General features: G+C 40.4%; 110 protein-coding genes, 1 tRNA gene, 1 other RNA gene, 1 riboswitch and 2 other annotated features (1 of these 115 running past the window's edge). Of the genes, 16 read left to right on the top strand and 96 right to left on the bottom strand.

Features of this window, described 5'->3' with window-relative positions:
• Positions 1-140 precede the first annotated feature (140 nt).
• The 7 genes from spoVID to hemA form a co-directional block, all read right to left on the bottom strand.
• Entirely contained in the window at positions 141-1,238 is a 1,098-nt protein-coding gene (gene spoVID / locus BABA_RS21265; protein WP_007087312.1) for a stage VI sporulation protein D, read from the bottom strand.
• 373 nt (positions 1,239-1,611) lie between these two features.
• Positions 1,612-2,898 (bottom strand): glutamate-1-semialdehyde 2,1-aminomutase, encoded by a 1,287-nt coding sequence (gene hemL, locus BABA_RS21275; RefSeq protein WP_007087314.1) that lies wholly within the window; start codon positions 2,896-2,898, stop codon positions 1,612-1,614.
• A gap of 25 nt (positions 2,899-2,923) precedes the next feature.
• Positions 2,924-3,904, bottom strand: a complete 981-nt coding sequence (gene hemB, locus BABA_RS21280) for a porphobilinogen synthase (protein WP_007087315.1) — start codon at positions 3,902-3,904, stop codon at positions 2,924-2,926.
• A gap of 139 nt (positions 3,905-4,043) precedes the next feature.
• Positions 4,044-4,829 carry a uroporphyrinogen-III synthase gene (locus BABA_RS21285; protein ID WP_007087316.1) on the bottom strand — a complete coding sequence of 262 codons (786 nt, stop codon included), beginning with the start codon at positions 4,827-4,829 and terminating at the stop codon, positions 4,044-4,046.
• Complete coding sequence (hemC, locus tag BABA_RS21290) at positions 4,826-5,764, bottom strand: hydroxymethylbilane synthase (protein ID WP_007087317.1); 939 nt, start codon at positions 5,762-5,764, stop codon at positions 4,826-4,828. Before hemC ends, BABA_RS21285 begins: the two co-directional genes overlap by 4 nt.
• A gap of 15 nt (positions 5,765-5,779) precedes the next feature.
• Positions 5,780-6,613, bottom strand: coding sequence for a cytochrome C assembly family protein (locus BABA_RS21295; protein WP_007087318.1), 834 nt, complete (start codon positions 6,611-6,613; stop codon positions 5,780-5,782).
• Positions 6,614-6,628: 15 nt separating this feature from the next.
• Complete coding sequence (gene hemA / locus BABA_RS21300; protein WP_007087319.1) at positions 6,629-7,972, bottom strand: glutamyl-tRNA reductase; 1,344 nt, start codon at positions 7,970-7,972, stop codon at positions 6,629-6,631.
• 254 nt (positions 7,973-8,226) lie between these two features.
• On the opposite strand from hemA, the gene BABA_RS21305 reads away from it, so the two are divergent.
• Positions 8,227-8,715 (top strand): LiaF transmembrane domain-containing protein, encoded by a 489-nt coding sequence (locus BABA_RS21305; protein WP_007087320.1) that lies wholly within the window; start codon positions 8,227-8,229, stop codon positions 8,713-8,715.
• A gap of 36 nt (positions 8,716-8,751) precedes the next feature.
• On the opposite strand, the gene yihA is transcribed toward BABA_RS21305, so the two are convergent.
• The 13 genes from yihA to BABA_RS21370 all read right to left on the bottom strand — a co-directional run bounded on the left by yihA (position 8,752) and on the right by BABA_RS21370 (position 22,794).
• Positions 8,752-9,333, bottom strand: a complete 582-nt coding sequence (gene yihA, locus BABA_RS21310) for a ribosome biogenesis GTP-binding protein YihA/YsxC (protein ID WP_007087321.1) — start codon at positions 9,331-9,333, stop codon at positions 8,752-8,754.
• On the bottom strand, positions 9,330-11,657 hold the full coding sequence (lon, locus tag BABA_RS21315) for an endopeptidase La (RefSeq protein ID WP_007087322.1): 2,328 nt from the start codon (positions 11,655-11,657) through the stop codon (positions 9,330-9,332). Before lon ends, yihA begins: the two co-directional genes overlap by 4 nt.
• A 199-nt stretch (positions 11,658-11,856) precedes the next feature.
• Positions 11,857-13,524 (bottom strand): ATP-dependent protease LonB, encoded by a 1,668-nt coding sequence (gene lonB / locus BABA_RS21320; RefSeq protein WP_007087323.1) that lies wholly within the window; start codon positions 13,522-13,524, stop codon positions 11,857-11,859.
• A gap of 225 nt (positions 13,525-13,749) precedes the next feature.
• Positions 13,750-15,009, bottom strand: a complete 1,260-nt coding sequence (gene clpX, locus BABA_RS21325) for an ATP-dependent protease ATP-binding subunit ClpX (protein WP_007087324.1) — start codon at positions 15,007-15,009, stop codon at positions 13,750-13,752.
• 388 nt (positions 15,010-15,397) lie between these two features.
• Positions 15,398-16,675: a trigger factor gene (tig, locus tag BABA_RS21330; RefSeq protein WP_007087325.1), complete on the bottom strand. Its 1,278-nt coding sequence runs from the start codon at positions 16,673-16,675 to the stop codon at positions 15,398-15,400.
• Positions 16,676-16,847: 172 nt separating this feature from the next.
• Positions 16,848-17,873 carry a tetratricopeptide repeat protein gene (locus BABA_RS21335; protein WP_007087326.1) on the bottom strand — a complete coding sequence of 342 codons (1,026 nt, stop codon included), beginning with the start codon at positions 17,871-17,873 and terminating at the stop codon, positions 16,848-16,850.
• A 103-nt stretch (positions 17,874-17,976) separates the two neighbouring features.
• Positions 17,977-18,053: transfer RNA gene (locus BABA_RS21340), tRNA-Arg, on the bottom strand.
• A gap of 111 nt (positions 18,054-18,164) precedes the next feature.
• Positions 18,165-18,677 (bottom strand): metallophosphoesterase family protein, encoded by a 513-nt coding sequence (locus BABA_RS21345; RefSeq protein ID WP_007087327.1) that lies wholly within the window; start codon positions 18,675-18,677, stop codon positions 18,165-18,167.
• Entirely contained in the window at positions 18,674-19,285 is a 612-nt protein-coding gene (locus tag BABA_RS21350) for an XTP/dITP diphosphatase (protein ID WP_007087328.1), read from the bottom strand. The genes BABA_RS21345 and BABA_RS21350 overlap by 4 nt, the downstream gene beginning before the upstream one ends.
• 206 nt (positions 19,286-19,491) lie before the next feature.
• Positions 19,492-20,247, bottom strand: a complete 756-nt coding sequence (rph, locus tag BABA_RS21355) for a ribonuclease PH (protein ID WP_007087329.1) — start codon at positions 20,245-20,247, stop codon at positions 19,492-19,494.
• 98 nt (positions 20,248-20,345) lie between these two features.
• Positions 20,346-21,401 carry a GerMN domain-containing protein gene (locus BABA_RS21360; protein WP_007087330.1) on the bottom strand — a complete coding sequence of 352 codons (1,056 nt, stop codon included), beginning with the start codon at positions 21,399-21,401 and terminating at the stop codon, positions 20,346-20,348.
• Between the two features lie 134 nt (positions 21,402-21,535).
• A complete protein-coding gene (racE, locus tag BABA_RS21365; RefSeq protein ID WP_007087331.1) occupies positions 21,536-22,330 on the bottom strand; it encodes a glutamate racemase in 795 nt (264 codons plus the stop codon).
• Between the two features lie 14 nt (positions 22,331-22,344).
• The gene (locus BABA_RS21370; protein WP_007087332.1) at positions 22,345-22,794 is read right to left on the bottom strand and encodes a MarR family winged helix-turn-helix transcriptional regulator; all 450 of its coding nucleotides are present in this window, start codon (positions 22,792-22,794) and stop codon (positions 22,345-22,347) included.
• 261 nt (positions 22,795-23,055) lie between these two features.
• On the opposite strand from BABA_RS21370, the gene BABA_RS21375 reads away from it, so the two are divergent.
• On the top strand, positions 23,056-23,355 hold the full coding sequence (locus tag BABA_RS21375) for a HesB/YadR/YfhF family protein (protein ID WP_007087333.1): 300 nt from the start codon (positions 23,056-23,058) through the stop codon (positions 23,353-23,355).
• Between the two features lie 68 nt (positions 23,356-23,423).
• Here the strand turns inward: BABA_RS21375 and BABA_RS21380 are convergent, their stop codons facing one another.
• From BABA_RS21380 to BABA_RS21405, 6 genes are all read right to left on the bottom strand, one after another.
• Complete coding sequence (locus tag BABA_RS21380) at positions 23,424-25,280, bottom strand: PAS domain-containing sensor histidine kinase (protein ID WP_007087334.1); 1,857 nt, start codon at positions 25,278-25,280, stop codon at positions 23,424-23,426.
• Between the two features lie 318 nt (positions 25,281-25,598).
• Positions 25,599-25,823, bottom strand: coding sequence for a spore germination transcription factor GerE (gene gerE, locus BABA_RS21385; RefSeq protein ID WP_007087335.1), 225 nt, complete (start codon positions 25,821-25,823; stop codon positions 25,599-25,601).
• A 174-nt stretch (positions 25,824-25,997) separates the two neighbouring features.
• On the bottom strand, positions 25,998-26,579 hold the full coding sequence (locus BABA_RS21390; RefSeq protein ID WP_007087336.1) for a class D sortase: 582 nt from the start codon (positions 26,577-26,579) through the stop codon (positions 25,998-26,000).
• Positions 26,580-26,759: 180 nt separating this feature from the next.
• Positions 26,760-27,521, bottom strand: coding sequence for a succinate dehydrogenase iron-sulfur subunit (gene sdhB / locus BABA_RS21395; RefSeq protein ID WP_007087337.1), 762 nt, complete (start codon positions 27,519-27,521; stop codon positions 26,760-26,762).
• Between the two features lie 21 nt (positions 27,522-27,542).
• Positions 27,543-29,294 (bottom strand): succinate dehydrogenase flavoprotein subunit, encoded by a 1,752-nt coding sequence (gene sdhA, locus BABA_RS21400; RefSeq protein WP_007087338.1) that lies wholly within the window; start codon positions 29,292-29,294, stop codon positions 27,543-27,545.
• 53 nt (positions 29,295-29,347) lie between these two features.
• Entirely contained in the window at positions 29,348-29,956 is a 609-nt protein-coding gene (locus BABA_RS21405; RefSeq protein WP_007087339.1) for a succinate dehydrogenase cytochrome b558 subunit, read from the bottom strand.
• A gap of 428 nt (positions 29,957-30,384) precedes the next feature.
• On the opposite strand from BABA_RS21405, the gene BABA_RS21410 reads away from it, so the two are divergent.
• Positions 30,385-30,840 (top strand): YslB family protein, encoded by a 456-nt coding sequence (locus tag BABA_RS21410; RefSeq protein WP_007087340.1) that lies wholly within the window; start codon positions 30,385-30,387, stop codon positions 30,838-30,840.
• A 203-nt stretch (positions 30,841-31,043) separates the two neighbouring features.
• On the opposite strand, the gene BABA_RS21415 is transcribed toward BABA_RS21410, so the two are convergent.
• The 13 genes from BABA_RS21415 to zapA all read right to left on the bottom strand — a co-directional run bounded on the left by BABA_RS21415 (position 31,044) and on the right by zapA (position 45,915).
• Positions 31,044-32,258 carry an aspartate kinase gene (locus BABA_RS21415; protein WP_007087341.1) on the bottom strand — a complete coding sequence of 405 codons (1,215 nt, stop codon included), beginning with the start codon at positions 32,256-32,258 and terminating at the stop codon, positions 31,044-31,046.
• A gap of 117 nt (positions 32,259-32,375) precedes the next feature.
• Positions 32,376-32,553, bottom strand: a riboswitch (Lysine riboswitch).
• A gap of 70 nt (positions 32,554-32,623) precedes the next feature.
• Entirely contained in the window at positions 32,624-34,399 is a 1,776-nt protein-coding gene (gene uvrC, locus BABA_RS21420) for an excinuclease ABC subunit UvrC (RefSeq protein WP_007087342.1), read from the bottom strand.
• Between the two features lie 150 nt (positions 34,400-34,549).
• On the bottom strand, positions 34,550-34,864 hold the full coding sequence (gene trxA / locus BABA_RS21425; protein ID WP_007087343.1) for a thioredoxin: 315 nt from the start codon (positions 34,862-34,864) through the stop codon (positions 34,550-34,552).
• Positions 34,865-35,026: 162 nt separating this feature from the next.
• The gene (locus tag BABA_RS21430) at positions 35,027-36,004 is read right to left on the bottom strand and encodes an electron transfer flavoprotein subunit alpha/FixB family protein (protein WP_007087344.1); all 978 of its coding nucleotides are present in this window, start codon (positions 36,002-36,004) and stop codon (positions 35,027-35,029) included.
• A 42-nt stretch (positions 36,005-36,046) separates the two neighbouring features.
• Positions 36,047-36,820, bottom strand: coding sequence for an electron transfer flavoprotein subunit beta/FixA family protein (locus BABA_RS21435; RefSeq protein WP_007087345.1), 774 nt, complete (start codon positions 36,818-36,820; stop codon positions 36,047-36,049).
• Between the two features lie 115 nt (positions 36,821-36,935).
• On the bottom strand, positions 36,936-37,709 hold the full coding sequence (locus BABA_RS21440) for an enoyl-CoA hydratase (protein WP_007087346.1): 774 nt from the start codon (positions 37,707-37,709) through the stop codon (positions 36,936-36,938).
• 11 nt (positions 37,710-37,720) lie between these two features.
• Positions 37,721-38,317 carry a TetR/AcrR family transcriptional regulator gene (locus BABA_RS21445; protein ID WP_007087347.1) on the bottom strand — a complete coding sequence of 199 codons (597 nt, stop codon included), beginning with the start codon at positions 38,315-38,317 and terminating at the stop codon, positions 37,721-37,723.
• A 219-nt stretch (positions 38,318-38,536) separates the two neighbouring features.
• On the bottom strand, positions 38,537-40,243 hold the full coding sequence (locus BABA_RS21450) for a long-chain-fatty-acid--CoA ligase (RefSeq protein ID WP_007087348.1): 1,707 nt from the start codon (positions 40,241-40,243) through the stop codon (positions 38,537-38,539).
• Between the two features lie 248 nt (positions 40,244-40,491).
• Entirely contained in the window at positions 40,492-40,899 is a 408-nt protein-coding gene (locus BABA_RS21455; RefSeq protein ID WP_007087349.1) for a DUF350 domain-containing protein, read from the bottom strand.
• A 19-nt stretch (positions 40,900-40,918) separates the two neighbouring features.
• Entirely contained in the window at positions 40,919-43,276 is a 2,358-nt protein-coding gene (locus tag BABA_RS21460; protein ID WP_007087350.1) for an endonuclease MutS2, read from the bottom strand.
• 15 nt (positions 43,277-43,291) lie between these two features.
• On the bottom strand, positions 43,292-45,007 hold the full coding sequence (gene polX / locus BABA_RS21465) for a DNA polymerase/3'-5' exonuclease PolX (RefSeq protein ID WP_007087351.1): 1,716 nt from the start codon (positions 45,005-45,007) through the stop codon (positions 43,292-43,294).
• Between the two features lie 72 nt (positions 45,008-45,079).
• Positions 45,080-45,634: a CvpA family protein gene (locus BABA_RS21470; protein WP_007087352.1), complete on the bottom strand. Its 555-nt coding sequence runs from the start codon at positions 45,632-45,634 to the stop codon at positions 45,080-45,082.
• 2 nt (positions 45,635-45,636) lie between these two features.
• Positions 45,637-45,915, bottom strand: a complete 279-nt coding sequence (gene zapA / locus BABA_RS21475; RefSeq protein WP_420806022.1) for a cell division protein ZapA — start codon at positions 45,913-45,915, stop codon at positions 45,637-45,639.
• An 80-nt stretch (positions 45,916-45,995) separates the two neighbouring features.
• On the opposite strand from zapA, the gene rnhC reads away from it, so the two are divergent.
• Both rnhC and BABA_RS21485 read left to right on the top strand, forming a co-directional pair.
• Positions 45,996-46,952, top strand: a complete 957-nt coding sequence (rnhC, locus tag BABA_RS21480) for a ribonuclease HIII (RefSeq protein ID WP_007087354.1) — start codon at positions 45,996-45,998, stop codon at positions 46,950-46,952.
• 41 nt (positions 46,953-46,993) lie between these two features.
• Complete coding sequence (locus tag BABA_RS21485) at positions 46,994-47,284, top strand: 4a-hydroxytetrahydrobiopterin dehydratase (protein ID WP_007087355.1); 291 nt, start codon at positions 46,994-46,996, stop codon at positions 47,282-47,284.
• Positions 47,285-47,489: 205 nt separating this feature from the next.
• On the opposite strand, the gene pheT is transcribed toward BABA_RS21485, so the two are convergent.
• From pheT to BABA_RS21500, 3 genes are all read right to left on the bottom strand, one after another.
• Positions 47,490-49,904 (bottom strand): phenylalanine--tRNA ligase subunit beta, encoded by a 2,415-nt coding sequence (pheT, locus tag BABA_RS21490; RefSeq protein ID WP_007087356.1) that lies wholly within the window; start codon positions 49,902-49,904, stop codon positions 47,490-47,492.
• Positions 49,905-49,918: 14 nt separating this feature from the next.
• On the bottom strand, positions 49,919-50,956 hold the full coding sequence (gene pheS, locus BABA_RS21495; protein WP_007087357.1) for a phenylalanine--tRNA ligase subunit alpha: 1,038 nt from the start codon (positions 50,954-50,956) through the stop codon (positions 49,919-49,921).
• A gap of 165 nt (positions 50,957-51,121) precedes the next feature.
• Positions 51,122-51,369, bottom strand: a binding site (T-box leader).
• A gap of 60 nt (positions 51,370-51,429) precedes the next feature.
• Positions 51,430-52,179, bottom strand: a complete 750-nt coding sequence (locus BABA_RS21500; RefSeq protein WP_007087358.1) for a TrmH family RNA methyltransferase — start codon at positions 52,177-52,179, stop codon at positions 51,430-51,432.
• Positions 52,180-52,288: 109 nt separating this feature from the next.
• Between BABA_RS21500 and sspI the strand changes: the two genes are divergently transcribed.
• Positions 52,289-52,495: a small acid-soluble spore protein SspI gene (gene sspI, locus BABA_RS21505; RefSeq protein ID WP_007087359.1), complete on the top strand. Its 207-nt coding sequence runs from the start codon at positions 52,289-52,291 to the stop codon at positions 52,493-52,495.
• 89 nt (positions 52,496-52,584) lie between these two features.
• Here sspI and BABA_RS21510 read toward each other — a convergent pair whose 3' ends face one another.
• Positions 52,585-53,670 (bottom strand): M42 family metallopeptidase, encoded by a 1,086-nt coding sequence (locus BABA_RS21510; RefSeq protein ID WP_007087360.1) that lies wholly within the window; start codon positions 53,668-53,670, stop codon positions 52,585-52,587.
• A 74-nt stretch (positions 53,671-53,744) separates the two neighbouring features.
• Positions 53,745-54,236: a dUTP diphosphatase gene (locus BABA_RS21515; RefSeq protein ID WP_007087361.1), complete on the bottom strand. Its 492-nt coding sequence runs from the start codon at positions 54,234-54,236 to the stop codon at positions 53,745-53,747.
• A gap of 107 nt (positions 54,237-54,343) precedes the next feature.
• Between BABA_RS21515 and BABA_RS21520 the strand changes: the two genes are divergently transcribed.
• Positions 54,344-54,718, top strand: a complete 375-nt coding sequence (locus BABA_RS21520; RefSeq protein WP_007087362.1) for a hypothetical protein — start codon at positions 54,344-54,346, stop codon at positions 54,716-54,718.
• A gap of 22 nt (positions 54,719-54,740) precedes the next feature.
• Here the strand turns inward: BABA_RS21520 and BABA_RS21525 are convergent, their stop codons facing one another.
• From BABA_RS21525 to BABA_RS21635, 23 genes are all read right to left on the bottom strand, one after another.
• On the bottom strand, positions 54,741-55,001 hold the full coding sequence (locus BABA_RS21525; protein WP_007087363.1) for a DUF1294 domain-containing protein: 261 nt from the start codon (positions 54,999-55,001) through the stop codon (positions 54,741-54,743).
• Between the two features lie 58 nt (positions 55,002-55,059).
• On the bottom strand, positions 55,060-55,419 hold the full coding sequence (rplT, locus tag BABA_RS21530; protein ID WP_007087364.1) for a 50S ribosomal protein L20: 360 nt from the start codon (positions 55,417-55,419) through the stop codon (positions 55,060-55,062).
• A gap of 30 nt (positions 55,420-55,449) precedes the next feature.
• Positions 55,450-55,650: a 50S ribosomal protein L35 gene (rpmI, locus tag BABA_RS21535; RefSeq protein ID WP_007087365.1), complete on the bottom strand. Its 201-nt coding sequence runs from the start codon at positions 55,648-55,650 to the stop codon at positions 55,450-55,452.
• A 17-nt stretch (positions 55,651-55,667) separates the two neighbouring features.
• Entirely contained in the window at positions 55,668-56,171 is a 504-nt protein-coding gene (infC, locus tag BABA_RS21540) for a translation initiation factor IF-3 (protein ID WP_007087366.1), read from the bottom strand.
• Between the two features lie 108 nt (positions 56,172-56,279).
• Positions 56,280-56,408: a sequence feature (ribosomal protein L20 leader region), on the bottom strand.
• 164 nt (positions 56,409-56,572) lie between these two features.
• Positions 56,573-58,507, bottom strand: a complete 1,935-nt coding sequence (gene thrS / locus BABA_RS21545; RefSeq protein ID WP_007087367.1) for a threonine--tRNA ligase — start codon at positions 58,505-58,507, stop codon at positions 56,573-56,575.
• Between the two features lie 512 nt (positions 58,508-59,019).
• Positions 59,020-59,901 carry a putative sporulation protein YtxC gene (gene ytxC, locus BABA_RS21550; RefSeq protein WP_007087368.1) on the bottom strand — a complete coding sequence of 294 codons (882 nt, stop codon included), beginning with the start codon at positions 59,899-59,901 and terminating at the stop codon, positions 59,020-59,022.
• 141 nt (positions 59,902-60,042) lie between these two features.
• Positions 60,043-60,969, bottom strand: coding sequence for a primosomal protein DnaI (gene dnaI, locus BABA_RS21555; RefSeq protein WP_007087369.1), 927 nt, complete (start codon positions 60,967-60,969; stop codon positions 60,043-60,045).
• A gap of 12 nt (positions 60,970-60,981) precedes the next feature.
• A complete protein-coding gene (locus tag BABA_RS21560) occupies positions 60,982-62,373 on the bottom strand; it encodes a replication initiation and membrane attachment family protein (protein WP_007087370.1) in 1,392 nt (463 codons plus the stop codon).
• Between the two features lie 59 nt (positions 62,374-62,432).
• A complete protein-coding gene (gene nrdR / locus BABA_RS21565) occupies positions 62,433-62,894 on the bottom strand; it encodes a transcriptional regulator NrdR (RefSeq protein ID WP_007087371.1) in 462 nt (153 codons plus the stop codon).
• A gap of 77 nt (positions 62,895-62,971) precedes the next feature.
• On the bottom strand, positions 62,972-63,358 hold the full coding sequence (locus BABA_RS21570; protein WP_007087372.1) for a hypothetical protein: 387 nt from the start codon (positions 63,356-63,358) through the stop codon (positions 62,972-62,974).
• Between the two features lie 102 nt (positions 63,359-63,460).
• Positions 63,461-63,835, bottom strand: coding sequence for an adenosylmethionine decarboxylase (speD, locus tag BABA_RS21575; protein WP_007087373.1), 375 nt, complete (start codon positions 63,833-63,835; stop codon positions 63,461-63,463).
• A 366-nt stretch (positions 63,836-64,201) separates the two neighbouring features.
• Positions 64,202-65,233 (bottom strand): glyceraldehyde-3-phosphate dehydrogenase, encoded by a 1,032-nt coding sequence (locus BABA_RS21580; protein ID WP_007087374.1) that lies wholly within the window; start codon positions 65,231-65,233, stop codon positions 64,202-64,204.
• Positions 65,234-65,408: 175 nt separating this feature from the next.
• Positions 65,409-66,014, bottom strand: a complete 606-nt coding sequence (gene coaE / locus BABA_RS21585) for a dephospho-CoA kinase (RefSeq protein ID WP_007087375.1) — start codon at positions 66,012-66,014, stop codon at positions 65,409-65,411.
• Positions 66,015-66,034: 20 nt separating this feature from the next.
• Entirely contained in the window at positions 66,035-66,670 is a 636-nt protein-coding gene (gene ytaF / locus BABA_RS21590) for a sporulation membrane protein YtaF (RefSeq protein ID WP_007087376.1), read from the bottom strand.
• Between the two features lie 87 nt (positions 66,671-66,757).
• The gene (gene mutM / locus BABA_RS21595) at positions 66,758-67,585 is read right to left on the bottom strand and encodes a DNA-formamidopyrimidine glycosylase (protein WP_007087377.1); all 828 of its coding nucleotides are present in this window, start codon (positions 67,583-67,585) and stop codon (positions 66,758-66,760) included.
• Positions 67,586-67,610: 25 nt separating this feature from the next.
• Positions 67,611-70,259 carry a DNA polymerase I gene (gene polA / locus BABA_RS21600; protein WP_040347238.1) on the bottom strand — a complete coding sequence of 883 codons (2,649 nt, stop codon included), beginning with the start codon at positions 70,257-70,259 and terminating at the stop codon, positions 67,611-67,613.
• A gap of 8 nt (positions 70,260-70,267) precedes the next feature.
• Complete coding sequence (gene pnpS / locus BABA_RS21605; protein ID WP_007087379.1) at positions 70,268-71,680, bottom strand: two-component system histidine kinase PnpS; 1,413 nt, start codon at positions 71,678-71,680, stop codon at positions 70,268-70,270.
• Positions 71,677-72,393, bottom strand: a complete 717-nt coding sequence (locus BABA_RS21610) for a response regulator transcription factor (RefSeq protein WP_007087380.1) — start codon at positions 72,391-72,393, stop codon at positions 71,677-71,679. Before BABA_RS21610 ends, pnpS begins: the two co-directional genes overlap by 4 nt.
• A gap of 249 nt (positions 72,394-72,642) precedes the next feature.
• Complete coding sequence (locus BABA_RS21615; protein ID WP_007087381.1) at positions 72,643-73,119, bottom strand: MaoC/PaaZ C-terminal domain-containing protein; 477 nt, start codon at positions 73,117-73,119, stop codon at positions 72,643-72,645.
• A 95-nt stretch (positions 73,120-73,214) separates the two neighbouring features.
• Positions 73,215-74,153, bottom strand: a complete 939-nt coding sequence (gene mdh, locus BABA_RS21620) for a malate dehydrogenase (protein WP_007087382.1) — start codon at positions 74,151-74,153, stop codon at positions 73,215-73,217.
• 98 nt (positions 74,154-74,251) lie between these two features.
• Entirely contained in the window at positions 74,252-75,520 is a 1,269-nt protein-coding gene (gene icd / locus BABA_RS21625) for an NADP-dependent isocitrate dehydrogenase (protein WP_007087383.1), read from the bottom strand.
• Positions 75,521-75,653: 133 nt separating this feature from the next.
• Positions 75,654-76,772 (bottom strand): citrate synthase, encoded by a 1,119-nt coding sequence (gene citZ / locus BABA_RS21630; protein ID WP_007087384.1) that lies wholly within the window; start codon positions 76,770-76,772, stop codon positions 75,654-75,656.
• Positions 76,773-77,061: 289 nt separating this feature from the next.
• On the bottom strand, positions 77,062-77,535 hold the full coding sequence (locus BABA_RS21635) for a DUF441 domain-containing protein (protein WP_211214211.1): 474 nt from the start codon (positions 77,533-77,535) through the stop codon (positions 77,062-77,064).
• A 189-nt stretch (positions 77,536-77,724) separates the two neighbouring features.
• Here BABA_RS21635 and ytvI point away from each other — a divergent pair, with 189 nt between their 5' ends.
• Positions 77,725-78,840 (top strand): sporulation integral membrane protein YtvI, encoded by a 1,116-nt coding sequence (gene ytvI / locus BABA_RS21640; protein WP_007087386.1) that lies wholly within the window; start codon positions 77,725-77,727, stop codon positions 78,838-78,840.
• A gap of 36 nt (positions 78,841-78,876) precedes the next feature.
• On the opposite strand, the gene pyk is transcribed toward ytvI, so the two are convergent.
• From pyk to dnaE, 7 genes are all read right to left on the bottom strand, one after another.
• Positions 78,877-80,640 carry a pyruvate kinase gene (gene pyk / locus BABA_RS21645; protein WP_007087387.1) on the bottom strand — a complete coding sequence of 588 codons (1,764 nt, stop codon included), beginning with the start codon at positions 80,638-80,640 and terminating at the stop codon, positions 78,877-78,879.
• A gap of 42 nt (positions 80,641-80,682) precedes the next feature.
• Entirely contained in the window at positions 80,683-81,642 is a 960-nt protein-coding gene (gene pfkA, locus BABA_RS21650) for a 6-phosphofructokinase (protein WP_007087388.1), read from the bottom strand.
• 285 nt (positions 81,643-81,927) lie between these two features.
• A complete protein-coding gene (accA, locus tag BABA_RS21655) occupies positions 81,928-82,905 on the bottom strand; it encodes an acetyl-CoA carboxylase carboxyl transferase subunit alpha (protein ID WP_007087389.1) in 978 nt (325 codons plus the stop codon).
• Positions 82,890-83,777, bottom strand: coding sequence for an acetyl-CoA carboxylase, carboxyltransferase subunit beta (gene accD, locus BABA_RS21660; RefSeq protein WP_007087390.1), 888 nt, complete (start codon positions 83,775-83,777; stop codon positions 82,890-82,892). Before accD ends, accA begins: the two co-directional genes overlap by 16 nt.
• Before the next feature lie 198 nt (positions 83,778-83,975).
• Positions 83,976-84,554 (bottom strand): FadR/GntR family transcriptional regulator, encoded by a 579-nt coding sequence (locus tag BABA_RS21665; RefSeq protein ID WP_040347251.1) that lies wholly within the window; start codon positions 84,552-84,554, stop codon positions 83,976-83,978.
• Positions 84,555-84,610: 56 nt separating this feature from the next.
• Complete coding sequence (gene ystJ, locus BABA_RS21670; protein WP_007087392.1) at positions 84,611-85,849, bottom strand: NADP-dependent malic enzyme; 1,239 nt, start codon at positions 85,847-85,849, stop codon at positions 84,611-84,613.
• A gap of 99 nt (positions 85,850-85,948) precedes the next feature.
• A complete protein-coding gene (gene dnaE, locus BABA_RS21675) occupies positions 85,949-89,314 on the bottom strand; it encodes a DNA polymerase III subunit alpha (protein ID WP_007087393.1) in 3,366 nt (1,121 codons plus the stop codon).
• A gap of 165 nt (positions 89,315-89,479) precedes the next feature.
• On the opposite strand from dnaE, the gene ytrH reads away from it, so the two are divergent.
• Positions 89,480-89,818, top strand: coding sequence for a sporulation membrane protein YtrH (gene ytrH / locus BABA_RS21680; protein WP_040347254.1), 339 nt, complete (start codon positions 89,480-89,482; stop codon positions 89,816-89,818).
• Complete coding sequence (ytrI, locus tag BABA_RS21685) at positions 89,815-90,315, top strand: sporulation membrane protein YtrI (protein ID WP_007087395.1); 501 nt, start codon at positions 89,815-89,817, stop codon at positions 90,313-90,315. The genes ytrH and ytrI overlap by 4 nt, the downstream gene beginning before the upstream one ends.
• A 38-nt stretch (positions 90,316-90,353) precedes the next feature.
• Here ytrI and BABA_RS21690 read toward each other — a convergent pair whose 3' ends face one another.
• Positions 90,354-91,298, bottom strand: a complete 945-nt coding sequence (locus BABA_RS21690; protein WP_007087396.1) for a DHH family phosphoesterase — start codon at positions 91,296-91,298, stop codon at positions 90,354-90,356.
• Between the two features lie 91 nt (positions 91,299-91,389).
• On the opposite strand from BABA_RS21690, the gene BABA_RS21695 reads away from it, so the two are divergent.
• Complete coding sequence (locus tag BABA_RS21695; protein WP_007087397.1) at positions 91,390-91,701, top strand: YtpI family protein; 312 nt, start codon at positions 91,390-91,392, stop codon at positions 91,699-91,701.
• Positions 91,702-91,749: 48 nt separating this feature from the next.
• Here the strand turns inward: BABA_RS21695 and BABA_RS21700 are convergent, their stop codons facing one another.
• The 3 genes from BABA_RS21700 to BABA_RS21710 all read right to left on the bottom strand — a co-directional run bounded on the left by BABA_RS21700 (position 91,750) and on the right by BABA_RS21710 (position 94,196).
• Positions 91,750-93,069: a CBS domain-containing protein gene (locus tag BABA_RS21700; RefSeq protein ID WP_007087398.1), complete on the bottom strand. Its 1,320-nt coding sequence runs from the start codon at positions 93,067-93,069 to the stop codon at positions 91,750-91,752.
• A 125-nt stretch (positions 93,070-93,194) separates the two neighbouring features.
• Complete coding sequence (locus tag BABA_RS21705) at positions 93,195-93,428, bottom strand: hypothetical protein (RefSeq protein WP_007087399.1); 234 nt, start codon at positions 93,426-93,428, stop codon at positions 93,195-93,197.
• A gap of 87 nt (positions 93,429-93,515) precedes the next feature.
• Positions 93,516-94,196, bottom strand: a complete 681-nt coding sequence (locus tag BABA_RS21710) for a metal-dependent hydrolase (protein WP_007087400.1) — start codon at positions 94,194-94,196, stop codon at positions 93,516-93,518.
• 181 nt (positions 94,197-94,377) lie between these two features.
• On the opposite strand from BABA_RS21710, the gene BABA_RS21715 reads away from it, so the two are divergent.
• Complete coding sequence (locus BABA_RS21715; RefSeq protein WP_007087401.1) at positions 94,378-95,475, top strand: M24 family metallopeptidase; 1,098 nt, start codon at positions 94,378-94,380, stop codon at positions 95,473-95,475.
• Positions 95,476-95,528: 53 nt separating this feature from the next.
• A non-coding RNA gene (gene ssrS, locus BABA_RS26760) (6S RNA) lies at positions 95,529-95,724 on the top strand.
• Positions 95,725-95,818: 94 nt separating this feature from the next.
• On the opposite strand, the gene ald is transcribed toward ssrS, so the two are convergent.
• The gene (gene ald, locus BABA_RS21725) at positions 95,819-96,937 is read right to left on the bottom strand and encodes an alanine dehydrogenase (RefSeq protein ID WP_007087402.1); all 1,119 of its coding nucleotides are present in this window, start codon (positions 96,935-96,937) and stop codon (positions 95,819-95,821) included.
• Positions 96,938-97,132: 195 nt separating this feature from the next.
• Positions 97,133-97,291, bottom strand: a complete 159-nt coding sequence (locus BABA_RS27750; protein WP_162829847.1) for a hypothetical protein — start codon at positions 97,289-97,291, stop codon at positions 97,133-97,135.
• 105 nt (positions 97,292-97,396) lie between these two features.
• On the opposite strand from BABA_RS27750, the gene BABA_RS21730 reads away from it, so the two are divergent.
• On the top strand, positions 97,397-97,855 hold the full coding sequence (locus tag BABA_RS21730) for a universal stress protein (protein WP_007087403.1): 459 nt from the start codon (positions 97,397-97,399) through the stop codon (positions 97,853-97,855).
• 124 nt (positions 97,856-97,979) lie between these two features.
• The gene (locus BABA_RS21735; protein WP_007087404.1) at positions 97,980-98,294 is read left to right on the top strand and encodes a hypothetical protein; all 315 of its coding nucleotides are present in this window, start codon (positions 97,980-97,982) and stop codon (positions 98,292-98,294) included.
• Positions 98,295-98,327: 33 nt separating this feature from the next.
• Here BABA_RS21735 and BABA_RS21740 read toward each other — a convergent pair whose 3' ends face one another.
• From BABA_RS21740 to sppA, 9 genes are all read right to left on the bottom strand, one after another.
• Positions 98,328-98,840 carry a MogA/MoaB family molybdenum cofactor biosynthesis protein gene (locus tag BABA_RS21740; protein ID WP_007087405.1) on the bottom strand — a complete coding sequence of 171 codons (513 nt, stop codon included), beginning with the start codon at positions 98,838-98,840 and terminating at the stop codon, positions 98,328-98,330.
• A 2-nt stretch (positions 98,841-98,842) separates the two neighbouring features.
• Complete coding sequence (locus tag BABA_RS21745; protein WP_007087406.1) at positions 98,843-99,679, bottom strand: EcsC family protein; 837 nt, start codon at positions 99,677-99,679, stop codon at positions 98,843-98,845.
• Between the two features lie 104 nt (positions 99,680-99,783).
• A complete protein-coding gene (locus BABA_RS21750) occupies positions 99,784-100,980 on the bottom strand; it encodes an acetate kinase (protein ID WP_007087407.1) in 1,197 nt (398 codons plus the stop codon).
• 240 nt (positions 100,981-101,220) lie between these two features.
• Entirely contained in the window at positions 101,221-102,204 is a 984-nt protein-coding gene (locus tag BABA_RS21755) for a class I SAM-dependent methyltransferase (RefSeq protein WP_007087408.1), read from the bottom strand.
• Positions 102,205-102,309: 105 nt separating this feature from the next.
• Positions 102,310-102,810, bottom strand: a complete 501-nt coding sequence (gene tpx, locus BABA_RS21760) for a thiol peroxidase (protein ID WP_007087409.1) — start codon at positions 102,808-102,810, stop codon at positions 102,310-102,312.
• 161 nt (positions 102,811-102,971) lie between these two features.
• Positions 102,972-103,451, bottom strand: coding sequence for a GerW family sporulation protein (gene ytfJ / locus BABA_RS21765; RefSeq protein ID WP_007087410.1), 480 nt, complete (start codon positions 103,449-103,451; stop codon positions 102,972-102,974).
• A gap of 17 nt (positions 103,452-103,468) precedes the next feature.
• Positions 103,469-104,158, bottom strand: coding sequence for a DUF2953 domain-containing protein (locus tag BABA_RS21770; RefSeq protein WP_235749778.1), 690 nt, complete (start codon positions 104,156-104,158; stop codon positions 103,469-103,471).
• 80 nt (positions 104,159-104,238) lie between these two features.
• Positions 104,239-104,688, bottom strand: a complete 450-nt coding sequence (locus tag BABA_RS21775; RefSeq protein WP_007087412.1) for an RDD family protein — start codon at positions 104,686-104,688, stop codon at positions 104,239-104,241.
• 13 nt (positions 104,689-104,701) lie between these two features.
• Entirely contained in the window at positions 104,702-105,712 is a 1,011-nt protein-coding gene (gene sppA, locus BABA_RS21780; protein WP_007087413.1) for a signal peptide peptidase SppA, read from the bottom strand.
• A 153-nt stretch (positions 105,713-105,865) separates the two neighbouring features.
• On the opposite strand from sppA, the gene BABA_RS21785 reads away from it, so the two are divergent.
• Complete coding sequence (locus BABA_RS21785) at positions 105,866-106,669, top strand: NAD kinase (protein WP_007087414.1); 804 nt, start codon at positions 105,866-105,868, stop codon at positions 106,667-106,669.
• A 40-nt stretch (positions 106,670-106,709) separates the two neighbouring features.
• Here the strand turns inward: BABA_RS21785 and rarD are convergent, their stop codons facing one another.
• The 7 genes from rarD to ezrA form a co-directional block, all read right to left on the bottom strand.
• Positions 106,710-107,636 carry an EamA family transporter RarD gene (gene rarD, locus BABA_RS21790; protein WP_007087415.1) on the bottom strand — a complete coding sequence of 309 codons (927 nt, stop codon included), beginning with the start codon at positions 107,634-107,636 and terminating at the stop codon, positions 106,710-106,712.
• Positions 107,637-107,726: 90 nt separating this feature from the next.
• On the bottom strand, positions 107,727-109,325 hold the full coding sequence (locus BABA_RS21795; RefSeq protein ID WP_007087416.1) for an amidohydrolase: 1,599 nt from the start codon (positions 109,323-109,325) through the stop codon (positions 107,727-107,729).
• Positions 109,326-109,398: 73 nt separating this feature from the next.
• Positions 109,399-110,985 carry an acyl-CoA synthetase MbcS gene (gene mbcS, locus BABA_RS21800; protein WP_007087417.1) on the bottom strand — a complete coding sequence of 529 codons (1,587 nt, stop codon included), beginning with the start codon at positions 110,983-110,985 and terminating at the stop codon, positions 109,399-109,401.
• 192 nt (positions 110,986-111,177) lie between these two features.
• A complete protein-coding gene (locus BABA_RS21805; protein WP_007087418.1) occupies positions 111,178-111,381 on the bottom strand; it encodes an alpha/beta-type small acid-soluble spore protein in 204 nt (67 codons plus the stop codon).
• 98 nt (positions 111,382-111,479) lie between these two features.
• The gene (thiI, locus tag BABA_RS21810; RefSeq protein ID WP_007087419.1) at positions 111,480-112,685 is read right to left on the bottom strand and encodes a tRNA uracil 4-sulfurtransferase ThiI; all 1,206 of its coding nucleotides are present in this window, start codon (positions 112,683-112,685) and stop codon (positions 111,480-111,482) included.
• On the bottom strand, positions 112,686-113,828 hold the full coding sequence (locus BABA_RS21815) for a cysteine desulfurase family protein (protein ID WP_007087420.1): 1,143 nt from the start codon (positions 113,826-113,828) through the stop codon (positions 112,686-112,688).
• 99 nt (positions 113,829-113,927) lie between these two features.
• Positions 113,928-115,343, bottom strand: the 3' portion of a protein-coding gene (gene ezrA, locus BABA_RS21820) for a septation ring formation regulator EzrA (protein ID WP_007087421.1). Its footprint extends 273 nt past the window's final position; only the last 1,416 of its 1,689 coding nucleotides appear in the window; its start codon lies off the right edge, out of view; it ends in the stop codon at positions 113,928-113,930.

Consider the following 115,343-nt stretch of genomic DNA (forward strand, 5'->3'; position numbering starts at 1 on the left):
ATGTTGACTTATCGTAGGGCGGAGAGCGAAGGACACTAGCCGCTAGGGTGCTGGAGCTAGACATTTCTCAAAGTAGAAATTGATACCTTCTTATAAGAAGCCGAGCAGGTCAATATAACCTGCTCACCTTATCGTCTAGATTACTTTTTCGCTAGGGCTCCGGGAATATATAATACTTGGCCTTCGTAAACATCTTGATTCAGTTCTAGATTGTTGATGCGAAGAAGGTTCTGAGCCGTAACATCATAGCGTTCAGCCAGGGTATCGACCGTATCTCCCTTTTGCACGATGCATACTTTTAATTTTGTTTGCCCTGTATTTTCATCCTTCCTGGCAAAAAATTCAGTTAGTGTCATCTTCTTCTTTTTACCAGAAAGCTTTTTCTTTACCTTTTTGAGCATATCATCCGAAGAGGAGGAAGAACTTTCTTCTTGGACCTTATGTTTTTTCCCATAATGATGATGTTCCTCTGGCTCCATTTCGACCACAATTTCCTCTTCTATTTCCACCTCAGTTAGTTTACCGCCTTCACTCCTTGCTTCTTGGAGGTTCCAGACAGGTTCATAATCTTCTTCTTCATCAAATTCTACCTGTGGCTGATAATTGAAGGTCGGAAATTTCGGCAACACTTCTACAGGTTCATCCTCTTGCTGCTTTCTTGCCTCAGCTTCGAACAAAAAGTTTTCTTGGAAGGTGCTTTGAACTGCCGGTTGCTCGACTTCTACTTCGTCCGCGTATTCTGTTTCAGAGCGGTGGAGCACTTCGTATTCCGGTTCTTCTTCCTGTTGCTGTTGCTGTGTCTGTTCGGCTCCGTAGAGACCACTGATGGTCAGCTCTGCTGACAGCTTCAAGCAACTTCTTTCAGGTAAGGAATAATCAAAGGATTCTACAAGGACGTCGATATCATAAATGCTTTGAATCCGATTATTCGGAATCGTGATATCGACAGGGAATCGATGTGAAAATTCGCAACTTCCCTCTTCCTCAAGCTCTGCCACCCTCTCGACAAATTTCTGAGAGGTAAAACCTTCATCTTCGCTTACATCGTTAGCTTCGTAACTTTTATATTCGCCGGTGAGTTCCAACGAACCACGTATGGTTACGTACTGATCATTTTCCTGGATGGTGATGTCTGGGTCTAGAGAAATCGAGATAAGCTCTTCGACTTCCTGTCCTTTTCTAAACCACAGCGACTCCTCCAAGGAAAATCGCAGGCACGATTGATTCTCTTGGGACAAAGCGACTCCTCCTTTCGTATCCTTTACGCAAAATCACTATGTCACTTACACTTTATGAGGAAGGGATTTTAATTATGATAAAAAACAAGTTGTTGGGGTGAAAAGAATTGTTTAAGGGGTAGTTGTTAGGAGCGATTCCGCGGATTTGGGTCGGAATTCCGCTAAGTTTCGGATTAATTCCGCCAACTCGAGGCATAATTCCGCCAAGTTTGATAGTCATTCCGCCAAACCTTAGTGGAAATCCGCCAAACTGTTTCAAACCCCCACCCTATCCTATATATAAATGCCAGTCCGTGGACTGGCTCAGGTAATTAAGCTGCAAACCAAAAAATAAAAAACACCCACAAAATAAAGTGGGTGCTAAAACGGTAAATTATTTAAGCTTCGAAAAAGCAATCTCTGCTGCTTTAATAGTCTTTTCAATATCATCATCAGAATGCTCCGTGGATAGGAACAGTCCTTCAAACTGTGAAGGTGGTAGGAATACCCCTTGGTTTGCCATTTCACGGTAATAGGCTGCAAAGAATTCTAAATTAGAGGTCTTTGCTTTTTCATAATTGATAACCGCTTCGTTTGTGAAGAAGAAACCAATCATTGAACCGGCGCGGTTAAAGGTAATTGGAATATCATATTTTTCAGCAGCCGCTTCAAATCCTTTTTGAAGCAAGTCACCTTTACGGATAAACTCCCTGTAGTGCTCTGGCGTTAACTGGCTTAACGTTTCCAGCCCTGCAGTCATCGCCAACGGGTTCCCTGAAAGGGTACCAGCTTGGTAAATCGGGCCGCTTGGCGCGATTTGCTGCATGATTTCTGCCTTACCACCGTATGCTCCAACAGGAAGACCACCACCGATTACTTTACCGAGACAGGTAATATCAGGTGTTATATTAAAATAACCTTGTGCACAGTTGTAGCCAACACGGAAACCGGTCATAACTTCATCAAAAATGAGCAATGAACCGTTTGCGGTTGTGATTTCGCGTAGACCTTCTAAGAAGCCTGGAAGCGGTGGGACTAGACCCATGTTACCAGCAACAGGTTCAACGATGATACATGCTATATCTTCACCAAATTGTTCAAAAGCAAATTTGACACTTTTAAGATCATTATATGGCACTGTGATTGTATTTTTGGCAATACCTTCAGGAACCCCAGGGCTGTCAGGCAAACCAAGTGTAGCAACACCAGAACCGGCTTTAATCAATAAGGAATCACCGTGACCATGGTAGCAGCCTTCAAATTTTAAAATCTTATTGCGTCCAGTGTAGCCGCGGGCTAAACGAAGAGCACTCATTGTTGCTTCTGTACCGGAGTTTACCATCCGCACCACTTCGATGGAAGGCACCCGTTCAATCACAAGCTGAGCCAATTTATTTTCTAATAATGTTGGGGCACCAAAGCTTGTACCATTTTCAGCTGTTTTTTTCAAAGCTTCGACAACACGGTCGTTGGAGTGTCCGAGAATGAGCGGCCCCCATGAAAGGACATAATCAATATATTCATTGCCATCAATATCGTAAACTTTTGACCCTTTTCCTCTTTCCATAAAAATCGGGCTCATACCAACGGATTTAAAGGCACGAACGGGGCTGTTCACACCGCCAGGCATCAGGTTTTGGGCTTCTTTAAATGCTTCAATCGATTTAGTAAACGAACGCATACCATTCCCTCATTTCAAAAAGTGATTATTGGTCTTCTTTTAACCAGCGGCAGGCATCTTTTGCATGATAGGTAATAATTAAATCTGCACCTGCACGCTTCATACCGATCAGCATTTCTAGCACGGTCTTTTTCTCATCAACCCAGCCGTTTTGTGCGGCAGCTTTGATCATGGCATATTCGCCGCTAACGTTATAAATAACGATAGGTAGATTAAAGGTATTTTTCATATCGCGCACGATGTCAAGGTATGGCATACCTGGTTTTACAATTAAAAAGTCGGCACCCTCTTGGACATCGGATTCTGCTTCTCTAAAAGCTTCCATCCGGTTAGCTGGATCCATTTGATAGGTTTTACGGTCGCCAAATTGCGGTGCACCCTCTGCAGCCTCACGGAATGGGCCGTAGAATGCTGATGCATATTTAACTGCATAGGACATAACTGGAATTTCTGTAAAACCAGCTTCATCCAAACCGGCACGAATGGCAGCAACAAAGCCATCCATCATATTAGATGGAGCAATAATGTCCGCGCCCGCTTTCGCTTGGGCAATAGCTGTTTTTACAAGCAATTCAAGCGATTCATCGTTAAGGACTTTTTCCCCTTCAACCACACCACAGTGGCCGTGATCGGTATATTCGCACAAACATGTATCGGCAACGACAATCATGTCTGGATAGTTTTCTTTAATATAGCGAGTTGCTACTTGAACGATCCCATGATCGTGGTATGCCTGCTCACCGCACGCATCTTTCGTCTTCGGGATACCAAATAATAAGACGGACTTAATCCCGTGAGCGACGATATCGTCCATTTCTGCTTTAAGGTTATCCATTGATACCTGGAATACACCAGGCATGGATGATACTTCATTACGAATATTTTCACCTTCATAAATAAACAGCGGATAAATGAAATCCTCCGCTTTTAAGTGATTTTCCCTCACAAGTGCACGCATATTGGCACTTGAACGTAAACGGCGATGACGTGAAAATTGTAATTCCATTATATATTTACCCCCTAAAATAAGTAACATTGCTTTTACTGGCGGATGGCGCTATTTTACTCGCGAATTATACTACTTTACTCGCGAAAATCGCCAATTTACTCGCGAATCTCACTACTTTACTCGCGAATCGCCTCTTTCAATCAGCGGATACACTCTCCAAATAAGCAATCATGCTCTTAATCATTTCTGCCACAGTATACTCCTCCGGTGAAGCATGTACCGTTAATCCGTATTCATGTAGCTTTTTCTCGGTTATCGGCCCGATACAGCCAATCAGACAGCTCCCCAGCTGCTCCTCCAAACCATGTTCCCGAACGACATCCATGAAATGGTCGACAGTCGAGGGACTTGTAAATGTAAGGATATCGAGCTTACGATCAGCTAACATCTGCGCAAGCTTCGCACGGCTTTCTTCCGGCATGTATGTTTCATAGATGACAACTTCATCAACTACGGCACCTGCCTCCGTTAAAGCGCTGGCGATATATTCCCGGGCAAGATTCCCCTTTGGAAGCAATACCCTTGCACCACTATTCACTAACGGTAAAAACTCCTCAACAAAAGATTCCGCCACATAGGCTGACGGAACGAACTCCGCCTCTAACCCCTTTGCATGTAAAACCTCGGCAGTCTTTTTACCAATCACAGCTATCCTCGGAAAAACAGACCCGTTCTCTCCTTCAAAAAAGGAAAAAAAGGTTTCGACCGTAACGTTACTCGTAAAAATAATCCAATCATATGTATCAAGGGCCTTCAAACAATCTTGAAGGCGCTGATTTTTTTCTATCGGCCGGAAGGCGATGAGAGGGATTTCTACAGGAGTCCCTCCGTACCTTTCAACCAGCTTAACGAAAGATTTCGCTTGATCTTTTCCTCTTGGAACAAGAACTTTTTTATCAAGCAATGGTAAAGATTTTATCATTGACCTTCGAGCTCCCGTTTGACCTTGTCAATCAGATCCTTGGCTCCCTTTTCAATTAATAAATCGGCAGCCTGGTTGCCAAGCTCTTCTGGATTTTTGCCGCGAAGTTCTTCCTTGAAGACATCATTTCCTTCAGGTGAAGCAACTAATACATTTAATACCACTTCATCGGTTGCATCATCAATGCGTGCGAAGCCGGCTATTGGAACCTGACAGCCGCCCTCCATTTTTTGTAGGAAGGCACGTTCAGCACGAACGGCTCTTTCTGTTTTCTTGCAGGTGAATTTTTCAAAAAGCTCTAGTAATTCTTTATCATCTTCACGGCATTCAATGGACAATGCCCCTTGGCCAACTGCTGGGATGCAAATATCGGCATCAAGGAACTCCGTAACCACATCAGTTGCCCAGCCAAGGCGGGAAAGCCCTGCCGCTGCTAAAATAATTGCATCGTATTCCTCTGTCTCTAATTTTGCTAATCTCGTATCAACGTTACCGCGAATCCATTTAATCTCTATATCCGGGCGCTGAACTAACAGCTGGGCACTGCGGCGCAGGCTGCTCGTACCGATAATCGCACCTGGCTTTAAATCTTTTAATTTCACATGGCCTTTTGAAATAAGGGCATCGCGGTGATCTTCACGGAATGGGATACAGCCTATCGTCAATCCTTCAGGCAGCACGGCAGGCATGTCTTTCATACTATGAACCGCCATATCAATCTCTTTATCAAGCATCGCCTGCTCGATTTCCTTTACAAATAAGCCTTTACCGCCAACCTTAGAAAGGGTAACGTCAAGGATTTTATCCCCTTTAGTTACAATTTCTTTGACTTCGAATTCGAAGGAAGGATCAATTTTCTTCAGCTGATCCATCACCCAATTTGTTTGTGTTAACGCTAATTTACTCCGTCTTGAACCAACAATAATTTTTCTCATGACTGCCTCCTAGGGTTATGCATACCATAAATGAAACGATGATAATTGACCAAATAAGAAAAAGTTTATTAAAACGATCAAAAATGATGCTGTATTCCAAATGGCTAATTTCTTGCCAGATAAATTTTTCGCAATTCGTAAATATAAATAGATGCTGTAGACCGAAAGTAACAAGAAAGACCCGATAATTTTCATATCATACCACGGCATTCCGGGAACCTTTAGAAACGCCCACTGCAGGCCCAAGATTAGGCTTAGAAGCAGCATCGGAACACCAATGACAGCCAATATGTAAGATGATTTCTCTAATTTTTCTAAATCCGCCAGCCGAAGAAGGCGCGTTCCCCATTTTTTTCGTTTCAATAGATCATATTGAAGCAAGTATAATGACGAAAAGACAAAGGATAATGAAAAGGCCCCGTAAGATAAAATCGCCATAGTAATATGGATTAACAACAATTCCGACACGAGCTGCTTGGCCATGATATGCGAATGGTATTGCATCGGGGCAAAGGTATGAATCGCCATCACGGTAAATCCAAGGATGTTTGTAAAAAAGACGATAAAATCAACCCGTAGTAAGTGGTTGATAACAATTGACAATGTTACTAATACCCATGCATAAAAATAGAGTCCCTCAAAGATGGTGAGTACAGGGAACCTGCCTGTTTTCATCATGTAAATCGTTAAGAAAACCGTTTGTAAAACCCATACAAATGCAAGTAACCAGAAGGCAATACGGTTTGCCTTCCGGTTATGGTGAATAAAGTCAAAAAAGTATAACAACACACTGAAGGCATATAGAACAACTGTTAGTTCATGCAGCCTTGTCATAAAAAGGTCAAGCATAGCCGTGTGGCCCCCCTATGACTGAAAAGAAGCCTGGACTTCTCCAACCTGCATTTTTTTCGTTTCGGCAGTTTTCGAATGCTGCTCTTGAACAAGCTCTTCAATATTAAATATCTTCATAAAGAAATCCATCGCCTGATCCGCATCCGGTCTTGCCGCCAATTCCTTCGCTTGTAAAATAGGATCTTTTAATAGCTGATTGATGATACTTTTTGTATGTTTATTTAATACTTTCATATCGCGATCAGATAAGTTTGGCAGCTTTCTTTCCAAACTCACCATCGTTTCAGCCTGAATCGCAAGGGCTTTTTCCCGTAAGGCTGAAATAACAGGAACCACACCGAGCATGCCAAGCCAATGATTGAAGTCGACAAGTTCCTTTTCGATCATGAGCCTGATTTTTGCTGCTGCTTTCTGACGCTCCTGAAGATTAGCCTCAACAATTCCCTCTAAGTCGTCAATATCATATAAAAAGACATTTTCGAGCTCAGCGATTCTTGGATCCAAGTCACGTGGTACAGCAATATCGACTATGAATAATGGTTTTCCCCTGCGTTTTTTCTCCACACGAGCCATCGTTTCTTTTGAAATAACAAAGTCTTTCGATCCCGTAGAGCTAATAAGGATATCTGCCTCTACGAGTGAACGTTCTAATTCTGCCAAGGATCTTGCTTCACCATTAAAACGGGTTGCAAGTACCATTGCTTTATCATACGTACGATTGATGACCGTTACCTTTTTCACACCATTGCCATGCAGGTTTTGGGCTGCTAATTCACCCATTTTTCCCGCTCCAAAAATTAATACATGTTTATTTGCAAGCGAACCAAAGATTTTCTTGGCCAATTCAACAGCTGCGTAGCTGACAGATACGGCATTGGCACCAATATCAGTTTCTGAATGCCCTCGTTTAGCTACGGTAATCGCTTGTTTAAATAAGTGATTAAATACTGATCCGGTCGTTTCTTCTTCCTGTGCCAACATGAAGCTTGTTCGCACCTGTCCAAGAATTTGCGTTTCCCCTAAAACCATAGAATTAAGTCCGCATGTTACATTAAATAAATGTTCAACCGCCCCGTCGTCTTCATAAACAAACAGAAACGGTGAAAATTCCGTTTGATCCATTCCGAACCATTCAGACAGAAATTCTTTAATATAATAGCGGCCGGTATGTAACTGATCGACAACCGCATAAATTTCTGTACGATTACATGTAGACAAGATGATATTTTCTAGGATACTTTTTTTAGCGTTTACCTTTTTTATCGCATCCACAAGATCGGTTTCATTGAATGTTAACCGCTCACGGATTTCTACTGGGGCAGTTTTATAGTTAAGACCGACTACGATTATATGCATTTTAGTTAAGTACACCCCCAATAAGTTTACAGTAGTAACTAGTAAGATTATATCACGAGCAATTTAGACTTTTACCCGAAAAATGTGAACAGAAAATGAAACTATATGATAAAATATAGTAAAACTTGCCTTTTTGATGGTCAAGTCGATCATTCTTATTGTAAAAAAATAAATACAGCAAAATTACTTCCCTATGTACAGTACCAAAAAAATGGTCTAGATTCAAGTGAACCTTATTGGAAGTGGTGTTTTCAATGAAAAATCAACGAATTTTCCCTGGGATTATTCTTATCGGATTTGGGGCTTACTTTTTATTACAGCAGACAGGCATATCTCTTTTTCAAGCATTTTTCACCTGGCCAACATTGCTCATCATTGTCGGAATCGCTTTTTTGGGTCAGGGCTATTCGGCAAGGGAATATGAAGCCATTCTTCCTGGAGTGATTATGAGTGGATTCGGACTTCACTTTCATCTATCAGGACATTTACCATTCTGGCCGACGAATACGATTGGCATGTTAATCCTCATCATTTCGATTGGCTTTTTCCTTCGCTTTCAAAAAACCAATAATGGTCTGTTTCAAGCATTCCTTTTTCTTATTTTAGCAGTACTGCTGCTATTTTATGATAGGATTGCCGGATATTTTGGTTTGCTGCAAAACGGAATGAATTTTATTTGGAAATTTTGGCCCGCACTGTTGATCGTAATTGGTATTTATTTTCTACTAAAAAAGAAAAAATAACCGCTGGCGCATATAATTGCGCTGACGGTTATTTTTTTACATAAAGCTTTGCAGAATCTTCCAGGCCTGATCTTTTCCTTCACCTGTTTCCGAAGAAAACATCACAAGATGGTCGTTTTTATCAAGATCTAATGTTTCACGCGTTACTTTTAAATGCTTTTGCCATTTTCCTTTAGGGATTTTATCCGCCTTTGTGGCGATAATGACGCACGGAATTTCGTAATGCTTTAAAAAGTCGTACATCATCACATCGTCTGTTGTTGGCGGGTGGCGAAGGTCAACGATCAAGACTGCCGCACGCAACTGTTCGCGACTCGTAAAATAGGTTTCAATCATCTTTCCCCATGCCGCGCGCTCTGTCTTTGATACTTTGGCATACCCGTAACCAGGGACATCGACAAAATGGAGAATTTCATTGATTAGGTAAAAGTTTAGGGTCTGCGTTTTACCTGGCTTTGATGAAATTCTGGCTAAGCCTTTCCGATTCAACATTTTATTAATAAAAGATGATTTACCTACATTTGAGCGGCCTGCAAGGGCAAATTCAGGCAACTCTGTTTCTGGATATTGATCCGGTTTCACGGCACTAATGACAATATCTGAACTTACTACTTTCATCGGGCATCACCTTCTAAAAGAGCGTGTTTCAGAACTTCGTCCACATGTGATACCGGTACGAACTCTAGGTCATTACGGATACTTTCCGGAATATCATCAATATCCTTAACATTATCCTTCGGAAGAATGATCTTCGTCAGGCCTGCTCGATGGGCGCTTAGTGTTTTTTCCTTCAAGCCGCCAATCGGCAATACTCTGCCCCGTAAAGTAATTTCACCTGTCATACCCACTTCCTTACGAATCGGTCTGCCAGTTAACGCCGATACAAGCGCCGTTGCCATTGTGATTCCTGCAGATGGACCATCTTTCGGAACGGCACCCTCGGGAACGTGAATATGAATATCATATTTTTCATGGAAATCCTCATCAATCCCAAGAACCCCCGCTTTTGACCGAATATAACTAAAAGCAGCTTGTGCTGATTCCTTCATTACATCACCAAGCTTACCAGTTAACACGAGCTTCCCTTTACCAGGTGAAAGTGAGACCTCAATTTGCAGGGTATCGCCGCCAACGGTTGTATAGGCTAAACCTGTAGCAACCCCGACTTGATCTTCGGCTTCTGCCATTCCATAGTGGAAACGAGTTTTTCCTAAGAATTCTTCTACATTCTTTTCGGTTATAATGACACGTTTTTTCTCACCGGAAACAATGATTTTCGCTGTCTTCCGGCAAATAGTCGCCATTTGCCGCTCGAGGCTTCGCACCCCGGCTTCACGCGTATAATAACGAACCACCTTGAGAATCGCATCATCACGTACTTGAAGAATCCCTTTTGTCAGACCATTTTCTTTAATTTGTTTTGGCAGCAAATGGTCTCTACAAATATGGACTTTTTCAAGCTCGGTATAGCCGGCAATCGTGATAATTTCCATTCTGTCTAACAGCGGCCCTGGAATCGTCGAAAGATTATTGGCTGTCGCTATGAACATAACCTTCGATAAATCGTACGTTTCTTCTATATAATGATCGCTAAAATTATGGTTTTGCTCCGGGTCTAAAACTTCAAGCATGGCGCTTGATGGATCGCCTCGGAAATCGCTCGACATTTTATCGATTTCATCGAGTAAAAATACCGGATTAATCGTGCCCGCCTTTTTCATCCCTTGGATGATTCGACCCGGCATTGCCCCGACATACGTTCTTCTGTGGCCGCGAATTTCGGATTCATCGCGGACGCCGCCAAGGGAAACGCGGACGAAATTACGATTAAGCGATGTGGCAACCGAACGAGCAAGACTTGTTTTACCAACACCCGGAGGGCCTGCAAGGCAAAGAATCGGCCCTTTTAAGGAATTTGTCAGCTTTTGTACCGCTAAATACTCTAGCACCCGTTCCTTTACTTTTTCAAGTCCGTAATGGTCTTGGTTTAAAATCTTTTCAGCCCTAAGAATATCGATATCATCCTCTGTCTTTTTCGACCATGGGATTGAAATCAGCCAGTCAATATAGTTGCGGATGACGGCACTTTCGGCTGAGCTTGTTGGTACCTTTTCATAACGGTCAAGCTCTTTCATGGCTGCCTTTAGCGCATGCTCCGGCATACCCGCCTGTTCAATTTTTTTCGTCAAATCCGCGATTTCACCTGTTTTACCTTCTTTATCGCCTAATTCCTTTTGAATGGCCTTCATTTGCTCACGAAGGTAATATTCCTTTTGCGTCCGTTCCATTGAACGTTTTACACGCTGGCCAATTTTCTTTTCCAGATTCAGGACTTCTTTTTCATTATGAATCGTATCAATGACACTGTTCACACGCTCTTTGATATCAATCATCTCAAGGATTTCCTGCTTTTCCTTCAGCTTGATTGGTAAATGCGAAGCGATAATATCCGCCATCCTGCCCGGTTCCTCAATATCAGCAACAGATGCATATGTTTCGGCGGAAATCTTTTTCGATAATTTTATGTATTGCTCGAAATAATCAAGCATCGTTCTCATCAAGGCTTGGTCTTCTACGTCTTTCGTATCCGGATCATCGTATGTAACAATACTAACGGAATAATAATCCTCGTCATCATATATCGCAACAATTTCCGCTCTATTTAAGCCTTCTACCAAAACACGAATCGTTCCGTTTGGCAGTTTTAGCATTTGCTTAACCTTTGTTAACGTTCCAGTTTTATATAAGTCCTCCTCAGTCGGCTCATCAATGGAAACATCCTTTTGAGTGGTTAAGAATATTAAGTGGTCATCTACCATTGCTTTTTCAAGTGCCTGCACAGATCTCTCACGGCCTACGTCTAAATGAAGAACCATTGTCGGATAGACGAGCAATCCTCGAAGCGGCAGGAGGGGGACGATCAGTTCGTTCTTTTTCGCCAAAATACTGCACCTCCACATGCAAAAATCCTTTTTTCTCTTCAAAACAGAAGAGTCTTTGTTGTACAATTCTATCTTATTTGTTTTTACGTGTCTATTTTTAGAGTGCGGGGACTAATCACTTTTTCAATAACATTATCTTCCCCATCTTTCTATCAAAAAAACTTCGGTATGATTTTTCAACCAAACCGAAGTTTTCTTTTTAAATTGACTCTTTTTTCGTTAACTCAATTGATGCCGGTATGGCTTCAACTTTAGGATAGGAATTGACTAAGGCAATTTCAAAGACCTCATGCAGATGGGTAACTGGGATAATAGTAATTCCATCAATTTCATTTAAGATAGTTTGCCTGTTTTCCTCTGGAATAATAACCGTTTTGGCTCCTGCCTTCCGTGCTGCTTTCACCTTTGGATAGACGCCGCCAATCGGTTTCACATTTCCATGGATACTGATTTCGCCGGTCATTGCCACGGTGTTATCAATAGGAATTTTATAAATAGCGGAATAAATTCCTGTTGCCATTGCAATACCCGCTGATGGACCATCGATTGGAACACCGCCGGGAAAATTCACATGGATATCATAGTCATTTGCTGGGACACCCATAGAACGTAAAACGGTAATAACATTTTCAATTGACCCGCGCGCCATACTTTTTCGGCGTATCGATTTACCCTGACCGCCAATGCTTTCTTCCTCGACGATTCCAGTAATGTTAATCGAGCCCTTATCCTTCGCCGGGATGACTGTTACTTCTATTTCAAGCAGCGCCCCGGAATTAGGCCCATAAACAGCCAGTCCATTCACAAGCCCTACATGGGAAATATCGTTAATCTTTCGTTCCATTCTTGGCGTCATCTGACTGGAATGGGCGACCCACTCGATATCTTCATCTTTGATAAAATCACGGTCTTCGGTAATTGCAAGTCCCGCTGCAATTTGGATCATATTAACCGTCTCACGGCCATTTCTTGCGTATGTAGATAAAGTGTCAACACCCGTTTCACTTATTTTTAGGTTTACTTTTTCAGCCGCTTTTCTTGCAACGACCACAATTTCTTCCTGATTTAGATCCCGGAAGAATACCTCCATACAGCGTGAACGAATCGCCGGAGGAATTTCACTTGGCGTTCTAGTTGTCGCTCCGATTAAACGAAAATCAGCAGGAAGTCCGTTTTTAAAAATATCATGGATATGTGTTGGGATCTGATTATTTTCTTCATGATAATAGGCGCTTTCAAGAAACACCTTCCGATCCTCCAACACTTTCAACAGTTTGTTCATTTGAATCGGATGCAGTTCACCAATCTCGTCGATAAAAAGAACCCCGCCATGTGCGTTGGTCACTGCCCCTTGTTTCGGCTGCGGAATTCCTGCCTGTCCCATTGCACCGGCGCCTTGATAAATTGGATCATGGACGGAGCCGATTAACGGGTCAGCAATCCCTCGTTCGTCAAACCGTGCAGTTGTAGCATCTAATTCAATAAATACAGATGCTTGTTTAAATGGCGATTTTGCATTCTTTTTTGCTTCCTCCAAAACAAGGCGGGCTGCTGCTGTTTTGCCGACTCCCGGTGGGCCATAAATGATCACATGCTGCGGATTTGGGCCGCATAATGCTGCTTTTAATGATTTTATCCCATCCTCCTGGCCAACAATGTCATTGAAGCTTGAAGGACGAACTTTTTCAGATAATGGTTCCGTTAATGAAATTGATCGCATTTTGCGAAGCTGCTCCATTTCTTTCCGGGATTCCCGATCAATGGACACTTTTTGCGTACGCTGGTTTCTAAGCAAATTCCAAAAATACAGCCCGATAATGATTCCGAAAAATAGCTGTATAAATAAGGCAATCCCCGTCCAACTCATATATTTCCCTCCTACAACTAAATACTCAATATATAGTAATAAGTATTTCCTGTAGAAACGAGGAATAAACTATAAATTTTTAAAACTGTCAGCTGATTAGATTCGCTCATAAGATTTGGGAATTCGCTCATTGGAACCTAAAATTCGCCCATTGAACACGGAAATTTACTCATTGACCCTTTACAAACGTGAAAAGACCCGGCCAGCAGCCGGGTCTTCCCTATTTTATGCAGATTTTTCTTCCGCCACAACGGTTCCGTCCTCTAAAACAAGCTTTGGAACGCTATTATCGATTACGGTATCTTTCGTGATGATACACTTCGTGATATCATCTCGAGATGGAAGGTCAAACATAACATCAAGCATGATTCCTTCAATAATCGAACGTAATCCACGGGCACCCGTTTTGCGCTCAATTGCTTTCTTAGCGATTTCAGTCAGTGCACCTTCTTCAAACTGCAGCTCAACTTCATCGATTTCAAGCATTTTTTGATATTGCTTAACAAGCGCATTTTTTGGCTTTGTTAAGATTTCAATTAATGCAGCCTCGTCTAGCTGCTCAAGGCTTGCAATAACCGGAAGACGACCGATAAATTCTGGAATTAAACCAAAACGAAGCAAGTCTTCAGGTAAAACCTTGGAAAGAAGCTCTTTTTGGCCAATATCCACTTGCTTGACATCAGAACCGAAACCAATAACCTTTTGGCCTAAGCGGCGCTTAATAATAGGTTCAATTCCGTCAAATGCTCCACCGCAAATGAATAAAATATTCGTTGTGTCAATTTGAATGAATTCTTGATGTGGGTGTTTTCTGCCACCTTGAGGCGGAACACTTGCCACTGTTCCTTCAAGAATTTTTAATAATGCCTGCTGAACGCCTTCACCGGAAACATCCCTTGTGATGGATGGATTCTCAGATTTACGGGCAATTTTATCAATTTCATCGATATAAATAATGCCTTTTTCAGCCTTTTCCACATCATAGTCAGCGGCTTGAATTAATTTTAATAAAATATTTTCAACGTCTTCCCCGACATATCCAGCCTCCGTTAAGGAAGTTGCATCGGCAATTGCAAACGGCACATTCAAAATACGCGCCAATGTTTGCGCCAATAATGTTTTACCACTACCAGTAGGCCCGATCATACAAATGTTACTTTTTGAAAGCTCAACGTCATCAATCTTGCTATTAGAATTGATGCGCTTATAATGGTTGTAAACCGCAACAGACAGCGATTTCTTCGCCTGGTCTTGACCGATAACGTATTCGTTAAGAATTTCACAGATTTCCTTCGGCTTGGGAACATCCTTAAATTCTACTTCCTCTTCCGTTCCAAGTTCTTCCTCCACAATTTCTGTGCAAAGCTCGATACATTCATCACATATATAAACTCCCGGCCCGGCCACTAGTTTACGAACTTGATCCTGTGTTTTGCCACAGAAGGAACATTTTAATTGTCCTTTTTCATCATTAAATTTAAACAATCCTTTCACCCCTTAAAACGTGTTTGTTGCTCACAAATAACACAAACAATGCCCGAGTTCTTTCTAATTCTTCATTTGGTATGTATTTTGCATTGTAACATATTTAGCTAATGGACTGGAAATAAAACGCTTTATGTTTTCTTTCTCGTCTTTTTGTTTGTGTCAATCAAGTGAAAAACATATGTACTCATTAATCTTAACCATTATTTTAAAAAATAAGACAAAAACCTTTATGGAAAATATTTATTCGCTATGTATGGCCATTTTTCCTGCTTTCTTATCCATTGGCTAGATAATAAAAAGGTTTCCCTGCCCTTATTATAATATGTAATTAAAAAAATGTATAAAACAAGGCACGATTTTTTTATCGTGCCTTGTTTTTTATTGATTACTTCTTGTTTTCAACAAGAAAGTTTACAGCTTTTTGAAGTTTAAGATCTGATTTGACACCTTCAACGCCACCAAGAGCTTGGATAATCGTGTCAACAGGCATGTTGTACGTACCAGCCATTTTCTCAAGTTCAGCATTTACATCGTCCTCAGAAACTTCTAAGTTTTCAGCGTTCGCAATTGCTTCTAAAGTTAAGTTAACTTTTACGCGGTTTTGTGCTTCTTCTTTCATTTGCTCGCGTAGTGCATTTTCATCTTGACCAGAGAATTGGAAGTAAAGCTCAAGGTTCATACCTTGCATTTGCAGGCGTTGTTCGAACTCTTGAAGCATGCGGTTAACTTCGTTTGTAACCATTACTTCTGGAACTTCAACTTCAGCATTTTCAGCTGCTTTTTCCACTACTGTATCACGTAGGTGGTGCTCTGCTTCATGCTTTTTGCTGTCTTCAAGGCGAGTTCTGATTTTCTCTTTTAATGCATCCAATGTTTCGACTTCTTCGTCAACATCTTTTGCAAACTCGTCATCCAATGCAGGAAGTTCTTTTCCTTTAATTTCATGTACAGTTACTTTAAATGTTGCTGGTTTACCAGCAAGCTCTGCAGCATGGTATTCTTCAGGGAATGTTACTTCTACATCTTTAGATTCGCCAGTTGCGATTCCAACTAGTTGCTCTTCAAATCCAGGAATAAAAGAATTTGAACCTAATTCAAGTGAATGATTTTCAGCTTTTCCGCCTTCGAATGCTTCGCCATCAACGAATCCTTCAAAGTCAAGAACAACTGTATCACCATTTTCTGCAGTGCCTTCTTCTTTAACAACAAGCTCTGCTTGGCGCTCTTGAAGTGTTTTTAATTCGTTTGCAACGTCTTCGTCAGTTACAGTTGCATCTAACGCTTCTACTTCTAAGCCTTTATATTCGCCTAATTTAACTTCAGGCTTCACTTGAACAGTTGCTTTAAAAATAAGGTCTTTGCCTTTTTCCATTTGCTCGATGTCGATATCAGGACGGTCGATTGGCTCGATTCCTGTTTCGTCAATTGCACTTCCGTATGCTTCTGGAAGAAGAATATCTAATGCATCTTGATAAAGTGATTCTACACCGAAACGCTTTTCGAACATTCCGCGTGGCATTTTTCCTTTACGGAAGCCTGGAACGTTTACTTGTTTAACAACCTTTTGGAATGCCGCGTCTAAGCCTTTGCTTACTTGATCAGCACTTACTTCAACAGTAAGGACACCACGGTTTCCTTCTAACTTTTCCCATTTTACTGTCATACCAATTTTCCCTCCAACAAATCTATTCTCATTTCATTCGATAACGAATTAAGAGTCGGAAAATGCCTTGTCCAACAAGCCATTTTTCCATTTTTTAAATGTAAAAGATAGTTTTTTACACAATGCAACCCCTACATTATATCATAGGTTTGCTTTCTTTCAACAGCGAGACCTAAATATAAGGGGTGGAAATTTTCTCAATTTCCTCGATTTGTGCCCGTGCCTGTTCTATTTCTTGTAAATCAGCATCATATTCAGATGCGATTTTGCTTATTTCCGCGCTGATTCCGAGGTATTCCTGGGCAAGCAGATGAAAGGCGGCAGCCCATGCCGCGGGACGTTCCGGCTCAAGTTCAAACGGATAACTAATAAAAAACGTCCGCTCTACCATTCCGACCGTATTTTCATAGAGACCTGGATTTTCACTTTCCAATCGATCCTCAAGGAATTCTTTTACCTCTAGCATTCGCGGCTGTAATCTCACCTCTGGCAGCTGCATTGGATTGATTGTTTTTTCTCGGAAAAATTTCTTTACTACCAGTTCCTTATTTATTTCTTGTTCTTTTAATAGAGTTACTAGCATGGTTTTTAAAAATGGATGACCTGCTTCGGCCATTAAATAGTCGGCAATTTCTTCAAGATAGGGGCGGATATTTTTCTCCGCCAAAACTGCAACCACCTGCATTTGCTCATTTAGGTTCTTTTTTGAAAGGAGATTCAGGTTTTGAACCTCAGGTGTGATTTCTTCTTCTTCAGCAGGCAGGGGTTGGCGATTCTCCGCCATCCTTCTGCTAAACTGCAGGATGGTTAAAAAATGATCATATTTCTCGGGCGGAATCTCTTTTTCCTCTAATAAGACCTCGATTGTCGAGACAATTTCCTGGTATTCGTGAAGTTGAATTAGCACGGTTAAATAAAGGTCGACCATTTGAAAATAGTCGCCGATTCCTTTTAAGAGCATTTCCCTGGCAAGTACCTTTGCTTTTTTAAAAGAACCCGCTTCAAAATAAGCGAGGACAAGCCCGATTAAGATATTTTCATTATTTGGGTCTAGTTCCAGTGCTTCTTCCAATAGGGGAATGGCTTCATTAAATTTCTTCTTTTCAAGGCTCTCCAAGCCTTTATCCGTTAGTCTTTTTTCAAGTCCGGGAAAATAGACCACATTGTCTTTTCGTTTCACTTGTTCGCGCTTTTTCATTTTTTCCGTCCTTCAGTTCGTCATTAGAAAATAGTGTAGCATAAATAGGGCACAAAAAAAACTCACCTGGACTGGTGAGTTGAATTTATGGTATGTAGTTTAATGGCGTCCCAGGAGAGATTCGAACTCCCGACCGTACGCTTAGAAGGCGTATGCTCTATCCGGCTGAGCTACTGGGACGTATTTGTGTATCAAAGACAAGATTTATTATATTATCCTAAAACAATAAAGTCAACAGGTTTTTTCTTCTTTTTTTAATAATGTATGGGGGAAGAAAATCCCCCAACATTTTTATAATGCAAATTCCCGTGCTAGGTCTGTTATTTCCCGCCCATTTATCTCAAACACTGACATCTTGATTTTATCTTCTAGTAAATCAAGTATGACATATGTTTTTTCTAAACGCTCACGAGGGAGGCGGATGCTGCCGGGGTTTAAAAATAAGATCCCATCAATCACTTCCGCTCCTAAAATGTGAGAGTGACCGAAGCAGACGATATCGGCATTTACTTCCTGTGCCTTGTATTTTAAATTCATTAAAGTAGATTTAACCGAGTAGCGATGACCATGGGTTATAAAGAATTTTTTCCCGGCAACTTCAGAAGTAGTTTCCATTGGATAACCACCGTTAAAATCGCAATTGCCCATGACGGTTAAGTAACCGGAGATGGCCTTTTCGTCCAGTATCAACTCTGAATCACCGCAATGAATCATTAAATCAACTTCTTTTAGATGTCTTTCTCTTATGACCTCAAGTTCTTTCGTTAATCCATGGCTATCACTGACAACTAACACCTTACTCATGACTGGGCTGCACTTTCTAGAATTTCATCAAGGATCACATCAAGCTGCTTTAAGGCATTAGCACGGTGACTGATGTTATTCTTTTCATCTGCGGATAGCTCGGCCATCGATTTTCCTTTCTCTGGTACATAAAAAATCGGATCATAACCAAAGCCATTTGAGCCGCGGCTTTCTTCTAAAATTTGACCTTCGCAGGTGCCAGAAACCGTTACTGTTTCTTGACCAGGTATGCTGACGGCTAATGCACAGTAAAATCTCGCAGATCTCTCGCTTTCTGGTACGCCTTGTAATTCTGATAACACCTTATCAGTATTGTTTTGATCATTTTTTGGCTCTCCGGCATAGCGCGCGGAATAGATTCCCGGCCTGCCATCAAGGGCGTCTACCATTAAGCCAGAATCATCGCCAATGACCATTTTATGGAGTTTCTTGGATACCGCTTCTGCTTTTAATATGGCATTTTCTTCAAAGGTTGTCCCAGTTTCTTCGACATCTGGAATTTCTGGGTAATCTAGCAGCGTCTGTACATGGATGCCTCTATTTGCAAAAATATGTTCAAATTCCCGAGCCTTCCCGGGGTTTTTGGTTGCAATAATGACTTCTTTCATTGTAATCGCCTCTTATTTTAGACTTCTTCTTTTCATTGGGCCTAACGACAGTAAACTCGATTTATGCGACAGTAACAAATACTCATCCGACAGTTAGCTGCGGTTATCCGACAGTTAGCTGCGGTTATCCGACAGTTAGCTGCGGTTATCCGACAGTAAAACCACTCTATCCGACAGTTAACCCAAATCCGACACCATTACCAGTCCTATTTCTTCCGTCTGCCCTCGATTTTTCGAGTAATGTCCTCACCCAATGCTGCTTTTTGCTGTTCAAAGAGCTCCATGAGCCCCTCCTGTGCTGCCTGCAGCAGGCCTTGCAGCTGATCGTAGGAAAATGTCGATTCCTCACCCGTCCCTTGTAGTTCAACAAATTCGCCGCTTCCGGTCATCACGATGTTCATATCGACGTGTGCCTTGGAGTCCTCCGCATAGTTTAAGTCGAGTACAACACCGCCATTTGCCAAGATTCCGACGCTTGTCGCCGCTAAATAATCGGTAATTGGAAACTTTGAAAATGACCTTTTTTCAGCTAAAGCATTCAAGGCAAGTGTCATGGCAACAAATGCACCAGTGATTGACGCCGTCCGTGTACCACCATCTGCCTGTATGACATCACAATCAATCCAAACGGTTCGCTCTCCAATCGCCCCAAGATCGACAATCGCGCGAAGGGCACGGCCAATTAACCGCTGAATCTCCATCGTGCGGCCGGACACCTTTCCCTTCGAGGATTCGCGTATGTTTCTTGATTCTGTTGCCCTTGGAAGCATCGAGTATTCGGCCGTGATCCAGCCTTTGCCTTCGCCTCTCATAAAGTGAGGAACGCGATCTTCAATGCTTGCGGTACAAATGACCTTTGTATTCCCTACAGATATTAGGACAGAGCCTTCTGGATGCATTAAATAATTGGTTTCAATATGTATCGGTCTTAGCTGTAATGGCTCTCTTCCATCAACGCGCATTCAACTTCCCCCTATAAAGATTTTCAAATAAAGAAGAGGCGGCACTAAAGGGCCAACCTCTTTCATTGTCATTATATAGTATAACAAAAAATCTTTTTTTAAAAACTACCTGTATTTACTTTTTCTGGGCGTGTGACCGGCTCAGATAGTTTTTTCCCTTTATCATTTTTAATTTCTGCTTTGCCGTCAACCTGTACAGCCACCTTTTCCACTCCCTGCTGTTCGGTTAAGGAAAGCACAATGGTATCTAGCAAGGATTGTGAAACTTCCTTTTTATCGAAACTGTCATAAATATTCTTATTGAAGTTCAAAGTAACGACTCCATCTTTATATTTTGGTGCCTCAAGCAGTTTTGCGTCATTGACAAACTCGGATACTAGCGTTGATTTTGCGCTAGGCCCTTTAATCAGTTCATTTACGACCGCAGCATATTGATCCTTCTCGGTATTGCTGATCCGGCGAGTGACCGGAACATAGTAGTATGAGTCCTCCTCACCGCCAATATAATAGACAGTGACCGGCTTCGTATTGGCAATATCGACGACATCATTTGTATCAATATTAATCCCTGTTGCTCTTGATAGATTTTGGCTAATCGGGGTGCCATTAACAGGCATTTCCGTCAGTTCATGGCCGTTCATTTGCAGCTTGACAGTTTTTACATTATCAAATTGCGTCAACGTCCAGGTGACCGATTGAAGAATTTTTGCCTCATCTTCCGGCTTGTAATCCTTAAATTCTTTTGAAAAATTAACCGTCGCAACGCCTGTTTCTTTTTTTATGTCAACAGAAAGGGTCGTATCCTCAGGAAGGACAGCTCTAAAGCCATTAGGAATCATGTCTGTCCCTTGACCATTGGCGACTAAATATTCAAGTGCTTGTTTGGCAACTGAAGTTGTTTTCGGCAGGTTTAATGTTTGCGGCACGACATAGCCATCTTTATCAATTAAGTAAAGTTCCGTCTTTATTACGTTTTCCACCTTGCTTTTTTCTTTTGCCGTCGTTTCTTTACTTACCGGTTTATTTGTAACAGTCACACTTTTTGGCGGATCAATTTTCTTTTGCGTTTCACCGCCAAACAATCCACATCCGGAAAGCAGCACGGCTGAACCAAGCATGGTTACACCCAGGATTTTTGCTTTATTTTTAGACACATTAATTCCCCCCTAAGACAGTTTGTACTATCATGTATACGAGCCTTTTCTAAAATTAGACCGCTTTGGAGAGAAAAAAGAACAAATTTTTAAGAGATAAAAAAAAGCCCTATCAAATCGATAGGAGCCTCACTTCATAGTTTTATTTTTTTAACATTGTCCACTGGGATGCCCAGCCACTGCGAGGCAATTTTTGAAAAGAGAGACTTTGAGCCTGTCGTGTAAAATTCATGCTCCGGCTCAACCTCTGATTCGTCTAGTTGCCCGCTGTATTGAAGAATCGCGCTAATTTCACGGGCTGTTTCATCACCTGAACTAATGACATGTACGTTTTCACCCATTACCTTTTTTACAAGCGGTTCAAGCAATGGGTAATGGGTGCAGCCCAAAATTAATGTATCTAAATTTTGATCCAATATTGGTGTCAATGCTTCGTCCACAATCCTCTCAGCAATCGGTCCATTATATTCACCGCTCTCCACTAGAGGGACAAACTTGGGACAAGCATGACTTGTGACAAAAAGCCGGCTGTTTAGCGATTTCAAGGCTTTTTCGTACGCACCACTTTTTACTGTACCTAAAGTGCCGATAATACCAACCCGATAATTCTTCGTCCGCTTGATGGCGGCACGTGCCCCTGGATTAATAACTCCTAGAACAGGGATGGACAATTCCTTACGAATTTCATCAAGGGCGGCCGCAGTTGCCGTATTACAGGCGATAACAAGCATTTTGATATTTTTTTTCAATAAAAAATCGGTCAATTCCCAAGTAAATTTCTTCACTTCATTTTTTGATCTTGGACCATATGGGCAGCGGGCCGTATCTCCCAAATAAATGATTCTTTCATTCGGAAGCTGCCTAATAATCTCTTTGGCTACGGTTAATCCACCGACACCAGAATCTATAACGCCTATTGGTTGTTTCAAACTACTCGCCTCTTTTAACGCATTTCCTGATGCAGTTTCATCAAGCTGGTTTGAAGAAGTTCAACTTCTCCCATAGAGAAATTTTTTAACACTTCCTCCAAGTATACCTGACGTTTTTTTATCACTTCATCTATGATTCTTTTACCTTCTTCGAGCAAATGAATTCGCACTACTCGACGATCACTCGAATCTTTCACCCGCTCAACAAGGAGATTTTTCTCCATCCGGTCGACAAGATCGGTGGTCGTGCTGCAGGCCAAATACATTTTATTCGAAAGCTCGCCGATTGTCATATCACCATCTTCGAACAGCCATTGCAAGGCCACGAATTGGGGAGGCGTAATCTTATAATTACTTAACAATTCTCTTCCTTTTTGCTTGATGATTCCGGAAATGTAGCGTAAATCCTTTTCAATATTGGCAAAAATATCCCCAGTAACTTTTTGCGGATTTTCGAGTTCCATTTATTTAACACTCCTAATTTTAGCTTCTCCTCAAGACCAACAATACTAAGTAAATGATAGTAAGCTTTTCCTTATTTTCACCTTTTTTCGCTAAAATTTCAAGCCGAAAAAAATCCCTGCTGGCCGGAGGAAGAAATTTCGCTTCCCAAAATTCAATCTTCGAAAGACAAGAATCAAATTAGTTTCGCATTCTTTGGAGATATTATAGAATGAATGAACAAACAAAAATCAGTGTTAATACACAACAAAGGTGAGAAAAACATGGTCATCAACATCAGCGATGCGGCATTAAAGTGGTTTCAGGAGGAAGTGGAGTTAACAAAAGGGGATAAAGTAAGATTCTATACGCAAATTTACGGCAGCAGCCCGATCCAAGAAAGTTTTGCCCTTGGGTTTACAGTCGATAACGAACCGATTGATATGTCAGTTAAAACCGAAGTAGAAGGAATTACCTTTTTTATAGAAGGCACAGATCTATGGTTCTTTAATGGACATGATTTGCATGTTGATTACAATCAACAAAAGGATGAAGTGGAGTATAGTTATACAAAATCAGAGTAAATGTTAAAAAGCATCGGTAGTGCACTGTAAACCGATGCTTTTTTAATAGCTACTAAAAAGTGAAACCACTATACCTCTACATACTGTGCAGTTGGCAAAATCACTTCAATCATCGTCCCCTTTTGATCACTCCAAAAATGGATGGTGCCATCATGGTTTTCGACGATTTGTTTAGAGATCATGATTCCGAGTCCAGTACCTTCCTCCTTGGTAGTGAAAAAAGGCTCCCCCAGTCGTCTTAGGATATGTACCGGCATACCGTTGCCAGTGTCTTTAATGAGGAGTTTCACCTTATTAAAACTGTGTTTTTTCAGCTCGATTGTGACGATGCCGCCTTTTGGCATTGCTTCAATGGCATTTTTTAAAATATTGATAAATACTTGTTTTAATTGATTTTTATCACATTTAATCGTGAAATTTTTAGCATTATAGAGCCTTTCAATATGAACCCCATTCATATTCGCCTGGGTATCAAGTAACGTTTTGACACTATCAATAAGCGAAACTAAATCAACTGTTTCAATCTTTAACTCCTGTGGTTTGGCAAGCACCAATAGCTCGCTTAAAATAAGTTCAATTCGATCCATCTCTGACTGGATTATCTCAAAGTACGGTTTATCACTTTCTGCCTGTGCCTCCATTAACTGAAGAAACCCTTTAATTGCCGTTAGGGGATTCCGAACCTCATGAGCAATCCCTGCTGCCAACTGGCCAGCCACACTTAATTTTTCTGAGTTTAGTAAAAGTTCTTGTGTCTTTTTCCGTTCTGTAATATCCCTAATAATAATATGCCTTGCTGGTTTGTTTTGAAAAATAGTAGGAATCCCTTTCACTTCAGCGAAAAAAGTTGTCCCATCCAAACGGATGAGTTTGTATTCATAAAATTCTGTTGCCTCACCATTCGTTACTAGCCTAATTCTTTTTTTGGCAATCTCGTGATAATCCAGATGGATAAGTTCTGAAAGTTCTTTAGTTAATAGATCCTGTTTCGTTGCTGCTCCAAATACTCTTGTACCTGTTTCATTAATAAAAAGAATCTCATTTTCTCTAGCGATTATGACAGCATCAGGGGAATACTCAACAATATCGCGATAGGTCTCTTCCCGTTTTTTCGCTTCTTCTTCTACTCTCGTTCGTTCTGAAATATCTCTAAACACACTGACCACTTCTAAAACATGAAGGGTATCGGAGGCAATAATTGGTTTACATAGAGACTCCATCCAAATAAAAGTCCCATTCTTTTTGCGAATACGGTAGCAGTCCCTTCTATCTTCATGATGACTGAGAGCCTCTTTTCGAATGATAAAAGTCCTTTCGGCATCATCGGGATGGACAAAGGATAGGAAATTTTGTTTGATGACTTCATCGGAAGAATAGCCAAGAATATATTCACAAGAGGGGGAGACATAGATAATTTCTCCCTGCAAATTCGTACTAATAATGAGATCCAATAGGTTGTCCGTTAATACACGCTGCATTTCTTCTATTTTTCTTACTTCTTCTTTCTTTCTTTTCAATTCGGTAATATCCCTTGCAACAGCACAAACCCCTACAATTTGGTCATTTACACAAATGGGGATATTCGTAATATTTAGGTCAACAAGCCCCCCAATTTTGTTTGCCATTTTACAATCAAAGTTTTGGAACTGGCCTAATACGGCTTGATGAAAATGATGGAATACCTTATTGACCTGATCAATCGGAAAAAGAAATTGAAGCTTTAATTGTGTTGCTTCCTCCTCAGCATATCCTGAAATTTTTTCGAATGCCGGATTCCCTTGTACAAGATGTCCTTCAATGTCCATTGTAAAGATGCCGTCTTGGTTAAACGTGAACAATGTTTCATACCTGCTCTTATTTTCATTTAAATAATTGATTAAAAGCATTCTCTTCTCACTTTTTATTGCTTCCACAGGACCGTTCATCTCTCTCTATCAGTTCCTTCCCCCAACGATATTAGTGAAAAAATAAAAAGCCAAGATGAGTAAGACTCCCATCTTGGCTTGTGTCTAGCTCACTACCGCATCAATGTGTTGTTTCCGCTAAAAAATAAGATTCTTTATCTTATAGTTTATTTTAAATATTACTTATAAAACTTTCAAGGGATTTCTACTATTTTCCATAAACTTAAGTAACTTATCGAATTTTGTTTTTAATATGGTTTGGATTTTATGGAAAATTTACTCCATTTACCTTTTACCAAAAAAGATGAACCGGCCTCCAAAAAAGGATGCCGGCCATCATTAAAGTTCTAGTTCTCCCATACGAAGGAGCTCTACAACTGCTTGTGAACGCCCCTTTACACCAAGCTTTTGCATAGCATTTGAAATGTGATTCCTAACTGTTTTTTCGCTTATAAATAATTCACCAGCGATTTCTTTCGTTGTTTTATCTTGTACTAGTAGCTCGAATACTTCTCTTTCCCGTTTGGTGAGTAGCGGCTTGTGATTATAATCATTCTCCTTCAAGTATTGTAACCCTCCTTGCCTTCGCCAGTAATGAATCGTGGGGTGGGTATATATTTAGTCACCATATCTTATGTGAACAATATAAATGAAGTGACTATATTTCCTTGAAGGAGAACGATTTTATAAAAAAAATGCAATTTTTTTCTGATCTTTTGGTAAAGCGAAGCAAAAATTTTATGAAGATTTAAGTTTTGCATAAATAATATACCGTTTTGGGGCATTTCCGACATAGCGGAACGGATAGCAAGTGGTGACAATTAATTCTTCTTGCTGATTTTGTAATGTTATGATGCTTGTATCATCAGACTTCACAATTTTTGTTTTCGTAATTTCGTAAGTGAAGTTCCCATACGGCATTTGCATTTTTAATGAATCACCGATATTTAGCTCACCTAATTTACGAAACACCGTGTCTCGATGACCCGATAAAACAATCTGTCCCTGATCGCCCGGAAAATAGGAGCCTTTGTAATGCCCAACACCCTTTTCAAGATCATCCGGATTGGTTCCTTCAACGATCGCCAGTTCAGACTTAATCTTCGGAATGGTTAGAAGGCCTACCGTGTCCCCCATACTTGGAGGCGGACTGTTTTCAGCTTTCTTTGTTGGCGGTTCTGCCTGCTGTTCGGCGATCATTTCCTTTGCTTGTTTAACAGATGCTTTTGTTTGAAATTTCATATCTGCAAATTGCCAGAGTCCTACACCTAATAAAATGAGCCCTACAAAAATAATCAATAGCGGAAGCTTCGATTTCACTTTTAAAAACCTAACCTTTCGGAAACGACATTATGTTTAAGTATACCAAAGGGATATTTATAGGACTATTGTAAATCATTATAAAAACAGAAAAAACCTTCTTTTCTTAGTAGAAAAGAAGGCTTTTAAGGTTCGCTTTTCCATGTCTAGCTGCAGCGACTAGGCGCTTCCGCTTTTCGATTAATCGCGGTCGCTTCCGAAGAAGTTTCTGAATGCCTGCATGGTAGCATCACGGTTAATGGCAGCGATGGATGTTGTAATTGGAATCCCTTTCGGACATGCTTGTACGCAGTTTTGCGAGTTACCACAGCCCTGCATGCCGCCATCGTCCATGAAAGCATTTAAACGCTCTGCTTTATTCATTGCACCTGTTGGGTGGGCATTAAATAAACGAACTTGGTTAAAGACAGCCGGTCCCATAAAGTTGGTTTTGCTGTTTACGTTTGGACATGCTTCTAGACAGACACCGCATGTCATACATTTAGAAAGCTCATATGCCCATTGACGTTTATTCTCAGGCATACGCGGCCCAGGCCCTAAATCATAGGTTCCATCAATTGGAATCCAAGCCTTAACCTTTTTCAAGGAATCAAACATTCTGCTGCGATCTACTTGAAGGTCACGAACAACCGGGAACGTACGCATTGGTTCTAAACGGATTGGCTGTTCTAATTGATCAACGAGTGCCGAACAGGCTTGACGCGGTTTGCCGTTAATCACCATTGAACATGCACCGCAAACCTCTTCAAGACAGTTCATATCCCAAGCAATTGGGGTAGTGGATTGCCCTTTTCCATTAACAGGATTTTTCCGAATTTCCATTAACGCCGAAATAACATTCATATTCGGACGATAATCAACTTCAAATTCCTCCTCAAAAGGGGCAGAATCTGTGTTATCTTGACGCATGATTTTAAATTTTACTGTTTTCTTTTCAGACATTCTTTCCTACTCCCCTCTCCATTAATGTTTTTTAGTATAATCGCGCTCACGCGGTTTTAGTAACGATGTATCGACATCCGCATAATGGAATTCAGGGGCAGTCTTCGCATCAACAAATTTAGCCATTGTTGTTTTTAAGAATTCCTCATCGTTCCGTTTAGGGAAATCAGGCTTATAATGGGCACCGCGGCTTTCATTCCTATTGTATGCACCAATAGTAATAACGCGGGCTAATTGCAGCATATTTTGTAATTGACGTGTGAATGCTGCCCCTTGGTTGCTCCATTTAGACGTATCATTAATGTTAATGTTTTGGTAACGTTCCAAAAGTTCCTGAATCTTTTCATCTGTTTTTAACAGCTGATCGTTGTAGCGGACAACCGTTACGTTATCTGTCATCCATTCCCCAAGCTCTTTGTGAAGAACATAAGCATTTTCTGTACCACTTAGAGACATAATTCCGTTCCATTTTTCTTCCTGTTCTTTCACATGACGGTCAAACACAGAAGATGATACTGCCTCAGAAGTCTTCTCAAGACCATCAACATAGTTAACTGCGTTTGGTCCTGCGACCATTCCGCCGTAAACAGCAGAAAGCAATGAGTTTGCCCCAAGTCGGTTTGCACCATGCTGGGAATAATCACACTCACCAGCGGCAAAGAGACCTGGAATAGTTGTCATTTGGTCATAATCAACCCATAGTCCGCCCATAGAATAGTGAACCGCTGGGAATATTTTCATCGGAACTTTACGTGGATTATCACCCATGAATTTTTCATAAATTTCGATAATACCACCAAGTTTTACATCCAATTCATGCGGATCCTTGTGTGATAAATCAAGGAATACCATGTTTTCTCCATTAATTCCAAGTTTTTGACGAACGCACACATCAAAAATCTCACGTGTCGCAATATCACGCGGTACAAGGTTTCCGTAAGCAGGATATTTTTCTTCTAAGAAGTACCATGGCTTTCCATCTTTATACGTCCAAATCCGGCCGCCTTCACCACGTGCTGATTCACTCATTAAGCGCAGCTTATCATCACCAGGGATAGCAGTAGGATGAATTTGGATCATCTCACCATTCGCGTAAGTAGCCCCTTGCTGATAAACGATTGATGCAGCAGAGCCTGTATTAATAACAGAGTTGGTTGACTTACCGAAAATAATCCCAGGACCGCCTGTTGCCATGATGACAGCATCAGCAGCGAACGACTTAATTTCCATCGTTTTAAGGTTTTGAACTACAACTCCGCGGCAAACGCCATCATCATCAACAACGGCACCAAGAAATTCCCAGCCCTCATACTTTGTAACCAAACCATCTACCTCAAATCGGCGTACCTGCTCGTCCAATGCATAAAGCAATTGCTGACCAGTTGTAGCACCAGCAAATGCTGTACGGTGATGCTGCGTTCCGCCAAAGCGACGGAAGTCTAGTAATCCTTCAGGAGTACGGTTAAACATAACTCCCATCCGGTCAAATAAATTGATAATAAATGGTGCAGCGTCGCACATCGCCTTAACTGGAGGCTGATTCGCTAAGAAGTCTCCACCATAAACGGTATCGTCAAAGTGAATCCACGGGGAATCCCCTTCACCTTTTGTATTTACAGCTCCATTAATACCGCCTTGGGCACAAACAGAGTGAGAACGTTTTACCGGAACAAGAGAAAATAGCTCTACCGGTGTTCCTGTTTCTGCAACTTTGATGGTAGCCATTAAGCCAGCTAAGCCGCCGCCGACTACGATCACTTTACCTTTACTCATTCGTGACTCACTCCTCAATCCAAAAATACATATTTTTCCGACCCTTAATTATACTAAACAAATGCAACTAGTGTTTGAACGGCAACAATTGCTAGAACCACAAAAACACCAATTGTCACGTATGTAGAAATGACTTGTGAACGAGGTGACACAGTGATCCCCCAGCTAACTAAGAATGACCATAAACCATTTGCAAAGTGGAAAATAGTTGATAGAACCCCCACTAAATAGAAAACGAACATAAATGGTGATGATAGAATATCATGCATCATATCATAGGAAACCTCGGCACCAAACGCTGCTGCTATACGTGTTTGCCATACGTGCCACGCGATAAAAATCAATGTAATAACACCTGATATACGCTGTAATATGTACATCCAGTTTCTGTATGTACCAAACCTGTTGACATTGCTATTAGCGGTAAAAGCAATATAAAGTCCATAGATTGCATGAAAAAGTATTGGTAAATAAATTACTACCGTTTCCAGAACAATCCGGAAAGGCAGATTTCCCATAAAACCTGCGGCCTTATTGAAAGACTCCGGCCCTCCTGTGACAAAATGGTTGACTACAAGGTGCTGCACCAGGAATAATCCGATTGGAATAACGCCTAGGAGCGAATGTAATCTGCGACTAACAAACTCTCGATTACCCGCCATTTTTTTACCCCCCTTTAATTTTTAAAAAATGATGTTAAGCTTCTTCCCTTTTTAAAACCCCTTAAAAGAATTCATAACCTAGCATCACTGTGACAATAATGTGACATGTCCATTTTACTCCCAACAACATAGAGCGTCAAGAAAACGGATACACAATCTTTACTAAAAGCGAAAATTTTTTAAATATATTGATATTATATTAAACTGAAATAATAGGCACTATTAAATTTATTTTTTTCAAACATTTACTTTAATTTCCAACATCTAACTGTGGATTTTTCCGTCCGAAAGGACATGATAATTATGATGATAAATATAGATTTGCTATATCAAAAAAATAATTCCCCTTCAGAATCTGTTTTCTAGAAATCAGTTCTAAAACTTAATCAAAATTGTATATAATAGAATGATAGAAAGAGGGGAAATATGTGAAAGATAGTACAGTCGTCGATGTAAATGTTAATGCACCTGAAGCGCGAACCATTTCAATATTCGGTTACGAGTTAATCAGAGAAATCCTTTTGCCTGAGATTTTAGGAAAAGATACCCCGGAAATCCTCTACTGGGCAGGTAAACGCTTGGCACGGAAATTTCCTTTAGATGATTTTGATCAAGTCATTGAGTTTTTCGCTAATGCCTCATGGGGTCAGCTTGATCTAACAAAAGAAACGAGAGATGAAATCGAAATTGAACTAACAAGTCCTCTCATTGTGTCACGAGTGAAATCAAAGGCAGAGTACTTTTTCCAGCTTGAAGCCGGCTTTCTTGCCCAGCAGATTGAGCTTCAAAAAGAAGCCATCGCCGAAGCCTTCGAGCACCCAGTCAAAAAAGCAAACAAAGTTCACTTCACCATCAAATGGGACACAAAAGACCCCATCAAATAAAGTTCGTATCATTCATTTCCACTATTTTTATCTTATGAAGGGTGTCAGGCACCGTAAGGGTGCCTGACACCCTTTTTACTGTCCAGCTGCAGCGCCTAGGGGCTCGGGGTCATAAGCCAATCAGTCAAGAAGGTAAAGTGCAACCTTCTCGCCTGCTCGTCTTATGCCTGTCGCCCCTGGGCAAGGCGCTTCCGCTTTTCTAACTATTCGCCTAGTTCAAATGCTGCGTGTAGTGCCTCTACTGCTCCAAGCATATGTTTTTCTTCGACGACGGCGGAAACTTTAATTTCAGAGGTGCTGACCATTTTAATTTGGATGTTGTTTGCGGCTAATATTTCAAACATTTTTGCTGCCACCCCTGGATTGGAGACCATGCCGGAACCAACAATTGATACCTTTGCTAATTTATTTTCCGCATCGAGCTGATCATAGCCCAGCACTTCTTTATTGTCTTCTAGTACCTTTAGTGTTTCTAACAAATCATTTGTATGTATCGAGAAAGACAGATTCGCCGTTCCACCCTCTGTTGTACTTTGAATGATAATATCAACATTGAGATGATTCTCCGCTAATGTTGTAAAAATCGTTGATAGGCTTGTTAGTGAATTAGTAAGACCTAAAACCGTGACCCTAGTGATCTCATCTTCAAAGGCAACTCCGCGCACTACTAAATTTTGTTCCATTGTTGCTTCCCCCTCAATGATTGTTCCTTCTGTTTTCTCCATACTTGAACGTACCTCAAGCCGAACTTGATAGTTCTTTGCAAACTCTACGGCTCTTGGATGCAAGACACCTGCACCTAAATTAGCGAGTTCCAGCATTTCATCATACGAAATAGATAATAATTTGCGTGCCGCTTTTACATACCTTGGATCCGTGGTGAACACCCCGGTTACATCGGTATAAATATCACACTTATCCGCTTTAAGCGCAGCTGCTAACGCTACTGCCGTCGTATCAGAACCGCCGCGGCCAAGCGTGGTAATTTCACCGTCCTCTGTGATTCCCTGGAACCCGGCAACAATAACCACCTTACCAGCTGCTATCTGCGTCTGGATTGCCTCCGTATTAATGTTCGAGATTCTGGCGTTTCCATGAACAGGTTCTGTAACGATTCCTGCCTGCCAGCCTGTGAAGGAAACAGCATTAAGTCCTTGTTGATTTAAGGCCATCGACAGTAAGGAAATAGTCACCTGTTCTCCCGTGGATAACAACATATCCATTTCCCGCTTATTAGGCTGCGCGGAAATTTCCTTTGCCAAACTAACAAGGTGATCTGTTGATTTCCCCATAGCCGAAACGACGACAACGACATTATTGCCTCGTTCCGTCTCCTCTTTCACACATGCTGCCACATTTAAAATTCTTTCCGGACTGCCAACGGAGGTTCCCCCGAATTTTTGTACAATAAGCCCCATGATTTTCTTCCCCTTCTTTTAAGTAATACTCTTAATTTTCCCCTTAAACGCAAAAAAGCAATGAGAAGGGCATCTCATTGCTTTAAGAACACGAAAATATAAATTTCCGTACACACAATGTAAGATAGCTCTCCAAGACTAAGGTCTTGACAATCCTGCATTTATTCAATACAGAACCAGCAAAGAAAGAAATGAGACTTCCTTCACTTCGGCGAGCATCCCCTTTCATGATTCTTCCTCGAAGCTCATCCTTCTCAGAACCATTACTATTGAAGCTCGCACCTCTACCTTCACTTTAATACGTAAAAGTGATAGTAAATTAAATTTTCACTCATTATAGCATGTTCTATTTTTTCTGACAATCCTTATGACCGAAGTTTATTAATTAATTCTTCTGCGACATTCACTGGAATTCCAAGGGCTCGAAACTCCTCTAACGTTGCTTCCTTCATTTTCTTAACAGAGCCGAATTCCTTTAACAATTGCTTTTTCCGCTTTTGACCAATTCCCGGAATATCGTCAAGTACCGATTGAAAGGCCGACTTCCCGCGGATTTGACGGTGAAAGGTAATCGCAAAGCGGTGAACCTCATCTTGAATCCTTTGCAATAAATAAAATTCTTGGCTGTTTCGTGGAAGGGGGACGATTTCCAATGGATTACCGTAAAGAAGCTGCGATGTTCGGTGTTTGTCATCCTTTACCAGCCCAGCAAGCGGGATATCCAGCCCTAATTCATTTTCAAGCACATCTCTTACTGTCTCCACATGCCCTTTTCCACCATCAATGATGATCAAATCTGGGAGCGGCAACTCATCCTTCAAGGCCCTGGTATATCTTCTTCTCGTGACTTCGCGCATTGATTCGTAATCATCGGGACCTTTAACAGATTTAATTTTATATTTACGGTATTCCCGTTTGGTTGCCTTACCATCAATAAAAACGACCATTGCCGATACGGGATCCGTCCCTTGGATGTTGGAGTTATCAAATGACTCAATCCGGTGCGGGGTGTAAATCCCTAGTAATTCTCCAAGGTTTTCTACTGCTTTTATGGTTCGTTCTTCATCTTTTTCAATCAGGGAGAATTTTTCATTTAGAGCAATTTTAGCATTTTTAATCGCCATTTTGACGAGATCCTTTTTTTGTCCGCGCTGCGGCTGCAGTACCTTCACATCTTCAAGCAGCTGCTCCGCCATTGTTAGATCCACTTCATCCTGAATCAAAATCTCCTTCGGCTTGAAGTGATTGGCTTTTGTGTAAAATTGCCCAAGGAACGTTAAGATTTCTTCCTCGGGTTCATTGTAGATTGGGAACATGGAAACATCCCGCTCAATGAGTTTTCCTTGGCGGACAAAGAAGACCTGAACACACATCCAGCCTTTGTCTACCGCATAGCCAAAGACATCACGGTCGGTAAAATCGGTCATCGTGATTTTTTGCTTTTCCATAATCGTTTCAATATGAACGATTTTATCACGGTATTCCTTTGCTCGTTCAAAATCTAACTCCTCGGCCGCTGCGGTCATTCTTTCCGTTAACTCTTTTTTTATTTCTTTATAGCCGCCGTTTAAAAAGCGCGCTATTTCATCGGTTATTTGTTTATATTGTTCCTCACTTACCTCATTAACGCATGGTGCCAGGCATTGCCCTAAATGGTAATATAGGCAGACTCGATCCGGAAGGGTAGAACATTTGCGTAACGGATAAATCCGATCAAGAAGCTTTTTGGTTTCGTTGGCAGCTGTTACATTTGGGTACGGCCCAAAGTATTTACCTTTATCTTTTTTTACTTTTCTTGTAATAATAAGCTTCGGATGTCTTTCAGCGGTCAATTTAATAAAAGGATAGCTTTTGTCATCCTTCAGCATGATATTGTATTTGGGATCGTATTTCTTGATAAGGTTTAATTCGAGTAAAAGTGCCTCTATATTTGAAGAAGTAACAATATATTCAAAGTCCTCTATTTCATTAACGAGCCTTAGGGTCTTCCCATCGTGTGACCCGGTGAAATACGAACGGACGCGATTCTTTAATACTTTTGCTTTCCCCACATAAATAATTGTTCCCTGACGGTCTTTCATTAAGTAGCAGCCAGGCTGATCAGGCAGCAGTGTCAGTTTTTGATTGATGATTTCATTCATTTCCGGCCACTCCCATCCGTCTCTTTTTTTCTATCTTATAAAATAGTAATGCAAATGGCTCATAAAGGGAAGTGGGATGTTTTTCTTAAAAAATAAAAAACCTTAACCGGTACAAGCCCAGCTAAGGTTAAATTTTGCATATTCGAAAACTTAAACGTGCTTTTCTAATACACTTGCTAATGCTTCTTTAGGTTGGAAGCCGACTACTTTGTCAACAACTTCTCCATTTTTCATGACCAACAATGTTGGAATGCTCATAACTCCGAAGTTAGCTGCTGTTTGTGGATTGTCATCCACATCAAGCTTTGTGATTTTTACTTTATCGCCCATGTCTGCGTCAAGTTCTTCAAGAACTGGAGCAATCATTTTACAAGGTCCGCACCACGGTGCCCAGAAATCTACAAGGACAAGCCCTGAACCTGTTTCAGCTGTAAAAGTTTGGTCTGTTACATGTGAAATAGCCATTTTTATTTACCCCCTAATAAATACTGAAATACTACCCAGAGTATAACATCGATTGGAATAACACGCTAATAAATTGCTCTACTTGTTATCTTCCCTTATTTTAGGCAAAGTATGCCTAAAAAATATAGAAGCGAGCAGAACTTCCTGCTCGCCCCACGTTTATTATGAATGAACCTTAAGCTTTTTAAACTCTTCTGTTAATAATGGCACCACTTCAAAAAGGTCGCCAACGATACCGTAATCTGCTACTTTAAAGATGTTTGCTTCAGGGTCTTTGTTGATCGCAACAATCACCTTAGAGTTGGACATACCGGCTAAATGCTGAATGGCACCGGAAATTCCACAGGCAATATAAAGATCTGGTGTGACCACTTTACCAGTTTGTCCAATTTGTAAAGAGTAATCACAATAGTCGGCATCACAAGCACCACGTGAAGCACCTACTGCACCGCCTAAAGTTTTAGCCAATTCCTTCAATGGTTCAAATCCATCAGCACTCTTTACGCCGCGGCCTCCAGAAATAACCACTTTTGCTTCACTTAAGTCAACACCTTCACTTGCTTTTCTTACCACTTCTTTAATGATCGCACGAAGGTCTTTGATGTCTACAGAAAGGGAGGAAACTTCGCCAGTTCTGCTTCCATCCTTTTCTAATGGGGCAATGTTATTTGGACGAACCGTTGCAAAAATTAATCCGCTGGTTACAATTTTCTTTTCAAATGCTTTACCTGAATAAATTGGTCTTGTAAAGACGATATTTCCGCCAGCTGCTTCAACAGCAGTTGCGTCGGAAATGAGACCTGATGATAGTTTCCCGGCAATTCTTGGTGCTAAGTCCTTACCAAGTGCTGTATGACCTAAAATAAGTCCTTCCGGTTTTTCTTGGTCAATGACAGCAAGTAATGCTTGGGCATATCCATCAGATGTATATTGTTTTAATTTCTCATCTTCAACAACGACAACGCGGTCTGCTCCGTTTTGGACTAGCTCAGCACCTAAAGCGCTTACAGTTTCGCCAACTAATACACCAACAACTTCTCCGCCCTCTGCAACTGTTTTTGCTGCAGCAATTGCTTCGAAAGAAACATTACGTAATGATCCGTCACGAACTTCTCCTAATACCAATACTTTTCTTGACATGTAAGTTTACCTCCTGAAAAAACAATTTTTATGTGAATTCGATTAAATTACTTTTGCTTCAGTATGAAGTAGGTGAACAAGTTCTTTAACCTGATCATTTAAATCGCCGGATAAAACTTTTCCTGCTTCTTTTTTAGCTGGCAGATAAATTTCAATGGTTTTTGTTTTTGCTTCCACATCATCTTCTTCAAGGTCAAGGTCATCTAATTCTAATTCTTCAAGCGGCTTCTTCTTCGCTTTCATAATTCCTGGTAATGAAGGGTAGCGCGGCTCATTAAGACCTTGTTGTGCTGTAACTAAAAGCGGCAGGCTTGTCCCGATGACTTCAGCATCACCTTCAACATCACGGGTAACGGTTACATTTGTTCCGTCAATTTCAAGCTTGGTAATTGTGGTTACGTAAGGAATGTTAAGCAGCTCGGCAACACGCGGGCCAACTTGTCCTGAACCACCATCGATTGCAACGTTTCCACCGATAATCAAATCTGCATCTTTATCTTTTAAGTATTCACCAAGGATTTTGGCGGTTGTAAATTGATCGCCATTCTCCACATCATCTTCAGTATTGATTAGAACTGCTTTATCTGCACCCATTGCTAGAGCGGTACGCAATTGCTTTTCTGTTTCTTCATTGCCAACAGAAATAACAGTTACTTCGCCGCCATTTGCATCGCGGACTTGAATGGCTTCTTCAATCGCATATTCATCATAAGGATTGATGATAAATTCGGCACCATCCTCATTGATTTTTCCTCCAGAAATTGAAATCTTTTCTTCCGTATCAAAGGTTCTTTTCATTAATACATAAATGTTCATGCTAAAGGTCCCCTCCTACTTAAATTTCGAGCATTCGCTCAGTTTGAAAGATTAAGAAAATTTTTTAGAAAAAATTTTATAAAAACTTCTTAAACAGGAGTCCTGTTTAAGGAAGTTACTCACCATTAAAGTTTGGTTCTCTTTTTTCAAGGAAGGCTTGAATTCCTTCTTTGGCATCGTTAGAAATAAATACTTTTCCAAACAATTCCGCCTCTTTTTTTGTCCCCTCGTAAAACTCTTCTGTTTTTGCATAGTTTAATAATTGAATAGCAGCGCCAATGGAGACAGGGCTTTTCTTCGCAATTTTTCCAGCTAACTTATAAGCCTGTTCTAATACCTCGGTTTCAGGAAAAGCACGATTAGCCAACCCGTATTCCACTGCCTCTAAACCTGTGATAGGCTCAGATGTGAACAGCATTTCTGCCGCACGGGCAACCCCAATATATTTTGGTAAGCGCTGTGTGCCGGCAAACCCAGGGATTAAACCAAGCTGCAGCTCCGGAAGGCCAAGTTTAGCAGTTTCGCTGACATAACGGATATGACAAGCCATGGCAAGTTCCAGTCCGCCGCCAAGGGCCGCGCCATGGATTGCGGCGATAATCGGTTTTGGAAACTTTTCCATGCGGTCAAATAAATCTTGACCAAATTTACCAAGGCTTTCAAACCCTTCTGAAGATGTAACCGTGGTAAATTCTTTAATATCCGCACCAGCAGAGAAAAAGCGTCCTTCACCATGGATGACAATGACACGAATCTCACGGTTTGGTTCAATTTCATCCAGTACCACCGACAATTCCCTTAAGAGTCCTGATGAAAGGGCATTTGCCGGAGGACGCTGAATGGTGATCGTGGCAATACTATCTTGATACGACCATTTTAAATATTCCAAGATTTCTCCCCCTATTCTACTACACCTCTGAATCCGCAGCCATTAATTAAAAGATGATGAACCGGTGAAGCCAATTTAAGCAAATTATACTTTTCCTCGTTCATCACCCATGAGGTAGCGGCTTCATCAATGGTCCCAAAAATCATTTGCCTTGCTAGTCGAACATCGAGATCAGGTGAAAACTCTCCCGTTTCTATGCCTTCTATTATAATTTTATCAATCACCTGCAAATACCCTTTTAAAACATTATTAATGCGGTGCCGCAAATCCTTGTTGGATTGGCGCAATTCCAGTTGGGTCACAATGGCAAGGTGATGATCCTCATAAAGCAAACTGAAATGGGCTTCAATCATCTTTAATAACTTCGACGCCGCCGTCCCTTTTCCTGCTATCATTTGATCTATTTTTTCAATGAAGTTTCCCATTTTTTCTTCAAAGAGTGAGATGAGGATGTCTTCTTTATTTTTAAAATAAAGATAAATCGTGCCATCTGCTACTCCTGCCTGCTTCGCAATTTTCGAAACTTGGGCTTGGTGGTAGCCATTTTCAGCGATGGCAATGACCGCAGCATCAATAATTTGCATGTATTTCGGCTTATTTTTTTTCACATCTATCCCCCCTTTGACAGAAAAGCGGAAGCGCCTTGGCGCTGTAGCTGGACAATTCCCAAAGTTCAATTATGTTAAAATGAAAAATATGAATGAATAATCATTCATATTTTTATAATAGAATTTATCTTCACTTCTGTCAAGAATTTATGCCAGAAACTTCAGCAACCTACTATACTATAGCAGACAAGCCTATATATTCAAAAAAAATTTCCTTAATTAGGCGTGTTTTTGATCTTCTTCCTCTATTTTTCGCTTTTCCTCTTCAACAAGCATTCTTCGTAAAATTTTTCCAACTGCAGTTTTCGGTAATTCATCTCTAAATTCATATAGTCGTGGCGCCTTATATGCAGCTAGATATTTCCTGGCATACTGGTTCATTTCATCTCCTGTGACTGTTGAACCTTCTTTTAAAACAATATACGCTTTGACGGTTTCGCCGCGATAAGGATCCGGAATACCTGCCGCAACTGCCTCGAGCACATCCGGATGTTCATATAAAACCTCTTCAATCTCACGAGGGTAAATATTGTAGCCCCCAGCAATGATCATATCTTTTTTACGGTCGACGACATAAAAATATCCTTGCTCATTCATATAGCCCAAGTCACCTGTATAAAGCCATCCATCATGCAGGACTTCCTTCGTTTCCTCAGGACGATTCCAATAGCCTTTCATAATTTGCGGGCCTTTTATGATAATTTCACCAATTTCTCCTACAGGCATTTCTTCACCTGTTTCAATGGACACAATTTTTACATCCGTATCAGGGTATGGAACACCGATACTTCCCTTTACACGTTCCACGTCCCATAAAAAATTGGAATGGGTGACGGGCGATGCTTCCGATAAACCGTAGCCTTCGACGAGTTTTCCTCCGGTCACTTCCTCAAATTTCTCCTGCACTTCAAGCGGTAGCGCTGCTGAGCCGCTGATGCATGCCTCAATCGAAGATAAATCATACTTTTTTAAATCAGGATGGTTTAATAAACCAATATAAATTGTGGGTGCACCAGGAAATAGGGTTGGACGCTGTTTATGAATCGTTTTTAATGTAGTTAGTGCATCAAATTTCGGTAGTAAAATCATTTTGCATGCCATTTTAATGGATAAGATCATGCAGACGGTCATCCCATAGACATGGAAAAAAGGGACGATTCCCAGCATCGATTCTTCCCCTGGCTTCGCTTTGTATAACCACGCCTCACTCATCAAAGTGTTTGAAAGTAAGTTTTTATGGGTTAACATAACACCTTTTGGCGAGCCTGTTGTACCGCCAGTATATTGCAATAGGGCAATATCTTCATCTGGATTGAATTTGTATTTAGTTAGCTTTTTTGGACTTTCCTTTAAAATTTCCGTCAGTAAATGGGACGATCCCTCGTGTTTTACATTAACGACAATTCCATATTGCTTTTTCTGGATGTAAGGATAGACGAGATTCTTTGGAAATGGCAAGTGGTCTTTGATAGCGGTTACAATAATATGTTGTAAATCCGTTTGCGGCATTACTTTTGAGACTCTTGGGTAGAGGATGTCTAGGGTGATAATGGCTTTGGCTCCGGAGTCCTTCATTTGATACTCAAGTTCACGTTCGGTATATAATGGGTTGGTTTGGACGACAATTCCGCCCGCCATTAAAATACCAAAATAGCTAATAACTGCTTGCGGTGTGTTGGGCAGCATAATCGCGATTCGATCGTCTTTTTTAATTCCCATATTACCCTGCAGGTAACTGGCAAAACGCAATACATCTTCATAAAGATGTTTGTAGGTCATATCTTTGCCCATAAAATGGATCGCAATTTTCTCAGGAAACTTTCTTGCTGCATCTGCTAAGTATTCTTGTACTGGTTCTGAGGAGTATTCAAGTGTGGCAGGAATTTCTTTCGGATAAAGCTCCAACCATGGTTTAGACTCCAACATACATAACCTCCATCTTTTTTGTCTATATAATTATAAAAATTCAAAACTCACTTTTATTATAGTACAGTATTTCACAATAGACAATGAAGAAAAGCGGTAGCAAATTAATGTAAAAAAATGCACCGCTGAATGCATTTCAGCGATGCTTTTTTAAAATTTAAAACACAAAATAGATAATACCAAGCAGCACAAATAAGCCGCATAATCCGATAAGTACCTTTGCTAAAGTTTCCACTTTCATTCTCCCCTTACGATATTCCAGCACCAATCACATATGACAATCCAACTGAGATAATCAGTGAAATCAACCCTACTGCACGGTTATCATTTTGAATTTCTTCATCAATCTTAAATTTTGGCGTTAAAAATTCAAAGATAAAATAGCCGGCAAGTAACAGCACAAAACCGTAAATCCCCCAACCAACCATTTCTAGTAAAGAATTGTGCTCTTCAACCGAAGCGCGGAAAATATTGGCCACACCAAATATTTTCCCCCCAGTTGCCATCGCCACTGCTAAATTTCCCTTTTTAATTTCTTCCCAATTTTTATATTTCGTTACCGCTTCAAATATTGCTAAAAAGACAACCATGCAAAGGATAACCACACTATAATAGGCGGCAATTTGAATATATTCGTTCTCCCAAAACTGATCCATTTTTCGCTTCTCCCCGACCTTATTTAAACTCTACGATGGTTACCCCTGAACCACCCTCCCCAGCTTCTCCAAAGCGAATTTTCTTGACGGAACGATGGTTTCGTAAATATTCCTGAACACCCTGCCTTAAGGCGCCAGTCCCTTTCCCGTGGATAATCGATACACGAGGATAACTGGATAGAAGGGCATCATCAATATATTTTTCCACTTTCAATAGGGCATTTTCATACCGTTCCCCGCGAAGATCTAATTCCAGTTTAACAACTGATTCCCGCCCTTGGACAATAGCCATTGGTCTTGTTTCCACCTGTTTGGGCGTACCCATATATTCCATGTCTTTCTCTTTTACCTTCATTTTCAAAATACCGATTTGAACCTGCCACTCATTCGCTGAAACTTTTTCAAGGAGCGTCCCTTTTTGGTCAAATGTTAAGACTTTTACTTCATCACCAGGCATGTAGGTGTGCATTTTATTTTTCTTATTAGCAAGATTGACGGATTTCTTAATTTCCGGTGCTGCGTCTTGGAGACGACGTTTGGCATCAATTAATTCATGTTCCTTAATTTCCGCATGTTTTTCGGTTCTCATTTTGCGAAGATCACGAATGACCTGCTCTGCTTCTTGTTTTGCCTCATCGACGATGTCTGCGGCTTTTTCTGCCGCTTTTTCTAGCATTGAATCTTTTTTCTCGTAAAATTCGATCATTTGTTTTTGCAAGTCCAGGTGAAGCTTTTCCGCCTGCTTCAAATAATCCCTTGCTTCCATCTGCTCCTCTTCAGCCTGCCGTTTACTGCTTTCTAAGGAAGCAATCATCTTATCGATTTGATTCGTATCTTCGCTAACATGCGAGCGGGCTGCTTGAATCACCCAGTCACTTAACCCAAGGCGTTTCGAGATTTCAAAGGCGTTACTCCGGCCCGGCACTCCGAGCAGTAATTTATAGGTCGGGCTTAAGGTTTCGACATCAAATTCAACACTGGCATTCAACACACCCTCACGATTATAGCCGTACGCCTTTAATTCCGGGTAATGGGTTGTAGCAATGACCCTTGCCCCTCGTTTGTGCACCTCGTCAAGGATCGAAATGGCCAAGGCGGCGCCTTCCTGGGGATCCGTTCCAGCTCCAAGCTCGTCAAATAACACCAGACTGTTAAAATCAACACTATTAAGGATGTCAACGATATTGACCATATGCGAGGAAAAGGTACTTAAGCTCTGTTCAATTGACTGTTCGTCTCCAATATCAGCGTATACCGCATCAAAGACGGCCAGCTCAGACCCGTCCAGTGCAGGTACCTGTAATCCTGCTTGCGCCATTAAGGAGCATAGGCCAAGGGTTTTTAACGTGACCGTTTTTCCCCCAGTGTTAGGCCCGGTAATAACAATAGTAGTAAATTCATTCCCTAGCATGATGTCGTTAGCCACCACTTCATCGATGGGAATTAACGGATGCCTTGCTTTATATAAGGAAATTCTTCCCTCATTATTCATCAGTGGCTTCGAAGCTTTTATTTTTTTTCCGAATCTAGCTTTTGCAAAAATAAAATCTAAATTAGCTAGGATTTCCACAATGACCTTGAGCTCGTTCTCATACTCAGCCACGTTTGCGGAAAGCTCCGTCAGGATCCGGTCAATTTCAAGCTGTTCCTTCACGCGAATATCCTGCAATTGATTATTTAGTTGAACGATGACCTGTGGCTCAATAAATAGCGTTTGGCCGGATGCGCTTTGGTCATGAATAATCCCGCCATAGTGGCCGCGGTATTCTTGTTTTACCGGAATAACAAAACGGTCATTACGAATCGTTACAATCGCATCAGACAGCATTTTTGAGGCATTTGATGAACGAATCATACTTTCTAGTTTTTCCCGAACGCGCGATTCATTTGACCTTAGTTGGTGTCTTAAGGTGCGCAGCAAGTCACTCGCGCTATCTAACACCTCGCCACTTTCGTCAATAGCGTGTTTAATTTCCTGCTCCAAGTCTGTAAGCGGAATAATTCGCTCTACTTGTTCCATTAAAATGGACAGTTCTGTTCTTTCCGCTGCAATGTCTTCAATGAACCTCTTCATCTGGCGGCTGGCATGAATCGTACTTGCGATTTGATTTAATTCATGCGGGCTGAGGACACCGCCGATCACCGAACGTTTTATATGGGCGCGAATATCATGAGTCCCTGATAACGGGACATTTCCTTTAATACGCAAAACCGTTGCTGCTTCATCTGTTTCTGTTTGAAGTCTAACTACTTCTTCAAAATCAGTCGATGGCATGAGGCTTTTTATTTTATCTCTACCAAGTGAAGAGGCCGCGTGTTCTAACAGGAGCTCTCTTACCTTAGTAAATTCTAATACCTTTAAGGCTCTTTCTTGCATGGAGTGTATCCTCCTTTATCTATTATGCAAAAATTCTAGTAAGTCATTTTTATCAAGTGCGTTGATCACGGTTGATTTTCGAATCCAGCCCTTTTTCGCTGCGGAAACACCGATTTTCATATGTTCTAATGTGTCCATTTTATGGGCATCCGTATTGATGAGAATCTTTACACCGGCATCCTGCGCTTTTCGTAAATATTCTGCCGCTAAGTCGAGCCGGTTTGGATTGGCATTTAATTCTAAGGCTGTATTGGTTTCCTTCGCCAGCTGGATTAATAGATCGATATCAACATCGTAGCCCGCGCGGCGGCCAATTTTTCTGCCGGTTGGATGGGCAATTAAATCGACATGAGCATTTTCAAGAGCGTTTTTGAGTCGCTCCATGATTTTTTCTCTTGGCTGCGAAAAAGCAGAATGAATCGATGCAATGACGAAATCCATTTCAGAGAGAAGTTCATCATCATAGTCCAACGTGCCATCTGGAAGGATATCCATTTCTACCCCGGAAAGGATGAGAAAATCCTCGTATTTTTCATTTAATTTCTTAATTTCCTCTTTTTGCTTTACTAACCGTTCGCGGGTGAGACCATTCGCTACTTTTAGATATTGTGAATGGTCGGTGATCGCCATGTATTGATAGCCTCTCTTGCGGCAGGCTTCTACCATTTCTTCTATCGAATGGGCGCCATCACTCCAGGTGGTGTGCATATGGAGATCACCTTTGATATCTTCGAGCTCGATTAACTCTTCATCGGCAGTGAAAGTTTCCACTTCCTTGCCGTCCTCTCTAATTTCCGGAGGGATGAACGGAAGATCAAAATGCTTGAAAAATTCTTCTTCAGAAGAGAAGGTGCGGATTTCTCCTGTTTCCACGTTTTCTACACCATATTCACTGATTTTCTCACCACGTTCTTTTGCCAGCTGGCGCATACGGACGTTATGATCCTTGGAACCAGTAAAATGATGTAAGGTCGTAATAAATTCCTTAGGTTTCACCAGGCGAAAATCGGCGGAAATATCATAATCTAACGCAAAAACGACTGAAACCTTTGTATCCCCTGCACCAATGACTTCTTTTATCTTCGGCAAGTTTAACAGATGCTCACGGACAATTTCCGGTTGGTTTGTGGCAATGATAAAATCAAGATCTTTTATTGTCTCTCTCATTCTTCTTAAACTTCCCGCTCTTGAAAAACGGTCAATCGCAGGCAGCTCCGCAAGTTTCGCCTCAATCTGCTCAGCAATTGGAAGCATGTAGGCAAGCGGTAGCCTCTCCGGTCTTGTCCCAACATTCGCGATGGCGCTTAAGATTTTTTCCTCTGTTTTTTTTCCAAAACCAGCAAGAGCTTGGACTTTCCCTGCTTCACAGGCTTCCTTTAAACTGGAAACATCTATTATGCCTAACTCTTTGTACAGCTTGGCTATTTTCTTTCCGCCAATGCCTGGGAGCTGCAATAAGGGGATTAGCCCTGAAGGCACTTCTTCTTTCAGTTCTTTTAATACAGAGGAAGAACCCTCTTTTATGTATTCATCAATTACGGCCGCAGTACCTTTGCCAATACCGGCGATTGCCGTATAGTCTTCAATCTCCGTGAGGGTGCGTTCATCCGTTTCAAGTGCAGTTGCTGCCTTGCGAAAGGCCGACACTTTAAACGGGTTCTCCCCTTTTAATTCCATATAAATCGCAATCATTTCTAATAAACGAATGATTTCCTTTTTAGTTATTTCCATCACATCCACCTGCCCTCTAATTTAGCATCTTCATTTTAACTTATTTTACGGGAGAAAAGAAAAACTTCTCTGCTATAGAGAAGTCGAAGCAGCTGTATATTCAATCCACAGACTCTTGATTTGCTGTGAAAGGATCGGTGTGTGATTCACAATAGTGCTAGCCAAAATAGAGTGATCCAATTGATTTTGAATCAGTTCTATTGGTATTAAGGCACTAATGTATAATAAAATAAAGATAATTAAATAGACTTCACAAAAACCGAGAATGCCGCCTGCAAATACATTAAGCTGCTTCAGGACAGGCAAATGAGCAATAAAGTCAAGCATTGACCCAACAATTTGGAATAATACTTTTACAGCAAAAAAGATAATCACAAAGGCAATAGCACGATAGAACGCTGTGTCCATATCGCTTGAGTCCGTTAAAATTTTTAATGTCGTCCCTTCACCAAAATGTGGATATGGGATCCATAGCGTTAATTTGGGAGCTAACTCGTCATAGTATGAATAGGCCGCAATGTATGCAATAATAAATCCTATGAAATGAACAAGCTGGAGGATTAAGCCCCGTTTAAGACCGACAAAGAATCCTATTATTAAAAAAATGATAATGGCTAAATCTAACATAATTAGTAGTCCTTTTCCTTTTGTAGTTCCGTTTGCAGCCGCTCTAATTGATCTTTTATTTTAATATAATCATTGACTGCATTGACAGCTGTTAAAACTGCAAGTTTGTTCACGTCTAAATTAGGATTCTTCGAATGTATTTCGCGCATTTTATCGTCAACTAACGATCCCACAAGTCGAATGTGACTTGGGCTTTCCGTTCCCATTATGACGTATTGCTGCCCGTAAATATCAACGGTTGTTCGGTGTTTTTGTGTATTTGACAACGTTACTGCCTCCATTCCAGAATCCTACTCTATACTATAACATGAAGTACTTGAAATCGAAAAGTCAAACAATTTTAGAAATGTGGTGTTTTTCCATGGGCAATGTTGTTTTAAATTTGGAAATGTCCAAGATAAGTGAAATGAAAAGCTATTATGGGAAGCAGCTTTTAGATAAAAACATACCTGGAAGTTTGTTTGCCGCGAAAACTCCTTCATGTATGATTACAGCATATAAATCCGGAAAGGTTTTGTTTCAAGGGAATGATTGCGAAAAAGAAGCCGGAAAGTGGAGTGCCTCTGTTTCCGCTAGTGCCCCTGGGAAAAAGCCAGCCGCCGCTAAAGGAAAATCAGTGGCTAAAGGTGACCTTCCCGCTGGAATTGGCGGGATGTCTGCCATCGGCTCAGATGAAGTCGGCACGGGCGACTTTTTCGGCCCGATTACCGTTGTAGCTGCATATGTAAGGAAGGAAGATATTCCGTTATTAAAGGAATTAGGAGTGCGTGATTCCAAGGATTTAAATGATGAAAAGATCATTGCAATTGCCAAGGTCATCAAAGATGTCGTTCCGTTCAGCCTAATGACATTGAAAAATGAAAAATACAATCAGGTGCAAAAGTCAGGCATGTCCCAAGGGAAGATGAAGGCACTTCTACACAATCAAGCAATTTTAAATGTGCAGGAAAAAATAGCCCCTGTGAAACCGGAAGCGATTCTGATTGACCAATTCGTGCAGCCAAGTACTTATTTCCAACATATAAAAGGACAAAAAGCAATTGCCAAGGAAAATGTTTATTTCAGTACGAAAGCGGAAGGAATTCATCTGGCAGTTGCTGCCGCCAGCATTCTTGCTCGCTACGCCTTTATTCAATATATCGATAAGCTTAGTGAGGCCGCAGGATTTAAGATTCCAAAAGGTGCCGGTGCGCAGGTTGATGTGGCAGCCGCTAAGCTGATTATGAGTAAAGGCCATGATATTTTGCCTTCATATGTGAAGCTTCACTTTGCGAATACCGACAAAGCAATGGCGATAGTAAATAAAAAGCGGGGCTGAGGAATAAATATAAGGTAAATAGTGTTTGAAGGGGTGGTTTAATGGCGAAAAGACTTACTTTAACAGAAATTGATGACTCTCTAGCAGAATTATCCGGCTGGAAACTAGACGGCAAATTTATTGTGAAAAAGTATCGTTTTCAAGAGTTTTTAAAAGGGGTTGCATTCGTAAACGAAATCGCAGCGTTATCGGAGGAAAAAAATCATCACCCGTTCATGGCGATTGACTATAAATTAGTCACATTGCGGCTGACTTCCTGGAATGCGGGAGGATTAACCGATTTAGACGTTACCTTGGCGAAAAACTATGATGTTATTTATGGAAAAATGTAATTGAAAGAGGCTGCCTTGCAAAATAATTGCGAGACAGCCTGTTTTTTTTATAAAATCTTACTATTTTAATTTATATCGGCGCTTTTGTGTGATTTATCGGCGAATTCGGAGCATATATCGGCGAATTTTCTATTTTATCGGCGAATCGGAAATTTAGCACAAAAAAAGGGCCAGCTCGAAAGATTTCGAACCAGCCTCTATAAAATTAACCTCTCAATACTGCGCCTGCCTTTTCCTTCAAGGCTTCCAACACACGCTCATGAACCTTTGTAACCTCTTCATCCGTCAACGTACGTTCCGGATTAGCATATTTAAGAGCGAAAGCAATCGACTTCTTACCTGCCTCCATCTTATCACCCTCATACAAATCAAACACCTGCGCCTCTTTCAACAGCGGTGCTCCGGCTTCAATGATAATGTTTTTCATGGTGCCTGACACCGTTTCTTTGTTTACCACAAGGGCAATATCTCTTGTGATGGATGGGAAGCGTGGTATTGCTTCGTATTGTAATACTGGTGCGTTTGCTTCTAGTACTGCTTTTAATGATAGTTCAAATACGTAGGTATCTTTTAGATCAAGTTCTTTTTGGACGCTTGGGTGTACTTGGCCGATGAAGCCGATTTTTTCACCATTCAAGCGGATTTCTGCTGTACGGCCAGGGTGCATACCGTCTACCTGTGCCTGAACATATTCTACTTGCTCAGAAAGTCCCAGCTTAGCAAACATGCCTTCTAAAATTCCCTTTACAACGAAGAAGTCAACCGGCTTCTTTTCACCCTGCCATAAATGGCTGTGCCATAAACCAGTAACCACTGCAGCTACATGCTCTTTTTCTTCTGGCAGTACTTCCGCCCCATTCGCTAAGAATACGGCACCTGTTTCATAAACGGCTAAGCTGTCATTTTGGCGTGCACTGTTGTATTTTACTACTTCTAAAAGCTGCGGCAATATGCTAAGGCGAAGGATACTGCGCTCCTCGCTCATTGGCATTGCAAGACGGATCGTATCGCGTTTCTCTAAAGCAAATTGTGCCGCTTTTTCCTCACTTGTTAAGGAATAGGTTACCGCTTGGTACAACCCTGCACCTTCAAGATACTGGCGAACTTCACGGCGTTTCTTTTGGTACTCGGACAATTTCCCGGGTGTTGAGGAACCAATTGGTAATGTTTTAGGAATGTTGTCATATCCATAAAGACGGGCAACTTCTTCCACTAAATCTTCTTCGATTCTGATGTCGCCGCGGCGCGTTGGTGCCGTTACCGTAATCAAATCACCTTCGATACTAACGGTAAATTGCAGGCGGTCGAAGATTTCTTTTACATCCCTCATCTGTAACTCTGTCCCAAGAACACGATTAATTTTTTCCAAGGTAATCGAAACGACTGCTGGCTCAACTGTAAGTGTATCAGTTTCAGCAGCACCATCTAAAACTTCACCGCCAGCGTACTTCGCCATTAAATATGCAGCACGTTCTCCCGCTGCACGAACGCGGTTAGGATCAACACCTTTTTCAAAACGAGCACTTGCTTCACTTCTTAAGCCATGATCCTTGGAAGCCTTTCTAACAGTTCCACCGTTAAAATAAGCGGACTCCAATAAAACGGTCGTTGTATCTGAAGTTACCTCTGAATTCGCGCCACCCATCACACCTGCAAGGGCAACTGGCTCTGTTCCATTTGTAATCACAAGATGTTCTGCAGTTAATGTCCGTTCTACATTATCAAGGGTAACAAACTTCTCCCCATCTACAGCACGGCGGACAAGGATTTCCTTAGATCCTAAACGGTCATAATCAAATGCATGGAGCGGCTGACCATATTCTAATAAAATATAGTTCGTAATATCGACAACGTTATTATGCGGACGAATCCCCGCAGACATTAAGCGCGCCTGCATCCAAAGCGGTGATGGGCCGATTTTTACATTTTTGATCATTTTTGCTACATATAGAGGGTTATCCTCCTGCGCATCAACGACTATTTTTACATAATCAGTTGCTTTTTCAGCTGTCGGTTCCTGGTTTGTTTCTGGAAACTTAACCTCTCTGTCAAGAATCGCTGCCACTTCATAGGCAACCCCAAGCATGCTCAAGCAATCAGCACGGTTCGGCGTCAAGCTTAGTTCTAAGACCTCATCGTCCCTGCCTAATAATGCAAGAGCATCGGTACCAACTTCAGCATCTGCTGGAAAAACAAAGATCCCCTCAGAATATTCCTTTGGAACAACTTTTCCTTCCATGCCTAACTCAGTTAGAGAACAAATCATACCGTTCGATTCTTCGCCGCGAAGCTTCGCCCGTTTAATTTTAAAATTGCCAGGTAAAACGGCACCAACTTTTGCTACGGCAACCTTTTGGCCTTGTGCTACATTAGGTGCGCCACAAATAATTTGCACAGGCTGTTCTTCCCCGACATCAACAAGACATTTGCTTAATTTATCAGCATTTGGATGCTGCTCACGTTCTAGTACGTGACCGATAACAACACCTTTAATACCTTCGTTTAATACGTCCACGCCTTCAACTTCGATACCGCTTTTGGTAATTTTCTCAGCTAACTCATCTGCTGATACTCCAGTTAAATCGATATAATCTTGGAGCCATTTATATGAAACGAACATGTCGTCATCTCCTCCTATTCATGTTTAGAAAACTGTTTTAAGAAACGAACATCATTTGTATAAAAATGTCTGATGTCATCAACGCCATATTTCAGCATCGCGATCCGCTCAGGTCCCATCCCGAAGGCGAATCCAGTATATTTTTTAGAATCGTAGCCAGCCATTTCAAGGACGTTTGGATGAACCATGCCAGCACCAAGAATTTCAATCCAGCCGGTTTGTTTACATACACTGCAGCCAGAACCGCCGCAAATTTTACAAGAAATATCCATTTCAACAGATGGCTCTGTGAATGGGAAGAAACTTGGTCTTAAGCGGATTTCACGGTCATCCCCGAACATTTTTTTCGCAAAAACCTCTAATGTTCCTTTAAGGTCGCTCATGCGGATGTTTTCGCCAACTACTAGGCCTTCTATTTGCATGAATTGGTGTGAGTGTGTCGCATCGTCATTGTCACGGCGATAAACTTTACCTGGGCAAATAATTTTGATTGGCCCCTTACCTTGATGTTTCTCCATTGTCCGTGCTTGGACTGGAGATGTATGAGTTCGCATCAAAATCTCTTCCGTGATATAGAATGAGTCCTGCATGTCGCGGGCAGGGTGACCTTTAGGTAAATTAAGTGCTTCGAAGTTATAATAATCTTGCTCAACCTCTGGCCCTTCAGCAACTTGATAGCCCATGCCAATAAATAAGTCTTCAATTTCTTCAATGATTCTTGTTAGTGGATGGTGGTTTCCTAGCCTAACTGGGCTTCCTGGAAGGGTAACATCAATGCTTTCAGAAGCTAACTTTTCTAGGACAGCCGCCTCTTCTAATCCCTTTTGTTTTGCTTCGATTTTTACCGCAATCGCCTCACGGACTTCATTCGCGAGTGCCCCCATCACCGGACGTTCTTCAGCAGATAGCTTGCCCATCCCGCGCAGCACTTCAGTAATTGGACCTTTTTTCCCTAAATAGGCAACTCGGATGTCATTTAACTCTTTCAAGCTTGCAGACTGCTCAACTTTTTGAATAGCCTCTTCCTGCAATTCCTTTAAACGTTCTTGCATGGTCAATTCCTCCTTAATTTTAATCGGTTAGATTGGTGTCATAGATTGGTGTCAGGCACCCTTACTAATACATTGGCAGTAAAAAGGGTGTCAGGCACCATTTCTAATACATTGGCAGTAGAAAGGGTGTCAGGCACCGCGAAAGACAAAAAAACCCCATCCCTGGAAAGGGACGAGGTTTGTTTTCGCGGTACCACCCTTGTAAACACGATATGTATGGAAACATTGTGTTCGCTTCATTCGGATAACGGCATGTGCCGGTGCATCTTTACATTTCTTTCGCAAAAAATGGTCCCGATGCCAACTCGGGAGGTGAACTTCTCAAGCCCCGAACCATAAAAGTGCTTTCAGTCACGGCACTTTCTCCCTACATGGTCAACAGACAAGATACTTTTCTCCGTCATCGTTTTTATAATAATCAATTGTTCACTATTATATAATAATTTCCCTCAAAAGGTCAAACCTGTTTGCACCTATTTTTTCAAATAATAGAGCAGAATCCCTGTTGCTACGGCAACATTTAGCGACTCGCTTTTTCCGTAAATCGGTATATAGAGATTGGCAGTCGTACTTGCAAGGATATCCTGACTCACACCATTTCCTTCGTTTCCAACAACCAGGGCAAACGAATCACTCTTTGAAACTTTAGTATATTCAGAAGCCCCTTCTAATGCCGTACCGTAAACAGGAATATTCTCCCCCTGAAGTTTGTTGATCCATTCATGCAGGTCACCTTTAATAATCGGAAGATGAAAGTGGCTTCCCTGTGCAGATCTAAGCACCTTTGAGTTAAAAATATCTACACTTCCACGGCCGACAACCACAGCATCGATTCCAGCGGCATCGGCTGTCCGAATCATCGTTCCGAAATTCCCCGGGTCTTGGACAGCATCGATGAATAGGAAGGTTTTTGCCTCACCGACTTCAGAAACAGTCTGGCGGCAAACGGCATAAATTCCTTGCGGCGCTTCCGTCTCTGATAAAGAATTCGAAATTTCTTCGGTGACCAAGGTGACAGGCGTACCAGCTGGATCCCAGCGCGGCGGCAAGTCCACTTTTTCCGAAACAATCACTTCCAAAATTTGCTCACCCTGTTTTAGTGCCTCTTCCACTAAATGAAAGCCTTCAATTAAAAATGTTCCCGACTTATCGCGCTCTTTTTTTGTTAAAAGTTTTTTCCATTGTTTTACCTTAGGATTATTGACAGATTCTATATATTTCAAAACTCGTTCTCCTTTAAAAAATCTCATGTAATTATAACAATAATACATAATTAAACCAAAAATAGAAAACATATTAAAGAAATACAGGTTAAAAAAGGAGTGTTTAGTTATGAACTTAAACCTAAGAAACGCTATTATTCACAATGTTTCAGGCAACACGCAAGATCAATTAGAGGATACAATCGTCGATGCGATTCAAAATGGGGAAGAAAAGATGCTCCCAGGACTTGGCGTTTTATTTGAAGTCATTTGGAAAAATTCATCTGAAGAAGAAAAAAAGGAAATGCTTACTGTCCTTGAAAGCGGACTTAAGTAACCCTCCCACCCATGCTGCCAAATTCACCCCGGCAGCTTTTTCTATATAAAAAACCCCCGGCCAAAACCTACAGCCGAGGACCCAAACCTTTATTCAAATGTAATTTTATCAACCGTCTCACGGTCTAAGCGTTTAATTACTTCAACGATTAATTTAACCGCATTTTCATAATCATCGCGGTGAAGCATTGCTGCATGTGAATGGATGTAACGAGTAGCAATGGTAATGGCCAGTGCCGGGACGCCATTATGTGTCAAATGGATGGAGCCTGCATCCGTACCGCCGCCAGGGATGGATTCGAATTGATAAGGGATATTCATTTCATCCGCTGTATCCGTAACTAAGTCACGCAAGCCTTTATGGGCTACCATCGATGCATCATAGACAACTACTTGGGGCCCTTTACCCATTTTACTCATCGCTTCTTTTTCAGAAATTCCAGGTGTGTCACCGGCAATACCGACATCAACTGCAAAGCCAATATCCGGCTCGATTTTATACGTTGCCGTTTTAGCGCCGCGTAATCCAACCTCTTCTTGCACTGCCCCAACACCATAAACCTCGTTAGGATGCTCGATATCCTTTAGTTGCCTCAATACATCAATCGCAATCGCACAGCCAATCCGATTATCCCACGCCTTCGCCAACAGCATTTTCTCATTGTTCATGACTGTAAATTCGAAGTATGGCACAACCATATCTCCGGGACGGACACCCCACTCGCTCGCTTCCTCACGACTGGATGCACCGATATCAATAAACATATCTTTAATTTCAACCGGCTTTTTGCGCGCTTCGGCAGACAGAATATGCGGAGGTTTAGAACCAATAACACCTGTTACATCGCCCTTCCTCGTAACGATGGTGACGCGCTGTGCGAGCATCACCTGACCCCACCAGCCGCCGACCGGTTGGAAACGCAGAAAGCCTTTATCATCGATTTGGGTAATCATGAACCCGACTTCATCTAAGTGGCCGGCCACCATGATTTTCGGGCCGCCTGCTACCCCGACCTTTTTAGCAATTAAACTGCCAAGGCCGTCCGTTGTTAATTCATCAGCAAATGGTTCTATGTATTTCTTCATCACTTCGCGGACTTCACGCTCATTGCCAGCAATCCCTTTGGCATTGGTCAAGTCTTTTAACATCGTTAATGTTGCGTCTAATTGCACCATTAAAAAGCCCCCTTTTATGTATTTACTGCACTCTTAATTATACAGAAGGAGTCTGCAAATTCACAAATTTCCTGCTAATAGTTATTTTGCTGTCTTTGATAATTTACTTCGTTTTTTTCAAAATATGCCTGTTCGATTTCCTCGTCTTGGAAGCCAAGCAGTAATGCAAGCTGCAAATACGATCCGAATAATTGTCTATAATCATCTAGACCCTTGCTCTTTTGAAAAATAGTGATTCCCTCGTAAACGCATAGAAACTGCTCCGTCACACCCAAAACAGATTCACCGACATTTAGTTCCATTTGCTGGCGGTCAAAGCCGCACTCAATGCCAAGCGACAAAATAAAATGAATCCCATCGACAAATTCTTCTAAAATCACTTCTTTTGCGGAAGAAGGTCTCACGCTCCAAAACTTAAAACAGCGGGTTTCATTTGCCAATTCACCGACTTCCACAAGCAATGCAAGAACTTTCCTTTCAAATAAATCTTCTTCCTTCAGCTGGTGTTTTTCCTCAATGTGGGTATCTAACGCCGCTTGCATCTTAAACAGTTTTTCAAGTTGCATCCTGATCATCACTCCTTATGGAAAAATTATAGCAAAGTGTGAAATAATTGAAACCTTTTTGCAGCCTGAGTCGTATTAGAAAGAAAATAGGTGTAGGGGGCTTAGCCATGATTTGGTTACTGCGCTTTGTATTGTTAATTTTCATCGTCTTTTTTGTTTACATGGGAGTCAAATTACTCTTTCAATCGTCCCGAAAGCTTGAATCGGCACGTAAACATAAACGTTTTTTACTCATTGACCATGATGATGTGAGGAGGAATTTTCAGCTCACCTATAAAGGTGCGGTGTTTGCTGGTGAAAAATATATGGGAACCGCCAATAATACCTTTGACGTTGTTTCCATCTCTATTTGGCCGGAGAACACTGCCTCGTTAAAAGGGATGGTAAAAGATGATTTTTACTATTTGGATCAAAAAATTCTCGAACACTATCCAAATGCCGAAATTAGTTGGAAAAGTCCGGTAAAGGAATTTTTACAATAAAAGCCGCCATGAAAGCGGCTTTTTATAATATTATTTTTATTAAAAGAGCTAACTCGATGATCGCAAGGACAGGGAAGCCAATTTTAAATGAAACATGCTTCGTTTTGTGACGATACAGCTGCATCCCAGCCGTCGTACCGATTGCACCCCCAAATAAAGCCACAAGCCATAATGTCCGTTCACTTATTCTATATTGATGTTTTCTTGCCCGCTTTTTATCCTCTCCCATAATGAACAGGCCAGCGATATTCATGACAACAAAGATTGCTAACATAATCGTCATACACTAAATCCCCTTTATAGAAAAAGCCATCCTCATCAAAGAGAATGGCATTTATAAATTACTTATTGTTTTGTTGCTTTGCAACATTAGCTAATTCAGCAAATGCGTTTGCATCGCTAACTGCTAATTCAGCAAGCATCTTGCGGTTTACTTCGATACCAGCAAGCTTTAAACCGTGCATTAAACGGCTATAAGAAAGACCGTTCATACGAGCTGCTGCATTGATACGAGTAATCCAAAGTTTGCGGAAGTCGCGCTTTTTCTGGCGACGGTCGCGGAATGCATACATTAAAGATTTCATAACCTGTTGGTTAGCAACTTTATATAATGTATGTTTTGAACCGTAATAACCTTTTGCTAATTTAAGAACTTTTTTACGACGCTTGCGCGTAACTGTACCGCCTTTAACACGTGGCATGTAATTTCCCTCCTATATATCGATCACTGATTACTTCATGTAAGTTAATAATTGACGAATGCGTTTGAAATCGCCTTTAGAAACAAGAGTTCCTTTGCGAAGTTTACGTTTAGCTTTTGTTGATTTGTTCGCAAATAAGTGGCTTGTATAAGCGTGGTCACGTTTTAATTGACCAGAACCTGTTTTCTTGAAACGCTTTGCAGCGCCGCGGTGAGTTTTCATTTTAGGCATTGTGATTGTCCTCCTTATTACTTCTCTTGTTTTGGTGCTAAAACTAGGAACATGCTGCGTCCATCCATTTTAGGATGTGACTCAATCGTTGCAACTTCCTTGCACGCTTCGGAAAAACGGTCTAACACACGCTGACCGATTTCTTTATGTGTAATCGCCCGACCCTTGAAACGGATTGAAGCTTTTACCTTGTCGCCTTTTTCCAAAAACTTAATGGCATTGCGAAGCTTTGTATTAAAGTCATGCTCATCAATCGTTGGGCTGAGACGTACTTCTTTTGTCGTAATAATTTTTTGATTCTTTCGAGCCTCTTTTTCTTTCTTTTGATTCTCGAATTTAAATTTGCCATAGTCCATAATACGGGCAACTGGAGGCTTTGCATTTGGTGCTACAAGTACCAAATCAAGATTCACTCTTCCAGCAATTTCTAACGCTTCAAATTTAGTTTTAATTCCTAATTGCTCGCCGTTTTGATCAATTAAGCGAACTTCGCGAGCGCGAATGCCCTCATTTAACAACATGTCTTTGCTAATAGTTAGCCACCTCCAAGGATTTATCACGAATACAACTTCCGGGTCAAGACACCATACTTGAATCGACAGGTTTGAAAAACTTTTTGCTAGTGTTACACAAATAAAAAAGTGCGGATGAATACACCCACACTTTACGAAACAAAAGTAATAAAGAAAGTTCACGTAAAACCTGCCAACTGCCAATTGCGTCAATCAGGTGAGAAGCGGGTGCTTCTTCTTTTCCCAAAAATAATATTCAATTTTCACTTTAGTAACTATACCATAAACAAAGACGCGATGTCAAACGAACTATTTCCTTGATGACAACGAAATTTATTGTAGCAAGAAACCAAATATTATTCAATAGTTTTTTTCAAAAGAAAAGAGAGGCGGACCTCTCTTTCATTATCTTATCCTCTTTTCACTTCAGCATTAAGTGCTGCAAGAAAGTCAGTGAATGGCTTTGTTTCTGAGTTTTGTTCACCATATTTGCGGACGTTGACCGCTTGATCCTCAACCTCTTTGTCACCGACAACAAGCATATATGGTATTTTTTGCATTTGCGCTTCGCGGATCTTGTAGCCGATTTTTTCATCACGGCCATCCAATTCAACACGGAAGCCCTCGTTTTGCAGCTGCTCCTGCACTTGCTTCGCATAATCATAATGCGCTCCAGGTGATACAGGGATGACTTGAACTTGCACCGGAGCGAGCCATGTAGGGAATGCCCCTTTGTATTCTTCAATTAAGAAGGCTACAAATCGTTCCATTGTCGACACGACACCACGGTGGATAACAACTGGACGATGCTGTTTGCCGTCTTCACCGACATAATTTAAATCAAAGCGCTCTGGAAGTAGGAAGTCTAATTGAACAGTAGATAAAGTTTCCTCTTTACCTAGTGCCGTTTTCACCTGAACATCAAGCTTTGGACCGTAAAAAGCAGCTTCCCCTTCTGCCTCATAATAATCAAGTCCAAGGTCATCCATTGCTTCTTTCAGCATGCCTTGCGCTTTTTCCCACATCGCATCATCGTCAAAATACTTTTCAGTATCCTCGGGGTCACGGTAGGAAAGACGGAAAGAATAATCAGTAAGGTTAAAATCCTTATAGACGGCTAAAACAAGGTTCACAACCCGTTTGAATTCATCCTTAATTTGATCTGGACGAACAAAAATGTGAGCGTCATTTAACGTCATGCCGCGAACACGCTGTAATCCGGATAATGCTCCTGACATTTCATAGCGGTGCATCGTACCAAGTTCCGCAATCCGAATTGGCAGTTCACGATAGCTGTGAATGCTGTTTTTATACACCATCATGTGGTGCGGGCAGTTCATCGGACGAAGGACTAATTGCTCATTGTCCATGTCCATGACTGGGAACATGTCTTCTTGATAATGATCCCAGTGGCCAGAAGTTTTATAAAGGTCAACACTACCCATCACTGGAGTATAAACATGGTCATAACCAAGGCGAACTTCTTTATCAACAATATAGCGCTCTACAATACGGCGGATGGTTGCACCCTTAGGAAGCCATAACGGTAGTCCTTGCCCAACTAATTGGGAATTGGTGAACAGGCTCAATTCTTTGCCAATTTTACGGTGATCACGCTCTTTCGCTTCTTCAAGCAAACGAAGGTGCTCTGCTAAATCCTCTTTTTTGAAAAAAGCAGTTCCATACACACGCTGCAGCATCTTATTGTCACTATTGCCGCGCCAATAAGCACCGGCAATGCTCAATAATTTAAATTCTTTAATTTTCCCAGTAGAAGGAACATGGATTCCACGGCACAGGTCAACGAATTCACCTTGCTGATAAAGTGTTACTGTTTCTCCATCTGGAATCGCTTCGATTAATTCAAGCTTATAGGGATCATCCATTTCTTTAAATAGCTGAACTGCCTCATCCCTGCTTACTTCTTTGCGGATAATTTCAAGATTTTCATTAACAATTTTCGCCATTTCCTTTTCAATCTTCGGAAGATCCTCTGGTGTTAAGGAAACCTCAAGATCCATATCATAATAAAATCCGCCTTCAATGACAGGACCTACACCAAGATTTACATCAGGATAAAGTCTATTGACCGCTTGAGCCATTAAATGTGCTGTACTATGGCGCAAAACTTCCAACGCGTCACTTGATTCAGGTGTAACAATTTCTATAGATCCGTCTTCGTTGATCGGACGGCGAAGATCAAACAATTGACCATTCCATTTGCCCGCAATTGCTTTTTTCTTTAGGCCCGGGCTGATGGAAGCGGCAATATCTTCCGTTGTTGTTCCCCGCGCGAACTCCTTTACTGCCCCATCAGGAAACGAAATCTTAACAACGTCTGACATAACAATTCCTCCTTTTAATTTAAAGTGTCCAGCTTCAGCGCCTAGGGGCTCGGGGTCATAAGCCAATCCGTCCTGAAGGTTAAAAAACAACCTTCATGCCGGCTCGTCTTATGCCTGTCGCCCCTGAGCAAGGCGCTTCCGCTTTTCTAATAAAAAATAAAAAAACCCGCCCCTGGAATAGGGACGAGTTTTGAAAACACGTGGTTCCACCCAATTTTTTATTTTCAGCATGCTCCACTGAAAATGACTTTGGTCAGGTAACGGCTGTAGACCGTCAACCATTAATTACTCCATCAAACATGAAGCGTTCACAGTTGAAGTTTAAAGGTGGTAAGTATCTTTTCCGTGTTAGGAGATTTTCAGCCGGTGATCTCCCTCTCTAAAAAACCGTAAAGAAATACTGTTGTCCTTATCATTACTTTTACTATAATAAATGCTATGTACGTTATTATAATCAGAACAAAATAAAAAATCAAGGTACACAAAACTAACTATTGCCATAATTTTATTTTTTATGCATGATTTTCGGTGGATTTATAATCCGCTGCCGATTTCCTCAACTCACGGAGTGCCGCAAAGGTTTTAAAGGTTACCCGTTCTTCAAAGATATTTTTGATGGTTCTTACAAGCGGGTCGTTCGGGTCTTTTGTGTAAATAAAAATAGAGGTCGGTGCCAGCGATAAAAGTGGCGCAATCGAGGCAGAGTCGACATAAACAGGATGATTCACTAATAATTTGCGATCAATCATTTTTGTTAATTCTCCTCTTTTGATCTCCATTAACTGCTCATTGAAAAAAGTAACTTCCTCATCAAATAATAAATGAAGACTCTCCATTTTCGGTTCCCGATTCATCAAAAAATCTCTTAGCATTTGCACAAACATTTGATATTCCTGCTCCATTTTATACTCATCAATGGCAAGCTCCACATAGCCTTCAAGCATTTGAAGATAGGGACGCAAACGAAATTTATGAAACGAATCAAATGATAAAGAAACATGATCCTGAAATACATGGCTGATGGCAGCTTTAATCATATCAAGCTCCTCGCTTGTTTCTTTTAAAAAAATGGCTAGGTCTTCTCTTTGACCCTCAAGTATAGAATAAATGATTTCCATGATTTGCTGTTGCTCTTCTAGATCCTCATAATAAAAATGATCCTTGATAATCTCTCTAAACCAGTCATTTCGTTTTGTTTTTGTAATAAAATCATAAAAGGCCGTTTTCAGTGCTTCGAAAATATCAACGGATAATTCGCTATCTTTAATTTTTACTATATGTCGATCTTCAATTAGAAGAATAGTTTCGTTTTCTGGATTATATGGTACATACTTCAGCAAGTGGCTATAAAATCTTTGTGCATCCAGCTTGCCTTGGAAGATGATTTCCGCCAACCAAATCCCCCCTTTTTGTCAAATCTCTGTTTTAAATATATATGGGGGACAAGGCCAAAATAGAAGTTAGCAGACCAAGGCTTTTTCATTAAAATAAAAAAAGGATCGCCGTTTTAGTACGACAATCCTAAACATAGTTTATTATCTACGATTTTTGCCATCTACGAGCACAGGCTCGCTTAAGGTTCGGATTCGCTCCATAATTCGCATGGCCTTCATCTTTTCTTCTTCACCGCGCTGGCTGTATGTTAAGTGATGCTCAAGCCCCTTAAAATCAAAATTAGAGGTAAAAAAGGTCGGCAGGCTTTCAAGCATCCGGAACTGCAAAATTGGGCCGAGAATTTCATCCCGTGTCCAGCTCGACATGGCTTCAGCACCAATGTCATCAAGCATTAAAATAGGTTCTTTTTTCAATGCTTCAATTTTTTCATTTAGTGTTGAGTCGGCTATGGAGCTTTTCATTTCCCGCAGTAATTCCGGAACATAGACAATCATCGATGAAATTTGTTTTCTAGCCAGTTCATTGGCGATTGCCCCTAATATATACGATTTACCAACACCGAATTTCCCGTATAAATAGAGACCTTTCGCTTTTTTACCTTCTTCATAATTCATTAAAAAAGTTGCGGCCCTATCGCCCGCATCAAGCCGGCCTGTGTCCCCTTCAAAGTCCTCAAATGTCGCCTCGAGAATATCCCGTGGGACATAAAGACTTTTGATGAGCTTTTCATTTTTCTTTTTCTCATCTGCCATGACTTTTCGCTTACACCGCTTATAGACTGCATCAATCGAATTTCGCGATAGAACTAATTCAGGATGATATCCCTTCATATAGTTAATACATTTTTCAAGACTTTCACAGCGGTCACAATCATGGCTTTGGTTCGTGTACTCGTATAATTTACTCATGCTTTTTTCAACTATTTCCTGCGTTATATCATCTTCATGCTCAGTTAAAAATACTTGAATCCCCCGATTTTGCAAGACTTTCTGTCGTTGCTCCTCGTAGCGCTTTTGAAAATTCTGATTCGAGGCAAGCCGCTGTAAGGTTTTATTTATCTTTTCCATACGATTCACATCCTACTTCCTAAAAGCTTTTAATTTCTCTTCAATCGCCCGCTTTTTCTCTTCGTCTTCGGTCTTGTTTTCGTGGGAAGGATCTTTAACCGGTGTATTCGGACTTTCTTCAAACCATTCGGGGATTAACTCAGTTCGAATTGGCTTTTTATTCCCTCTTGTTCTAGCCTTCTTGCTTTCACTCTGAGCGGTTTCATTATTTTTGGCGAGCTCCATTGCTTCCTTCACCGTTTTTATTTGCAGCCGCGCCCAAGTGCTGGCGACGGCATCCACATAGTTTTTTGAAAATTGCATTTTTGTCTTTCTCATGACAAAATCAATTAAAACATTTACCACACCCGGTGGAAGTTTGTATTTAATCATAACTTCTTCCAAAACTTTTAAATTAGCATCAGACGGTTCTACACCACCTGAGATCTCTTTAAAAACGGTTAGCGGTGAGGTTGTTTCATATGATCGAATTAGATTTTCCTCAGGTGTTTTCGGTTCGGTCAATTGGGTTTGAAGAGCGGCCGGCTGGGTACGGTTAATAAGACTCGGCAACTGGTCATAATTCTCAAATTGATACCAATCACGAGCACCTTTTCTTAAGTCTTCAATATCAATTTCATCATTCGGATTTATCGCACCTAATATAAAATTTTTCATTTCAATGGGATCAATATTATATAGAAATGCAAGATTGCTAATCACATTCTTTACTTTTGATGTTAGTGCTTTTTTAGGGACTAGGGATTCATTTAGACCCGCTTCTAACAAATCAAAATCAAACGAACCCTTATCAATTTGAATAGGATTTGATTCATTCCGGCCAATAAACTGACTATTTTCCCCTGCCTCTTCAATATTTTCTGAAACATCCTGAAGGTATTGCAGACTCCCTGGCGCAGCCGATGCAAACACATCCTGAAAAGCCCTCGTCACATCATGGTATTCTTTTTCCTCCGGTTTTTGCTGGACAGTAAAGAACCGTTTTAACCGGGCAAAATGGTTTTTGCCAATCTTCCTGTAAAGGTATATATTTAACATCCCATCTAAAAAGAATTGCTCAGGATTTAATGGAGGATTAAGCTCGTAAATAAAGGAACGATCCCCATCATCCGTTTTTACATAGGTCTTTAATAAACCAATGCCCTCTAATTTTAATCGTGCTTCATGTATATCCTTTAAATTCATTTCCATTACGTTCATCAATAGATGATGTGTGGAAGATTCAGACCAGAGCCGGTTTTCCTCAAGCTCCGCCCAAAGAGTCATATACAAACTAAAACAAGTTGACCCTATCAAGGGCTGATATAAAAACGTCAGCACTTTACGGTCATACTCATGTAAGAGCCCATTGGCCGCTACAATATACCGGTCGATAGGAAGAATTTCCTGCCAATGCTGCGCCATATCATTCCAACACTCCCTCGTTAGTGAAAAAAGAGCCAAAGACAGACCCTTTAGCTCGGTTAAGATTTTTCCTTTTTGATTAATTCTTTTAATTCATCTATAAATACATTAATATCCTTAAATTGACGATAAACTGAGGCGAATCTCACATATGCGACTTCATCAACATGTGCCAGCCTGTCCATCACCATTTCGCCGACAGCATCACTTTTGATTTCAGAAATCCCCTGACTGCGAAGGTCCTTCTCGACACCGTGGGTAATATCTTCTAACTCCTTTAAAGCCACAGGACGTTTTTCACACGCCTTAATCAAGCCCCTGAGTATTTTATCACGGCTGAATTCTTCTCTCGTACCTTCTTTTTTCACCACAATTAAGGGAATCTCTTCTATCTTCTCAAAAGTGGTAAAACGATATCCGCATTCTTCGCATTCTCGCCTTCTCCGTGTGGCACGTCCTTCATCAACAGGCCGGGAATCAAGGACACGTGTACCATAGTTTTGACATGAAGGGCATTTCATTGTTTAATCAGCTCCAAATCCGACAAAATCCTTATCATTATCTTATAAAAAAGCAGCCCTTTGTACAAGTAGAAGTGTTACGAGTTTTTTTTAATTCCAATAAGATTATGTAATTGGCCAATCCGCTTGTAATAAGCGGTAATACGTGTTTTCAAAACGGGATTTATGCCTACCAATGAAAATTTCTCCGATGAAATATTAAAATCAACTGCTGTTTCCATCGATTTAACTGAAACAACCGTTATAATCAAGAAACACGGGATTGGTTTTTTAACTTCCACAGCAATTTCTCCATGATCCTTAGATACGGTTATGACCTGACAATCAGCATCATCATGGAAAATCTTTTCTACCGATTGAAATAATTGATTAAAAGTCGCTTTATAATAATGCGTTTTCAAGGAATCGTCCGTGTTTTGGTCTGATGTTTCAATTTGCTTTTTAAACCGCGTAAAAATACCCATAATACCCCTCCAAATATCTCTTATATCTTATTTTACTACAGTTCCCGTAAAATATAAAAAGAGGTGTACAATTGGTACACCTCTAAGCTAATTTTTTTAATATTATAGTACTTTTGCCTGCTTTACATGTACAGGACCCATTCCACGTGGAATCTCGATATTTTCACGTGTTTCGGCATTTAATGCTTCAGCAATATAGTCCGCTGCCACATTCGGGTTTAAATCACCGCATGTATACACATCAATGCTGGCATAACCATGTTCAGGAAAGCTGTGGATGGTTAGGTGTGATTCAGAAATAATGACAACACCGCTGACACCTTGTGGAGCAAATTTATGAAATGCTACCTCGCGAACTTCCGCACCTGATTTAAGAGCTGCTTCGACAAAAGTTGTTTCAATAAAATCCATATCATTCAATTTTTCAAAGTCGCAACCCCAAAGTTCTGAGATTACGTGACGTCCCATTGTTTCCATATTCATTTTTCCCCCTTTAACCTTTTATGATGGTTTCTTGAAATCCTGTTATTGACGGTATCTTCTAACTACCACGGGGGAAAGTTAGTCCAAAGAGGTCCTAACCCTTTAAGTAATTAATCGCTACCTAATTTCAAGAAGTTCACGATGACTAGTATACTTTGTTTATATTTTTTTTGCAACCTATCAAAATAGTTTTTTCACTTGATTCATTCGTAACAACCGCTCATGGACATTTTCATTATATTTTGCGATAAATGATTCTTTCGCTAAGACTATATTATGCGCAAAAGCCCTTAATGGTACAACCCGGTTCATAAAAAAAAGCTGTTCAATTTAACAGCTTTTTTTCGATGACTTTTGACATTATCCAACCTTTACCTTTGAGGCATTCGCAATTTCCTCACCAACATATAAGGCCAGCTCGACAACACGTGATGAATAACCCCACTCATTGTCGTACCAGGCTAAAACTTTCACTTTCCTTGTTCCCATTAACATGGTGGAAAGTCCATCGATAATCGCAGAATGTTCATTTGTATTAAAATCAACAGAAACCAATGGTTCCATTGTCAAATCTAGAATACCTTGTAACGGTCCATTAGACGCTTCAATAAATGCGTGATTAATTTCATCAACAGTTACATCTTGTTTTAGATCAACTACTAAGTCTACAAGTGAAACGTTCGGAGTAGGTACTCGAAGTGACATTCCATGTAATTTTCCTTTCAACTGCGGCAGCACAAGTGATAACGCTTTCGCAGCGCCTGTTGTGGTAGGAATAATAGATTGTCCACATGCACGAGCTCTCCGTAAATCTTTATGCGGGTTATCAATGTTCTTTTGATCATTTGTATACGCGTGAATGGTGGTCATTAACCCGCACTCAATTCCAAACTTTTCATCTAACACCTTTGCAACAGGTGCAAGGCAGTTAGTTGTACATGATGCATTGGAAATAATATCATGCTTTGTAATATCCAGCATTTCGTCATTAACACCCATAACAATTGTAATATCTTCATTTTTCCCTGGCGCAGTCAAGAGTACCTTTTTGGCTCCAGCTACCAGGTGCAGGGCTGCTTTTTCTTTATCATTAAACTTTCCTGTTGCCTCAATGACAATATCAATCCCAAGCTCTTTCCAAGGAAGCTCTTCTGGATTCCGCTTACTTATTAGTTTAATTCTTTTCCCATTCACGACTAGTTCATCATCTAAAGGAATGACATCGCCCTGAAATGGCCCATGGTTCGTATCATACTTAAGTAAATGTGCTAATGTTTCTGCTGGATAGCTCGCATTTATAGCTACAATCTCCATTTTATTTTCAAGGATTGCTTTTCGAAAAACCATCCTTCCAATTCTCCCAAATCCATTAATCGCAATTCTCGCCTTCATTTTACGGCCCCTTCCGCATTAGTGTTATACTGTTAACTTGTATTATTGCAATTAGTATAACATATTTAGGTTTAATTGTGATGAATAAATAGCGGATTTTAAAATATTTAATAATTCTGATAACTAAAGGATAAAAAAAGAAGAGTCCCCTAAGGTAACCCTTCTCATATTTCGATTATTTCACTTCAATTTCCCAATTTATTAAAACTTCAATGAGCTGTTTCCTAGTATCGCCGATTGTTCCATTATTATTAATTACCACATCTGCGAGCATCACTTTTTCAGATAGTGGCATCTGGGAACGGATTCTTGCTTCAGCATCCTCAACTGTTAAGTTATTTCTCTCGATTAATCTTTGCAATTGTGTTTCATTGTCTACAAATACAAGAATGGTTTTATCTACCATACCCGTTAGTTTACTTTCAAATAATAAAGGAATATCGAGTACTACCACATCTTCATTTTTCTTTGTTGCATTGTCTATTTGATTTCTCATTCTTTTCCGGACTTCTGGGTGGGTAATTTCATTTAAGAGCTGTCTTTTCTCTGCTTGATGGAAAATAATCGAGCCGAGTTTTGGACGGTCGATTTCCCCGTCCTCCATTAGGATTCCCGTGCCAAATTCAGCAATGATTTTATTGTATGCAGGTTCTCCTTTTTTCACCGCAAGGCGTGCTTCGACATCTGCATCGACCACTGTAATATCCATTTCTTTAAACATGTTTGAAACTGTGCTTTTTCCACTTGCAATTCCGCCTGTTAAACCAATAACTAGTGACATGGTTGTTTCCTTTCAGTCGATTAAATTTTCCAGATTCCAATTATTATTAATAAGATCCCTGGTAAAAAAGTAAATTTTTGAATCCATTCAAACTTATGAAAGAAGGTTCCGCTTTTGATCCCAAAGAGAACAAATAACGAACTCATAATTGCAACAGTAATGGCTAAATAAAATGGTGAGTAACCAAGCATCGCTGCGCCAATTCCTGCTCCAAATGAGTCTAACGATAAGGCAAATCCCAGCATTAGTGCTTCAATCCCTGTAATCGTACCTGATTGGTCAAAATCAGCAGACATTGGCTTTTTCAGGATATTAATGGCGATTCCAAGGGAGCGTATTTCAAAATTCACAATTGTTTTTTCATGTTTTAAAATTTCTTTTTCTTTTTCGGGACGGAAAAATTGGTACAATACCCAGGCGCCAAGGGCGATTAGAATGAATCCTCCGAGGCTTGCGGTAACAGCCGGCGAGAGCACCCTTTCTAGTCCGTGTCCAATTGACACAGCTATCATTAAAGAGACGGCCGAGCATGTTGCAATAATCAAAATTGACTTAATCGGCATGACCATTTTCCTCAATCCATAGGTAAACCCGACACTAAAGCTGTCAAGACTGAGTGCAAAAGCTAATACGAGTAGCGAGAACAAGTGAACCATATGATCTCTGACTCCTTCCTCCAAAATCACTATGATAGTATATGGAAGGAGCCCATCCAAAGTTAATAAGAATCTACTTTGGTTTCATTAAAGCTTTTGACATGTTGGACAATAATGTGTTCCTCTGCCCCCAACAGTCATTTTTTCAAGAGGAGTGCCGCATTTTTTACAGGCCTCCCCTTTTCGTCCGTAAGCATATAATTCAAGTTGAAACATGCCGATTTCTCCTTGAGAATTCACATAGGAGCGAATCGTGCTGCCGCCTTTTTTCACCGCTTCGCTTAATGTTGCGACAATTTCTCGATGAAGGCCGGTAATTTCCTTTTCATTTAGCGTATTTGCTAAACGTTCAGGGTGGATTCCAGCCCGAAAAAGTGCCTCATCCACATAAATATTACCCAGCCCAACAAAGAGCTTCTGATCAAGTAACGCAGGTTTGACTTTCCTCGATGTCTTTTTAAGCTTCTCAGCCAAATATTCTTCAGTAAATTCCTTTGAAAAAGGTTCCGGTCCAAGATCAATCAACGGCGGCTTTATAAATTCCTCGCCCTTCTTATATAGGTGCATCGTTCCGAATTTCCGGACATCCCGATATCTTAATTCCGTATCATCCGTAAAATGGAAAATCACATGTGTATGTTTATCAAACGGTTCCGTCTTTGAATGAAGCCCATATTTGCCTTCCATTCGCAAGTGAGAGACTAATGCATAATTTCCCGTATAAATAATTAAAAACTTCCCTCTTCTGCCGACATCAACAATGGTTTCCCCTTTTAAAGCGTCAATAAATTGCTCAACCTCTAAGGGGTTTTTTATGATTTTTGGCCAGTAAACGGTTATGTTTTCAATTGTTTTAGAAACAACTAATTTCTTCAATGTTTTTCGAACTGTTTCAACCTCAGGAAGTTCTGGCAAAACCAGCATCCCCCTTTGCTGTATTTTATTTCGCGTCAAACCATGTTGGACCATAGGAGTAGTCTACTTTTAATGGCACCTTCAATTCAAGCGCATTCTCCATTACGTCAGGGACTAATTTTTTGAGGATCTCCACTTCCTCTTCAGGCGCTTCAAAAATCAATTCATCGTGTACTTGAAGCAATAGGCGCGTTTTTAAGCCCTTGTCCTTTAACGCTTCGTCCATATCAATCATGGCCTTTTTTATGATGTCAGCAGCACTGCCTTGAATAGGTGTGTTCATTGCCGTTCTTTCGGCAAAACTTCTGATGTTAAAATTACGGCTCGTAATCTCAGGAATATATCTTCTTCTGTGCAATAAAGTTGAGACGTATCCTTTTTGCCTTGCCGAGTGAATGATGTCATCCATGTATTCCTTTACACCAGGATAGCTATTAAGGTATCGGTCAATGAATTGACCGGCTTCTTTCCTAGTGATTCCTAATGATTGAGAAAGACCATAATCGCTTATACCATATACGATCCCAAAATTAACTGCCTTGGCATGGCGTCTCATATTTGAGGTTATCTCATCCTTATCAACGTGGAAGACTTCCATCGCTGTTTTCGTATGAATATCCATGTCATCCTTAAAGGCCTGTATCAATTTTTCATCACCGGCAATATCCGCAAGCACACGAAGTTCAATTTGCGAATAGTCCGCTGCAAAAATCACCCAGCCTTTTTCTGATGGAACAAAGGCCTGGCGAATCTTTCGTCCTTCTTCAAGGCGAATTGGGATGTTTTGCAGGTTCGGATCAATTGAACTTAATCTGCCTGTTGCAGTTAAGGTTTGTTGGTACCTTGTATGAACTTTTCCTGTTTTAGGATCAATTACTTTTAACAGCCCCTCAATGTAGGTGGACTGAAGCTTTCCAAGCTGCCTGTACAGTAGAATATGTTCAATGATTTCGTGATCATCGGCTAATTTTTCTAATACATCCGCGGATGTTGAATGGCCTGTTTTTGTTTTCTTAAAGGAATGCAGGCCCAATTTTTCAAATAAAATAACTCCCAGCTGTTTCGGGGAATTGATATTAAATTTTTCACCAGCTAATTCACATATTTTCTCTTCAATTTCGATAAGACGGTCATTCAGTTCTTTCCCCATCATCTGGAGTCGTTCCTGCTCTACTTTAATACCACATGATTCCATATCAGCCAATATAAGTGATAACGGCATTTCCAGCTCTGTAAACAATTCATATTGTTCATTTTTTCTTAACTCATCTTCCAGTTTTTCTTTCAGGTCATACATTGCAAGACCTTTACGAACAAGATGCTCGGCAAGTCTAGACGTCTCCGGAACCTTCCGTTTGGCTCCTTTGCCATAAAATGATTCATCTGATTGGATATTGTGGATATTATATCTTTTCGCAATTGCAGCTAAATCCTCAATATTTTCCGATGGGTTAATAAGGTAGGAAGCCATTAATATATCAAAGTTAGAGCCTTTTAAATGGATGTCCCGTCTCCTTAAGGAAACTTCAGATCGTTTTGCATCGTAAACGATTTTCTTTTTCCCCTCATCTTCCGCCCATTTTTTAAAGGCTGCAGATTGGATTGCTAGTTCTGTCGGCAAGTAATAATGCCCTATTTCATTTATAAGCGAAAAACCGATAATTTCGGCAAAATGATAATTATCATCGAGCATTTCTACATATAAATAATTGGTGTCAGCAAAAATATCGTCCGTTATTTCATCCGGAATCACATATTCAACCTCTTCCAGTGCTTGCTCTTCGATTACAGATGTATCTTCACCAAGCCTATCTAATAAGGAATGAAACCCTAATTCTTTAAATATGCCAACTAATTTTTCTCTTGTAAAGCCTTCGTAGGCAATCGTTTCTAAATCCACTTCCACCGGCGCTTGGCGCTCAATTGTGGCAAGTTCTTTGCTCATTAGGGCCTGATCTTTAAATTCTGTGAGCTTTTCCTTTAGTTTGTTTCCACTAACTTGATCAATTGATTTGAGCAGATTTTCTAAGGTGGAAAACTCTTTTAACAGTTTGATTGCGGTTTTTTCCCCCACCCCCGGAACACCGGGAATATTATCAGAGGAGTCCCCCATTAACCCCTTCATATCGATAATTTGTTCTGGGGTAAGTCCGTATTTTTCAGCCACATGATCTGGTGTATATTCTTCAATATCGGTAATCCCTTTCCGAGTAATCCCGACTGTTGTAGTCGAAGATGAGAGCTGGGTTAAATCCTTGTCCCCGGAAATCACTTTTACCTCATAGCCATCCTTTTCCGCTGTCAATGATAGGGTGCCAATAATATCATCAGCCTCATAGTTCTCAAGCTCGTATCTTGAAATACCGTAAGCGTCTAATAATTCGCGAATGAATGGAAATTGCTCTGATAATTCAGGCGGTGTTTTTTGTCTGCCACCTTTGTATTCTGTAAAAGTTTTATGACGAAAGGTAGTTTTCCCAGCATCAAAGGCAACAAGCATATGTGTCGGCTTTTCATCCTCTAAAATTTTCATCAGCATCATCGTAAAACCGTATACCGCATTCGTATGGATCCCTTTATCATTATTAAGCAGGGGTAAGGCAAAAAAAGCACGGTAGGCAATACTATTCCCGTCAATCAGTACAAGCTTTTTTTTCTCCAATATCTTCACCATCCAAAAAATTAATTCTTTTGCAGTTCAATAATAAATTCACTGCCTTCGCCCACAGTGCTTCTGACGCTTATATTCCCGTGATGCGCTTCGATTATATGTTTCACGATCGCTAAACCTAAACCTGTCCCGCCTGAATTCCGGCTTCTTGCACGGTCAACCCGGTAAAAACGTTCAAAGATTCGCGGGATTTCTTCTTCCTCAATACCAACGCCCGAGTCCTTTACATGAATCCGAACATTTTTTCCATTTTCTAAGAGAATGATTTTCACATCCCCCTCAACTGGTGTATAGGTTATGGCATTGCCTATTAAGTTGATAAATACTTGTTTTAGGCGATCTGTATCACCGTTTATGATCACTTGGTTTCGGTTGCTATAAAATTCAAAATGGATATTTTTCTCTTCTGCTTTCCCGGTAAGGAGTGTAATTACATCTTCTAGGAGCGTACGCAGCTCAACTTCTTGCAGATTTAATTGAAAGCCTTGCTGCTCTATTTTTGAAAGATCGAGCAAATCCTGAATCAGTGTTTGAAGTCGGTCGCTTTCTTTTAAAATGATCGAAAGGAATGCTTCTAATGTTTCTTGATTATCCATTGCCCCATCCAATAGGGTTTCAGTAAACCCTTTAATCGACGTAACCGGGGTTTTTAGTTCATGCGAAACATTAGCCACAAAATCCTTGCGTATTTGCTCCAGTCTTTTTAATTCCGTAATATCGTGAAATACGAGCACTACTCCTTTCCAAACCTTGTTTGTTCCAATAATCGGCACACCGTAAACAACAAAATATCTACGTTCAATCAAAAAAGGAAGAAGTAATTGTTTACTTGCGTTTTGCTCAGTCCGGAATACTTCTGCAACTAACCGACAAATTTCCTCATTTTCAATGACTTCATAATAAAGTTTATTTAAGTAATCTTTCGAATTCACATGAAAGATCTCAATATAGCCTTTATTGATGAGATTTATGTACCCGCGGCTATCGATTAACACCAACCCGGCTCCCATGTTTTCAATCAAAACACTTAAGCGGTCTTGCTGAATTTCATGTTCTTTTGTAAGCTTTTGAAGGTTTTCTGCAAGCATATTAATTGATGTTCCAAGCATTCCCGCATCATCAAAACGATCCACTCTTGTTCTGGCCCGGTAGTTTCCATGTGCAAGTTCTATGGCTACTTCCGTAGCCGCTTTTATTGGCTTCGTATACCTTGTGGTAATCCGGAGGCCAAGAACGATGATGACAATCACCGCAATTCCTAGTCCGATAGTAAGAATCCACCACATTTCTACTTTAATTTGTTCATTAAGTGAGTCTAAAAAATCATATTTAAATAACTGCCCAAGCAATATTCCTAATCCAACTAAAACGATAATCATTAAAAAAATTAAAATAATAAATATCCTTGTGCGAAACTTTGTCATTCTCCTTTAGGTTCCTCCAATTTGTAACCAAGGCCGCGAATGGTTTTGATATAAACAGGCTTTTTTGTTTCTTCTTCTATTTTTTCTCGAAGATGTGAAATATGTACGTCCACAATTCTAGTATCGCCAGCAAAGTCATAATTCCAAACAGCGCTAAGTAATTGATCCCGTGTTAACACCCGGCCTTTATTTTGTGCAAGGTAGAGAAGCAATTCAAATTCCTTTAGTGTTAATTCAAGATGATTTTCTTTAAAGAAAGCCTCATATTTTTCAGGGAAGATCGTTAATTTCCCAATTTGGATTTGCCCTCCAGTGGTATCATTTTCCTCGGCTGTTTCCGTTTGTACTTGCGTTCTTCTTAAAATAGCTTTCACACGGGCTATGACTTCACGCGGGCTGAATGGTTTTACCATGTAGTCGTCTGCTCCAAGCTCAAGACCCAATATTTTATCAAGTTCATCATCTTTTGCCGTCAACATTAAAATGGGCGTCATGATATTTTTTTGGCGAAGCTGCTTGCATACTTCCATTCCATCTAAACTTGGCAGCATTAAATCTAAAACGATGATGTCAGGCGCATCAGTTTCAGCTAATTGTTTCCCCTCCATACCATCCATTGCGGTTAAAACTTCAAATCCTGCTTGTTCCAAATTATATTGCAGTAACGTAACAATCGACTGTTCATCATCCACAACAAGTATTTTACTTTTCATAATATTCCACACCCTTGCCCTTCGTAGTTACCTTCATTATATAGGTAAGGAATAAAGAATATCTAGTTTTATGGGCTGCTCACTTTTTGTAAAAGTTAACAAAATAGACATGTTTCTGTTCGGATGGCAGATGCATGCGGGGGTGTGGAAAGTATTGAAGATGCGGTAATGAGGAATGTAAAGGAGATTTTATAAACCGAAGAGTGGAGATTCTCAACTCTTCGGGATTTATGAACCACTCTATTATTATTAAAAATTTTCCAATGCCTTCCCATGAATTTCTTCTAACTTGTGCGGCGGGCATACTTTGATTTTCCCATTAATCACTGTTTCCTTTTTTTCATTGGAACCTTCGACACTCACCACCACGATATGATCATGATGATTCACGTCAATGACTTCGAGCAACAACTCGACCGTTCCGTAATGATAGACTGGTTTTGGGAACTCTAAATTTTGACTTATGATATGGCTGCCTGGCCCTGGTAAATATTTTGAGATGGCAGAAGTGATCATCCCTGTTAGCATAATATTAGGAACAATCGGTTTTTCGAATGGAGTTTGTGACGCATAATCATGTTGAATATAGAGAGGATTAGCATCATCTGTTAATCCTAGATAGAGAAGAAGATCCTTATCTTCAATTTTCTCCGTTAATGATAATTTTTCACCAACGGTAATTTCTTCAATTCTTCGCCCTTGCTTTCTCTTTTTTCCTAAAAGCATAAAATTTCACCTCACCTTTGTAAGCGATTACACCAAAAAAGATAGAGAAAATCGGGGACATCACATAGACGCCCCCGAATTTCCATAGCATAGTACTATGCCAATACTTGCATTACATTCCGAACAGATTCTACAGATTTATCTAATGCAGCTTTTTCGTCTGCTGTAAGATCTAATTCGATTATTTTTTCGATACCATTTGCACCAAGGATGGTTGGAACACCAAGATAGATACCTTCGTAGCCAAATTCCCCTTCAAGATATGCAATGGATGGTAATACACGGCGTTGGTCTTTAAGGATCGCTTCACACATCTCAACTAAAGAAGCTGCAGGGGCATAATAGGCACTGCCGTTACCTAGAAGGTTAACGATCTCGCCGCCGCCTTTACGAGTGCGCTCAACAATTGCCTCAAGACGATCTTTAGAAATTAAAGTTTCAAGCGGGATTCCACCAGCATAGGAGTAACGTACAAGCGGTACCATATCATCACCATGACCACCAAGGACAAAGCCAGTGACATCTTTCACAGAAAGATTTAATTCTTGCGCCACAAATGTACGGAAACGAGCAGTATCAAGAACACCTGATTGACCAATTACACGATTTTTAGGGAAACCTGATTCTTTAAAAACAGTGTATGTCATGGCATCAACAGGGTTTGTTAATACAACAATTGTGCAGTTCGGAGAATATTTCACAATCTCCTGCGTTACACTTTTCATTACCTTTTGATTTGTTTGCACTAAATCGTCACGGCTCATGCCAGGCTTACGGGCAATACCGGCCGTAATGACAACAATATCAGAATCACGAGTATCTTCGTAATTAGAAGTACCAGTGATATTCGCATCAAATCCTTGTACAGGACTGGCTTCAAGCATATCTAACGCTTTACCTTTTGTAGGGTTTTCCATTGGAGCGATATCAACTAAAACAACGTCTCCAAGTTCTTTTTGAGCAAGTAAAAATGCAGTTGTAGCACCAGTGAATCCGCCGCCGATTACAGAAACCTTTTTACGTTTTAATGACATTTTAAGCTCTCCCCTTTTATGTAAACTCATACTTGAGCTGTCTCGAGAACAAACAGCCCAAGTACCACTTCAGCGCTATGCGCATCCGCTTAAAGCTTTTATTTCATATTTTTGATTAATTCATTAGCAAATTCGGATGTTTTAACTTCTGTTGCACCTTCCATCAAGCGCGCGAAGTCATATGTGACAACTTTAGAAGCAATTGTTTCTTCAACTGATTTAATCACCATAGTTGCAGCTTCATTCCAGCCTAAGTGTTCAAGCAATAAAACACCGGATAAAATGACAGAAGATGGGTTCACTTTATCAAGACCTGCATATTTAGGTGCAGTACCATGTGTTGCTTCAAAGATGGCATGTCCTGTTTCATAGTTGATATTAGCTCCTGGAGCGATTCCGATACCGCCTACTTGCGCTGCAAGTGCATCCGAAATGAAGTCACCGTTTAGGTTCATTGTAGCCACTACATCGAACTCACGTGGGCGAGTAAGGATTTGTTGTAAGAAAATATCAGCAATCGCATCTTTTACGATGATTTTTCCAGTAGCTTCTGCATCGGATTGTGCCTTATTCGCAGCATCTGACCCTTGCTCAGCTTTAATGCGATCATATTGAGCCCAAGTAAAGACTTTATCGCCAAATTCCTTTTCTGCAAGCTCATAGCCCCAGTTTTTAAACGCGCCTTCAGTAAATTTCATGATATTTCCTTTATGCACGAGTGTAACGGATTTACGGCCTTCTTTGATTGCATAATTAATGGCAGCTCGCACAAGACGAGTTGTACCTTCTTCAGAAACAGGCTTAATACCGATACCTGAAGTTTCAGGGAATCTGATCTTCTTAACACCCATTTCGTTCTGTAAGAAATCAATTACCTTTTTAGCTGCTTCAGTACCTTTTTCATACTCGATTCCGGCATAAATATCTTCAGTATTTTCACGGAAGATGACCATATCGGTATCTTGTGGACGCTTAACTGGTGATGGAACGCCTTCAAACCATCTTACAGGGCGTAAGCAGACAAATAAATCTAATTCTTGGCGAAGTGCCACGTTCAAGGAACGAATACCGCCGCCGACAGGGGTTGTTAAAGGTCCTTTGATAGCAATCAAATATTCATTGATTACATCAAGAGTTTCAGACGGAAGCCATTCACCTGTTTGGTTAAAAGCTTTTTCTCCAGCTAAAACTTCTTTCCATACTAATTTACGCTCGCCTTTATAGGCTTTTTCAACTGCTGCATTTAAAACTCTTTCAGAAGCAGCCCAAATATCTGGCCCGATACCGTCCCCTTCAATAAATGGGATAATTGGATTGTTTGGTACTTGTAATACTCCGTCTTTAACCGTGATTTTTTCGCCTAGCATAGTTGTTCCCCCTCCTATTATGTAAAAAACTTGTTCGTAGTATATCAAAAGACTGAATCAAAGGTTAGTGAGCAGGACCCCTAACCTTTACATTCTATCTTATTGAAACAATTTTTCGAATAAAAGTAAACTATTATCCTCTTTGCTCGATTGGAACATATTTTTGCATTCCAGGACCAGTATATTCAGCCCGTGGACGGATTAAACGATTGTTTTCATATTGTTCTAAAATATGTGCAAGCCATCCAGATACACGGCTAATTGCAAAGATTGGTGTCATTAGGTCATGGTCAATACCTAAGCTGTGATATACAGAGGCAGAATAGAAATCCACGTTTGGCGGTAGATTCTTTTCACCAGTCACGATGTCTTGAATCTTGACAGACATATCGTACCAATGTGGTTCGCCAGTTAGCTCGGTTAATTTTTGGGACATTGCTTTTAAATGCTTAGCTCGAGGATCCCCTTTACGGTATACTCTGTGACCAAAGCCCATGATTTTTTCTTTGTTTTCAAGCTTCCCGCGAATATATGGATCCACATTTTCAAGTGTGCCAATTTCGGTAAGCATTTTCATTACTGCCTCGTTTGCACCACCGTGTAATGGTCCTTTTAATGCGCCAATCGCGGCTGTTACACCGGAGTATACATCAGAAAGCGTTGCTACACACACACGTGCAGTAAATGTTGATGCATTTAATTCATGATCTGCATGTAATACAAGTGCCTTGTTCATTGCTTCAATAGCAATTGCATCCGGCTCTTTACCTGTTAGCATGTATAAGAAATTCGCAGCAAAGCTTAAATCCTGTCTTGGCGCGATTGGATCAAGTCCTTTTCTGACACGTGCAAAGGTTGTTACAATCGCTGGCATTTTTGCTTGAAGACGAACTGCTTTACGATAATTGGCTGCCTCGTCCATTAAATCCGCTTCGTCATCATATAATCCTAGCAGAGAAACTGCTGAACGGAGTGCCGCCATCGGATGCACTTTTTTAATTGGGTACATCTTAAAGTGTTCAATCACTTCTTGTGGCAATGCGTAGTTTTCAGCCAGTTCTTGTTTCAATTCAACTAATTGTTCTGCGTTTGGCAATTTGCGATGCCAAAGTAAATAGATTACCTCTTCAAAGCTAGCATTTACAGCTAAATCATCAATATCATAGCCAACGTATGTTAGCGTATCATCAATAATTGAGCTAATGGAGGAAGTTGTTGCCACTATTCCTTCTAGTCCTTGTTTTACTGCCATCATAAATCTCTCCTTTACTTTCTAAATTCCCCAATATTCTTTTTGCAATCAAGAAAAATTGCTAACTAGCGATATTCCTATAAAAATGACTGAGCGATTGCTCGGGAGATCCACAAACAGTGTGAATGCCTTTCATTCACCATTAAAAAGTATTTTACAATTAATTACGCATATATATATGGTTTATGTAAAAAAGGATACGCTTACAAGCCTATTATAAACAATTATCAAATTTTTGTGAACGAAAAGAAGTATAAAAATACAAAAAAAATATTATTTTACAAAAAATCTAGCTAAAAAAACTAAAAATTCTCATGGCTGTATAGGCGATTCCCGCTCCAATTAGTGGCCCAACCGCCACTCCCTTAAAAATAGAAACAGAAAGAATAGTTCCTAGCACTAATGCCGTTGTAATTTGCGGGTCATCGGCAAGAAGTTTTACCCCACCCTTCGCAAGCATAGCAACTAACATTCCGGAAATAAGGGCTATCCACGCAAATGGTGTTTTAAAAGCACCCGATAAATCTTTAAATCCTATTTCGCCGCTGGCAATTGGAACTAGAACAGCAATGGTGATCACGGTGACTCCCCAATTTATTCCCCTTGATTGTAAAAATGAAAAAGATTTTGCATCCAATCCACCGACTTTCAATACAAGTAATACCCCGATAGCAACCATTAATGAACTATTTTTGGCAATTAAGCCTATCACTAATAATAGTAATAGAAATAATATTGGCTCACTTTGCAACCTTTTCACCATCCTTGTCAAAAATTATCGTACCATAATATATTATTTCATAATAAAAATAGCGTTAACCACTGAATAAATGAACCTTTATCCATCCAGTGTTAGTAATAATAATTAAAGGCATAAAATTGGAAAATTATGCAGTTTCACTCATAAAATGTTAAACTAAGACTATTAATTTTATATGAAGGAGGGCTGCTTTTGAATCCTAAGTACATATACCAAACCTTACGATTCTTACTTGTCATTGGGGCAGTTGTTTTGTCACTCTACCTATTTTACTTTTTGTCAACCATAACCTATCCATTTTTAATTGGACTTATTATTGCCTTTATGATTAACCCGCTAGTAAACTTTCTTGAAAAAAGGGCAAAAATGCCGCGTGTGCTCTCTGTTCTTATCGCACTTGTCATTATCTTTGCTTTGTTTGCAGGGTTAGTGACGCTATTAGTCGCGGAAATTGTCTCCGGCACAGCCTATATAGCAAAAGTCGTTCCAGAACATCTTAATACTTTAATTAATTATATCGAGGATTATTTTACGGCTCAAATCATCCCCTTATACAATCAATTAACAAGTGTATTTAATAAGCTTGATGCCGGTCAGAAGGATACCATCATCGGAAATATTCAAAACGTTGGGACAAGAGTTGGCACAACGATTGGAACATTTATTAAAAATCTATTTGGGAATATTCCCAATATCTTATCTTGGTTTCCAAATGCTGCGACGGTTCTTATCTTTTCGTTATTAGCCACCTTTTTTATCAGTAAAGATTGGTATCGCCTATCGGCGATGGGAGGAAGACTTTTACCCGAAAAGGCAAAAAGGAGCGGCAGAACCGTTTTTATTGACCTAAAAAAGGCATTATTCGGTTTTATTAAAGCACAAGTTACGCTCATTTCAATTACAACTGTGATTATCCTAATTGGTCTTTTGATTTTAAGAGTTGATTATGCAATTACCATCGCATTAGCAACAGGTATTGTCGATATTATTCCATACCTTGGTACTGGTGCTGTGTTTGTCCCTTGGATTATTTATGCAGCTATTAGCGGCAATACAGGCCTTGCATTAGGATTAGGTGTTCTGTATATCATTGTCCTCGTTCAACGGCAAATCATGGAGCCAAAAATCCTTTCATCAAATATCGGCCTCGATCCATTGGCGACACTTATTTCCTTATTTGTCGGATTTAAATTGATCGGTTTTTTAGGCCTAATTATTGGCCCCGTTACGCTCGTTGTAATCAGTACTCTTTACCGGGCAAATGTCTTTCACGATGTTTGGGCATTTATTAAAGGAAAAGAGGCATAGAAAAACGTCAGCTCTCATTCGGAGCTGACGTTTTTCTTATAGTACACTAGCATGGCCGTTATAAATAATGCCTCTCGCTGCATCTACTGTAATTTCTTGACCCTCTTTAAACAATTCTAAAGCATTGTCTACGCCAACAATCACTGGAATGCTGAGGTTTAGACCAACTACTGCCGCATGGCTTGTTAAACCGCCTTCTTGTGTAATAAGGGCAGCACATTTTTCAATTGCAGGTACCATATCACGATCTGAACCAATCGTCACAAGAATCGAACCCGGCTTTACTTTTTCCAAAGCCTCTTTGGCATCATGGGCAAGCACCACTTTTCCAAATGCAGATCTGCGGCCAATTCCTTGTGCCTTAGCAAGGATATCACCGACAACATGAATCTTCATTAAATTAGTTGTGCCTGCTTCACCCACAGGAACACCTGCTGTGATGACAACCAAGTCGCCGTGCTTCACAATCCCGCTATTTAAGCTCTCTTCAACAGCGATATCAAGCATTTCATCAGTTGTTGTACAAATTCTCCCAAGCTGCGGATATACACCCCAAACAAGCTGTAGACGGCGGCAGACATGTTCATTTGCTGTCACTGCCACAATCGCTGCCTTCGGGCGATACTTAGAAATCATTCTTGCCGTATGACCGCTTTCAGTTGGTGTAATAATTGATTTTACTTCAAGATTTAATGCTGTGTGGGCAACAGATTGACCAATTGCATCCGTAAGATTATGGTCTGTATCTTTGCGGCGGCTTGATAAAATCTCTTTATGATCTAAAGCCTGTTCAGCTCTTGAAGCGATATTATGCATCGTTTGTACGGCTTCCATAGGGTAAAGACCAGCAGCCGTTTCACCTGAAAGCATGATCGCATCTGTACCATCAAAAATGGCATTGGCGACATCGCTCGCCTCAGCACGAGTTGGTCTTGGATTGCGCTGCATCGAATCAAGCATTTGAGTTGCCGTTATGACAGGTTTTCCAAGTGAATTACATTTCTTAATTAACATCTTCTGCACAAGTGGAACCTCTTCAGCCGGGATTTCTACACCAAGGTCTCCGCGGGCAACCATCAGACCATCAGAAATTTCAAGAATTTCATCGATGTTATCCACGCCTTCTTGATTTTCAATTTTAGGGATAATATGGATATAGGTTGCATTGTTTTCTTCTAAAAGCTGACGGATTTCTAAAACATCTTTTGCACGGCGGACAAAAGAGGCGGCGATGAAATCAACCCTCTGTTCTATACCAAACAGAATATCTTGTCTGTCCTTTTCGGTAATCCCCGGTAAATTAACCGATACACCCGGAACGTTCACACCTTTTTTATTTTTCAAGGTGCCAGTGTTTAATATTTTCGTGTGAATTTCATTTGCTAACTTATCTATTTCCGTGACTTCAAGTCCAATTAATCCATCATCCAAAAGAATTTTGGAGCCTACATGGACATCATCAATCAATTCATTGTATGTAACAGAGAATTTCTGAGTGGTTCCTTCCACCTCAGTCATGGATACAATCACATTTTCTCCGGCTTTCAGCTCAATCGCACCGTTTTCCATGTTATTTGTCCGAATTTCTGGTCCTTTAGTATCGAGCAGAATCGCTACCGTTTTTCCAGTTAACTTTGCTGCTTCACGAATATTTTGAATCCGTGCACCATGCTCTTCAAAATCCCCGTGGGAAAAATTTAAACGGGCAACGTTCATTCCCGAATTGATTAATTCAGTTAATTTTTCTACGCTTTCACTAGCAGGACCAATAGTACAAACGATTTTTGTTTTACGTAACATCCTTTTTTTCCTCCAATTTTAGAAAAGACAAAACACAATTTCTTATATTGATAATTCTTTGGATAGATTATATAGGTCAAGGTCAAATGTGTGCTTTTTGTCTAGTATTTCAATAATATCGTAATCAACAAGCTTATTTTTTTCAATTCCTACGGCACGACCGCCTTTACCCTCGATTAGGATTTCTACTGCTCTTGCTCCTAATCTACTGGCAAGCACCCTGTCTGCCGCAGTTGGCGAGCCGCCGCGCTGCATATGTCCTAATACAGATACTCTAGTATCCATTTTTGTTTCTTCTTGCAGCTTACGAGCAACTTCGTATCCGCTGCATACTCCCTCGGCAACCACAATAATACTATGCTTTTTCCCGCGCTCTTGACCGCTTCGCAATCGATCGGCCACTTCATTCATATCATAATTTTCCTCTGGAATTAAAATCGTTTCTGCTCCGCCCGCAAGTCCGGCCCATAAAGCAATATCTCCGGCATCACGCCCCATTACTTCAATCACGAATGTTCTTTCATGCGATGTAGCAGTGTCACGGATTTTATCGATTGCATCAATGACCGTATTTAAAGCTGTATCAAATCCAATCGTTTGTTCTGTTCCCGGAATATCATTATCAATCGTGCCGGGGACACCAACACATGGGAATCCTAGCTCTGTTAATGCCTTTGCCCCACGGTATGAACCATCACCACCAATGACAACCAGCCCTTCAATCCCATGCGCTTTCAGCTGCTCAATTCCTTTTAGCTGTACTTCTTTTTCTTTAAATTCCGGACAGCGTGCTGACTGCAGCATCGTTCCTCCACGATGAATAATATCGCCAACAGAACCAAGCTCAAGCTTTTTTATTTTTCCAGAAATTAATCCAGAGTATCCGCCATAAATACCATAAACCTCTACATTATGAAAAATCGCCTTCCGAACAACAGCCCGAATCGCCGGATTCATCCCAGGGGAATCCCCACCGCTGGTTAGTACTCCAATTTTTTTCATTCTTTTCACCCCAATCATTGATTAAGAAGCCCCTATGTACCTTCCTTTATTAGTAAATTAAATCAACTTGCTAATACTTCTCTTATTATTTACATAAAACCGTTGAATATTAATAAAATACCATGAAGAAATGCCCTTAACAACCGATTCATATGAGTATTGATAATAGACGGAATAGTTAATTAACTGAAAGCGATTTATCAGTTACTGAAAGCGCAAACATCACTTTTTTAATGAATTTTTTGTGAACACCATAAAAAAAGTGCTCAACCTGAGCACAATCTCTTAATTCACTCCAATATAATCCTTTATTACCGTAAATTCTCCAATTGTCCTAAATCGATTATAACGGTCAGCTATTAATTCATCCTCTGAAAGTTTAAGCAACTGTTGAAGGGACTCTTTTAGCACCTTTTCAATGTTCTCCGCTTGCTTTTTCACATCTTTATGAGCCCCACCTTTGATTTCGGGAATAATCGCATCGATGATCCCTAGTTCCTTTAAGTCTGGGGCAGTAATTTTCATTGTTTCAGCTGCATTTTTGGCTAGAGCTGCATCTTTCCACAAAATAGCTGCCGCTCCTTCAGGAGAAATAACAGAGTAAGTAGAGTTTTCGAGCATGTAGATGCGGTTTCCAACACCAAGTGCCAGGGCACCACCGCTTCCTCCCTCACCAATCACAATACAAATGACTGGAACCTTGAGACCCGCCATTTCAAAAAGATTGCGGGCAATCGCTTCACTTTGGCCCCGCTCTTCGGCCGCTTTACCGGGATAGGCACCTTTCGTATCGATAAAACAAATAATTGGGCGCTTAAACTTATCAGCCTGTTTCATTAAGCGTAATGCCTTGCGGTATCCTTCAGGATGGGGCATCCCAAAGTTACGTCGAATATTTTCTTTCGTATCTTTTCCCCGCTGATGGCCAATCACGGTAACAGGAAGCCCCTTAAATTTAGCCACACCACCAACGATGGCCTCATCATCTGCAAACGTTCGGTCACCATGGCATTCAAAGAAACCTTCAAAAAGGAAAGAAATATAATCAAGTGTTGTCGGTCTATTCGCAAGACGTGCAATTTGAACGCGATCCCATGGCTTTATATTTTCATATATTTCCTGCTCCAGCTTAATGAGCCTAGTCTCTAATTTAACAATTTCAGCACTTAAATCGACATCAGCTGTTTTTGTGAACTCTTTTAATTCAGCAATTTTCTTTCTTAATTCCACAATTGGACGTTCGAATTCTAATTCCCCTGCCATTCGAGTTCACCTCCCGGATTATGAATATCTAAAATGTTCGTAATTTTTTCCACCAATTCTATACGTGAGATAATCGCATCAAGCTGACCGTGTTTTAACAGAAACTCTGCTGTTTGAAAATCCTCCGGCAATTCCTCACGAATCGATTGCTCAATGACCCTGCGGCCGGCAAAAGCAATGAGGGCTCCAGGTTCAGCAAAGTTGTAGTCACCCAATGAAGCGAAGCTAGCAGAAACTCCTCCAGTTGTCGGGTGTGTCATAATGGAAATAATTAAGCCACCATTATTACTAAACCTTTTTAACGCAACACTTGTTTTAGCCATTTGCATTAGGCTCAAGGCGCCCTCCTGCATTCTGGCACCACCTGAAGCGGTGAAGATGATGAATGGAAGCGAGAGTTCATCTGCCTTTTCAATTGCAAGGGTAATTTTCTCACCCACGACAGAGCCCATGCTCCCCATACGAAAAGAAGCATCCATGATCGCCAGGACAATTTTTTGGCCATTAACCGTCCCCATTCCAGTGACGACTGCCTCATTTAACTTACTTTTTTGCCGATCCTTTTCTAGTTTTTCCAGGTAGTCAGGAAAATTTAGTGGATTTTTAGATACCATATTTTCATTGATTTCTACAAAACTGCCCTCATCAATAAAGCTGTCAATTCGCTCTTTTGCATTCATCTGGAAATGATAATCGCAATGTAGGCAGACCTTTGCATTTTTCACTAATTCCTTTGTGTACATGATTTTCTTACATGAAGGGCATTTTGTCATAATCCCTTCTGGAACGTCATTTTTAGCAGTGTCATTTGGTATGGTTGCATATTTTTTCTTTTTCGGCTGATTTTTTGAAAAAAGATCTTTAAGCGCCAAATTAAAACCTCCCTAGTGTAACGCACCCCGCCAAACGGCAGGATTCTCCATCTTTTGCTATTCAAAAGTCTTTCTCTCCAAAGGTAACTTCATACCTCGAAACTCCTAAAAGTGGTCAGACCACTGGGAGATTAAAAATACCCATTTTTCTTGGGCTTGTATAACTACCACTATAAAATAAAAAAAATTCAAAATCTGTTAGTATTTGTCGATAAAGTCAGACAAATTTCGTAGTTTGCCATAGGCCGAAAGTGTCTTTTCTATACTCTTTTCTGCTAATGCTCCCAATAATGCAAGATAGTCTTCCTGCTGATAGTCTTCCGAATAATCCTCTAGTGAATAATAATATTCTTTTAAAATTAACCACATTCTTAAGAATAAGTGGTTACCAGAAATCTCGATAATCCGTTGAAAAAACTCATCATCCGTAAAACTATCTGTGTTGGTTACCCATTCCCGCATCGATTCAGTCTGCCGTTTGTCTATTCTTTTCAGTGCTAATCGGAGGCAGTCCATCTCAATATAGTTTTTTGTTTCGAATACATCCTGCTTTGCTTTTTCATCCTGCAAAATAAAGGTACTGAGAAGCTGGACCAATTGATGACCGCGAAAGTCTCTAATAAATGTCCCTTCACCGCGCCTTGTTTCAATTAAGCCAAGCAGTTCCAGTGCTCTTAGAGCTTCGCGAACGGAAGAGCGCCCGAAATTCAGGCGCTCTGACAATTCCCGTTCTGAAGGAATCTTATCTCCAGTCTTCAGTCCATCACTGGTAATCATTTCTCGTAACTGCTTAACAATCTCTAAATATACCTTAGTATTTGTCACTGCCTCAATCACTCACTTTTGCCAATGATCGCGAGCCTTTGCGTTTTTTCCTTAATATCCTCAGGATCTACCTTAATACGGGCTACACCTGTTTCCATAGCTGCTTTTGCGACAGCAGCCGCTACATTTGGTGCTACCCTTGGATCAAATGGCGCAGGAATGACGTAATCGGCATGAAGCTCTTCATCACTGATTAGGCCGGCAATAGCTTCCACTGCAGCTACTTTCATTTTTTCGTTAATATGCGTCGCGCGAACATCAAGTGCTCCGCGGAAAATTCCTGGGAAGGCAAGGACATTGTTGACTTGGTTTGGAAAATCGGAACGACCGGTTCCAACTACTTTTGCCCCAGCAGCTTTTGCGTCATCAGGCATGATTTCAGGGTCGGGATTTGCCATGGCAAAAATAATCGCATCAGGATTCATCGATGCCACCATTTCTTTTGTCAGTGCTCCTGCAACAGATACCCCAATAAATACATCGGCTCCCTTAATCACATCTGCGAGACTGCCTGTTAAATTATCGCGATTGGTAAATTTGGCTACTTCCGCTTTGACCGCATTCATTCCCTGCGGGCGGCCTTCGTAAATCGCGCCTTTTGTGTCACACATAATAATATCTCTTACACCATAGCTATATAGCAATTTAATAATAGCAATTCCGGCAGCACCGGCACCACTTGCCACTATTTTAATTTCAGTCATTTTCTTTCCAATTAATTTAAGGGCATTGACAAGACCTGCAACCGTAACAATGGCTGTGCCATGCTGGTCATCATGAAAAACCGGAATATTTGCTTCCTTCTTCAATCTTTCCTCAATGACAAAACAATTTGGAGCGGCGATATCTTCGAGATTGACTCCCCCGAAAGTTGGTTCAAGGAGCTTGACTGTTTCAATAATTTTCTCCACATCCGTTGTATTTAAACAAATGGGAAACGCATCAACACCGGCAAAGCTTTTAAACAGAACGGCCTTGCCTTCCATAACGGGAAGTGCTGCTTCAGGTCCAATATTACCAAGTCCGAGGACAGCTGTACCATCGGATACCACAGCAACCATGTTTCCTTTCATGGTATAATCGTATACCGTTTCAGGTTTTTCATAAATATCTTTACATGGCTCCGCCACACCCGGTGAATAGGCTAAACTTAAATCATGTGCATTTCTAACTGGAACTTTTGATTTCGACTCTAATTTCCCCTTATTAATCCGATGCATATGTAATGCTTCTTCACGTAAAGTCAAGATCCGTCACCCCTCATATTTATAAAAACATTCCGCTATAGTGGTCAGACCACACAAGTCTCTTTACCAATATAACATATCTTCAAAAGTTGTAAAGAATTAATCTTTTAGAACAACATTTTTTTCTCCAAGTAAATTTCTAAACTGCTGAATGACTTCCGGGGTTGGATTGACATTGTTTTCTGCTCCTAATTTCACTGTCTTTTTAGTCTCTTCATCATGTAAAATAACCCCAGCATCCCCTTTACTTTCTTGTAAAAGCTGATTAATTTTTGGCAATACCTGAGTATCTTGCTGGCTGGAGGAAATTTTAATATATAAAACAGGCTGGTTTACAGTTTTTGATTGTAACCATTGCTCTAAATCTGACATCTGCTGAATGATAAATTGCCGTTTTTCATCCCGATCTTCTATTTTCCCCTCTATCAGTAGAAAGTTCCCTTGCCGTAATAATGACTGGAACCTCTTATATACAGTAGGAAATACCACTGCCTCCATTTCACCGCTGGCATCGCTAACCGTTAAAAATGCCATCGATTCTCCCTTTTTGGTACGAATCGATTTCAGCGTTGAAAGATACACACCTGCGACAGCCCTTTTATTATCGCTTCTTAGTTGATATAACAAAGATGCCCCGCCCCGTGTAAGATCTTTTTCATAAATAGAAATAGGATGATTTGAGAGGTAAAGGCCAAGTGCTTCCTTTTCAAATATCAGCTTATTTTCTAAACTTATCGGGTCAACTAGAACATATTTCGGTTTCGGGATCATTTCATCATCAAATAGGTCAAATTGGTTTGAATCATCTGGTTTGAAAATTTGAGCATGTTCGATGGCTACATCCAAGCTGGCGAGCAGAGTGGCACGATCTTCACCAAATTCATCAAAACATCCGGAGTGGACAAGAAATTCAAGTGTCTTGCGATTAATCGCCTTCTGAGAAACCCTAATACAAAAATCAAAAAGGTCATCAAATTTCTTACGTTTCCTCGATTGAAAAATTTCCTTTAAGGCGGCGCCCCCAACACTTTTGATGGCGGCTAGACTATAGCGGATAGCACACGCTTTTTCTACATGGAATGAGTACGTACTGTAATTAATGGATGGAGGCAGTACAACGATTTCCTTTTGCTTCGTTTCCATAATGTATTGAGCAATTTTTGTGTCATTACCGATTGCCGATGTTAAAAGTCCCGACATGAAATGAACCGTAAAATTGGCTTTTAAATAGGCGAGCTGATAGGCAATCATACTATAGGCAACCGCATGACTCCGGTTAAAACCATAGTTTGCAAATCTGACAATCAGGTCGTATATTTCATTTGCAAGTCCTTGTTCGTATCCCTTTTTCAGAGCCCCTTGGACGAAATGATTTCGCTCTTTGTCAAGGACTTCCTTTTGTTTTTTTCCAACCGCCCGTCGTAAAAGGTCTGCTTCACCAAGTGAGAATCCAGCCATTTTCGAAGCAATTTGGATGATTTGCTCTTGGTAGACAATAACCCCATATGTATTCTCTAGAATGGACTCTAAATCAGGGTGTGGATATTCTACCGCCTCTCGACCATGTTTTCGTTCAATAAAGAGCGGGATATTTTCCATTGGGCCAGGACGGTACAAAGCATTGACGGCTACAATATCCTCAAAACGCGACGGCTTTAATCGTGTTAATACCTTCCGCATTCCTTCCGATTCCAGCTGAAAAATACCTGTTGTTTCCCCTTTAGCCAGTATTTCAAATGTCTTTGGATCATCTAATGGAACCCGTCCGATATCTACTTTTCTTCCGGTATTTCGGTAAATGGAAGAAAGGATGGTTTCAATAAGTGATAAATTTCTCAGTCCAAGGAAATCCATTTTTAAAAGCCCAATTTCTTCGAGGTATTCCATCGAGTATTGCGTTAAGAAAACATGGTTGGATCCGCGTTGAATCGGGATCAAATCAATGAGCTGCTTCTCACTTATGACCACACCGGCAGCATGCGTGGAGGTATGCCGCGGCAAACCTTCGAGCTTTAACGCGGTGTCAAAAAGCTTACGGTTTAGCGGCGTCTCATTGACAAACCTTCTTAACGGTTCAGATTCTTTATAGGCTCCTTGCAGGTCTATACCTAGATGAGATGGGATCATTCTTGATAATTGCTCAAGTTCCTTTGAATTTAACCCAAAGGTCCTGCCGACATCTCTCAGAGCTGCCTTTGCCGCAAGTGTTCCAAAGGTAACAATTTGCGCAACATGGAGTTCACCGTATTTCTGTGCCACATATTCAATTACTTCATCACGGCGGTGGTCAGGAAAATCGATATCGATATCAGGCATCGATATCCGCTCAGGATTTAAAAATCGTTCAAACAATAAGTTATGTTCGATTGGGTCGACATCGGTAATATATAAAACATAGGCAACTAGCGAACCTGCCGCTGAGCCCCGACCCGGCCCTGTCAAAATCCCCTGTGCACGCGCATATCTCATAAAATCCCAAACAATTAAAAAGTAGTTACTAAATTTCATTCTCTTGATGACTGTTAATTCAAAGGATAACCTGTCAAGATATTCCCTGTTTGGCGTAGGAATGCGTTCACGAAGACCCTTTTCACATAACATCTCGAGATATTCCTCTGCCGGCCTCTTGTTTTCGGTCGGGAAGGTAGGTAAATACGTTTTATTTAATTCGATATTTACGTTGCATCTACCTGCAATCCGCAGCGTATTTTCTAGTGCATCTGGAACTTCGGAAAAGCAATCATTCATTTCTGCTGCCTTTTTCAAATAAAATTGATCACTGCCCAGTTTTTCGCGATGTTCATCCTGCAATTTGTCGCCATTCTTGATGGCCACTAAACATTCATGCGCAAACGTATCTTCCTTTTCCAAATAATGTACCCTATTAGTTGCCACAACGGGAACCTGTAACTCGTTTGAAATCGCGAGAAACTGTTTTCTAAGGGTCGCTTCCTCTTCAATCTGATGGTGTTGAAGCGAGAGAAAAAAGCTGCCATTACCGAAAATGGCGTCTAATTTTCTAATCAGCTTTCTGGCCATCTCCTCGTTTCCGTTTAACACGGACTGTTCAATTTCCCCTTCAAGCCCAGGTGTTAAGGCAATCAGACCCTCTGCGTAATGTTTCAGCCATTTTAGCGGGATTCCATGATCAGCCTTAGTTTGAACGGCACTAGAAATTTTCAAAAGGTTTCTAAAGCCGCTCTCATTTTCAGCCAGCAGGACTAGTGGGTAGGATTCATTTGGGGTGATTTCACTTTCTACATCAACCGTTAGCCCCATAATCGGTTTCAGATTATTTTTTTTACAAAGCTTATAAAATTCAATCGTTCCATACATGACATTTCTGTCGGTTAAGGCGATCGCCGAAAAACCTTTGCTCTTTGCATTTTCGATTAAATCCGGAACAGACGCCGTACTTGTCAACAAACTATAGGCACTATATACATGAAGGTGAATAAAAGACATTTGCCTCACCATTCCTTAAACTTATTATCTATTATTTATTATAAATCTTAATCGCAAAAAAAGAAAATATGTTCTCGTTTTTAACAATTGCCTTTGTAAAAAACATAATCCCGAACCTTTGTCCATATAAATGAATAGAGATCATGTATGAAGGCGGTTGAAGGTATGAAAGAAATTGGTTTTTTTCCAGCTTTTATCGAAAGCTATTTTATTGCCTTAGGCGTCCTGCTTGGAGGTTCATTAATTGGCGGAATTGCCTCCTTCTTAACTGGACAACCACCGCTTACGACAGTCTATCGTATATCAACAGATCTTAGAATCTGGGCCATTGTGGCGGCGATTGGCGGGACATTTGATACCGTTTATACGTTTGAAAAAGGCCTTATGGATGCGGGCACAAAAGACCTTTTTAAACACTTATTATTAATTCTTTCTGCCTTAGGCGGTGCACAGACAGGTGCGCTCATCATTAATTGGCTGACTCAGGAGTATATTTCTTCATGAGAATTCCGCCATTGTACCGCAGACCTGCATGGCAGCGTTTCTTTGCCGGGATGGCTGTTGGCGGCGCCATCAGCTGGTGTATCTTTTTATATATTTATGGTGTCTGGCAGGAGAGGAATACAAAATTGATTCGCAAGCAACAGGAAGCGATTGTTGATTTAAACAATGAGAAAAAGATTTGGCAGGAAGAGTATAAGGAATTGAACAAGCGGAATATTGAACAGCTGACCGTCCAAAAAATTAATATAAAAATTACAAACTCAGAAAAATATAAGCTGGATTCATTAAGCGTTCTTGAAAAGGAAAACGCTGTAAAAGATGATCTCAGTGAGATGCTTGCAAAGGATTTAGAAACCGTCTATCAAAGCAGGGATCTGCTAAAAAAAATCATCGAAAACAAACCGATAAAAATCCATGAAAAAAGGTATAAATTAAAAATAAAAGAAATGATTATTTACACTACCGTATCGATAGAGCTTGAATTACAGTTTGAATAAGAAGTGGAACGACCCTTTTATAGGCCGTTCCGCTCTTTCTATTTTGAATGCTGTTTACATACCTCGTCTAATTCCCGTAGGACATCATTCACTGTCTCCCAAGAGTAAATCGATGCACCTGATGCAAGCGGATGGCCGCCGCCATTAAACTTTCTAGCAACCACGTTAATAACAGGCCCTTTTGAGCGCAGCCGCACCCGTATTTGATCATCTTCCTCGATGAAAAAGACCCAAGCAATTATTCCTTTTACATCTCCTAAAATTCCAACAAGAAGGGATGCCTCGGCAGGTCGCGCATCATATTCTTTTAATAATTCCTTCGTAAGTTTGACGGAAGCAACACCGTTTGGCTGAAGCTCAAAATTTTGCAGGACATATCCCTTTAACTTAATGATATTTGGTTCTAATTCATACATCCTATCAAATAGTTCAGTGCGTGAAAAATGATAGTGAATCAATTCCCCTGCATAGGCGAATGTTTTATCTGTCGAACTAGGAAATAGAAATCTTCCCGTATCGCCGACAATTCCTCCAAACAATAGTCTTGCCGCTTCATCATTCATTTTAAGGCCTTTATTTTTCCCTTTTAAGTAGAATTCATAGATCATTTCGCTACAAGAGCTTGCCGTTGTGTCAACCCATAATAAGTCTCCGTATGGATCCTCGTTTGGATGATGATCAATTTTTATCAGCTTATCTCCCAGGTTGTAGCGCCTGTCACATATTCTTTCTTCATTAGCGGTATCACATACAATGACCAATGCCCCATTGTATTCCACATCCTCAATCACATCTAATCTGCGCATGTAATGTAATGTCGGCTCTTCCTTTCCAACAGCATATATCTTTTTTTCCGGAAAGGATTCTTGCAGGATTGCAACCAAACCCCCTTGTGAGCCATAGGCATCCGGGTCTGGACGGACGTGACGATGAACAATGATGGTATCATATTGTTCGATTTCTGCGATAATTTGCTCAATCATGGACAATGCTCCTTATGTACCAATAATGGCTTTTTTTTAAAATACAGGTTAAAATAGTAGAAGATTTTTAGAAAACTTGGAGGAACCAATTATGTTTGTACTTGTTGTATTAATTGTCGTTTTATTTGCTTTCTATTTATTTTATAAAACAAAATACATTAGAAGCAACCGTCAAGTTGAAAAGAAATGGCTTTCTGCCAAATCAAATATTGCCCTTGGCCTTTTTGTCTGTCTTTTTGGTATGAATCATTTACTATTTATATCAGAATCGACCGTTTCCTTTATTGTGGCTGCCATATTTTGTATTTACGGAGCTGTGTTTAGCTGGATTGGTTTCAAAAAATATAAACACTACCTTCCATTTGCAATTGAAGAAGCCCATATGCTAGAAGCCCAAAAATAATAGGAAGCCGTTTCTCATTGAGAAGCGGCTTTTTTTAACTAAAATGAATTAGTTTCTATCAATAAGCTGGCACATCATCATGGCTTTACCAACTAAGATTCCCTCATTGAAAACTTCCACATCAACCTTCCCAAATTTACGCCCTACTTCCAGTATTTTGGGGAAGATTTCTAATGTACTCTCCATTTGAACCGGTTTAATAAAGTAAATCGACATATTTTCCACGACTAGGTCGCCTTTTTTATAGCTGCGCAAGATCCTGTTCGCTGCATCCGCGACAATTGTTGTAAAAACGCCATACGAAATAGTTCCAAGATGATTGGTCATTTGCGGTGTCACTTCACAGGAATAAACTTCTTCTCCTTTTGGTTTACCCTGCATTAATACCATTTGATTGGTCACGATGTCATCAATCGTTTCGCCAACCTGAGGCTGCCTTTGGTTCATTTGCAACGCTTTAAGCACATCCTGCCTGCTGATAATCCCTTCTAAACGGTTCGCGTCATTGGCAACTGGAAGAACTTCAATCCCTTCCCAGACCATCGTATGGGCGGTGGATGCAACACTTGTTTTTCCATTTACCGTCATTGGATGTTTCGTCATAATCTTATCGATAGAGACTTCCATATTCTGGCCTAAAATGTCCTTACTTGTGACCATCCCCTGGATTTTCAAGTTTTGATCTACTACGGGGTAACGGCTGTGTGTTGTTTTTTGATTAAATTCATGCCATTTTGACACCTTATCAGATGTTTTTAAATAATAGGTATCTGCGAGAGGTGTTAAAATATCCTCGACTAAAATAATTTCCTTTTTAATTAATTGGTCATAGATAGCCCGGTTAATCATTGTGGCGACAGTAAATGTGTCATAGCTTGTTGAAATAACGGGCAGTTCTAATTTATCTGCCAGCTTTTTTACATGCTCTTCCGAATCAAATCCCCCGGTAATCAGCACCGCTGCACCTGCTTTTAAGGCTAACTCATGCGCCTGAGTCCGGTTCCCAACAATTAATAGATTCCCCGCTTCTGTATACCGCATCATGGCTTCTAGTTTCATCGCACCGATCACAAATTTATTGAGGGTTTTATGCAAGCCCGTCCGTCCGCCTAAGACCTGCCCATCCACGATATTGACCACTTCTGCAAAGGTTAGCTTTTCAATATTTTCTTTCTTCTTCCGTTCAATTCGTATGGTGCCTACTCGTTCGATCGTACTGACATAGCCTTTATTTTCAGCCTCTTTAATTGCCCGGTAGGCTGTCCCTTCACTCACGGTCATCGCCTTGGCGATTTGCCGCACTGATATTTTTTCCCCAATTGGAAGCTTATCAATGTATTGCAATATTTGTTCATGCTTAGTAGCCAAGACCTTCACCCTTTATAGTTCGAATTCCTAGTTATTTAGTCAGGTTAATTTATTCCCTAAATTCTATTATAAAGTTTAAAAGTCCTTGATTCAACGAAGTACTATAGATTATCGTGCAATTCTTATTAATATGACCGGGTTTTCCTCTTTGCACTCTGCGGCTGAGACCTTTTTACCAATTTTTTCGGACTATAGAGAAGTCCGGTAAGATTTCCGGCAATCACAATCAAGGCGAATGAAAGCCATGCGATGGCGAACAGTCCTTGTGTTCCGTCTGCCGTTACTGATAATTTTGGTACTGCAAAATAAAGCATAAATCCACAAAGCAACAAGCAAAGTACATACCTGTTCTTTTTCACCTTCTTTTTCCCCCTTTTTAAAAAATACTGCTTGTTTCATCTTTATGCATACAGGAGGAAAAAAAGTATGTGAAACCACTAAAACAGCTAAATTTCTATTGCCTCGCCTGGAACGAGTACTTTCCCATTTTTACTTTCCAACATGTCAATAAATTGATATGGATCCTGTTTAATTGGCGGAAATGTATTAAAATGAATCGGTATCACCGTCTTTGCATTTAGCAGTTTGGCTGCATAGGCAGCGTCTTCCGGCCCCATTGTAAAATTATCACCTATCGGCAGGAAGGCTACATCAATCGGATGCCGTTCACCAATCAGCTTCATATCGGAAAACACCCCTGTATCACCGGCATGATAGATCGTTTTGCCTTCATTACTGAACAAAATCCCCGTCGGCATTCCGCAATATACAATTTCATTTTTATCTGTGGCATAACCAGAGCCGTGAAAGGCCTGAGTGAGTTTAACTCTTCCAAAATCAAATTGATAGGAGCCGCCAATATTCATTCCGTGCGTTTTGACACCCTGCCAGCTAAGAAAAGTGGTGAGGTCTGCATTCGCAACCACAAGAGCGTCGTTTCTTTTCGCTATTGCGACAGTATCTCCGACATGATCGTTATGACCGTGCGTTAAAATTATCACATCTGCTTTTACTTCCTCAGCCTTCAAATCTGTTAATCCATTGCCTGTAATAAACGGATCAATTAAGATCGTTTTTCCATTTGTTTGAATTTGAACAACTGAATGACCATGATATGAAATCTTCATCATCCCAACTCCTTTTAAATTGTTATATTATGTACTTCAATAAAACATGTAGAAATCCTTCTACATTTATGCCCATAATGCAGTAGATTTAGCAGACGGCAATGTCAGATAGTTTACTTTCCTTTTTAATATTGTTACTCTCAAATAGGATTTTATTTTACTAAAAGGGGGAGCCCTACATATGAATCAGCGATTACTAAAGCTTCAAACATGGATGAAGGAAAACGGAATTGAGGTTAGCTTTCTTACCTCTACCGAAAATGTCTTTTATTTAAGCGGCTATTATACTGACCCGCATGAGAGATTGCTGGCGCTAGCTGTTTTTCAAGAGGAAGAACCATTCCTTGTCTGCCCGGCGATGGAAGTGCCTGATGCCAAGCGATCCAGCTGGGGTCATGATATCATCGGCTATAGCGACATCGAAAACCCATGGGAAATGATTCTTACCACCATTAATAAAAGAATTAACGGGGTTTCAAAAGTTGCCATTGAAAAAGAACATATGAATGTCGAACGCTATGAGCATCTTACACAGTTATTCCCTAAGGCATCATTTGTTTCTGCAGAAGAAAAATTACGACTGCTGCGCATGATCAAGGATGCCAAAGAATTAAAAACAATCGAAGAGGCTTGTGCCCTTGCCGATTATGCTGTTGAATTCGGTGCAAGTGAAATAAAGGAAGGCAAAACGGAGCTGGAAGTCCTAAATGCCCTAGAGTACGCCCTAAAGCAAAAGGGTGTGACCGAAATGTCATTTTCGACCATGGTGCTAACTGGCGCTAACGCGGCTTCTCCTCATGGCAACCCAGGGGAGACGAAAATTCGTAAAGGCGATCTAGTGTTGTTCGATTTAGGCGTGGTTGTCGACCGCTATTGTTCTGATATTACCAGAACGGTTGCCTATGGGGACATTAATGATAAGCAAAAAGAAATATATGATACAGTTTTAAAGGCACAGCTTGCTGCCATTGAGGCAAGTAAACCTGGCGTTACGGCTGCAGAAGTTGATCTTACAGCAAGGCGGATTATTGCTGAAACCGGATATGGCGACTATTTTCCACATCGTTTAGGCCACGGGCTTGGAATTGGTGTACATGAATATCCTTCCATGACTGAAACAAACCAGCTGGTTATAGAAGAAGGGATGGTCTATACTATAGAGCCTGGTATCTATGTACCTGATGTTGCTGGTGTCCGCATTGAAGATGATATTTACATTACTGCTGACGGGGCAAAAATTTTAACCAAATTCCCAAAGGAATTACAAATAATTAAATAAGGTTTTACACTTTTTTACATTGAACTCTCTATGAATTTGATGTAATATACAAATACAGGCTGCGTTGTACGTAATCATAATAAAGTTTTAACCTTTAAGCTGTAATAGGGAGTTTAACCATCGAAGCCGGAATGACAAGCCTCTGTCTATAAGACATGGAGGACACGCAGAATGGTTTCTGAGAACACCCACTTTGAGGAGTGGTGGTTTAAAACTTTCTTATATCACTACGGCAAATGCGGCTTTATAGTAAGTAGTTCAAACCAGCTTCTTTTTGGAAGCTGGTTTTTATTTTCGCTAACAAAAAAGAAGAGGAACCGAATCCTCTTCTTTTTGCTTTTCATTATTGTGTTAATAATGTTTTTGTATCTTTAAATTCGACTCCATGTGCTTCTGCAACTGCTTGATAGGTTACATAGCCGTCAAGAGTATTGATTCCTTTTAACAATGCTTCATTTTCTAAACATGCCTTTTGGTAGCCTTTATTGGCAATTTGAACCGCATACGGAACGGTCACATTTGTTAAGGCAATCGTAGAGGTTCTCGGTACGGCACCAGGCATATTGGCGACAGCATAATGGACAACACCATGCTTCACATATGTGGGATTATCATGCGTGGTAATCTGGTCGGTGGTTTCAAAAATCCCACCCTGGTCAATTGCGATATCCACCACAACACTGCCCGGCTTCATTGATTGAATCATTTCTTCACTGACAAGTCTTGGCGCCCTCGCCCCGGGAATTAAAACAGCACCAATAACTAAATCAGATTCCTTAACGGCTTCAGCAATATTATAAGGATTAGACATTAATGTCGTCACATCAGATCCGAATATATCATCTAATTGGCGAAGACGATCCGGGTTTAAATCAATGATGGTAACCTTTGCGCCTAAACCGATTGCCATTTTTGCTGCATTAGTTCCTGCAACACCACCACCAATAATCGTAACGACTCCTCTATGCACACCTGGGACACCAGAGAGAAGAATACCCTTACCGCCGTAAACCTTTTCTAAGAATTGAGCACCAACCTGTGCAGCCATCCTCCCAGCCACTTCACTCATTGGGGTCAACAACGGCAGACTTTTATTCGCTAATTGAACGGTTTCATAGGCAATTCCAATTATCTTTTTATCAATCAATGCCTTCGTTAATTCGGGCTCAGGTGCAAGATGTAAATATGTAAATAAAATTAAACCCTCTCGGAAGTACTGGTATTCGCTTGGCAGTGGTTCTTTTACCTTCATGACCATCTCCATGGACCATGCTTCATTAGCAGTTTCCACTAGCATCGCACCTGCAGCGGAATAATCTTCATCCAAAAACCCAGAGCCAAGTCCTGCTCCTTTTTCAATAAAAACCTCATGGCCAAATTTAACCAGGTTCACGACTCCGGCTGGTGTCATCGCTACACGGTTTTCGTTATTTTTAACCTCTTTTGGTACCCCAATCCGCATGTACTTACCTCCAATTAAAATAATAAATTCAAAAACATATATACTTTTATTATATCCGTTATCAACAGGAAAATGAAACATTGGGGCATCTTTATGAAAGCATCATCAGTAGAGCTTTACCCGGTGTCCATCGGTTCAAAAGGGAAAGACTGCCCCATGTGTACAGGACAGTCTTTCCCTTTTGTTAAAATACACCTATTCCTCTGCTGCTGCAAAATCCTCACTGTCAGCTAGAGCAGTTCCTTCTCCCATAAAACCACTATTATAGGAATTCATAATTTGTTCACTTACTTCATTTAAACCTTGTTCATCATATTCAAAAGAAAATTTGTTATTTGGATCGCGCTTTTCCATCTTGCCCCAACCCCTTTCATGGTAAGTTACTCCATTATTGTTCGAAAAGTTGCAACAGTTATACGTTGTTAAATATTGTATAATCAAGGTAAGGAGATGATAATCATGGGGCTTAAATACCAAAATATTTTAGTCGCAATTGATGGATCGAAGGAAGCAGATTGGGCATTTCAAAAAGGGATTGAAATCGCCAAACGAAATCAAGCAAGCCTTTTATTAGTTCATGTGATTGACACAAGGTCGTTTGCCTTAATAGAGGCCTACGACACCGTCATTGGTGATCGGGCAGAAAAACTGGCAAAGGATATGCTTGAAAATTATCATAAGCAAGCTGTGGATGCAGGCTTAACAAATGTCCAATACGAAATTGAATTTGGCTCTCCGAAAATACGAATTCCAAGAGATTTAGCTAAAAAACACAAGGTTGATTTAATTCTCTGCGGTGCGACAGGAATGAATGTAGTCGAAAGGTTTTTTATCGGAAGTGTATCAGAACATATCGTTCGATATGCACCATGTGACGTTCTGATTGTTCGGACAGAGAAGGATATAGAGGAAAAATAGAATGCTGATTCATGCGCGGAGCCTAATGCTCCGTGCATTTTATTTTATATAAAAGTAGGTTTGTCGTGTATGGTTTACCAAACTATAGTAAAATAAAGCAATAATACGGCATGGAGGCTTTCGAATGATAGAGTATTTTTCTTTTGATCACCGTCTTGGTATTGCAATTCCTGATTTGACTAAAGAATGGGACGAATATAGCAAAGAAACACAGCAGGAGATTCTATTAACTTGGGAGCAAACCCGCGGCTCCATTCCTGACCGCATTGCAGGGCTCGAGGATGAAATCAACGATAAACAAGCACAGCTTTCAGATGAAAGTGATTTCCCCCGCTCATGTCGATTAAACTCTGAAATAGCTGAACTTGCTTCTATTATCAATGATTTATGGCTATGGTACCGGGCAAACCAGTCAGTTTCCAGCAAGGTACATCAATAAGAAAAACTCCCTAACGCAGGGAGTTTTCGTTATTTATAAATCCTTTTTAATTTCCCTTACCACATGTCCAAGCTCAGGCAGGATTAACTTGTTCATTGCTAGCTTGACCGCTCCAGTTGAACCTGGAGTGGCGAACACGGCCTTATTTTTAACGACTCCGGCAATCGCCCTCGAAAGGATCGCGCTTGAGCCGATATCCTCTTGATAGCTTAGCATCCTGAACAATTCTCCAAAGCCGACGATTTCTTTTTCGAGAAGACTTTGTACCGTTTCAATCGTTACATCACGCTTGGCAATTCCAGTGCCGCCATTTGTCAGGATAACATCAATATCCCCTCTGTCGCAGCCTTTTAAAATTTCATTTTGAATCGGTGTTGCTTCGTCCTTCACAATGACGTAATCAGCAATCATATGCCCGGCTTCTTCAAGCAGTGCAATCATTAGCTTACCGCTTTTGTCCGTTTCTTTATCTCTTGTATCACTAACTGTTATGATTTTACAGGAAACGGTCTTTGGTGCTTCTTTTTTATGTTCTTGCGTATTCATCGTTAAAACTCCTCTTTTTCCTCAAGATAGCGAAGTTGATAATATTTATGGGCTACATCCGTTACTTTTCTCGTTAATTGATAATTGGCCCCTGCTCCTATTGCCATGCTTACAAGCGGAATCCCCTGAATGACTTTCTTCCGAAACAAGGCAATGACCATCGCTTTTATTAGTTGCTGAACGGGCTGTTCCAGCCAAGTGATATCAGTTATCTTTTCGTTCCCTTGATAAAAATAATGCTCATCATTTCCGGCCAAATCCTCCATTAACGAGTTCCATCCCTCTTTTTGGATTCTTGGCGGTAATGTCGCCGTATGGAATACTTTTAATGATGTCATCATTTCGTATGGGGTATTCACTTCAAAACCGTAGGTCATCGCGATTAATTGAACAATCCTTAAATTGATGACTGCCATCGCAGGAATATCAGTGCCTAAGAGCAGCGTGCCTCCTGTTCCTGCAAGTCCCCCTTGGGCAAACGAATATAAACGGTGCCTCGCTATTTGCTGCTCTGCTATGTATTGTAATTGATCAATCGTTAATTTTTTTATGTCGGCTATTTTTTCTATATCTTTACTAAAAATTCGTCCCGAAGTTAGAATTCTTTCCTTTGCATCCATTTGAAGCTGTGAGCCTTGAATCATCCCATGCAAATGAAATAACCATGTATCAATCAGTGAAAAAAATTGTTGTTGCACCTTTTCTGGTAGTAACAAAAAAGAACGTTCCAAATATTTTTCATACGTTAATTGTAAGTCATTTACCTCGTAATTTAGTAAATTTTCTTCCCATAGCCGTATTTCATTTAAAACGCTTGTTTCGCGGTCTGTCAATGTCATCTATTTCTGACCTCCTCCTGTTACATTTCTTTTTCCAGTATATCACAAAAAATTGGACATAAAAAAAAGCAAAAGCCATTTAAATAGCTTTTGCCTTTTTGGAATTATGAATGTGATCCAGCTAAACGAACGACGTCACGTGCAATCATGACTTCCTCATTTGTTGGAATGATGATAACTTTAACTGGTGAGTGCGGGTAGTTAATGAATGCTTCCTCGCCTCTCACCTTATTTAGTGCGGGATCCCAATAAACGCCCATAAATTCAAGACCTTTTAAAACATTTTCTCTAATTGTGTCACTATTTTCACCAATACCGGCTGTGAAAATAATCGCGTCTACTCCGAACATACGTGATGCATAAGAACCAATATACTTATGGATTCGGTTTGCAAACACATCCAATGCCAGTTGTGCTCGTTCATTACCCTTTTTCGCTTCTATTTCAATATCCCGAAGATCGCTTGAGAAACCGGAAACGGCTAACATCCCACTCTTTTTATTTAACACATCTAGAACTTCATCAGCAGTTTTGCCGGTCTTTTCCATGATATATGGAATAAGTGCAGGGTCAATATTACCTGAGCGGGTACCCATTGTTACCCCTGCAAGTGGTGTAAAGCCCATAGAAGTATCAATTGATTTTCCGCCCTCGATTGCCGCAATACTTGCACCATTCCCTAAGTGACAGGAGATTAAACGAAGCTGTTCAACAGGGCGACCCAATAGTTCTGCTGCACGCTGGGAAACATATTTATGGCTTGTGCCATGGAAACCATATTTCCGGATGCCATATTCTTTATAATATTCAAATGGTAGACTGTATAAAAAAGAACTTTCAGGCATGGTTTGATGAAAGGCTGTATCAAAAACAGCGATTGCTGGAACATTCGGCAGTACACGCATAAAAGCCTTAATGCCCGTAGCATTAGCCGGGTTGTGCAATGGAGCTAATTCTGATAATTCGTCAATTTTGGCTAACACCTCATCCGTAATTACAACAGAATCAGTAAAGGTTTCTCCCCCGTGCACTACACGATGGCCAATTCCTTCAATCTCATTTAATGACTCAATAATTCCTAAAGTAGTTAATTTATCTAATAACATTTTTACTGCGACTTCATGGTCTGGAATATCTATAATTTCCTGAATCTTTTCCCCATTGGCCGTTATAGTAAAAATTGAATCATTAAGGCCAATTCTTTCAATCAGCCCTTTTGTAATAACTTCTTCACTTGGCATTTCAAATAATTGAAACTTCAAAGAAGAACTACCCGCATTAATTGCAATGATCTTTGCCATTTTGCTACCGCTCCTTTTATATAACAACATCGATTCATGATGAAATTTGAATAGTACACCTTATTTTGTGCAAACCGACCTTGTTTATTTCCCTCAATTCCTCATTTAATCATTGAAAATCGGACTTTTCAAGGGATAAATCCATTGGCAACGGTTCCAACTCAAATGTTCATTTATTCACAAATTTCTAATATTATTAAACAAAAACAAAAAGGATAAAACCGGTAATTAAAACCAGCATTATCCTTTATTATCCTGAAACCATTTTTCAATTTTAGTTAATATTTTGTCCATTGCAACGGCATTTGAAAGACTCGGTAAATTTACGAGTAATGCTTCCTTTGGCGGCTGGACGCCTTCCCCTTTTTTCTGTAATACCAAAATACTCTTGGCCGATTGTTTATTTTTAAACATGGTTGGCGGTAATTGAAGCAAGCCCTGAATGATCACATTTTCCTTGATAAATTCATGAAGCTGTGGTGCTTGTTCACTTTCAAACAGGCCGTTTGGAATGAGGAAAAATAAATATCCCCCGGGTTTGGTATGTTTGACGCTTTGTTCGATAAATAAATGATGGGAAAACGAGTGACCCTTCGAAGCTTTTAACTGATAATCCGCCGCTCTAATATCATTGGGATAGTAGCCAATCGGTAAATCAGCAATAACAGCATCAACCGGATCGATAAATAAAGGCTCTAGACTATCTTGATTGAAAAACTCAACAGGATGCTCTTGCAGATTCGCATTTACATAAGCAAGCTTGATTAAAATATCGTCAACCTCTGCGCCTATTGCAGTGATTTCTTTATGTACGTGATTTAAAACGGTTGTTACTAAATTTCCTGTTCCAACGGCAGGGTCGAGGAGACGGAAGGCTGGCTGCTTCACAAATCGTTCCACTAAATAGCCCATCAACATCCCTATAGAATCTGGGGTCATTTGATGGTTAGGCTGGACATTTTCCTTCATCCCTTTTAAGATCACAAGCTGATAAGCTTTGCGAATATCCTCATTCGAATATTTGACCAAGTGGGTCTCTTCATATACCTTCTTAAGCCTTTTCAGTGTCAGCTCACTTAGCTCATCCTGAAGGATAGCGCCCTGAAATAGATTTTCCCCTGTTTCGGCAAGTGCCTCAAGGTAGCTGCAGGATAATTCCTCTTGTAAAATAACCGCTGTTTCATTAAATAGTGTAAATAGCTGTTCAACCGGAGAAAGTTTCATTTGTTTCCCCTCCAATCCTAAATTTCCTTATTCATTTTATACGAGTTTATGTTTTTTAAACAAGTAAAAAGGCCTCGCTTTAGAGACGAGGCCTTTCTGTTTCAATTATTTTGCCGCTTTTGCAGCCTCAATTGCAGCTTCGTAGTTTGGATGGTTTGTTGCTTCACTAACATACTCTACATATGTCACTGTATCATTTGAGTCAACAACGAAAACAGCACGAGCTAGTAAGCGTAATTCTTGGATTGCAACCCCAAATGCTTCTCCAAAAGATAAATCACGGTGATCAGAAAGTGTTTGAACATTTTCAATTCCTGCTGCAGCACACCAGCGTTTTTGTGCAAATGGTAAGTCTACGCTCACAGTTAAAATTTTAACGTTTCCTAAGCTGTTTGCTTCTTCATTGAAACGGCGTGTTTCTGCATCACAAACACCTGTGTCTAAAGAAGGTACAGAAGTGATTAAACGAACCTGCCCTTTTGTATTTTCTAGGGTTACTTCTGATAGGTCATTTGCCAATACTGTAAAGTTTGGAGCCTTGTCCCCAACCTTCACTTCACTTCCCATCAAGGTAATTTCTTTTCCTTTAAATGTTACATTTGCCATTCTCTTCATCCTCCTTTGTCGTTTTAAAGTCAATACCTATTAGATACATTGACTTTAATATGTACAGTGTAAATATATCTTTTCAACACTATTTTTGCAATTTTTTTGGACTATCATTAAAAAAGTTAACCTTCCTTTGATGAGGAAGATTAACCTTCTTCTTATAACTCAAGGTCAACTTTTGGCTGCTGTTGCCCGCTTTGTTGTTGATTATTGGTATCCTTTTTCGAGAACATTTGCTGAATTTTATCGACCGCTTGTGGGGCAAGTTCCAAAATCTTTTCATATAAATGGGTACTTTCATCAAGATGCAGCATTTTGACACCTTGTGAATTTACAATTAAAAAGGCAATTGGAGTGATAGAAACACCGCCTCCGCTTCCGCCACCAAATGGAAGGGACGGTTTCCCAGCACTTTGACTTTGCCCTTGACTCCCGCTTTGTCCGCCTTGTGATTGGGAGCTGTCGACTTTAAATTCACTCCCTCCGGCTGCAAATCCAAATCCTACCTTCGATACTGTTAAAATAACACTTCCGTCAGGGGTTTCAACAGGGTCCCCGATGATAGTATTTACATCAATCATTTCTTTCAAGCTTTCCATTGCTGTCGTCATCAAACCTTGAATTGGGTGGTCAGACATGGCTATTTCCTCCTCTTTCAAACGGATTTCGTTTTTTCATTTTTAAAATTACTACGCGGTTTCCCGCCTTTCCAGAATTTAATCATCTTTAATCCTGCGAGAATAGCATACCCGATTCGAAACTGAAACATACACGTTAACTGGGTTTGAATGACAGCAGCTTGAAAATGGGGCGTAACAGATAAATGGGGCATTTCCTTTAAGCGAAAATAATGACTAAGAATACTGACAATGCTCCCTTTTATTGCCCATATCGCCCCTGTCAACATTCCTGTATGCGCCGCATCGCCAACCCCCATCAGTGTTTGCCATTCAAAATTTTTTATGGTAACCCTTTTAAAAAATTTCCTCACAATCACATGCAAATCAATAACTCTTTCTAAAAGTTCTTTTGTTTTTTCAAAGCTGCTCACTACGTCATTTTGGGTAATTTGGTTCACCGTATTTTCTGGATTTTCAGCTGCCGAGTCCCCCATATGTGAATGACTTTTTACCACTAGACTTGGTGAATTATCATCAATTTTTATCAATGGAACATTTAGCTTATATTTAATGAGTCCAAACCATATCTTAAACTCTACCTTTAAATCATCATTGTCATTATGATGATAATAATTTAAAAGAATCGTTATTTTCGTAAAAATAATTAAAATGAATAAGAACAAGAGTATTGATAAAGAAAGCCAAAGCCAAAACAATTTATTCACAACCTTTCAGCCTTTTATTATTTACTTTTAGGAAAAAAATAAACCTGCCAACTTGAAGTTGACAGGCTTGTTTTAATCCCTTATCTTTCTACATGTATTACCGTAGTATCCGTAAAGATGTCGTGCAGCCCTTGCTTTTTAGGTAAAAAGGCAACAATGATATAGCCAATGATGACCGTTGCCGAGATAAAGCGTCCAATCCATTCACGATAAATAATTGTTCCCCACGACATTTCATCATTTTTTAAGTCTATTACTTTTAAACCGAATACCATTTTTCCAAGCGTTTGCCTAAAATATTTCGTCATCAACACAAAATATAAATAAAAGATGACCGCAGATGCAATCGAAATAGGCGCAAACATATTAAATTCCGATAGAGAAATATCAAGTGCTCGAAAGAACGGGTTTATTAGCAGTCGTTCGATACTCCCCACAACAATTAAATCAAGCAGATAGGCCCAAAAACGCATCCAGAAGCCTGCATAACGAATAGGGGATTCCTGTAAACCAGGTTCATTCGATTCCATTCCACTTTCCCCCTTATTCCGCATATAGGTACATTAAGCGTGGTGAATTGGGCTTGGAAAGGATTTTCATGAGTCCCGCCATTTCCACATTATCACCGAATAATTTATTTGCCTGGAACTTAAATAGTGAGCCAAAACCGAGATCGTCCGAATAGCGGACTACCTTTGCCCCTTTAAGCTTCTCCTGCTTTTTCATTTGATCAATGACATCTTCTAGGTAGCCAAAATCATCAATTAGTTTAATTTCTTTTGCCTGGCGGCCATCATACACCCGTCCATCTGCTATCTGCTTCACGTCATCAACACTCATATGGCGGCCCTCTGAAATGACTTTTACAAACCCTTCATAGGAATTATCAATCATCTTTTGTAAAATTTGCCGCTCGTCTTCCGTCATTTCTCTGGTTGGGCTCATGATGTCTTTATACTTACCACTTTTAATCGTGACAAAATCGACACCATATTTATCTGCCAAGCCCTTATAATTATATCCTTCCATAATCACTCCAAGCGACCCCGTCAATGTTTCGGGGCTGGCAAAGATCTTTTTCGCTGCCGTTGAAATATAATACCCCCCTGAAGCAGCCATCGAACCCATCGATATATATACCGGTTTTTTACTATCCTTTTGGATATCAACGAGCTTGTCATGTATTTCTGCACTCTCGACAACACCACCGCCAGGTGAGTTTACTCTAATAATTACTCCCTTCACCGTATCATCCTCTTGCAAATAGGTTAACTTTTTCATAAAGTCCTGATGATTATAACCCGAACTTTGCAGGAAAGACCCTGCATCGCCGGTATCTTGGATAACACCGTCGACATCGAGAATAACTATTTTCTTTAATTCGCTGCCGTCCTTAACGACTTCCTCCGTAAATGGCTGTTCGGCAGTCTCCATAAAATCAGTAAAATCTGTTTTGATCCCTTTAAAAGCAAATGCCGACAAAAAGTTAATAACAATCGAAACAAAAAATAATGCGGCGGCAATTCCCAAGGCGGCCCAACGTTTTCCATTCATATGTATCTCCCTCACTTTCTTTTGTTTAGCAACGCCCTTCCTTTCATATTGTTTCAAAAAAGTGCTAAACTAATTTCAGAGTATTATTATTTTATCAAAGATATATTTCCAATTATTGCATTTTTTAAAAGTACCCAATAGGAGGAGTAGTTAATGGAACTTAGACGAAATATTTATTACTATCACAAGCGGGATGCGGACATGCTTTCGGAAATGGCTCCCTTACTAGAATTGGCTGAACGGTATGGATTTACAATTGTTAATGATTATCGTAAGGCTAATATTATAGCCAGTGTTGGGGATGATGGTACATTTCTGCAGGCTGTAAGGAAAACTGGATTCCGCGATGATTGTCTTTACTTAGGAATTTCAACTCAAAATAATTTAAGCATGTATTGCGACTTTCGAATTAATGATACTTCAAAAATGATTGAGGCAATGACCACAACTGAACATATAGAAGTCCGCCGTTATCCATTGATTGAAGTAAATGTCGATGGGAAGGGGACATTCCCGTGCTTGAACGAATTCAGCATCCGTTCGTCTATTATTAAAACACTTGTCATCGATGTATTCGTTGACCAACTCCATTTAGAAACATTCCGTGGCGACGGCCTGATTGTGGCGACACCAACCGGAAGTACCGCTTATAATAAATCGGTAAATGGTTCGATTGTTGACCCGCTCCTATCCTGTATGCAGGTTAGTGAGGTTGCATCTGTGAATACGAACCGTTACCGCACACTTGGCGCTTCTTTTATCGTTGGCAGCGAGCGCACTCTTACTCTTAAGGTCGTCTCTGAGGGAAATGACCATCCGACAATGGGTATGGACAATGAAGCCTTAAGTATCCGTTATACGGATAACATCCAAATTAAAATTAGTGATAAAAAAATTAAAACCTTAAAGTTAAAAGACAATTCTTTCTGGGATAAAGTGAAACGAACCTTTTTATAATCATGAAAAAACCTTATCCATTGGGATAAGGTTTTTTTCACTATAGCGTTGCCCGTTTTTCTTTTCTCCATTTCATTTCGGACAACAGCTTTGTTTTTGATAGAGAATAAAGCGTAAGTGCCGTCCAAATAAACAAAAAGGCTATTAATTGTGTTTTGGAAAAATGCTCTTGATAGACAAAAACTCCTAAAATAAGTGTTATAGTTGGTGCAATATATTGCAGGAGGCCAAGTAATGAGAGCGGAATTTTTTGTGCCCCTTTAGCAAAATAAAGAAGTGGCACGGCAGTCGCAACACCTGCCCCCATTAATAATAAATCAGTTCCCACACTAGCTGATAAAAAGGAATTCGACCCTTGTAAAAATAAATATACCATATAAATAGCAGCGATTGGCGAAACGACAAGGGTCTCTAATGTCAACCCCACTTCAGAATTTACATTAATCAGCTTTTTCGCTAATCCGTATAATCCAAAGGAAAGGGCCAGTGAAATCGCAATCCAAGGAAATATGCCATGGGAAACGGTAACGATAATTACGCCAACAGCTGCCAAAATGAAGGAGGCGTATTGGTAGATTGACAACCTTTCCTTTAGCACAACCATTCCCAATAGAATACTGACTAGGGGATTAATATAATAGCCAAGACTGGCTTCAATCATATGTCCGCTATTTACTGCCCAAATATAAACAAACCAATTTATACTAATTAATAGCGAGGCAATCGTCAGTGCAAACATTTGCTTTTTATTTTGGGCAAATCCTTTTAAAGTTCTAACAAATAATCCCCATTTTTTCGTAAAGAAAAGAATAATCAGCATAAAAATAAACGACCAAAATATCCGATTTGCGAGAATCTCCTCGGCATTTACATGATTTAATAATTTCCAATAGATTGGCAATAGTCCCCAAATAAAATAAGAAAAGCCGGCGTAAATGGCCCCCATCTGTGTGTCTGTCTTTTTCATATGTTTTCCCGATCCCCTATTCTTTCTAGTTTCGAAATATATTCATTATAACGTGAAACTTAAAAAGAAGGGGATTTTTTTCTTAACAAACTATTCTTTTTCAAACACAATCTCCTCACCAATGACAGTCATCATGACTGGAACCTCAGGAATTTCAGAATGGGGAATGTTATAAATATTTTGTTCCAGCACAGTAAAATCTGCTAAATACCCCTCCTTAATCATTCCGCGGTTATGTTCATGACAAGCGGCATAGGCACTGCCCTTTGTGAATAAACAGACGGCCTCATAAACACTTAATGCTTGTTCTTTTCCATAAATAATTCCTTTTGGATCATTTCGATTCGTTCTTGTTACCGCAGCATGGATACCAAACAATGGATTTGGCATTTCAATCGGTGCATCGGAACCACCGGCACAGCTAAGACCTGCATGTAAGAGGGTTTTCCATGCATAACAATAGTCCATATTTTCGCTGCCAATCCGATTCATTACCCACGGAAAATCTGAAGCAAGGAAAACGGGCTGGATGTCAATAATGACAGGGAGCTTCTTCGCCCTGTCAATTAGATCTTGGCGTACAATTTGAGCGTGAATTAGCCGGTCTCTACCTGATCCGACGAGTGGATGGGCTTCAACAGCGTTTAATACATATTGAAACGCCAAATCCCCAATCGCATGAACAGCCACAGGGAGATTGTAAGTACGTGCCTTTGCGACTAGAGCATTTAATTCCTCTTGATTAAATATGGCTACACCGTTTGTATCCGGTGCATCATGATAAGGATGGCTTAGAAGTGCAGTCCTTCCGCCAAGCGCTCCATCAGCAAAAATCTTCATCGCCCCAAACTCAACCCACTCGTTACCGGTTAAGAAGCTCGCGCCCTCGTTCACCATGTCATCGACAACCTCGTGATGAGCAAGTAAATGGGAACGGAATTTATATCCCTCCTCTTCGATTACCTTTTTAAACGTCTTATATGTACGATGGAATCCCCCGTAATAGTTTAGATCCTCTGTGTGAGCCCCTGTAATCCCCAGCCGATATAAATCCTTAATGGCTGCTTTCAACGCTTTTTGTAAATATTCTTCTGAAACTGAAGGTACTGCTGTGTTGATGAGATCCTGTGCTGTATCCTTTAAAAGTCCTGTTAAACCAGTCATCCCATCTTTTTCAATGACCCCTCCGGGAGGACAAACTGTTTTCTCAGATACTCCAGCCAGTTCAAGTGCTTTCGTGTTAACAACCATCGCATGACGGCAAATACGTTTTAACAAGACTGGATTTTCAGGTGAAATTTCGTCTATTTCCTTTCGATGAATTATTTCCGACCGCACCCAAAGGTTCTCATTCCAGCCTTCGCCAATAATCCATTCGCCTTTTTGGGAATGTCTAACATTTTCTTTGACAGCGGCCAAAACTTCTTCTTTCGACTTCATTTTTGAAAGATCAAGCCGGATTAATGTTTCCCCATGACCGATTAAATGGATATGGCTATCGACAAATCCGGGAAACATGGTACCGCCTTTCAGGTCAACCCATTCGGTAATCCTATCGTTAAACATTTCTTCTAATTGCTTTTTTTCACCTATTTGAACGATTCGATTTCCTTCTGTGAAAATAGCTTCTACCCTTGATTCTTCATTTTCAAGCGTATAGATTGTTCCCCCATACCATAACTTTCCCATTTCCTTATCAACTCCCAATTCTAAAAATAAACAAGCAGACGATAAAACACCGCCTGCCATTCGTTTCTAAAAATTATACCTGTTTCGGTGATTCCATTTCTTTTTGACGAAGCTCAATCCGGCGAATTTTTCCTGAGGTTGTTTTCGGAAGCTCTGTCAAATACTCAATTTTTCTAGGATATTTATATGGAGCTGTAAGTGTTTTTACATGCTCCTGTAAGGTTTTGGTTAACTCCGGATCGGCCGGGTTGACATCATCCTGTAAAACAACAAACGCCTTAACAATAAATCCGCGAATTTCATCAGGACTTGCAACAACTGCACATTCCTTGACAAACGGATGTTTCACGAGCGCATCCTCCACTTCAAACGGCCCAATTGTATAGCCTGAGCTGATAATAATATCATCGCTGCGGCCTTCGAACCAGAAATAGCCTTCTTCATCCATTTTGGCTCTATCACCCGTTACATAATAATCGCCTCTGAACTGCATTGCCGTTCTTTCAGGATCTTTATAATATTTTTTAAATAAGGCCGGGGTTTCAACATGGACAGCAATATCACCAACTTCCCCGACTGCGCAAACCTGACCTTCGTCATTAATGATTTCTACGCGGTTTCCAGGTGTCGGTTTACCCATTGAGCCTGGCTTAAGTTCCATCCCTTTTGTAACCCCGACAAGCAATGTATTTTCCGTTTGGCCATAGCCGTCACGAACATCAATACCAAAGTATTTTCTAAAAGTATCAATAACCTCACGATTTAACGGTTCACCAGCAGAGACCGCGCTATGAAGGTTTCGTAATTGATAGTCAGCCAAATTGTCAACCTTTGCCATTAAGCGATATTCTGTTGGTGTGCAGCAAAGAACATTGACATCATATTTTTGCAACAGGCTTAAATATTTCTTCGGCTCAAATTTTCCGTTATACACTAAACCGGTGCCTCCTGAACCAAGAACAGAAAGGAACGGGCTCCAAATCCATTTTTGCCAGCCTGGGCCAGCTGTTGCCCAAACGGTATCGCCATCTTCAATACAAAGCCACTTGGATGCTGCTGTTTTTAAGTGAGCAAATGCCCAGCCGTGTGTGTGGACCACACCTTTTGGATTTCCAGTTGTTCCGGATGTATAGGATAAAAAGGCCATATCGTCCCGAAGAGTTTCGGCAATCGCAAATTCATCACTCGCTTTTTCCATTTCAGCATCCAGATGAATCCAGCCATCTTCCTTTGCACCTAGTGTGAATTTCACAAGCGGTTGTGTTTCGGTAATTTGTTCAAATTGATCGACATAAGGGTAATAACTGATAATCGCCTTGACATCACCGTGTGAAACTCTGTATTGCAAATCTTTTTCCCGAAGCATTTCAGAGCTAGGAATTACTACCATCCCCGCTTTTAATGCTGCTAAATAAACAACGTATGCTTCAATCAGACGAGGGACAATAACGAGAACAACGTCACCTTTCGTTAAACCATTCTGGGTAAACACATTCGCCGCTTGGTTCACTTGTTTCATTAATTGCTCATATGTAGCTTGCTTTGTTTCTCCTAAATCATTTTCCCACTTTAAAGCGATTCTTTGCGGTTCTGTAGCAAAACGCTCCATTTCTGAAACAAGGTTATACTGTTCTGGTGCAATTAGATCTTCCCTCTTCATGACTTCTCCTCCTAAAATAATTTTCTTATATAATAATTATACAGAAATAAATAAAGATTTGGATATATTAATTAATTTTTATTTACTCCTAGTACCTGATACTAATTATATACTTTTTATCTAAAAGTGAAAATAAAAAAGAGAGCGGGAGTTATCCTCCACACTCTCTGTAGCCATTGTATTTATTTTTGATTAACGAGAAAATCCGCCGCCTAATTGTTGTTCAGCCATTGCTACTAGACGTTTTGTGATTTCACCACCAACGGAACCGTTAGCACGTGAAGTAGTTTCTGCTCCAAGATTTACACCAAACTCGTTCGCAATTTCAAATTTCATTTGGTCAAGAGCTTGTTCAACACCAGGAACTAATAATTGATTTGAATTGTTGCTTGCCATGTGATATCACCTCCTTGTGAGTATAGAATGTGTAAAACTAATTAGCTTCATTCTATAATCTAGTTGGTAATTGTTCACAAGATGTTCATATTTTACCTTTAAAATAATGATTTAAATTCAGATTGCTGATCATCCGCAGGTTTAACGATAATAGTCTCAACTTCATTGACTGCTTCCTGAATCAACGGTTCAAAATCAAAAAAGCTTTCAAAATGCTGTACTTTTTCCTTTTTCGGCTTTGTTTTCGGTGAGGATGGCACAAAAATCGTGCAGCAATCTTCAAACGGTCTGTTGGAAATTTCCAGTGTATCAATATCTTGAGCAAGTTTAATGATATCCGTTTTATCCATCGTAATCAAAGGTCGTAATATAGGTGTATTTGTCACTTCATTAATCGCAAACATACTTTCTACTGTTTGGCTGGCTACTTGTCCAAGGCTTTCACCGGTAACGATAGCTAGACCTTCCCTCTTTTGTCTAATTCCATCTGTAATCCGCAGCATCATTCTTCTTGTCGTTGTCATTGAGTAATTTTCTGGAATTTGCTCGCGAATCGCCTGTTGAACAGCAGTAAAGGGCACAATAATTAGTGTAATGGCACCGTAAATCTCAGCCAGCTTCCGCGATAAATCAATCACTTTTTCCTTAGAACGCTCACTTGTGAATGGTGGACTAAAAAAATGGACTGCTTCAATTTCTAATCCCCGCTTCATTGCTAAATAGCCGGCAACAGGACTGTCAATCCCGCCAGATAACATGAGCATCGCCTTGCCGCTAGAACCCATCGGAAGGCCGCCAGCACCTTGGATTGTTTCGCAGGATAGATAAATAGCTTCTTTTCTGACCTCAATTCGCAAATTAATATCTGGTTTTTTTACATCCACTTTGAGTCCCGGAATGGATTGCAGCAAATGGCCGCCAATTGTCTGATTGATTCCATCTGAATTCAACTCATACGTTTTATCCGACCGTTTAGGCGTGACTTTGAAAGTCTGACCTTCCTTGTAAAGAGACGAAACTAAATCTAGTGATGCCTGTTTTAATACTTCAACATCTCTATCCACCTTAATGGCCGGACTGAAGGATTGAATCCCAAATATATTCTTTAATTTTTCGATGATTTCTATTCCATCTTCACCATTTAATAACACATACATTCGATCGCGACTTGATTCAATTTTTATATTTGGAAAGGGGGCGAGGGCAATCCTGACACTCTTTCTTAGCTTATCGACAAATTTATTGCGGTTTCGTCCCTTTGTTGAAATTTCTCCATAGCGGATGAGTATACGATCATATTTCATTTAATTCATAACCTTTCGTAATTGGTTTGCTGTATTTTTCATAGCTAAGATAGCGGTTTTTGCTTCCTCTTCCGTATTTTCAAAGGAAAGGCTAATTCTTATAGCACTTTCAGCTAAGCTTTCGGGAATGCCCATAGCAAGTAAGGTTTTACTTGGTGATTTCCTTTTGGAGGAACAGGCGCTAGTCGTTGAAACGAAAACTCCCTGCTGCTCAAGAGCATGGATAAAAACTTCTGATTTCATACCGTTAAGGGAAAAATTAACAATATGAGGCGCTGAATTTTCGATTGGTGTATGGATGACTACGCCTTCTATTTCGCGAAGCCCTGTTCTTAGGATTGTCTGAATTTTTTTCATTCGCCGGGTCCCGCTATCACTTTTATCCATTGTCATTCGTAGGGCTTTTGCCATCGCCACAGCACCGGCGACATTTTCCGTGCCGCTGCGCATCATCCGCTCTTGATTACCTCCTGAAAATAACGGAGCAAGTCTTGCCCCTTCACGAATAAATAGGGCACCTGTCCCTTTTAAACCGTGGAATTTATGTGCAGAAAGGGAGCAAAGATCTACATTGCTGTTATATAGTGACAGAGGAACTTTTCCGATCCCCTGAACTGTATCAACATGAAATAAGATTGCGGGATGATTTTTGAGCATTTCGCCAATTTCTTTAATTGGCTGAACAGTCCCCACCTCATTGTTGACCTGCATGATGGAAATTAAAATAGTATCTTTCCGAATTGCTTTTTCGACATCCTCGACACGAATTCTGCCATTTTCGTTTACCGGCAGATAGGTGATTTCGAAGCCTTCTTGCCCAAGCTGCTCCATTGCAGCATGTACTGATGCATGCTCTACACTAGAGGTTATGATATGGCGCCCTTTATTCCGGTTCATTATTACCGCACCTTTTATGGCGATATTGTTACTTTCAGTCCCACCGGAGGTAAAATAAATCTCCGCAGCTTTTACCTTTAAAAGTTTTGCCACCTGTTCCCTCGCCTGTGATAAGAGTTTCTCAGCCTGCCCCCCCATACTATGAAGTGAGGATGGATTGCCAAAATATTCACTTGAAACCGTTAGAAAGGAATCTAATGCTTCTTTATATGGTCTTGTTGTTGCACTATTATCAAAATAAATCATCTTAATCTCCTCCGTACAAATGTAAATCTTATCATAAAGATCATAAATTTAAAAAGAAAAACCGATTTGACCATTGGGAGGTCGAATCGGTTCAAAAATCTATTCGTTAACAATTGTTGCCTTTATTTTTTTCAAGGCCTCAGGGTCAATTCCTTCAAGCGATGCCGCAACCTGCTCTAATGCCTCTTGATAATCGTATTGTCTGAATGCCATTTCTGCATCCGTTAACCCCTTAGAAATTGATGGATAATGACTTCTATAGCGATTTCCGTACTGAATTGCTCTCTCAGCCAACGTCACATTTTCAATTAATTCATAGGTTGTATTAACAAGTTTCTCAACTGTTAAAACGGCAACCTCTAAATACTGATTAAGAGCAGAAATATTAAGCGGCTTTTCATCAAGCTGGTAACGAACGTTTTGAATACTCTCGTTTGTGTCTTCGAATAAATAATGATAGTCTGCCGGCACTCCCGGAACATTATTTTTCTTCACGAGGCGTACAGTATCGCCAACCATTTTCGTTAATTCCATGATTTTTTCTCTTGCTTCAAGTTCATCTTTCCTAAGTGCCTGGAGTTTAACAGCAAATAACTGCTGCTCTTCAAGGATGATATCGAGTTGATCTTTAATATCACTTAATTCTTCACTGAGCACCGTTTGTGCTGTTCCGTTTAGCTTTAACTTTTCAACTAAAATTTCATAGTGCTTATAAACGTTTGCAAGTTCCTTTTCAAGATTCCTTTGTGTTTCAAGATCGCTTTCAGATACTTGGTAACTTTGCTGAACCTGCTGCACCTCATTGGAAAGAGCATTATTTTCTCTTTGTGCCGTTGCCAGAAGTTCATAGGCTGCCTTTTCATTTTTTTGGACGTAATGCTTGGCGTGAACTTCCTTTTCTAAAAGATCAAAGAGGATATCGATACGATCTTTTACTTCTTTTACGCCTTCTTCAGCTTTATCAATTTCAGTTGCTTCAATTAATGCCAGGTTTTCAGCTAGTTTTTCCTCCAGGCGCTTAATTTCCTGCACGACATTAATATGTTCTAGATAATAGTCCTGTTCAGTCATTTCCCTTTGTCCTTCTAAACAATCGGAAAGCTGGTTTGGAAGCAGTGATTGGCACTCAATTAGCAGCTGTGGAATGACATCCATATGCCGTTTAATGGTTCCAAGCTGTCCTTGCATCTGTAAGACTACTTCTCTAGCCTCAAGGTAATTGCCAAGTTCCGTTTTTTCATCAAATTCCTGAAATTTTTGCGCTGTATCATTAAGCTTCAATTCTAAGTGCTTTTCAGCAATCCCAAAGCTGTGCCGGTGGGCGAGCAGCGTTTTCTTCGCTTCTCGATATAACTCTTTTAACTCCTCAATTTCAACTCTGTTTTTTTCTTCACTGCCGACAAGCTCATGCAACTCTTCCAAAATCTTTTTTATCTGATTTTCGGTTTCTTGCAATCTTGAATCAATTGCTTGTTGAACCTCTTTGGCTTTTTTGAATCGGTACTTGTCTATGTA

Source organism: Neobacillus bataviensis LMG 21833 (genome assembly GCF_000307875.1).
GTDB classification, from domain to species: domain Bacteria; phylum Bacillota; class Bacilli; order Bacillales; family Cytobacillaceae; genus Neobacillus; species Neobacillus bataviensis.

Excerpts from the sequence above, each read along its gene's own strand:
- citZ (WP_007087384.1), bottom strand. The coding sequence starts at position 76,772 with ATGGCAGTAAAACAAGGACTAGAAGGAATAGTGGCAACAACTTCCTCC.
- uvrC (WP_007087342.1), bottom strand. The coding sequence starts at position 34,399 with ATGAATGAAATCATCAATCAAAAACTGACACTGCTGCCTGATCAGCCT.
- icd (WP_007087383.1), bottom strand. The coding sequence starts at position 75,520 with ATGCTAGGCGAAAAAATCACGGTTAAAGACGGAGTATTACAAGTACCA.
- polX (WP_007087351.1), bottom strand. The coding sequence starts at position 45,007 with ATGGAAATAACTAAAAAGGAAATCATTCGTTTATTAGAAATGATTGCG.
- BABA_RS21375 (WP_007087333.1), top strand. The coding sequence starts at position 23,056 with ATGGTCATCAACATCAGCGATGCGGCATTAAAGTGGTTTCAGGAGGAA.
- rnhC (WP_007087354.1), top strand. The coding sequence starts at position 45,996 with ATGGGCAATGTTGTTTTAAATTTGGAAATGTCCAAGATAAGTGAAATG.
- pfkA (WP_007087388.1), bottom strand. The coding sequence starts at position 81,642 with ATGAAAAAAATTGGAGTACTAACCAGCGGTGGGGATTCCCCTGGGATG.
- pyk (WP_007087387.1), bottom strand. The coding sequence starts at position 80,640 with ATGTTACGTAAAACAAAAATCGTTTGTACTATTGGTCCTGCTAGTGAA.
- dnaE (WP_007087393.1), bottom strand. The coding sequence starts at position 89,314 with ATGTCTTTTATTCACCTTCATGTATATAGTGCCTATAGTTTGTTGACA.
- BABA_RS21745 (WP_007087406.1), bottom strand. The coding sequence starts at position 99,679 with ATGACATTGACAGACCGCGAAACAAGCGTTTTAAATGAAATACGGCTA.
- yihA (WP_007087321.1), bottom strand. The coding sequence starts at position 9,333 with ATGAAAGTAGTAAGTTCAGATATTGTCATTAGTGCCGTGAAACCGGAT.
- sppA (WP_007087413.1), bottom strand. The coding sequence starts at position 105,712 with ATGAATGGAAAACGTTGGGCCGCCTTGGGAATTGCCGCCGCATTATTT.
- BABA_RS21305 (WP_007087320.1), top strand. The coding sequence starts at position 8,227 with ATGAAAAATCAACGAATTTTCCCTGGGATTATTCTTATCGGATTTGGG.
- ytrH (WP_040347254.1), top strand. The coding sequence starts at position 89,480 with ATGAAAGAAATTGGTTTTTTTCCAGCTTTTATCGAAAGCTATTTTATT.
- BABA_RS21560 (WP_007087370.1), bottom strand. The coding sequence starts at position 62,373 with ATGGCGCAGCATTGGCAGGAAATTCTTCCTATCGACCGGTATATTGTA.
- tpx (WP_007087409.1), bottom strand. The coding sequence starts at position 102,810 with ATGGCAAATGTAACATTTAAAGGAAAAGAAATTACCTTGATGGGAAGT.
- BABA_RS21380 (WP_007087334.1), bottom strand. The coding sequence starts at position 25,280 with ATGAACGGTCCTGTGGAAGCAATAAAAAGTGAGAAGAGAATGCTTTTA.
- hemA (WP_007087319.1), bottom strand. The coding sequence starts at position 7,972 with ATGCATATAATCGTAGTCGGTCTTAACTATAAAACTGCCCCAGTAGAA.
- BABA_RS21710 (WP_007087400.1), bottom strand. The coding sequence starts at position 94,196 with ATGAAGATTTCATATCATGGTCATTCAGTTGTTCAAATTCAAACAAAT.
- BABA_RS21470 (WP_007087352.1), bottom strand. The coding sequence starts at position 45,634 with ATGTTAGATTTAGCCATTATCATTTTTTTAATAATAGGATTCTTTGTC.
- BABA_RS21525 (WP_007087363.1), bottom strand. The coding sequence starts at position 55,001 with ATGACGATTATGTTAGCAATCTTTGTTGTCATGAATATCGCTGGCCTG.
- BABA_RS21405 (WP_007087339.1), bottom strand. The coding sequence starts at position 29,956 with ATGGCGGGTAATCGAGAGTTTGTTAGTCGCAGATTACATTCGCTCCTA.
- BABA_RS27750 (WP_162829847.1), bottom strand. The coding sequence starts at position 97,291 with ATGGAAAAGCGCGATCCAAATAACAAATTTTCTTTTGAATATGATGAA.
- BABA_RS21345 (WP_007087327.1), bottom strand. The coding sequence starts at position 18,677 with ATGAGTAAGGTGTTAGTTGTCAGTGATAGCCATGGATTAACGAAAGAA.
- infC (WP_007087366.1), bottom strand. The coding sequence starts at position 56,171 with ATGTTGTTAAATGAGGGCATTCGCGCTCGCGAAGTTCGCTTAATTGAT.
- pheS (WP_007087357.1), bottom strand. The coding sequence starts at position 50,956 with ATGCAAGAACGTTTAAAGGAATTGCAGGAAGAGGCTATTCAAAAAGTT.
- BABA_RS21350 (WP_007087328.1), bottom strand. The coding sequence starts at position 19,285 with ATGAAAGAAGTCATTATTGCAACCAAAAACCCCGGGAAGGCTCGGGAA.
- BABA_RS21690 (WP_007087396.1), bottom strand. The coding sequence starts at position 91,298 with ATGATTGAGCAAATTATCGCAGAAATCGAACAATATGATACCATCATT.
- BABA_RS21635 (WP_211214211.1), bottom strand. The coding sequence starts at position 77,535 with ATGGTGAAAAGGTTGCAAAGTGAGCCAATATTATTTCTATTACTATTA.
- pheT (WP_007087356.1), bottom strand. The coding sequence starts at position 49,904 with ATGTTCGTTTCATATAAATGGCTCCAAGATTATATCGATTTAACTGGA.
- thrS (WP_007087367.1), bottom strand. The coding sequence starts at position 58,507 with ATGTCAGACGTTGTTAAGATTTCGTTTCCTGATGGGGCAGTAAAGGAG.
- hemB (WP_007087315.1), bottom strand. The coding sequence starts at position 3,904 with ATGGAATTACAATTTTCACGTCATCGCCGTTTACGTTCAAGTGCCAAT.
- nrdR (WP_007087371.1), bottom strand. The coding sequence starts at position 62,894 with ATGAAATGCCCTTCATGTCAAAACTATGGTACACGTGTCCTTGATTCC.
- BABA_RS21610 (WP_007087380.1), bottom strand. The coding sequence starts at position 72,393 with ATGAAAAGTAAAATACTTGTTGTGGATGATGAACAGTCGATTGTTACG.
- BABA_RS21730 (WP_007087403.1), top strand. The coding sequence starts at position 97,397 with ATGGGGCTTAAATACCAAAATATTTTAGTCGCAATTGATGGATCGAAG.
- BABA_RS21785 (WP_007087414.1), top strand. The coding sequence starts at position 105,866 with ATGGAACTTAGACGAAATATTTATTACTATCACAAGCGGGATGCGGAC.
- BABA_RS21735 (WP_007087404.1), top strand. The coding sequence starts at position 97,980 with ATGATAGAGTATTTTTCTTTTGATCACCGTCTTGGTATTGCAATTCCT.
- ytaF (WP_007087376.1), bottom strand. The coding sequence starts at position 66,670 with ATGGTTCACTTGTTCTCGCTACTCGTATTAGCTTTTGCACTCAGTCTT.
- BABA_RS21615 (WP_007087381.1), bottom strand. The coding sequence starts at position 73,119 with ATGCTTTTAGGAAAAAAGAGAAAGCAAGGGCGAAGAATTGAAGAAATT.
- hemL (WP_007087314.1), bottom strand. The coding sequence starts at position 2,898 with ATGCGTTCGTTTACTAAATCGATTGAAGCATTTAAAGAAGCCCAAAAC.
- BABA_RS21485 (WP_007087355.1), top strand. The coding sequence starts at position 46,994 with ATGGCGAAAAGACTTACTTTAACAGAAATTGATGACTCTCTAGCAGAA.
- ald (WP_007087402.1), bottom strand. The coding sequence starts at position 96,937 with ATGCGGATTGGGGTACCAAAAGAGGTTAAAAATAACGAAAACCGTGTA.
- coaE (WP_007087375.1), bottom strand. The coding sequence starts at position 66,014 with ATGTCACTAGTTATTGGTTTAACAGGCGGAATTGCAAGTGGAAAAAGC.
- sdhA (WP_007087338.1), bottom strand. The coding sequence starts at position 29,294 with ATGAGTAAAGGTAAAGTGATCGTAGTCGGCGGCGGCTTAGCTGGCTTA.
- hemC (WP_007087317.1), bottom strand. The coding sequence starts at position 5,764 with ATGAGAAAAATTATTGTTGGTTCAAGACGGAGTAAATTAGCGTTAACA.
- accA (WP_007087389.1), bottom strand. The coding sequence starts at position 82,905 with ATGGCAGGGGAATTAGAATTCGAACGTCCAATTGTGGAATTAAGAAAG.
- BABA_RS21295 (WP_007087318.1), bottom strand. The coding sequence starts at position 6,613 with ATGCTTGACCTTTTTATGACAAGGCTGCATGAACTAACAGTTGTTCTA.
- BABA_RS21460 (WP_007087350.1), bottom strand. The coding sequence starts at position 43,276 with ATGCAAGAAAGAGCCTTAAAGGTATTAGAATTTACTAAGGTAAGAGAG.
- BABA_RS21370 (WP_007087332.1), bottom strand. The coding sequence starts at position 22,794 with ATGGAACTCGAAAATCCGCAAAAAGTTACTGGGGATATTTTTGCCAAT.
- BABA_RS21805 (WP_007087418.1), bottom strand. The coding sequence starts at position 111,381 with ATGGCAAGCAACAATTCAAATCAATTATTAGTTCCTGGTGTTGAACAA.
- BABA_RS21335 (WP_007087326.1), bottom strand. The coding sequence starts at position 17,873 with ATGAAAAAGCGCGAACAAGTGAAACGAAAAGACAATGTGGTCTATTTT.
- thiI (WP_007087419.1), bottom strand. The coding sequence starts at position 112,685 with ATGAAATATGATCGTATACTCATCCGCTATGGAGAAATTTCAACAAAG.
- rplT (WP_007087364.1), bottom strand. The coding sequence starts at position 55,419 with ATGCCACGTGTTAAAGGCGGTACAGTTACGCGCAAGCGTCGTAAAAAA.
- BABA_RS21815 (WP_007087420.1), bottom strand. The coding sequence starts at position 113,828 with ATGATTTATTTTGATAATAGTGCAACAACAAGACCATATAAAGAAGCA.
- BABA_RS21795 (WP_007087416.1), bottom strand. The coding sequence starts at position 109,325 with ATGGGAAAGTTATGGTATGGGGGAACAATCTATACGCTTGAAAATGAA.
- ytfJ (WP_007087410.1), bottom strand. The coding sequence starts at position 103,451 with ATGTCTGACCACCCAATTCAAGGTTTGATGACGACAGCAATGGAAAGC.
- rph (WP_007087329.1), bottom strand. The coding sequence starts at position 20,247 with ATGCGCGTTGATGGAAGAGAGCCATTACAGCTAAGACCGATACATATT.
- trxA (WP_007087343.1), bottom strand. The coding sequence starts at position 34,864 with ATGGCTATTTCACATGTAACAGACCAAACTTTTACAGCTGAAACAGGT.
- BABA_RS21740 (WP_007087405.1), bottom strand. The coding sequence starts at position 98,840 with ATGAATACGCAAGAACATAAAAAAGAAGCACCAAAGACCGTTTCCTGT.
- BABA_RS21435 (WP_007087345.1), bottom strand. The coding sequence starts at position 36,820 with ATGAACATTTATGTATTAATGAAAAGAACCTTTGATACGGAAGAAAAG.
- tig (WP_007087325.1), bottom strand. The coding sequence starts at position 16,675 with ATGACAGTAAAATGGGAAAAGTTAGAAGGAAACCGTGGTGTCCTTACT.
- rarD (WP_007087415.1), bottom strand. The coding sequence starts at position 107,636 with ATGAAAAAGACAGACACACAGATGGGGGCCATTTACGCCGGCTTTTCT.
- sspI (WP_007087359.1), top strand. The coding sequence starts at position 52,289 with ATGAACTTAAACCTAAGAAACGCTATTATTCACAATGTTTCAGGCAAC.
- rpmI (WP_007087365.1), bottom strand. The coding sequence starts at position 55,650 with ATGCCTAAAATGAAAACTCACCGCGGCGCTGCAAAGCGTTTCAAGAAA.
- polA (WP_040347238.1), bottom strand. The coding sequence starts at position 70,259 with ATGGTGAAGATATTGGAGAAAAAAAAGCTTGTACTGATTGACGGGAAT.
- BABA_RS21510 (WP_007087360.1), bottom strand. The coding sequence starts at position 53,670 with ATGGTGCAATTAGACGCAACATTAACGATGTTAAAAGACTTGACCAAT.
- sdhB (WP_007087337.1), bottom strand. The coding sequence starts at position 27,521 with ATGTCTGAAAAGAAAACAGTAAAATTTAAAATCATGCGTCAAGATAAC.
- BABA_RS21520 (WP_007087362.1), top strand. The coding sequence starts at position 54,344 with ATGATTTGGTTACTGCGCTTTGTATTGTTAATTTTCATCGTCTTTTTT.
- zapA (WP_420806022.1), bottom strand. The coding sequence starts at position 45,915 with ATGGAGGCAGTAACGTTGTCAAATACACAAAAACACCGAACAACCGTT.
- BABA_RS21695 (WP_007087397.1), top strand. The coding sequence starts at position 91,390 with ATGTTTGTACTTGTTGTATTAATTGTCGTTTTATTTGCTTTCTATTTA.
- mbcS (WP_007087417.1), bottom strand. The coding sequence starts at position 110,985 with ATGAAGAGGGAAGATCTAATTGCACCAGAACAGTATAACCTTGTTTCA.
- BABA_RS21715 (WP_007087401.1), top strand. The coding sequence starts at position 94,378 with ATGAATCAGCGATTACTAAAGCTTCAAACATGGATGAAGGAAAACGGA.
- pnpS (WP_007087379.1), bottom strand. The coding sequence starts at position 71,680 with ATGACAAAGTTTCGCACAAGGATATTTATTATTTTAATTTTTTTAATG.
- ytrI (WP_007087395.1), top strand. The coding sequence starts at position 89,815 with ATGAGAATTCCGCCATTGTACCGCAGACCTGCATGGCAGCGTTTCTTT.
- BABA_RS21580 (WP_007087374.1), bottom strand. The coding sequence starts at position 65,233 with ATGAAGGCGAGAATTGCGATTAATGGATTTGGGAGAATTGGAAGGATG.
- BABA_RS21775 (WP_007087412.1), bottom strand. The coding sequence starts at position 104,688 with ATGGAATCGAATGAACCTGGTTTACAGGAATCCCCTATTCGTTATGCA.
- BABA_RS21430 (WP_007087344.1), bottom strand. The coding sequence starts at position 36,004 with ATGTCAAGAAAAGTATTGGTATTAGGAGAAGTTCGTGACGGATCATTA.
- speD (WP_007087373.1), bottom strand. The coding sequence starts at position 63,835 with ATGGAAACAATGGGACGTCACGTAATCTCAGAACTTTGGGGTTGCGAC.
- lonB (WP_007087323.1), bottom strand. The coding sequence starts at position 13,524 with ATGAGTTGGACGGGGATTGCCTTATTTATACAGCTATTTTTCGGAATC.
- BABA_RS21515 (WP_007087361.1), bottom strand. The coding sequence starts at position 54,236 with ATGCAACTTGAAAAACTGTTTAAGATGCAAGCGGCGTTAGATACCCAC.
- BABA_RS21285 (WP_007087316.1), bottom strand. The coding sequence starts at position 4,829 with ATGATAAAATCTTTACCATTGCTTGATAAAAAAGTTCTTGTTCCAAGA.
- BABA_RS21755 (WP_007087408.1), bottom strand. The coding sequence starts at position 102,204 with ATGAAACTTTCTCCGGTTGAACAGCTATTTACACTATTTAATGAAACA.
- BABA_RS21750 (WP_007087407.1), bottom strand. The coding sequence starts at position 100,980 with ATGGCAAAGATCATTGCAATTAATGCGGGTAGTTCTTCTTTGAAGTTT.
- BABA_RS21570 (WP_007087372.1), bottom strand. The coding sequence starts at position 63,358 with ATGGGTATTTTTACGCGGTTTAAAAAGCAAATTGAAACATCAGACCAA.
- BABA_RS21415 (WP_007087341.1), bottom strand. The coding sequence starts at position 32,258 with ATGGGGCTTATTGTACAAAAATTCGGGGGAACCTCCGTTGGCAGTCCG.
- BABA_RS21450 (WP_007087348.1), bottom strand. The coding sequence starts at position 40,243 with ATGTTGGAGTCTAAACCATGGTTGGAGCTTTATCCGAAAGAAATTCCT.
- mdh (WP_007087382.1), bottom strand. The coding sequence starts at position 74,153 with ATGTCATTAAAACGTAAAAAGGTTTCTGTAATCGGCGGCGGATTCACT.
- BABA_RS21665 (WP_040347251.1), bottom strand. The coding sequence starts at position 84,554 with ATGATTACCAGTGATGGACTGAAGACTGGAGATAAGATTCCTTCAGAA.
- BABA_RS21455 (WP_007087349.1), bottom strand. The coding sequence starts at position 40,899 with ATGGATCAGTTTTGGGAGAACGAATATATTCAAATTGCCGCCTATTAT.
- dnaI (WP_007087369.1), bottom strand. The coding sequence starts at position 60,969 with ATGGAAAAGATAAATAAAACCTTACAGCGGCTTGCCTCGAATCAGAAT.